Annotated in this window: 105 protein-coding genes and 1 tRNA gene (1 of these 106 running past the window's edge); 66 read left to right on the plus strand and 40 right to left on the minus strand. The window is 64.6% G+C overall.

Annotation, left to right across the window (positions count from 1 at the left end; all coding sequences use genetic code 11):
* The 6 genes from ABUE31_RS21115 to ABUE31_RS21140 form a co-directional block, all read right to left on the minus strand.
* On the minus strand, positions 1-554 hold a 554-nt coding region (locus ABUE31_RS21115), incomplete at its 3' end, for a biotin/lipoyl-containing protein (RefSeq protein WP_367725733.1).
* Positions 554-1,552 carry an alpha-ketoacid dehydrogenase subunit beta gene (locus tag ABUE31_RS21120; protein ID WP_367725734.1) on the minus strand — a complete coding sequence of 333 codons (999 nt, stop codon included), beginning with the start codon at positions 1,550-1,552 and terminating at the stop codon, positions 554-556. The genes ABUE31_RS21120 and ABUE31_RS21115, both read right to left, overlap by 1 nt.
* A 2-nt stretch (positions 1,553-1,554) precedes the next feature.
* Entirely contained in the window at positions 1,555-2,583 is a 1,029-nt protein-coding gene (locus tag ABUE31_RS21125) for a thiamine pyrophosphate-dependent dehydrogenase E1 component subunit alpha (protein WP_367725735.1), read from the minus strand.
* Between the two features lie 2 nt (positions 2,584-2,585).
* Positions 2,586-3,905 carry an NAD(P)H-dependent oxidoreductase gene (locus ABUE31_RS21130; RefSeq protein ID WP_367725736.1) on the minus strand — a complete coding sequence of 440 codons (1,320 nt, stop codon included), beginning with the start codon at positions 3,903-3,905 and terminating at the stop codon, positions 2,586-2,588.
* Between the two features lie 260 nt (positions 3,906-4,165).
* The gene (locus ABUE31_RS21135; RefSeq protein ID WP_367725737.1) at positions 4,166-5,080 is read right to left on the minus strand and encodes a formylglycine-generating enzyme family protein; all 915 of its coding nucleotides are present in this window, start codon (positions 5,078-5,080) and stop codon (positions 4,166-4,168) included.
* A 224-nt stretch (positions 5,081-5,304) separates the two neighbouring features.
* Positions 5,305-6,228: an HAD family hydrolase gene (locus ABUE31_RS21140; protein ID WP_367725738.1), complete on the minus strand. Its 924-nt coding sequence runs from the start codon at positions 6,226-6,228 to the stop codon at positions 5,305-5,307.
* Between the two features lie 325 nt (positions 6,229-6,553).
* On the opposite strand from ABUE31_RS21140, the gene ABUE31_RS21145 reads away from it, so the two are divergent.
* From ABUE31_RS21145 to ABUE31_RS21180, 8 genes are all read left to right on the plus strand, one after another.
* A complete protein-coding gene (locus tag ABUE31_RS21145) occupies positions 6,554-8,137 on the plus strand; it encodes an MltF family protein (protein WP_367725739.1) in 1,584 nt (527 codons plus the stop codon).
* On the plus strand, positions 8,134-9,519 hold the full coding sequence (locus tag ABUE31_RS21150; protein WP_367725740.1) for a DUF3300 domain-containing protein: 1,386 nt from the start codon (positions 8,134-8,136) through the stop codon (positions 9,517-9,519). Before ABUE31_RS21145 ends, ABUE31_RS21150 begins: the two co-directional genes overlap by 4 nt.
* A 20-nt stretch (positions 9,520-9,539) precedes the next feature.
* The gene (locus tag ABUE31_RS21155; protein WP_367725741.1) at positions 9,540-10,511 is read left to right on the plus strand and encodes a DUF2950 domain-containing protein; all 972 of its coding nucleotides are present in this window, start codon (positions 9,540-9,542) and stop codon (positions 10,509-10,511) included.
* 86 nt (positions 10,512-10,597) lie between these two features.
* Positions 10,598-11,776: a hypothetical protein gene (locus ABUE31_RS21160; RefSeq protein WP_367725742.1), complete on the plus strand. Its 1,179-nt coding sequence runs from the start codon at positions 10,598-10,600 to the stop codon at positions 11,774-11,776.
* 39 nt (positions 11,777-11,815) lie between these two features.
* Positions 11,816-12,559, plus strand: a complete 744-nt coding sequence (locus ABUE31_RS21165) for an SDR family oxidoreductase (RefSeq protein ID WP_367725743.1) — start codon at positions 11,816-11,818, stop codon at positions 12,557-12,559.
* 146 nt (positions 12,560-12,705) lie between these two features.
* Entirely contained in the window at positions 12,706-13,260 is a 555-nt protein-coding gene (locus ABUE31_RS21170) for an ArsR/SmtB family transcription factor (RefSeq protein WP_367725744.1), read from the plus strand.
* Positions 13,250-13,993: an SRPBCC family protein gene (locus ABUE31_RS21175; RefSeq protein WP_367725745.1), complete on the plus strand. Its 744-nt coding sequence runs from the start codon at positions 13,250-13,252 to the stop codon at positions 13,991-13,993. The genes ABUE31_RS21170 and ABUE31_RS21175 overlap by 11 nt, the downstream gene beginning before the upstream one ends.
* Before the next feature lie 53 nt (positions 13,994-14,046).
* Entirely contained in the window at positions 14,047-14,439 is a 393-nt protein-coding gene (locus ABUE31_RS21180; RefSeq protein ID WP_367725746.1) for a GFA family protein, read from the plus strand.
* 244 nt (positions 14,440-14,683) lie between these two features.
* On the opposite strand, the gene ABUE31_RS21185 is transcribed toward ABUE31_RS21180, so the two are convergent.
* On the minus strand, positions 14,684-15,883 hold the full coding sequence (locus ABUE31_RS21185) for an ABC transporter substrate-binding protein (RefSeq protein WP_367725747.1): 1,200 nt from the start codon (positions 15,881-15,883) through the stop codon (positions 14,684-14,686).
* Between the two features lie 386 nt (positions 15,884-16,269).
* Between ABUE31_RS21185 and ABUE31_RS21190 the strand changes: the two genes are divergently transcribed.
* Positions 16,270-17,079 (plus strand): transglutaminase-like cysteine peptidase, encoded by an 810-nt coding sequence (locus tag ABUE31_RS21190; RefSeq protein WP_367725748.1) that lies wholly within the window; start codon positions 16,270-16,272, stop codon positions 17,077-17,079.
* Between the two features lie 48 nt (positions 17,080-17,127).
* Here the strand turns inward: ABUE31_RS21190 and ABUE31_RS21195 are convergent, their stop codons facing one another.
* Genes ABUE31_RS21195 through ABUE31_RS21210 form a run of 4 tightly spaced genes read right to left on the minus strand, consistent with a single transcriptional unit; the run spans position 17,128 to position 22,701 of the window.
* Positions 17,128-17,745 (minus strand): ribbon-helix-helix domain-containing protein, encoded by a 618-nt coding sequence (locus tag ABUE31_RS21195; RefSeq protein WP_367725749.1) that lies wholly within the window; start codon positions 17,743-17,745, stop codon positions 17,128-17,130.
* Positions 17,746-17,749: 4 nt separating this feature from the next.
* Positions 17,750-19,039, minus strand: coding sequence for an HlyD family type I secretion periplasmic adaptor subunit (locus ABUE31_RS21200; RefSeq protein WP_367725750.1), 1,290 nt, complete (start codon positions 19,037-19,039; stop codon positions 17,750-17,752).
* Between the two features lie 44 nt (positions 19,040-19,083).
* A complete protein-coding gene (locus ABUE31_RS21205; protein ID WP_367725751.1) occupies positions 19,084-21,219 on the minus strand; it encodes a type I secretion system permease/ATPase in 2,136 nt (711 codons plus the stop codon).
* Between the two features lie 36 nt (positions 21,220-21,255).
* Positions 21,256-22,701, minus strand: coding sequence for a TolC family outer membrane protein (locus ABUE31_RS21210; protein ID WP_437344169.1), 1,446 nt, complete (start codon positions 22,699-22,701; stop codon positions 21,256-21,258).
* A 460-nt stretch (positions 22,702-23,161) separates the two neighbouring features.
* Here ABUE31_RS21210 and ABUE31_RS21215 point away from each other — a divergent pair, with 460 nt between their 5' ends.
* From ABUE31_RS21215 to ABUE31_RS21230, 4 genes are all read left to right on the plus strand, one after another.
* Positions 23,162-27,052, plus strand: a complete 3,891-nt coding sequence (locus tag ABUE31_RS21215) for a calcium-binding protein (RefSeq protein ID WP_367725752.1) — start codon at positions 23,162-23,164, stop codon at positions 27,050-27,052.
* Between the two features lie 113 nt (positions 27,053-27,165).
* Positions 27,166-27,519, plus strand: a complete 354-nt coding sequence (locus tag ABUE31_RS21220) for a hypothetical protein (RefSeq protein WP_367725753.1) — start codon at positions 27,166-27,168, stop codon at positions 27,517-27,519.
* An 82-nt stretch (positions 27,520-27,601) separates the two neighbouring features.
* A complete protein-coding gene (locus tag ABUE31_RS21225; protein ID WP_367725754.1) occupies positions 27,602-27,976 on the plus strand; it encodes a hypothetical protein in 375 nt (124 codons plus the stop codon).
* A 254-nt stretch (positions 27,977-28,230) separates the two neighbouring features.
* Complete coding sequence (locus ABUE31_RS21230) at positions 28,231-29,046, plus strand: GGDEF domain-containing protein (RefSeq protein ID WP_367725755.1); 816 nt, start codon at positions 28,231-28,233, stop codon at positions 29,044-29,046.
* Positions 29,047-29,160: 114 nt separating this feature from the next.
* Here ABUE31_RS21230 and ABUE31_RS21235 read toward each other — a convergent pair.
* From ABUE31_RS21235 to ABUE31_RS21245, 3 genes are all read right to left on the minus strand, one after another.
* Positions 29,161-29,237, minus strand: a tRNA-Arg gene (locus ABUE31_RS21235).
* A gap of 210 nt (positions 29,238-29,447) precedes the next feature.
* Entirely contained in the window at positions 29,448-30,938 is a 1,491-nt protein-coding gene (locus tag ABUE31_RS21240) for an ATP-binding protein (RefSeq protein WP_367725756.1), read from the minus strand.
* A gap of 35 nt (positions 30,939-30,973) precedes the next feature.
* The gene (locus ABUE31_RS21245) at positions 30,974-32,389 is read right to left on the minus strand and encodes a dihydrolipoyl dehydrogenase family protein (protein ID WP_367725757.1); all 1,416 of its coding nucleotides are present in this window, start codon (positions 32,387-32,389) and stop codon (positions 30,974-30,976) included.
* A gap of 381 nt (positions 32,390-32,770) precedes the next feature.
* On the opposite strand from ABUE31_RS21245, the gene rpmH reads away from it, so the two are divergent.
* The 3 genes from rpmH to yidC are packed head-to-tail and all read left to right on the plus strand — an operon-like array spanning position 32,771 to position 35,109.
* On the plus strand, positions 32,771-32,905 hold the full coding sequence (rpmH, locus tag ABUE31_RS21250) for a 50S ribosomal protein L34 (protein WP_011579721.1): 135 nt from the start codon (positions 32,771-32,773) through the stop codon (positions 32,903-32,905).
* A gap of 14 nt (positions 32,906-32,919) precedes the next feature.
* On the plus strand, positions 32,920-33,273 hold the full coding sequence (gene rnpA, locus ABUE31_RS21255; RefSeq protein ID WP_367725758.1) for a ribonuclease P protein component: 354 nt from the start codon (positions 32,920-32,922) through the stop codon (positions 33,271-33,273).
* 12 nt (positions 33,274-33,285) lie between these two features.
* A complete protein-coding gene (gene yidC / locus ABUE31_RS21260) occupies positions 33,286-35,109 on the plus strand; it encodes a membrane protein insertase YidC (RefSeq protein WP_367725759.1) in 1,824 nt (607 codons plus the stop codon).
* 291 nt (positions 35,110-35,400) lie between these two features.
* Here yidC and denD read toward each other — a convergent pair whose 3' ends face one another.
* The 4 genes from denD to ABUE31_RS21285 are packed head-to-tail and all read right to left on the minus strand — an operon-like array spanning position 35,401 to position 39,982.
* On the minus strand, positions 35,401-36,774 hold the full coding sequence (gene denD / locus ABUE31_RS21265) for a D-erythronate dehydrogenase (RefSeq protein WP_437344172.1): 1,374 nt from the start codon (positions 36,772-36,774) through the stop codon (positions 35,401-35,403).
* 20 nt (positions 36,775-36,794) lie between these two features.
* Positions 36,795-37,049, minus strand: a complete 255-nt coding sequence (locus tag ABUE31_RS21275; protein ID WP_367725760.1) for a DUF2188 domain-containing protein — start codon at positions 37,047-37,049, stop codon at positions 36,795-36,797.
* A gap of 54 nt (positions 37,050-37,103) precedes the next feature.
* Positions 37,104-38,189, minus strand: a complete 1,086-nt coding sequence (locus tag ABUE31_RS21280) for a dipeptidase (protein ID WP_367725851.1) — start codon at positions 38,187-38,189, stop codon at positions 37,104-37,106.
* Positions 38,190-38,224: 35 nt separating this feature from the next.
* On the minus strand, positions 38,225-39,982 hold the full coding sequence (locus ABUE31_RS21285) for an ABC transporter ATP-binding protein (RefSeq protein WP_367725761.1): 1,758 nt from the start codon (positions 39,980-39,982) through the stop codon (positions 38,225-38,227).
* Between the two features lie 286 nt (positions 39,983-40,268).
* Between ABUE31_RS21285 and ABUE31_RS21290 the strand changes: the two genes are divergently transcribed.
* The 5 genes from ABUE31_RS21290 to ABUE31_RS21310 all read left to right on the plus strand — a co-directional run bounded on the left by ABUE31_RS21290 (position 40,269) and on the right by ABUE31_RS21310 (position 46,224).
* Positions 40,269-41,273, plus strand: coding sequence for a BMP family protein (locus ABUE31_RS21290; RefSeq protein ID WP_367725762.1), 1,005 nt, complete (start codon positions 40,269-40,271; stop codon positions 41,271-41,273).
* Positions 41,274-41,438: 165 nt separating this feature from the next.
* Entirely contained in the window at positions 41,439-42,953 is a 1,515-nt protein-coding gene (locus tag ABUE31_RS21295) for an ABC transporter ATP-binding protein (RefSeq protein WP_367725763.1), read from the plus strand.
* On the plus strand, positions 42,954-44,003 hold the full coding sequence (locus ABUE31_RS21300; protein ID WP_367725764.1) for an ABC transporter permease: 1,050 nt from the start codon (positions 42,954-42,956) through the stop codon (positions 44,001-44,003).
* On the plus strand, positions 44,003-44,944 hold the full coding sequence (locus ABUE31_RS21305) for an ABC transporter permease (RefSeq protein ID WP_367725765.1): 942 nt from the start codon (positions 44,003-44,005) through the stop codon (positions 44,942-44,944). The genes ABUE31_RS21300 and ABUE31_RS21305 overlap by 1 nt, the downstream gene beginning before the upstream one ends.
* On the plus strand, positions 44,941-46,224 hold the full coding sequence (locus tag ABUE31_RS21310) for an amidohydrolase family protein (RefSeq protein WP_367725766.1): 1,284 nt from the start codon (positions 44,941-44,943) through the stop codon (positions 46,222-46,224). Before ABUE31_RS21305 ends, ABUE31_RS21310 begins: the two co-directional genes overlap by 4 nt.
* Positions 46,225-46,270: 46 nt before the next feature.
* On the opposite strand, the gene ABUE31_RS21315 is transcribed toward ABUE31_RS21310, so the two are convergent.
* Positions 46,271-46,882 (minus strand): hypothetical protein, encoded by a 612-nt coding sequence (locus ABUE31_RS21315; RefSeq protein WP_367725767.1) that lies wholly within the window; start codon positions 46,880-46,882, stop codon positions 46,271-46,273.
* Positions 46,883-47,086: 204 nt separating this feature from the next.
* Between ABUE31_RS21315 and ABUE31_RS21320 the strand changes: the two genes are divergently transcribed.
* Positions 47,087-47,992: a DMT family transporter gene (locus ABUE31_RS21320; RefSeq protein ID WP_367725768.1), complete on the plus strand. Its 906-nt coding sequence runs from the start codon at positions 47,087-47,089 to the stop codon at positions 47,990-47,992.
* A gap of 18 nt (positions 47,993-48,010) precedes the next feature.
* On the opposite strand, the gene ABUE31_RS21325 is transcribed toward ABUE31_RS21320, so the two are convergent.
* Positions 48,011-48,640, minus strand: a complete 630-nt coding sequence (locus tag ABUE31_RS21325; RefSeq protein ID WP_367725769.1) for a CDGSH iron-sulfur domain-containing protein — start codon at positions 48,638-48,640, stop codon at positions 48,011-48,013.
* 30 nt (positions 48,641-48,670) lie between these two features.
* A complete protein-coding gene (locus tag ABUE31_RS21330) occupies positions 48,671-49,606 on the minus strand; it encodes a phosphotransferase (RefSeq protein WP_367725770.1) in 936 nt (311 codons plus the stop codon).
* A 92-nt stretch (positions 49,607-49,698) separates the two neighbouring features.
* On the opposite strand from ABUE31_RS21330, the gene ABUE31_RS21335 reads away from it, so the two are divergent.
* Positions 49,699-50,331, plus strand: coding sequence for a class I SAM-dependent DNA methyltransferase (locus ABUE31_RS21335; RefSeq protein WP_367725771.1), 633 nt, complete (start codon positions 49,699-49,701; stop codon positions 50,329-50,331).
* A 29-nt stretch (positions 50,332-50,360) separates the two neighbouring features.
* On the opposite strand, the gene ABUE31_RS21340 is transcribed toward ABUE31_RS21335, so the two are convergent.
* Both ABUE31_RS21340 and ABUE31_RS21345 read right to left on the minus strand, forming a co-directional pair.
* Complete coding sequence (locus ABUE31_RS21340; RefSeq protein WP_367725772.1) at positions 50,361-52,814, minus strand: GcvT family protein; 2,454 nt, start codon at positions 52,812-52,814, stop codon at positions 50,361-50,363.
* On the minus strand, positions 52,811-53,701 hold the full coding sequence (locus tag ABUE31_RS21345) for a phosphotransferase (RefSeq protein ID WP_367725773.1): 891 nt from the start codon (positions 53,699-53,701) through the stop codon (positions 52,811-52,813). The genes ABUE31_RS21340 and ABUE31_RS21345 overlap by 4 nt, the downstream gene beginning before the upstream one ends.
* A gap of 317 nt (positions 53,702-54,018) precedes the next feature.
* Between ABUE31_RS21345 and ABUE31_RS21350 the strand changes: the two genes are divergently transcribed.
* A complete protein-coding gene (locus ABUE31_RS21350; protein ID WP_367725774.1) occupies positions 54,019-54,786 on the plus strand; it encodes a DeoR/GlpR family DNA-binding transcription regulator in 768 nt (255 codons plus the stop codon).
* Here the strand turns inward: ABUE31_RS21350 and ABUE31_RS21355 are convergent.
* On the minus strand, positions 54,783-55,688 hold the full coding sequence (locus tag ABUE31_RS21355; RefSeq protein ID WP_367725775.1) for an NAD(P)/FAD-dependent oxidoreductase: 906 nt from the start codon (positions 55,686-55,688) through the stop codon (positions 54,783-54,785). The genes ABUE31_RS21350 and ABUE31_RS21355 overlap by 4 nt on opposite strands.
* Positions 55,669-56,127 carry an Rrf2 family transcriptional regulator gene (locus ABUE31_RS21360; RefSeq protein WP_367725776.1) on the minus strand — a complete coding sequence of 153 codons (459 nt, stop codon included), beginning with the start codon at positions 56,125-56,127 and terminating at the stop codon, positions 55,669-55,671. The genes ABUE31_RS21355 and ABUE31_RS21360 overlap by 20 nt, the downstream gene beginning before the upstream one ends.
* An 84-nt stretch (positions 56,128-56,211) precedes the next feature.
* On the opposite strand from ABUE31_RS21360, the gene ABUE31_RS21365 reads away from it, so the two are divergent.
* From ABUE31_RS21365 to ABUE31_RS21390, 6 genes are all read left to right on the plus strand, one after another.
* Positions 56,212-57,117 (plus strand): LysR family transcriptional regulator, encoded by a 906-nt coding sequence (locus ABUE31_RS21365; protein ID WP_367725777.1) that lies wholly within the window; start codon positions 56,212-56,214, stop codon positions 57,115-57,117.
* A 135-nt stretch (positions 57,118-57,252) separates the two neighbouring features.
* Positions 57,253-58,410 (plus strand): ABC transporter substrate-binding protein, encoded by a 1,158-nt coding sequence (locus tag ABUE31_RS21370; protein ID WP_367725778.1) that lies wholly within the window; start codon positions 57,253-57,255, stop codon positions 58,408-58,410.
* A gap of 149 nt (positions 58,411-58,559) precedes the next feature.
* On the plus strand, positions 58,560-59,555 hold the full coding sequence (locus ABUE31_RS21375; protein ID WP_367725779.1) for an ABC transporter ATP-binding protein: 996 nt from the start codon (positions 58,560-58,562) through the stop codon (positions 59,553-59,555).
* A gap of 2 nt (positions 59,556-59,557) precedes the next feature.
* The gene (locus ABUE31_RS21380; protein WP_437344175.1) at positions 59,558-60,523 is read left to right on the plus strand and encodes an ABC transporter permease; all 966 of its coding nucleotides are present in this window, start codon (positions 59,558-59,560) and stop codon (positions 60,521-60,523) included.
* On the plus strand, positions 60,513-61,325 hold the full coding sequence (locus ABUE31_RS21385) for an ABC transporter permease (RefSeq protein ID WP_367725782.1): 813 nt from the start codon (positions 60,513-60,515) through the stop codon (positions 61,323-61,325). The genes ABUE31_RS21380 and ABUE31_RS21385 overlap by 11 nt, the downstream gene beginning before the upstream one ends.
* 18 nt (positions 61,326-61,343) lie before the next feature.
* A complete protein-coding gene (locus ABUE31_RS21390; RefSeq protein ID WP_367725783.1) occupies positions 61,344-62,768 on the plus strand; it encodes a gamma-aminobutyraldehyde dehydrogenase in 1,425 nt (474 codons plus the stop codon).
* Positions 62,769-62,907: 139 nt separating this feature from the next.
* Here ABUE31_RS21390 and ABUE31_RS21395 read toward each other — a convergent pair whose 3' ends face one another.
* The gene (locus tag ABUE31_RS21395) at positions 62,908-63,222 is read right to left on the minus strand and encodes a hypothetical protein (protein WP_367725784.1); all 315 of its coding nucleotides are present in this window, start codon (positions 63,220-63,222) and stop codon (positions 62,908-62,910) included.
* A gap of 183 nt (positions 63,223-63,405) precedes the next feature.
* On the opposite strand from ABUE31_RS21395, the gene ABUE31_RS21400 reads away from it, so the two are divergent.
* A complete protein-coding gene (locus ABUE31_RS21400) occupies positions 63,406-64,266 on the plus strand; it encodes a sugar phosphate isomerase/epimerase family protein (protein WP_367725785.1) in 861 nt (286 codons plus the stop codon).
* A 55-nt stretch (positions 64,267-64,321) separates the two neighbouring features.
* Here the strand turns inward: ABUE31_RS21400 and ABUE31_RS21405 are convergent, their stop codons facing one another.
* The 6 genes from ABUE31_RS21405 to ABUE31_RS21430 all read right to left on the minus strand — a co-directional run bounded on the left by ABUE31_RS21405 (position 64,322) and on the right by ABUE31_RS21430 (position 71,477).
* Positions 64,322-64,627: a formate dehydrogenase subunit delta gene (locus ABUE31_RS21405; protein ID WP_367725786.1), complete on the minus strand. Its 306-nt coding sequence runs from the start codon at positions 64,625-64,627 to the stop codon at positions 64,322-64,324.
* The gene (gene fdhD / locus ABUE31_RS21410; RefSeq protein WP_367725787.1) at positions 64,617-65,444 is read right to left on the minus strand and encodes a formate dehydrogenase accessory sulfurtransferase FdhD; all 828 of its coding nucleotides are present in this window, start codon (positions 65,442-65,444) and stop codon (positions 64,617-64,619) included. Before fdhD ends, ABUE31_RS21405 begins: the two co-directional genes overlap by 11 nt.
* A 33-nt stretch (positions 65,445-65,477) precedes the next feature.
* On the minus strand, positions 65,478-68,405 hold the full coding sequence (gene fdhF / locus ABUE31_RS21415) for a formate dehydrogenase subunit alpha (RefSeq protein WP_367725788.1): 2,928 nt from the start codon (positions 68,403-68,405) through the stop codon (positions 65,478-65,480).
* A gap of 9 nt (positions 68,406-68,414) precedes the next feature.
* A complete protein-coding gene (locus tag ABUE31_RS21420; RefSeq protein WP_367725789.1) occupies positions 68,415-69,971 on the minus strand; it encodes a formate dehydrogenase beta subunit in 1,557 nt (518 codons plus the stop codon).
* Positions 69,968-70,447: a formate dehydrogenase subunit gamma gene (locus ABUE31_RS21425; protein ID WP_367725852.1), complete on the minus strand. Its 480-nt coding sequence runs from the start codon at positions 70,445-70,447 to the stop codon at positions 69,968-69,970. The genes ABUE31_RS21420 and ABUE31_RS21425 overlap by 4 nt, the downstream gene beginning before the upstream one ends.
* A 130-nt stretch (positions 70,448-70,577) precedes the next feature.
* Positions 70,578-71,477 (minus strand): LysR family transcriptional regulator, encoded by a 900-nt coding sequence (locus ABUE31_RS21430; RefSeq protein ID WP_367725790.1) that lies wholly within the window; start codon positions 71,475-71,477, stop codon positions 70,578-70,580.
* Positions 71,478-71,662: 185 nt separating this feature from the next.
* Here ABUE31_RS21430 and ABUE31_RS21435 point away from each other — a divergent pair, with 185 nt between their 5' ends.
* Positions 71,663-72,841: an Mrp/NBP35 family ATP-binding protein gene (locus tag ABUE31_RS21435; RefSeq protein WP_367725791.1), complete on the plus strand. Its 1,179-nt coding sequence runs from the start codon at positions 71,663-71,665 to the stop codon at positions 72,839-72,841.
* Positions 72,842-72,847: 6 nt separating this feature from the next.
* On the opposite strand, the gene ABUE31_RS21440 is transcribed toward ABUE31_RS21435, so the two are convergent.
* Complete coding sequence (locus tag ABUE31_RS21440; protein WP_367725792.1) at positions 72,848-73,300, minus strand: SRPBCC family protein; 453 nt, start codon at positions 73,298-73,300, stop codon at positions 72,848-72,850.
* 187 nt (positions 73,301-73,487) lie between these two features.
* Here ABUE31_RS21440 and ABUE31_RS21445 point away from each other — a divergent pair, with 187 nt between their 5' ends.
* Positions 73,488-75,290 carry an IlvD/Edd family dehydratase gene (locus tag ABUE31_RS21445; RefSeq protein WP_367725793.1) on the plus strand — a complete coding sequence of 601 codons (1,803 nt, stop codon included), beginning with the start codon at positions 73,488-73,490 and terminating at the stop codon, positions 75,288-75,290.
* A gap of 96 nt (positions 75,291-75,386) precedes the next feature.
* Positions 75,387-76,592 (plus strand): Aq_097 family APC-type transporter, encoded by a 1,206-nt coding sequence (locus ABUE31_RS21450; protein WP_367725794.1) that lies wholly within the window; start codon positions 75,387-75,389, stop codon positions 76,590-76,592.
* Positions 76,593-76,622: 30 nt separating this feature from the next.
* Here the strand turns inward: ABUE31_RS21450 and ABUE31_RS21455 are convergent, their stop codons facing one another.
* Both ABUE31_RS21455 and pdxR read right to left on the minus strand, forming a co-directional pair.
* The gene (locus tag ABUE31_RS21455) at positions 76,623-78,224 is read right to left on the minus strand and encodes a trimethylamine methyltransferase family protein (protein WP_367725795.1); all 1,602 of its coding nucleotides are present in this window, start codon (positions 78,222-78,224) and stop codon (positions 76,623-76,625) included.
* 250 nt (positions 78,225-78,474) lie between these two features.
* Positions 78,475-79,968: a MocR-like pyridoxine biosynthesis transcription factor PdxR gene (pdxR, locus tag ABUE31_RS21460; protein WP_367725796.1), complete on the minus strand. Its 1,494-nt coding sequence runs from the start codon at positions 79,966-79,968 to the stop codon at positions 78,475-78,477.
* Between the two features lie 214 nt (positions 79,969-80,182).
* Here pdxR and pgi point away from each other — a divergent pair, with 214 nt between their 5' ends.
* Together pgi and ABUE31_RS21470 are read left to right on the plus strand one after the other, a co-directional pair.
* Complete coding sequence (gene pgi, locus ABUE31_RS21465; protein WP_437344173.1) at positions 80,183-81,853, plus strand: glucose-6-phosphate isomerase; 1,671 nt, start codon at positions 80,183-80,185, stop codon at positions 81,851-81,853.
* Between the two features lie 42 nt (positions 81,854-81,895).
* A complete protein-coding gene (locus ABUE31_RS21470; RefSeq protein WP_367725798.1) occupies positions 81,896-82,606 on the plus strand; it encodes an HAD family hydrolase in 711 nt (236 codons plus the stop codon).
* Between the two features lie 24 nt (positions 82,607-82,630).
* Here ABUE31_RS21470 and ABUE31_RS21475 read toward each other — a convergent pair whose 3' ends face one another.
* The gene (locus tag ABUE31_RS21475) at positions 82,631-84,415 is read right to left on the minus strand and encodes a long-chain-fatty-acid--CoA ligase (RefSeq protein WP_437344174.1); all 1,785 of its coding nucleotides are present in this window, start codon (positions 84,413-84,415) and stop codon (positions 82,631-82,633) included.
* A gap of 284 nt (positions 84,416-84,699) precedes the next feature.
* On the opposite strand from ABUE31_RS21475, the gene ABUE31_RS21480 reads away from it, so the two are divergent.
* From ABUE31_RS21480 to ABUE31_RS21505, 6 genes are all read left to right on the plus strand, one after another.
* Positions 84,700-86,295 (plus strand): ABC transporter substrate-binding protein, encoded by a 1,596-nt coding sequence (locus ABUE31_RS21480; RefSeq protein ID WP_367725799.1) that lies wholly within the window; start codon positions 84,700-84,702, stop codon positions 86,293-86,295.
* 90 nt (positions 86,296-86,385) lie between these two features.
* On the plus strand, positions 86,386-87,390 hold the full coding sequence (locus ABUE31_RS21485; RefSeq protein WP_367725800.1) for an ABC transporter permease subunit: 1,005 nt from the start codon (positions 86,386-86,388) through the stop codon (positions 87,388-87,390).
* Between the two features lie 9 nt (positions 87,391-87,399).
* A complete protein-coding gene (locus ABUE31_RS21490) occupies positions 87,400-88,323 on the plus strand; it encodes an ABC transporter permease subunit (protein ID WP_367725802.1) in 924 nt (307 codons plus the stop codon).
* A 2-nt stretch (positions 88,324-88,325) separates the two neighbouring features.
* Positions 88,326-89,198 (plus strand): ABC transporter ATP-binding protein, encoded by an 873-nt coding sequence (locus ABUE31_RS21495; RefSeq protein WP_367725803.1) that lies wholly within the window; start codon positions 88,326-88,328, stop codon positions 89,196-89,198.
* Positions 89,195-90,022, plus strand: a complete 828-nt coding sequence (locus tag ABUE31_RS21500) for a dipeptide ABC transporter ATP-binding protein (RefSeq protein ID WP_367725804.1) — start codon at positions 89,195-89,197, stop codon at positions 90,020-90,022. The genes ABUE31_RS21495 and ABUE31_RS21500 overlap by 4 nt, the downstream gene beginning before the upstream one ends.
* A 534-nt stretch (positions 90,023-90,556) precedes the next feature.
* The gene (locus ABUE31_RS21505) at positions 90,557-91,798 is read left to right on the plus strand and encodes a tyrosine-type recombinase/integrase (RefSeq protein WP_367725805.1); all 1,242 of its coding nucleotides are present in this window, start codon (positions 90,557-90,559) and stop codon (positions 91,796-91,798) included.
* Between the two features lie 7 nt (positions 91,799-91,805).
* On the opposite strand, the gene ABUE31_RS21510 is transcribed toward ABUE31_RS21505, so the two are convergent.
* Positions 91,806-92,411: a hypothetical protein gene (locus tag ABUE31_RS21510; RefSeq protein ID WP_367725806.1), complete on the minus strand. Its 606-nt coding sequence runs from the start codon at positions 92,409-92,411 to the stop codon at positions 91,806-91,808.
* 379 nt (positions 92,412-92,790) lie between these two features.
* Here ABUE31_RS21510 and ABUE31_RS21515 point away from each other — a divergent pair, with 379 nt between their 5' ends.
* The 9 genes from ABUE31_RS21515 to ABUE31_RS21555 all read left to right on the plus strand — a co-directional run bounded on the left by ABUE31_RS21515 (position 92,791) and on the right by ABUE31_RS21555 (position 99,635).
* The gene (locus ABUE31_RS21515) at positions 92,791-93,012 is read left to right on the plus strand and encodes a hypothetical protein (protein ID WP_367725807.1); all 222 of its coding nucleotides are present in this window, start codon (positions 92,791-92,793) and stop codon (positions 93,010-93,012) included.
* On the plus strand, positions 93,009-94,184 hold the full coding sequence (locus ABUE31_RS21520) for a ParB/RepB/Spo0J family partition protein (protein WP_367725808.1): 1,176 nt from the start codon (positions 93,009-93,011) through the stop codon (positions 94,182-94,184). Before ABUE31_RS21515 ends, ABUE31_RS21520 begins: the two co-directional genes overlap by 4 nt.
* A complete protein-coding gene (locus ABUE31_RS21525; protein ID WP_367725809.1) occupies positions 94,181-94,531 on the plus strand; it encodes a hypothetical protein in 351 nt (116 codons plus the stop codon). The genes ABUE31_RS21520 and ABUE31_RS21525 overlap by 4 nt, the downstream gene beginning before the upstream one ends.
* The gene (locus tag ABUE31_RS21530) at positions 94,528-96,120 is read left to right on the plus strand and encodes a DEAD/DEAH box helicase (RefSeq protein ID WP_367725810.1); all 1,593 of its coding nucleotides are present in this window, start codon (positions 94,528-94,530) and stop codon (positions 96,118-96,120) included. The genes ABUE31_RS21525 and ABUE31_RS21530 overlap by 4 nt, the downstream gene beginning before the upstream one ends.
* Positions 96,117-97,034, plus strand: coding sequence for a primase/helicase family protein (locus tag ABUE31_RS21535; RefSeq protein WP_367725811.1), 918 nt, complete (start codon positions 96,117-96,119; stop codon positions 97,032-97,034). The genes ABUE31_RS21530 and ABUE31_RS21535 overlap by 4 nt, the downstream gene beginning before the upstream one ends.
* Before the next feature lie 501 nt (positions 97,035-97,535).
* The gene (locus ABUE31_RS21540) at positions 97,536-97,934 is read left to right on the plus strand and encodes a hypothetical protein (protein ID WP_367725812.1); all 399 of its coding nucleotides are present in this window, start codon (positions 97,536-97,538) and stop codon (positions 97,932-97,934) included.
* Positions 97,935-97,993: 59 nt separating this feature from the next.
* Positions 97,994-98,641: a transcription termination/antitermination protein NusG gene (gene nusG / locus ABUE31_RS21545; protein ID WP_367725813.1), complete on the plus strand. Its 648-nt coding sequence runs from the start codon at positions 97,994-97,996 to the stop codon at positions 98,639-98,641.
* A gap of 108 nt (positions 98,642-98,749) precedes the next feature.
* Positions 98,750-99,253, plus strand: coding sequence for a DUF4258 domain-containing protein (locus ABUE31_RS21550; protein WP_367725814.1), 504 nt, complete (start codon positions 98,750-98,752; stop codon positions 99,251-99,253).
* On the plus strand, positions 99,183-99,635 hold the full coding sequence (locus ABUE31_RS21555; protein ID WP_367725815.1) for a helix-turn-helix domain-containing protein: 453 nt from the start codon (positions 99,183-99,185) through the stop codon (positions 99,633-99,635). Before ABUE31_RS21550 ends, ABUE31_RS21555 begins: the two co-directional genes overlap by 71 nt.
* A gap of 368 nt (positions 99,636-100,003) precedes the next feature.
* Here the strand turns inward: ABUE31_RS21555 and ABUE31_RS21560 are convergent, their stop codons facing one another.
* From ABUE31_RS21560 to ABUE31_RS21570, 3 genes are all read right to left on the minus strand, one after another.
* Positions 100,004-100,237 carry a hypothetical protein gene (locus tag ABUE31_RS21560; RefSeq protein ID WP_367725816.1) on the minus strand — a complete coding sequence of 78 codons (234 nt, stop codon included), beginning with the start codon at positions 100,235-100,237 and terminating at the stop codon, positions 100,004-100,006.
* A 346-nt stretch (positions 100,238-100,583) separates the two neighbouring features.
* Positions 100,584-100,790 (minus strand): hypothetical protein, encoded by a 207-nt coding sequence (locus ABUE31_RS21565; RefSeq protein ID WP_367725817.1) that lies wholly within the window; start codon positions 100,788-100,790, stop codon positions 100,584-100,586.
* 76 nt (positions 100,791-100,866) lie between these two features.
* Positions 100,867-101,733, minus strand: a complete 867-nt coding sequence (locus ABUE31_RS21570; RefSeq protein WP_367725818.1) for a papain-like cysteine protease family protein — start codon at positions 101,731-101,733, stop codon at positions 100,867-100,869.
* Between the two features lie 323 nt (positions 101,734-102,056).
* Between ABUE31_RS21570 and ABUE31_RS21575 the strand changes: the two genes are divergently transcribed.
* The 15 genes from ABUE31_RS21575 to ABUE31_RS21645 all read left to right on the plus strand — a co-directional run.
* Complete coding sequence (locus ABUE31_RS21575; RefSeq protein WP_367725819.1) at positions 102,057-102,491, plus strand: P27 family phage terminase small subunit; 435 nt, start codon at positions 102,057-102,059, stop codon at positions 102,489-102,491.
* Between the two features lie 115 nt (positions 102,492-102,606).
* Entirely contained in the window at positions 102,607-104,295 is a 1,689-nt protein-coding gene (locus tag ABUE31_RS21580) for a terminase large subunit (RefSeq protein WP_367725820.1), read from the plus strand.
* Complete coding sequence (locus ABUE31_RS21585) at positions 104,292-105,560, plus strand: phage portal protein (RefSeq protein WP_367725821.1); 1,269 nt, start codon at positions 104,292-104,294, stop codon at positions 105,558-105,560. Before ABUE31_RS21580 ends, ABUE31_RS21585 begins: the two co-directional genes overlap by 4 nt.
* Complete coding sequence (locus tag ABUE31_RS21590; RefSeq protein ID WP_367725822.1) at positions 105,538-106,131, plus strand: HK97 family phage prohead protease; 594 nt, start codon at positions 105,538-105,540, stop codon at positions 106,129-106,131. The genes ABUE31_RS21585 and ABUE31_RS21590 overlap by 23 nt, the downstream gene beginning before the upstream one ends.
* 105 nt (positions 106,132-106,236) lie before the next feature.
* The gene (locus ABUE31_RS21595; protein ID WP_367725823.1) at positions 106,237-107,511 is read left to right on the plus strand and encodes a phage major capsid protein; all 1,275 of its coding nucleotides are present in this window, start codon (positions 106,237-106,239) and stop codon (positions 107,509-107,511) included.
* A gap of 59 nt (positions 107,512-107,570) precedes the next feature.
* Positions 107,571-107,780: a hypothetical protein gene (locus ABUE31_RS21600; RefSeq protein ID WP_367725824.1), complete on the plus strand. Its 210-nt coding sequence runs from the start codon at positions 107,571-107,573 to the stop codon at positions 107,778-107,780.
* Between the two features lie 198 nt (positions 107,781-107,978).
* Positions 107,979-108,527, plus strand: coding sequence for a head-tail connector protein (locus tag ABUE31_RS21605; RefSeq protein ID WP_367725825.1), 549 nt, complete (start codon positions 107,979-107,981; stop codon positions 108,525-108,527).
* Positions 108,527-108,871, plus strand: coding sequence for a phage head completion protein (locus ABUE31_RS21610; protein ID WP_367725827.1), 345 nt, complete (start codon positions 108,527-108,529; stop codon positions 108,869-108,871). The genes ABUE31_RS21605 and ABUE31_RS21610 overlap by 1 nt, the downstream gene beginning before the upstream one ends.
* Positions 108,868-109,329 carry an HK97-gp10 family putative phage morphogenesis protein gene (locus ABUE31_RS21615; RefSeq protein ID WP_367725828.1) on the plus strand — a complete coding sequence of 154 codons (462 nt, stop codon included), beginning with the start codon at positions 108,868-108,870 and terminating at the stop codon, positions 109,327-109,329. The genes ABUE31_RS21610 and ABUE31_RS21615 overlap by 4 nt, the downstream gene beginning before the upstream one ends.
* A gap of 6 nt (positions 109,330-109,335) precedes the next feature.
* A complete protein-coding gene (gp17, locus tag ABUE31_RS21620; RefSeq protein ID WP_367725829.1) occupies positions 109,336-109,707 on the plus strand; it encodes a tail completion protein gp17 in 372 nt (123 codons plus the stop codon).
* Complete coding sequence (locus tag ABUE31_RS21625) at positions 109,704-110,393, plus strand: phage tail tube protein (RefSeq protein ID WP_367725830.1); 690 nt, start codon at positions 109,704-109,706, stop codon at positions 110,391-110,393. Before gp17 ends, ABUE31_RS21625 begins: the two co-directional genes overlap by 4 nt.
* Positions 110,394-110,400: 7 nt before the next feature.
* On the plus strand, positions 110,401-110,772 hold the full coding sequence (locus ABUE31_RS21630; protein ID WP_367725831.1) for a GTA-gp10 family protein: 372 nt from the start codon (positions 110,401-110,403) through the stop codon (positions 110,770-110,772).
* Between the two features lie 341 nt (positions 110,773-111,113).
* Positions 111,114-113,015, plus strand: a complete 1,902-nt coding sequence (locus ABUE31_RS21635) for a phage tail tape measure protein (protein WP_367725832.1) — start codon at positions 111,114-111,116, stop codon at positions 113,013-113,015.
* A gap of 3 nt (positions 113,016-113,018) precedes the next feature.
* Complete coding sequence (locus ABUE31_RS21640) at positions 113,019-113,846, plus strand: hypothetical protein (RefSeq protein WP_367725833.1); 828 nt, start codon at positions 113,019-113,021, stop codon at positions 113,844-113,846.
* Positions 113,843-114,356: the beginning of a hypothetical protein gene (locus ABUE31_RS21645; RefSeq protein WP_367725834.1), read on the plus strand. Its footprint extends 1,781 nt past the window's final position; 514 of the gene's 2,295 nt are visible here — the first part of the coding sequence; it begins with the start codon at positions 113,843-113,845; its stop codon lies beyond the right edge, outside the window. The genes ABUE31_RS21640 and ABUE31_RS21645 overlap by 4 nt, the downstream gene beginning before the upstream one ends.

Below are 114,356 nucleotides of genomic sequence, written 5' to 3' on the forward strand. Positions count from 1 at the left end.
TCGGCCCTTGCCGCGGGCGCGGCCTTGCCGCCGGCGACCATCGCCTCGACATCGGCCCGGACGATGCGACCGTGCGGGCCGGACCCGGCGACCGACGCGATGTCGACGCCGGCGTCCTTGGCGATGCGGCGTGCGAGCGGGGTCGCGCGGACCGCGCCGGCCTTGTCCACGGCGTGGATGGCGGGCGCGGCCTGCGCGGCAGCGTCTTGGGAGGACGCGCTGGTGAGGGGGGTGGTTGCTGCCGCGGCATCGGCGCCGGCGCCGCGATCCGTCGCGAGGACGGACGACGAGGCGCCAGCTTCCTTGTAGGTCTCGCCCGAGGCATAGATCCAGGCGACGGGCGAACCGACGGCGATATCCACGCCTTCCTTGCCGACGATGTCGCGGATCGTGCCCGCGGCGGGCGAATCGATCTCCATGGCGGCCTTGTCGGTCTCGATCTCGAACAGCAGGTCGCCCTGCTTGACCGTCGCGCCCTCGGCGACGAACCAGCGCGAGATCTGGCCGGTCGCCATGTCCATGTCGACCTTCGGCAGGATGACTTCGACCGGCATCAGCGTTGTCCGCGAACGAGGCCGCGTGCGGCGGCGATGATGTCCGGCGTCTGCGGGACGGCCGACTTTTCGAGTTCGGGATTGTAGGGGATCGGCGTCTCGGCGCCGCCCAGCCTGACGATCGGCGCGTCGAGATAGTCGAACGCCTCGCTTTCGGCGATCATGGCGCTGACTTCCGCGCCGATTCCCAGCGTCTTCACCGCCTCGTAGACGCAGAGCAGGCGCGAGGTCTTCTTCACGCTGGCGATGACCGTGTCCTTGTCCATCGGCCGGATCGTCCTGAGGTCCACGACCTCGACGTCGATGCCTTCTGCGGCCAGCGTCTCAGCTGCTTCCATGGCCTTGTGAACCATGATCGACGTGGCGACGATCGTCAGGTCCGCGCCCTCGCGCCTGATTTCGGCCTTGCCGATCGGAACGGTGTAGTGACCTTCAGGCACCGGGCCCTTCATCTTGTAGAGCAGCTTGTGCTCGAAGATCATGATCGGGTCGGGATCCGCGACCGCCGCGAGCAGCATGCCCTTGGCGTCGTGCGGCGTCGCCGGCTGGATGACCTTCAGGCCCGGCACGTGGCCGAGCCAGGCCTCGAGGCTCTGGCTATGCTGCGCGGCGGCGCCTGTTCCGGAGCCGGCCGGAAAACGCATCACCACCGGCACGGACACCTCGCCGCCCAGCATGAAGCGCATCTTGGCGGCCTGGTTGACGATCTGCTCCATGGCGAGCGTCGCGAAGTCCGAGAACTGGAACTCGAAGATCGGGCGCATGCCGGTCATCGCCGCGCCGACCGCGACGCCGGCGCCGCCGAGCTCGGAGATCGGCGTGTCCATCACGCGATCCGGCCCGAAGCGCTCGACGAGATCCCCCGTCACCTGGAAGGCCCCGCCGTAGACGCCGATGTCCTCGCCCATCAGGAAGACGCGGCTGTCCGCTTCCATGGCGATCGCCATGGCCTCCTGGATGGCCTGCGAATAGCTGAGCTCGCGCGGCATCGCGTCCATGGTTACGCCATCTCCGTGTAGACGAATTGTTCGAGGTCGGCGGCCTCAGGGGAGGGGCTCGCCTTGGCGAATTCGATCCCTGCCTCGATCTCAACGCGCACCGCCTCGCGGATGTCCTCGATGCCCTTGTCGTCGATCAGGCCGAATTCCTTCAGCTCGTTCTCGAACAGCGCGATCGGGTCGCGGTTGGAGATCCAGTCGTCGATCTCCTCCTTGGTGCGGTAGCGGTTGCGGTCGCTCTTGGAGTGGCCGCGGTAGCGGTATGTCTTGGACTCGATGAGGGTTGGGCCTTCGCCGGCGCGGGCGCGCTCCACCGCGGCGTGCGCGGCTTCCGCCACCTCGGAGAAGATGTTGCCGTTGACGATGACGCCCGGCATCGAATAGGCGGCGGCGCGGTCGGCGATGTTCTTTACCGCCGTCGAGCGGGCCGTCGACGTCGACATGCCGTAGCCGTTGTTCTCGCACACGAAGATGACCGGCAGCTTCCAGATGGCGGCCATGTTGAGCGCTTCGTGGAAGGCGCCCTCGTTGTTGGCGCCGTCGCCGAAGAAGGAGATGACGACCTTTCCGGTCTTCATGCGCTTGGCCGAAAGCGCTGCACCCACCGCGATCGGGATGCCGCCGGCGACGATGCCGTTTGCGCCGAGATTGCCCATCGATACGTCGGCGATGTGCATCGAGCCGCCGCGGCCCTTGCAGTAGCCTGTCGTCTTGCCGAAGAACTCGGCGAACATGCGCTTAACGTCCGCGCCCTTGGCGATGCAGTGGCCGTGGCCGCGATGCGTGGAGGTGATCTGGTCCTGTTCCGTCAACGGCATGCAGATGCCCATGGCGCTGGCCTCCTGGCCGATCGACAAGTGCATCGTGCCGTGGATCAGGCCGCGCATGTAGCTGTCCTCGGCCCCTTCCTCGAAGCGGCGGATGAGGTACATCTTGCGCAGAACGTCCTTCAGCTGCTCCTGGCTGTAATGCCGGTAGGCGAAAGGCAGGTTCGTCTGCTGTTCGTCGGCGAGCTTCCTCGCAGTGGCCATGCTCATGCTCCGTAGACCAGCTTGTCCTGGCGTGCCCTTAGCTCCGCGATCTTGGAACCCGCAGCCGGGGCGGCGTTGTCGTAAGTGATCAGGTCGCCTTTCTTGATCGGCGCGGTGACCGAACCGCCCTGCAGCAGGCCGCAGGGGATTGCCTTCGAGGCGCGGGCTTCAGGCGCCGTCATGATCCAGGCGCGGTAGCAGTACTCGCCGATCGCATCGAGCTTTTCGCCCGGCTGCATGTCTTTCTTGGCGACCGCGCAGACCTCGGCCACCGGCTTCGCCAGCGGCACCATGTCGGCCTTGCCATAGAGCGCGACGCGCGCACAGGTGAGCGGCACTTCGAGCGAAGTCAGGTGATAGGGGCGGTGGAAGGTGAAATACGGGCCCTTGCCCATCTTCAGGTCTTCCATGCGCTCCGAGATGCGCGGGTGCGACATGTCGGCGATCACGAAGACGCCCGGCGCAACGCCCTTGCCGATCGAATAGTCGACCACGCCGACCTTCGACAGAACGCCGCCGTCCTTCTCGGGGACCAACGTCCTGGACAGTTCGCCGAGCGTTGCCGCCGGGCCGTGCATGCCCGGCTTGTCGGGCACCAGGCCGGTCGCGTTGGCGATTGCCGCCATCTCGACCATGGTCTTGGAGCCGTCGACGAACTCGACAAGCATGCGCACGTTCATGTGGCGGCGCGCGGCCTCTTCCTCATAGGCGGGCGGCGTCGCGTCGATGTTGAGCGGATTGTTCTTGCCCTTTCCGGCAGCGACGATCGGGTGGCCCATGGCGGACACGAACTCGATCAGTTCCATGCAGGAGGACGGCTCGTCGCCGGCGCCGAGCGAATAGGTGACGCCAAGGCGATCGGCCTCGCTCTTCAGATAGGCGCCGATGGTGACGTCGGCCTCGACGTTCATCATGACGAGATGCTTGCCGTGCTCCATTGCGCGCAGGCCGATCTCGGCGCCGACAGCGGGCACGCCGGTCGCGTCGATCACGACGTCTATCAGGTCGTTGCCGATGACCAGGCTTGCGTCGCCGGTGACGGCGATCTTGCCGGCTTCCATCGCCGCGGTCACTGCGGCGGCGGACCCGGCTTCCGCCGAATGTCCCTTCTCCTGGTAGGCGATGTCGACGGCCTTGACGGCGTTGGGGATGTTCAGTTCGGCAATGGCGCCGATCTCGATGCCGTCCATGTGCGCGACGCGGGTGACGATGTCGGTGCCCATCTCGCCGGAGCCGATCAGCCCGATGCGGATTGGCTTGCCGGACTTGCCGCGTTCCCTCAGGTCATGCGCCAGGCCGGTTGGTGAAATGTTGATGGTCATCGCGCGAACTCCTCCTCGTTCCGGCCGCCAATCCCTAGTGAACATATGTCTTTCAAGCAAGCGAAATGTTCACGTCGGGCAAAATAGCTCTGGAAACCGTGTCGGGCGATCCGCGGGTAGGCGAGGGGCCGAGCAAATGTGTCAAAAAGGAGGCCATTGCCTGCCGGCGCCAGGTGGTGGGGCAGGGCGCAAGCACAACAAGCCTGTCAGGGGGATGGTGATCCCGATGCTGCCGGCAACCGCCGGACGCAGGGTTTCCGTCAGTTCGCGCCGTTCGGTCGGATGACGAGCCGGAAACCGAGATGCGAAGTCGAGGTATCGACCGGCTGTGCCATACGCGCGGCGGGCCGGTAGCGCCGGCAGTAGTTCGGGGCGCAAAGGTGGGAGCCGCCCTTCGTCACCTTGCGGGGCACCTTCGCCGGGTCGCGCGGATCGAGGCTCGCTTCGCGTTCGCCGCCGCGCGGATTGGAAGCGGTGCAGCATGGGCTGTCGATCTTGCCGTGTTCCTGGTACCAGTCGGACGTCCACTCCCAGACGTTGCCCACCATGTCGAACAGGCCGTAGCCGTTGGGCGGATAGGAGCCGACGGGGGCGGTGTATTCGAAGCGGTCCTCGAGCGTGTTGCGGTAGGGGAATTCGCCTTGCCAGGTGTTGGCCATGTGAACGCCGCCGGGCGCGAGTTCATCTCCCCAGGGAAAATCGGTGCCGTCGAGCCCGCCGCGCGCCGCGAACTCCCACTCCGCCTCGGTCGGCAACTGCACGCCGGCCCAGCGGGCATATGCTTTCACGTCCTCGAGCGCCACGTGCACGACGGGGTGGTCCTTCAGCTTGGCAATGGAGCTTGCCGGCCCGCGCGGACGCCGCCAGTTGGCGCCCGGCACGTAGGTCCACCAGTTGTAGTGGTTGCTCATGTCCACCGGACCGGCCGGCTTGCGGAACACGGTCGACGAGGGAACCAGCATTTCCGGCAGTGCGTCGGGGTAGTCGTCGGGATTGGCCGGCCGCTCCGCTACCGTCACATATCCGGTTTCCTTCACGAACCGCTCGAATTCGCTGTTGGTCACCGCGTATCGGTCGATCCAGAAGCCATCGACGGCGACGCGATGAGCCGGCGCCTCCTCGGGGTAATGCTTGTCGGACCCCATCAGGAAATGTCCGCCTGCTATCCAGACCATGTCCCGCCCGGGAGGAGCGGCGCCGGAAGCGTTGGCTTGGGGTGCTGCGGTCATCTGCCACCTGTCAGGCTTGCTGGTCGTTTGCGTTCGCGCGGGCGTGTCGGACCCTGCGCCTGCCGCACAGGGTATCGGTACCGAGGCCGGGCGAAAAGGCCTGCACGACGCGGATGTTCTTGATGCAGGGCGCTGTCGTTAGTTTCGGGGTCGTCGCGTGCTGTTTCGCTTCAGGCGTCGTCGAAAACCGTGTTCCAGTCGTCCATCATGCTGACCAGCGTGATGCCGTATTCGTCTGCCTGGTCCAGCGCCCTGGCAAGGGGGTCGAGCCTGAAGTCACGGTCATAGGCGAACTCGCGGCCGGCGTCGTCGTGATGCAGGATCAGGCCGAGGCGCGCGCCCGGACCGCTCGTGCATTGGCGCAGCATGTCGAGGTCGCCGTCCGAATTGCCGAACGCCAGGGTCGGGCGTCGGCCGATATGCTGGTGGATGGTTGCCGGCTTCGCCCCGCCGCCATCGAAGCTGTCGCGTTCTTGCTGCCTGACGACTTCGCCGCGGCATTCCCTGAACTCGAGTCGCGTCCTCGCCGAAGAGCCGATGACCTGTTCGGGCGGGATGCCGTACAGTTCCCCGGCGATTGCGCGGACCAGGTCGACGTCGCCGTCCGATACGATGAAGATCTTGAAACCTTTGGCGCGCAGGTATCCGACGAGTTCGACCTGCGGGACGTAGGTCAGCGTCTTGAGCGGCCTGCCAAGGTTCAGGTGTCGTCCGTTCGCGACCCAGTCACGGGCACAGGCCGCGACCTCGTCCTCGGCCATGCCGGCACGCGCGAACCCGGCGAGTTCCCGCAGTCCCTTCTTGCCGAACATGGCGATCACATCGCGATCCTGCTCGAGGCAGCCCCGGAACAGCGCATTCCGTTTCAGTTCGGGGTCGGAGCGGGCCAGAGCGTCCAGCCGGTCGCGCGCGAAATGGAACTGCACCTGGAACGGCTGTTCGCACCACAGCGTGCCTTCGTCGTCGAACGCTGCGATGCGTTCGGCGGGCGCTACAAAATCGGGACTGCCTTGGGTGGCTATGCGCGCGACGAAATCGAGGATCGCGGATTTCGCCGCGCCGTCGTTCCACGACGGAAGTGGATCTGCGCTCATGCTCGCCTCACCACGTTGCCGGTCGCCGGCACTCCCGGCCGGATCACACCATCGGGCCCGGGCGGTCATCCCGTCAATGCCTGCGGGGCGCCGGGGCTTCCACCGGCTGCCCCCAAGGTGCCGGAAGCCTTGCTTCCGATGGTTGCGGCTTGTTTGGTCGTCATCGCGGGGTAGGGCAGTCGGACATGCGCGATCCCTGCCGCGGTCGCTGGTCGGCAGAAGTCGCTTGACCGCGACTTGGTTCTGCGCACTATCCGAAGGGTAGCGGCGAAGTAGCAATGGCGACGAATACTTCACGGAGCGTTTCATTTCGGGCGCGGCGGTCATGACGACCGGATGCGGCAAGTCGATAGTGCTTGCGGCATCCGCCGTCCTTGTCATTGCGATACAGGCGCCTCTCCATGCTCTGGCCGGGGCGACAGCGCCGGCGAAGCGGGCAGGGTGCCTCGCTCTGGCATTTCTCTGTCTCTTCAGCGCCGCGCTGACGGCGCCGGCGAGCGCCGAGGAGCCGGAGGCGCCCGCGTTCCGCGCATGGACCGGTGATCTCGACAGCATGGAAGAACGCCGGCTCGTCCGCATCCTGGTTCCCTATTCCAAGACGATCTATTTCATTGACGGCGGCGACCAGTTGGGAACGGCGGTGGAACTGGGGCGCGCCCTGGAGACGTGGCTGAACAAGAAATTCCGGAAAACCGCGAGCGTGGACCGCTTCAACGTCGCGTTCGTGCCGGTCGCGCGCGGCGAACTGATCGATGCGCTGGTCGATGGCCGCGGCGACATCGTGGCGGCCGACCTGACGGTGACGCCGTCGCGGCGGGAGCGGATCGATTTCTCCGACCCGCTGGCGAGCGGGGTCAGCGAAGTGCTGGTCACCGGGCCGGCCTCGCCTCCGGTTTCGTCGCTCGACGATCTCGGCGGCAGGACCATCTACGTGCGCAGCAGCAGCAGCTTCCACGAGCATCTTGGCGAACTCAACGCCGAACGCCTTCGCGCCGGGAAGCCGGAGATCGTCGTTGCGCCGATCGACGAGAACCTGGAAGACGAGGACATCCTCGAAATGGTCAATGCCGGCCTTCTTCCTTGGGCTGTCGCGGACCGCTTCACCGCGGCCATCTGGGCCGAGGTGTTCGACCAGATCAAAGTCCGCGACGACATCGCGATATCGGAAGGCGGCGACATCGCGCTCGGCATCCGCAAGGACAGCCCGCTGTTGCGAGACGCGCTTTCGGGTTTCGTGAAGGAACACAAGATCGGCACGACGTTCGGGAATATCCTCAGGAAGCGATATTACAGAAGCGACAGGATGGTGCGGCGGGCCTATGAGCCGGCCGAGTCTGCGAAGTTTCAGGCCATGCTGCTGCTGTTCGAAAGATATGCCGACCAGTATGATTTCGACCCCCTGCTGCTTGCCGCGCAGGGCTACCAGGAATCGCAGCTCGACCAGAGCCGCAGGAGCCCACGCGGCGCAGTTGGCATCATGCAGCTGCTCCCCTCGACCGCGGCAGACAAGGCGGTCGGTATAAAGGGCATAGCGCAGAGCGCGGAGCGCAACATCGAGGCCGGCGCGAAGTACATGCGCCATCTCTCGCAGACCTATGTCGATGGAGACGACCTCGCCCCGCTCGACCGGATGCTTCTGACGCTCGCGGCCTACAATGCGGGTCCGGGCAATCTCAGGAAGTTTCGCCGAGCCGCGGCGGATCTGGGGCTGAATGCGGACGTCTGGTTCGGCAACGTCGAGAACGGCGCAGCGAAGATTGTGGGCCGCGAGACCGTCCAGTACGTCAGCAACATATACAAATATTACATCGCCTATTCGATGTACCTGGAACAGAGTAGAGTACGTCAGGAAGTCGTTGAAAACCAATCCGCGGATGGATCGCCCGAAACAGGGAAGGACATAAGATGAGTGTGTTGGATCTGACGGCCATTGCGAGGCTGATCGTCGCTGCGACGCTGGCCACGGGCACGGCCCTGTCGGCGTCGTCGGTGCTTGCCCAGGAGCAGCAGGTGGCGGCCGCGGACGCCGCGGCCGACGAGGAGAGTTCGCCGGCGCCCCTGAGCGACGACGAGATGGAAATCCTCGTGGCGCGCATCGCGCTCTACCCCGACGAACTCATCGCGCTGATTTCCGGGGCATCGCTCTACCCGCTGCAGATCGTCGAGGCGTCGCGGTTCCTCGATCAGTACGACAAGGACAAGAGCCTCAAGCCAAAGGACAACTGGGACGGCAGCGTGATTTCGCTGCTCAACTATCCGGAGATCGTCCGGATGATGAGCGACGATCTGCAATGGACGCAGGAGTTCGGCGACGCAATCGCCTACCAGCAGAAGGATGTGCTGGTCGCCATCCAGCAGTTGCGCGATGAAGCGGTTGCCAACGGCGTCATCAAAAGCGACGACAAGGTCGAGGTGACGACGGAGAACGACAACGTCGTCATCCGGCCGACCAATCCCGAGGTTATCTACGTTCCGCAGTATGAGCCGCAGATGCTCTACGAGCCGAACTACGTTCCCGCCCCGATCACCTACTATCCCGATCCTTATCCGCCCTATTGGTATCCCGGCGCGACCTTCTTCGCGGGCGTCGTCACCGGCGCTGTCTGGGGCGCCGTCGTCGACTGGGACGACTGGGGCGTCTGGGGTGGCCACTGGAACGGGGGCGACATCGACATCGACTGCAACCACTGCTTCAACCACAACGACTTCAACGGCAAGCTCAATTTCAACGACGTCGACTGGAAGAACATCGATCGCGACAAGATCAAGATCGACCGCGACAAATTCAACAATTTCGACCGCAACAAGTTCAAGGACCGGGTCAAGAACAATGGCGACAACGCCATCCGTGACCGCGCGCGCGACATCAAGAAGGGCGACAAGGTCGCAAATCGCGTGCCGGGCAAGGCGGGCGGCACGAAAGACGTGCGCAAGAGCATGCAGGACGGCCTGAAAGGACAGGCAACCAATCGCCCCAACCTCGACAAGCGACCCGGCGGCGACAGGCCGAGCATCGACAAGCGCCCCGGCGGCGACCGGCCGAGTGTGAACCGCGACCGGCCGAAGCCGGCAAAGGTCGACAGGCCCGTCGGCAAGCCGAAGGCCGGCGCGAAGATCGACAACCGTCCCAAGAAGCCTTCGAGCCTCGGCAGCCCCAACCGCGGCAAGACCGCCAAGGTCAACTCCAAGCGCGGCGGCAAGTCGATGGGCGGAGGTCACAAGGGCGGCCCCAAGAAGATTCACAAGGGCGGCGGGCGCGGCGGCGGCCATGGCGGCGGACGCAGGCGTTGAGCGGAGGACAGGAGATGACCATGAAAACCATGCTTCGTACCAAGCTTTCCCGCTCGGCCTGCGCAGTCGCACTGGCAGTGGGATTTGCCGCAGCGCTCCCGGTGGGAGCGTTCACCCAGGATGCGACGGCCCCCGAGGTCGCCGCTCCCGATATCGACTCGCTGGCGGCGGCGACCGAACCGCCGGCCTTCGCAACGCCGGAGGCTGCCGTCGATGCGTTCAAGAAGGCGCTGGAGGCGCCCGACGCCGGCCCGCTCGCGGAACTGCTCGGCCTCGACGCTGAGAAGCTCAAGGCGGACGAGAACACCGCGGAAACCTATGCGGCGATCAAGGAGGGGGCAGCCAAGCGGGTTGTTCTCGACAGCGCAGGCGACAGGCGGACGCTGCAGATCGGCGACAAGCTCTGGCCGCTGCCCTTCCCGCTGGTGAAGTTCGACGACGGCTGGGCGTTCGACACCTTTGCCGGGCTCGAAGAGGTGGTGAACCGCCGCGTCGGCGAGAACGAACTGCAGACCATCGCGACGATGCATGCTTATGTCGAGGCGCAGGACGACTATGCCTCGGTCGACCGCGACGCCGATGGCGTCGAGGAATATGCGCAGAAGCTAATAAGCTCAGAAGGGACAACCGATGGTTTGTACTGGCCGACCGACGATGTGAACGGCGAAAGCCCGGCCGGCGATCTCGACCAGGATCAACTCGACGCTGCCGCGGCAGGCGACGGCTATTTCGGCTACAAGTACAAGATCCTGACGGGGCAGGGCGACAACATCGCGGGCGGCGCCTATGACTACGTCATCAACGGCAACATGATCGCCGGTTTCGCGCTGATCGCTTGGCCTGCCAAATATGGCGAAACCGGCGCGCATACCTTTGCCGTCAACCAGCAGGGCATCGTCTACGAAATCGACCTCGGCCCGGCCACCGGGGACATCGTCAAGTACATCGATCGCTTCAACCCGGACGAAGCCTGGGAGATCGTGACCGACTAGCCCGTGTTTGCGCCGACCCCGGGCCCGTCGCCCGGGGCCGGGAACCGTGCAGGAGCGTCGTCGCCGCTTGCGGCGGGGGGGACACCATGACCGCCAAGCAGGAGCAGATCACCGATTTCCTGGCCTCGCACGGCGGACCCTTCTATGAACTGCAGGCCCGGCTTGGACTGCTGCGCGCGGATACGCTCAAGGTGCGGTCCCGTGCCGCGATCTTCGTGGCGATTGCTTGGGGCGTACCGCTGTTGCTCGGCCTTCCCGGCAGTCTCTCTTTGCACGAGGAAGGCATCCGGCCCTATCTTCTCGACCCCAGCGCCTGGGTCAGGTTCTTCATCGCCATCACCGCCTTCATGCTAGCGGAGGAGCAGGTGGAACGCGGGTTGCACAGCAAGCTGACACAGTTCCTCAGGGCGCCACTCCTGGACCCCGCGTCGATCCCGGAGGCGGTTGCATCGGTGTCGCAAGCGCTGAAGAAGCGCGATTCCCGTCTGGCTGAACTTGTCATGCTGATCCTTGCCGCATGTGCCGGGATTTCGTCCTATTCTCTGCTCGCCGCGGCCGACACGTCCTCCTGGGCAGCCCTCCATGGCCCCGACGGGGCCCGGCTGACAATCGCAGGCTGGTGGTCGGTCGGTGTAAGCCTGCCTCTCTGCTTCTTCCTCCTGTTCCGGGGGCTGTGGAGGCACTTCGTCTGGTCCCGTCTGCTGCGCAAGATCGCGCGGCTCGACCTTCGCCTTGTGGCCACCCATCCCGACGGCAAGGGCGGCCTTGGTTTTCTTGCGGAATATCCGAACGCCTACATGCTGTTCGTGTTCGGCATGAGTTCGGTGATCGCCGCGGCGATCGCGAAAAACCTGGTGCACGGGGACGTCCAGATATCCGTACTCAGCATGGTCATGGCCGGCTGGCTTGCCATCGTGCTCCTGCTCTTCGCCTATCCGCTTTCGGCCTTTTCTGCGCCGCTTTCGACCTTGAAGAAGCGCGCCATGCTGTTGCTCGGCGCGCAGGCCACGCGCTACCACAGGGCGGCAGAGCGCAAGCTGCTCGGTCAAAATGTCGTGGCCGACAGCGGCAGCGAAGCTGAGGAGGATGTCCCGGATCCCACCAAGGTGTTCGAGACGACGCGCAAGCTCTCCTCCCTCCTTGTAACCCGCTCGGCGATCGTTCCGGTTACTGCGGCCGCCCTGATCCCCTTCGCCATCGCCGGCGCCGCGTGGCTGCCCTACAAGGAAGTCTTCTCGGTTCTCAAGAAGCTGGTGCTGATCTAGCCTCCGTCGCCGGACAGAATCTCGAGGGCGGAGGAAAGAATGGACGCACTTCAGGGCTGCGTTGCGGTGATTACCGGCGCGGGGCGCGGATTGGGCGCCGCCTTTGCGCGGACACTTGCCGAAGCCGGTTGCGACCTCGTGCTGTGCGGCCGCAACAGGGCCGATCTCGACGGTGTCGCAGACGCCATAACCCGGAATGGCGGCCGACCTGCGCAATCGGTGGTGCTGGATCTGGCCGACGCGGCAGGCGTGGCGCGGGCTGTCCGCGAAATCGAGGCGGCGCAAAGCCGCGTCGACCTGCTCGTCAACAACGGCGCGATGTGGCTGGAAGCCGGCCCCGAGCCCTATGACGCGGCCGCCGTGGTTGGGGTGGTCAATGCGGCGATCACGGGGACTTTCCTGTTCACCCAGGGCCTGATGCCGCTTCTGAAGGCGTCGGCCCGGCCGGACGTCGTCACGATTGGATCCGTCAGCGGCCTGCCTAACGCCGCCCTGCAAACAGTCTCGGTGCCGTTCTATGCCGCAAAGCGGGGACAGTCGGCACTGGCGGACGGCTTCAGGCAGACATTTGCTGATACGAAGATCAGGTCGATTGCGGTGCACCCTCCCTATCTCGACGACGTTCATCCAGGCATGCCCGACTGGCATGAGGCGGCCCGGCGTCACAAGGGCCAGCGGGCAACCACCCGGGACGTCGTGGAGGCCGTGCTCTTTGCAGTGACGAGGCCGCGCCATGTTTCGCTCGATATCGTGATCGATACGGACGACGGCGGGCTGTTCTAGTCTCTGCCCCGCTGTCGCGGTTTCGGCGGGCCTGTTTCCGCTCCAGCGAGCGCAGATTTTTCAATTGACAGATTTTTCTGTCTATTCCAGTCTGGGCCATGGCCCCGGACAATACAAGGCTACTGGAGAGTATCGAGCAGGCTCGCATGGCCCTGACGCCACTGCGGCGGACGCTGCTCGAACTGCTGAGGGAGCCAAACTCGGCAAGTCGTCTGGCGCGCAGCCTCGACGTGCCCCGCCAGCGGATCGGGTATCATCTCAAATGCCTGCAGGAGGCGGGTCTGATCCAGGCGGTTGGCGAAGTGCAGCGTCGGGGCTTCGCGGAAAAGCTTTATTCGACGGCGTCGTCCGCGCTGGTGATCGATCCCCAGATTCTGGGTTCGGCCGGGCGGAGCGAGATCGAGAAGCAGGACCGCTATGCGTCCGGGCATCTGATCGAGGCGGCTGCAAGGATGGTGCGTGACGTGTCGAGGATGGAGAGCGCAGCCGCCGAAGAGGGATCGCGGCTGCTGACCTTCACCATCGAAACGGAGATCGCCTTCGCGCGGCCGGCGGACATCGAGCGCTACGCAGCCGACCTCGCAGACGCCTTGCATGCGCTCGCGTCGAAATACGGGCGGGGCAAGGCCGGGAAACGCTACAGCGTGGTTGTCGGCGGGCACCCGGCGCCCGCCGCTGCGGAGGAGAAGAATGTCAACTGATTCGGATGCTGCGGAGGGCGGCTCGGACGTCCGGGAGCGCGTGCTGGTCGAAGTCACGATCTCGGCTCCGGTCGATACCGTGTGGCGCGCCCTGCGCGACCCGGCTGAGGTCGCCCAATGGTTCGGCTGGGGCGGCCCCGACGCCGGTGCGGAGATCGAAGCCATTTTCGGGCAGGGCGCCGCAGCCGACGAAGCGATGCGCACGATCGCGTTCATCGGCACCGACGATCGTTTCGAGCTCTCGTCGGCAGGCGACGCGACCATCGTCCGGGTGGTGCGTGCCCTTGCTGACGGCGACGACTGGTCGGACGTCTACGAGGACATGACCGAGGGATGGATCGGTTTTGCCCATCAGCTCGCGTACATGGTCGAGCACGCGCGCGGCAGGGATAGGCGGGTGTTTCACCTGTCGGGCGATGTCACGACAGCGGGAGGCGAGGGATTTCTCGAACTGCTTGGCCGGCGTCTCGCCCGGCACGCGACCGGCGCAGGCGCGCTTGGCGGTCCGCGCGTGCTGCGGCTGTCGAGGCACCAGGTCGGCGCACATGTCGGCGAGCCTCTGGACATGCTGGTCATCGGCGTCGAGCGGCCGCCCGCCGACGGGGCGCCTGCTGGAGGATCGCTGACGGTCTCCGCCTACGGGGCGGACAAGGCCGGTTTCGACGCGGAGCAGGAAGCCTGGCGTCGTTGGTGGTCGAAACACCTGTCGTTCGGGCCGGCGACCTGCGGATAGCCGTGACAGCAGCGCGGCCCAAGGTTCCGGCGGTCTGAGCAAGGAGGAACGGAATGGACCGGATCACTGGCGGTTGCCTCTGCGGCGACGTGCGCTTCGAGACGTCGGGCCGCCCGTACCGGGTAGGCATCTGCCATTGCATGGACTGCCGCAAGCATCACGGCGCCCTGTTCCATGCGTCGGCGATCTTCCCAGAGGAGGCGGTGACGGTCGAGGGCGAAACGCGCGACTATGCCGGGCGGCATTTCTGCCCGCGCTGCGGCTCGTCGGTATTTGCGCGCAGCGGCGACGAGATCGAGGTGAACCTCGGCTCGTTTGACGCTCCTGACCGCTTTCTGCCGACCTACGAACTCTGGACCGTCCGCCGCGAGGCCTGGCTGCCTCCGTTTCCCTTGGCGAGACGCTATGAGCGCGACTGCGATCCGACGGACCGTTTCGAGGGATAGCCGTCGCATTCTACACTTATGCGATGGGTGCGACGAGCGCCGACAGCCAGTCGGCGGACGAGATAGCCGCCGTCGTCGGCTACGACACCCAACCGTCTTCCGGCGTTTGTTCGAGCGTGCGACCGGGCTGACGCCGGGCGCCTAAAGGAGGATGGGCGCCTATCGGAGGATGTTCCGTCCACGCGCCGGCGCGACCGGCGGGCAAGTGCTTGAACGGGCTGGTTGAATCCCAAGCCTAGCCCTATCAGAAGCCTGAGATTGATTTCTCGACCTGTTTCAGGCGACCACCCCTGATCTGGTAGAGCGGCATCGAGCGCTCGCTCGCTCCGTCGGCGCGAAACCGGAACAGTCCCGTCGATCCTCGAAATCCAGTTTTGTTTTCGATCACCTGGCGGGTGAGCCCTTTGGGTCCGAGCGCCCGCGCAACACCCGAGGTCAGCGCAACCATGTCATAGGCATAGGCGACGTTGACGTCCGGCGCATAGTTGAAAGTCGATTTGAAGCGGGCTTCGAACGGTTCGATTTCAGCAACGTCGAGCGCTGCGATATAAGCGCCTTCAAGCAGCGGGTCGCTGATCGGATGGGCGAGCCAACGGTTTGTGCCGACAAGCGCGACGTTCCTTCCAAGCAGCCCCTTCGAGCGCAGCATCGATGCGAGTATCGAAGGATTGGTTGCGCCGCTCGCAACGATCACCGCCTCCGGCTTCTCGACCAGCGCCTGCACGTCGGAGACGGCCTTCTCCGCGCCGGCGCCCGTCGTCCTGTATGGCATCGTAACCGCGAGTGTGGCGCCGTAGATGCTTAGGCTGTTGGCAACGCGCTTGGAGATCGCGTCGGAGTCGGCGCCATCGGCCACAAAAAGCACGAACTTGCGCATGCCCTTGGCGGCTTGCGCAGCGGCGGCGGCGGCGGCGCTGTCGGCCTCGGAAAGACGGACCGAGTAGACGCCTTTGCTGCCGGCGAAGTTCTCTGCCAGCGCGAGTACGGGCGGACGCTTGTCACCGGTTATCCGCGCAAGGTGATTGGCCGCGGGCAGTTCCGTCGGGCCTATGACGGCCTTGGCGCCTGAACTCATCGCCGCGACCGCCATCTTGCGCGCAAGTGCTGCGTCTCCGCGTGTATCCTCGATCGTCAGCGTGACGAACTCATCTCCCATGTCCGCCATGGCCAGTTTCGCGCCATCAAGCATTTTGCGGCCTTCCTCGCCGGCGTGCCCGGCTGCCGACAGAGGCAGAAGCATCGACACATGCATGTTGCCCTTGCCAAGCGCGATCGGCTTCCTTGGCGAGCCATGCGCCGGCGTCGCCTGCGCTCCGCTTGATCCCGATCCCGGGTCGAGCGCATCGGCGATGTCGCCGCCCGACTGGCAGGCAGCGAGAGCGAACAGCAATGCCGGAACGAACACTCCCAGCAATGGCAGTCCGGTCATGCGACCGCGTGACATTCGTCTCCCCCCGACCACTGCCGGTCCGTTCAACCGACCCCACCTCGACTATTGCCGCGTCTGCGGCGCTTTTGCGCCCGGCAAGTCCGCTATGACGCAGGTTGCACAGCAAAGCATGCCATGGGCAAGGTTACCACCTCAATACGAGTGCGGACGGCCCCGGCCGGGCACCCTGTCTTGAATAAAGTTTTATTCAAAGGCTATTCTGCAAATTTTTGAAATATTATCCAGTATATTTTGCAGTAATTTGACGAAAGAGACCTAGTGTCCGCTCGGAAAGGGCGGGTCTCATGAAGAATAGACAAGGCATCATATCTTGCATCGTCCGGCGGACAAGGCTTGTCGCCGCAAGCTGCTTCCTTGTTGTTGGCGCCGGTGAAGCTGCGATGTCGGAGGTTCCGGAGGCGCCCACGTTCCTTGATGGCATTCGACTTGCCGCAAGCGGGGGCGCCGAGCCCGCTGGCGTCACGCGGGTCTATGCGGCTTATGACAAGGAGGCGATCGGCAGATATCTGCGACCGCCAGAACACCCGGGCGTCGATCCGATTCAGACGGCGGCCATTGTCCCGGGCGCGTTCCGGTCCATGGCCATTCCGATGAAAAACTTCCCGGTTTCGAAACGCTGGGCGCCGATCTACCGCGCCATCAGCGGATGTGCCGGCAACGCCTGCGACCGCAAGAGCCCGGGTTTTGCAGAACTGGTCGATCTCGCGCGGCACGACGCATTCCTTGCCAAGCTCGACCGCGTCAACCGCGGCGTCAACCGGCTGATCGCCTACAAGCGCGACGTCGCCAACTACGGCAGCCTGGATCACTGGGCGAAGCCGGAGCAGATTCTGAAGCGCGGGGCGGGCGATTGCGAGGATTTCGCAATCTTGAAAATGGCCGCGCTCCTCGATGCCGGGGTGCCTGCGCGCAGCATGTCGCTGGTGGTTCTTCACGACACCGAGAAGCGGGTGTTCCATGCTGTTCTGACGGTAGCGACCGGCAGCGGCACCTTCGTCCTGGACAATGTGCGTGATCGCGTGGTGAAGGACGTCGATCTGCCCAGCTACCTGCCTCTCTATTCCTTCAGCACAGATCGTGCCTGGATCCACGGTGCGAAAGGCGGCGGAACGCGGGTTGCCGGGTCCAACGCGGGCTATTCCGCCGTCGTGCCCGGTGAGGGGCCGGCCGCAGGACTTACCTCCCCCTGAACCCGGCGAGTTCCGCGCAGCAATGAGCCTGCGGGGCGAGGGCGCGACTTAGCCAAACACAAAGGCCAGCAGCACGTCGGAATCGACGAGCGGCGCGCGGACGATGCTGAGTTGCGCGCGATAGCGCCGGTCGGCCATTCCGATCACGAAACCGGTCACCACTGGGCGCTCGCGGTCGGACTCCAGCCTGGCGAAGATCTCCGAGACGTTCAGGTCGAGAGCGAGCCTCAACCCCTGGCGGTCGTCCTCCGCCTGCGCCATCGGCAGTTGCCGCCTCACGAGAGACTGGAACGACGGATTGAATGCCAGGATTTTCTTCGACGAGGAAAGCGCGAAGGCAGGCGATGGACAAGCCGTCAGCAGCGTACTGACGGTCTTGAGGGAGGCGACCTCCGTGTATTTCGCGTTCTCGTCAGCCAGGGCGCGCGAGCAGGCAACCCTTATCGCCGAGGTCAGATTTCCCGCGTCGGGCACGGCGTTCGAAATGTCCTCGACGAGTTGACCGACGGTCGTCCTGCGGCTCTCCGCAAGCCGCTTCAGCAACGACCAGAAGAACCGCTCCATGCGGACCCCGCGACGATTGCCATCGCGCACCACGACGCGGAACTCTGCTTCCACGTCGTCAGGCGTGAGCGGGGGCGGATCTCCCGCGGGGCCGGATGTCATCCGGTCATCTCTCGCGCATCGCTTCGTCGCGAGCCTTGTTGATCGGCTTCAGAAGGTAGCTCAGGATGGTTTTTCGACCCGTCATGATTTCGACGGTGCAGATCATTCCCGGGATGATCGCATAGGACTTGCCGTCCTTGACGAGGGCCGAATTGTCGGTGGACACGCGCACTTGATAGTACGGCTCGCCTGAGTTCTGGTCGACGAGGCTGTCGGCGGTGATGTTGGCGACTTCGCCTTCCAAACCGCCGAAAATCGAAAAGTCATAGGCCGTGATCTTGATCAGCGCCTTCTGCCCCGGACGGATGAAGGCGACGTCTCGCGGTGAAACGCGTGCTTCCACCAGCAGCGTCTCCGAAGTCGGCACGATGCCAGCCACGACCGCCCCGGGCTGCACGAAGGCCCCCAGCGTATTGAGTTCAAGCGTGTTGACGATGCCGTCGACAGGCGAGCGGATATCGGTTCGCGCGACGCGATCGCTGGCGCCGCGGATCGTTTCGTCGACGACCGACAGCTCGGCAAGCGCCTGGGTGAGTTCGTCGAGCGCTTCCTGCTGCAGTTGAAGTCCGAGTTCTTCGACCTGCAGCTTCGCTTCCTCGATCGCGGCCTCGGTGCGCTTGATGGTTTCCGCCGCAAGCGCAACCTGGCCCTTCAATTCCGTTTGCTCGCGATCGACGCGCAACTGCTCGGTCTGCGCCATCAGGCCGCGCTTGACCATTGACCGGACAAGCTCCGCCTCCTTGTCGCTGACGGCAACGTTCTCGGTCAGGCGCTTCTGGTTGGCGAGCGCCTCGTCGAGTTCGGTCTGCCGCTGCTCGAGCCGCGCCTTCAGCACCGAGAGCTTGTTGGCGGAGTTCTCGGCGCGGGCCACAAGCAGCTTCTGTTCATTGTCGCAGACATCAGGCGATGCCTTCTCGATCTCTTCGGGGCAGGTGAACGGCTGGCCGATGTTTCCGGCCTGCTCATGCTTCAGTCTCGCAATCCGTGTCCGGAGCGTGCGCGCCTTCGCCTGCTGTTCACCCAGGCTCGACACGGTCATTGTGTCGTCAAGGCGGATCAGCAGGTCGTTCTGCTTGACGACCTGGCCGATCTTGACGGCGATTTCCTGGACCACGCCGGGTTCGCTGGCCTGGATGATCTGCGTCTTGGAGGCCGGAATGACTTTGCCGTCGCCGCGCGCGATCTCGTCGACCTCCGCATAGGAGGACCAGACGAAAAAGGCGACGAACAAGGCCGCGATGATAAAGATGGTCGCCGACGCGAAGAACGGCGGGCGGTCTTCCCTGGAGAACATTCCCAAGCCTGTCACATGCCGACTGAAATCAATAGTCCCCTGTCTCAGCCATTGGCCTTCTGCAGGGCCCTGATGACCTCTTCCTTCTTACCGTCTGCGACGATCCTGCCCTGGTCGACGACGACGAGCCGATCGACGATTTCCAGCATGCTGTAGCGGTGCGTCGATATGATGAGCGTCGTATCGTCGTCGAAGGCCTGCTTGAGCTGCTTGATCAGTTGGCGCTCCGACGCAAGGTCCATCGATCCGGAAGGCTCGTCCATGAAGACGATCTTCGGCCGGGTGAGCAAGAGGCGCGCGATCGCGACGGCCTGTCGCTGGCCGCCGGAAAGATTGGTGCCGCGCTCGCCGACATTCATGTCGTAGCCGCGGGGATGGCGCGAGACGAACTCGTCCACGCCCGCAGCCCTTGCCGCTTCTATGATCTCCTCGTCGGTGGCGTCCGGCCTCGCCATCAGGAGGTTGTCCTTCACGGTGCCCGAGAAGAGATCGCCCGCCTGTGCGACGACGCCGACCGCGGCGCGCACCTCCGAAGGGTGGTATTGCCTGACATCGATGCCGTCGATGAGCAAGTCTCCCGAAGTGGGCAGGAAGAGCCTGCCGATCAGTCGACCAAGCGTCGTCTTGCCCGAACCGATGCGCCCGATGATGCCGATACGTTCGCCAGGCCTGATGGAGAGGTTCAGTCCCGACAGGACTTCGGCGTCGGTGCCGGGATAGGCGAACCCGACATTCTTGAACGTCAGCGCGCCGGAACGGATCGGCCGGTTGACGAACCCGACCGTATCCGGCCGGTCTTCTGGCTGGCTCATGATCGAGTTCAGCACGCGCAACGACAGCATCGCCTGGCGCAAGCGCGACAAGGTGATCGCAATCTGGCCGAGCGGCGCGACCGCGCGCCCCGCCAGCATCACGCTGGCGATGATCGCGCCGGTCGATACCTCGCCCTTGGCGAAGGCGTAGGCGCCGCAGACGACAATTCCGACCGTCACCATCTGTTGGACGAACTGCATGATGTTGGCGGTCGCGGCCGACAGGCCTTTGATCCGCTCGGACGTGTTGGCGGCGTTCTTGGAATGCTCGCGCCACTTCCGGAGCAGGTAGGACTCGGCGCGAAGCGACTTGATCGTCTCGACGGTGGACATCGACTCGACAAGCAGCGCCTGCCGTTGCGCAGCTTCGTTCATCGCCGCCGCAACACATTTGCCGATGCGCCGCTGTGCCTCGAGGCCAACAATGATGGAGATGACGAAGGCCAGCGCCGGGACGATCACCAGCCATCCGGCTACTGCATATATGACCAGCAGGAAGACCAGCACGAATGCGGTGTCGATGAAGGTGCTGATCGTGTTTGACGTGAAGAATTCCCTCACGAACTCATACTGGGTGACACGGCTTGCATATTCGCCGGTCGAGGCGGGACGAGCGGCAAGAGACGTGTTCAGGACCTTTTCGAAAAGCAGGTAGGAGATCCTGAGATCCGCCTTGCGGCCGGCATGGTCGATCAGTGCGGCGCGCGCCGTTTTCAGCAGCAGGTCGAATAGGATCGCCACGCTGACGCCGATCGCCAGCACCCAGAGGGTCGAGGTCGCCTTGTTGGGAAGGATACGGTCGTACACGTTCATCGTGAAGATCGGCACGGCGATCGCGATCAGATTGATGAAGGTCGCGGCCAAGGCAACGCGATAGTAGGAACGCCAGAAGTCGCCGAGCGTGCCGAACAGCCAGTGGCGGCGCTCGATCGTCTGCGCCAGTCCGACAGTCATGTCCTCGGCGGAATTGAGGTAGGAAATGGAGAAGGAGACGCCGGCCACGATTTGGCCGACCAGCAGGTCTGCCTTGCTTATGGAGGTGCGGCCATCCTCCTGCGGCGCGGTCGAATAGCCGTTGCGGTCGGGACTTTCCGCCAGGAGCGCGACGGGCGCCCGGTTGTTGCGAAAGACGATTGCCGGCAGGTCGAAGCGGCCGTTCCGGAAGCCTCGGCCGTCAAATTCGGTGACGTCCAGGCCGATCCTCTCGGCGATGTTTCGGATCTCGTCGATTTCAATGCGGTCGCCGGAGAGCGGGACGCCGGCAAACAGAACCGTCTCGGCGCTCGGTCGTCCGAGATAGGCCGCGACCGCCGCGAAGCATGACTTGAAGTCGTTGCCGGCCGGCCGGATGTTCTGGTGCTGGTTCACGGGGCGACCGCTTTCGCTGGGCGGATCGGGGCCCGCCTACGGATTCCTGACCGGTGCTAGAATGTCGAAAGGCAGATCGTTCACCTGACGCGACGGTGTGCGCGGATAGGTCTCGGTATCGGCCGTCGGAGGTACGTTGAATTCGCTGCGCGCGTATGCGTCCGACTGCTTTGCCGGCGGAACGCCCATGGTCGACAGCAACTGTCCCGTTGCCGCCAGCAGACGGTATTCGGCGAACAGCGACGCAAATTGCGCGGTATCCGACAGGGTCGCTGTGTTGAAGCGCGTGTTCTGGGCGTCGAGCACGTCGAGCAGCGAGCGCTGGCCGACCTTGAACTGCTCGCGGTAGGAGGTCACGATCTGCGAACTCGCCCTTGCCTGCTTGGCCAGGGACGCGGCCAGTTCCGCCTGGCGGAAGCGCCGTTCCCAGGAAATGCGAACGGCTTCCTCGATCTCGCGATAGACCTGATGCAGGACCAGGCGCTGCTCGCTGGCCCTGCGGATCTGTTCCTGCTCGTTCGCCTTGTCGATGCCGCCGCGATACAGGTTCCAGCGCAAAACAAGACGCGCCTGCAGGTCATTGGTCTCGCCGTCATCGCCATCGATATCGTCGCCGATGCGCGCCCGGCCTTCGGCTACGATCTCGGGCCCGAACTTCGAGCGCGCGGCATCGACCTCGGCCGCCGCCGCATCGACGTCGGCCGACGCCATGTGAACCCTGGGGTTGTTGGTGCGGGCGAGGCCGATCGCTTCGTCGAGCGAGCGCGGCAACGCCCTGGCGACAGACGATGGCTGCTTCGGGTGGGTCAGAGGCTTTCCGACCGTCTTGAAGAAGCGGATCTTGGCGGCCTCGAGTTCCTCGGTGGCCTCAATCATGCGCGACTGTGCAGAATAGAGGCGCTCTTCGGCCTGCTGGCGATCGGCGTCCGTGAGGGCGCCGCCATCCACGCCCTCGCGAATGTCGGACAGGATGGACTGGTGGACGCCGAGGTTCTTCTTGGCTTCCCCGACGATGGAAGCCTGCAGGAGATACTCGAGGTAGTCCTGAACGACCGCCAGCCCGATGAATTCGGAGCGTTCCAGCACGCGGAAGGAAGCGCCGTCGACGCGGGATGCCTGGCGGTCTTTCTCGGCGCGACGTGCGCCGTGATCATAGAGCTTCTGTGTGATGACGACGCCGGCTTCGTTGGGGTAAAGCGCGTCGTCTTCGATGTCGAGCGCCCTTCTGGACGTGTTGTCCAGCCGGCGCACGCCGGTCGACGCTTCGACATCGATGCTGGGAAGGTAGAGGCCCTTGGCCTGGCGCAGCTCGAATTCGATCGCTTCGCGGTTCTGGATAGCCTGTCCGATTTCCGGATTGGATTCCACCGCGACTGCGATCGCTTCCTTGAGCGTCAGCGCGTAGGCGCTACCGCAGGACAGCATCATCGCAGTCATTGACAGGTATAGTGACCTGCCCACCCACAGTCGCAGACTGTACATGTCAACCACCCAAGCCCGTTTGCACGCAACCACCGCGCGCAATGCCCTGTTACTTGAATAGCATCTTGCCCCGACCATTCGCTACCCCTCCTCTTGCCTTCCTCCCTCCGAATCTGCGTGGAGAATGAGAAAATTGGCTCGAATACCTTCAGGATGTATCCAAAATGACACGAAATCGGTCTCAAATCTGCAGATTAACCGAATTTTAAGAAATCTCACGATGGCTGGCTGCGACAATCGCCGGTTTTGCCGACGAAGTATCTCAAGGCCTGCCTGATGGTGCCAAGCGTGCAAATCCGTGAAACGGGTAGCAACGCTACCATCAAGATTAACCACCGCGACCTTTTATCAGTGCGGAGCATACATGTTTATGCATTCTGCCTTTAGGAGATATTGATTTTCCCGGTTGAAGGCGGTTGGTAGGTCCAAATAGACCAGTCTTGGGCTTGGGGGCGCGAATATGGTCGAGTTGGAAGGCGTTTCGACGTCCTGGGATCAGGATGCTCATGGTTCGGTCGATGACAACTCTGAAACCCGATCGAACTTCGTAGTCGCCGAGGCGGTTGCGGCGGAGCCGCAGCAACAACCTGTCGAGATTTCGGCTCAACCGGGAGTTTCGGAAGAACCGGTCCCGCTCGATGTCGGCAGCGGCGCGCCTGCGGAAGGCACCGCTGCAGTTCCTGCCCATGTCGGCGCCTCGCTCGAATTTACTCCCGACGCCGGCAACGTCGTCCGGCTTCCGGTCGGAATCGCCGTCGACAACATCCGTGTCGAGGGTGCGGATCTCGTACTCGAGCAAGCCGACGGCGTTCTGGTCGTCATCAAGAATGCGGCTGCCAACGTACCGACCTTCATGATCGGCGATGTAGAGGTTCCCCGCATCGCGTTGCTGGCCGCGCTCGAAGCGAGCGGCGTCGACGTCGCCTTCGGCGCCGACGGTTCGATCAGCGCCGGACAAAGCGCCGCGCAGCCCAGCAGTTCGGGCGGCAACTTCGAGCAGCCTCCCGGCGGTATCGGCAACGGCTTTGACCTGTCGGCGCTTCTTCCGCCAACCGCGCTGACGTTCCCCCAATACCAAGGCGAGGAACTCTATCCGAGCCTCCGAGAGGAGATCGACATCCCCGGCGAGGTTCTCGACGGCACGGCGTCGCTTTCGGTTGCCGAAGAAGGCCTGAACGACGACGGCAGCGACGATCCCGACAGCGCGGACGAGACCGATGCGACGGGCACGCTGTCGTTCAAGGCGGGGTCCGACGCGCTGACGGTGCAGTTCGCGGCGATTGCCGGGCAGCCGCAGCCCGGGGCGGGCTTCGACCCGACCGAGTTCGGCCTGCCGCCCGGTACCCAGCTGACCTGGGCCTATGGCTCGGGCGGCGCCGACAAGACGGTGCTGATCGGCTCGCTGGATGGCGTGCAGAAGATCCAGCTGACGCTCGGCGGCGACCTGACGATCGCGGCCGGGGCGACCGGCAACGTGACGGTGACGGCGACGCTGCTCGACGAGACGCCGCACGACTTCACCGGCACCACGGCGAAGAACAGCTTCACCATCAGCGGCGTCGACGTCGAGGCGGTCGACGCCGACAGCGCGGCGCTGACCGCCAGCGTCGATGTCACCGTCGTCGACGACATCCCGACGCTGGTGATCAACGATCCCGACGTCGGAACCCCCGACGATCAGACGACGGTGTCGGAGGGCGGCGGCGTTGCCGGCACGGTCGACGGCACCTGGAGCCACCAGTCCGGCGCCGACGATCCGGCGACGCTGGAGATCAAGATCGACGCCGGCGCCTATGCGACGGTCACCTACGGCGTCGGCCAGACGGTTGTCGGCGAAGGCGGCGAGACGCTCGGCACGCTGACCATCGACAATGACGGCACATGGCATTTCGTGTCGGCCGCCGACATCGACCAGGACCTCGACACCGACTTCAGCTTCACCCTCAAGGTGACCGATTCGGAAGGCGACTTCGTCGAGGACAGCTTCACCGTCACCATCGCGGATGCCCCGATCTGGGAACTCACAGCTGCCGGTTCCGGAGATCCTACCCGCAACACAGTTCTGGAAGGAGCGCTGGCATCCTATATGCTCGAACTGACAAGTGCGACGCCACTGCCCGGCGTCACCTACACTGTCCAACTATCGGTAAATTTCACTTGGATAGATCCGGCTGGCGACAAGACAAACGCGAGCGCCGCAGACATCACATTAGCGGGCACGCAAGACTCAGTTCTTCAGGCGCTCGCGGCTTCGATAAACACAGCAGGTATTTCAGGCGTAACGGCCTCCTTCACGCCAGGCGACAGCTATGTGACCGTTAGTGCCCTGGATCCAGCGGCTACGAGCGTGACGTTCAACCTACCGACACTGGACGACACGATCTTTGAAAATACCGAGGATTTTGGCGTCGTCATATCCTCTCCGTCGGCCAACTCGACGATCAATGCGGCGGCGGACGAGGTTACGACAAACATCGTCAACACCGACGCTCCCCCGGACGTCAGCCTGCTGGGAGTGCTGGTCATCAACGAGATCGGACTGAACACGTCCCAGGGTAAGACTTTCAGCGTCGGCGGCAAAAGCCACACGATCCTGGCCGGGTTGAGCTACATCGAGATAAAGAACCTGTCGACGAACGCGTCCGACACCAGCGGAAGCAAGGTTCCGACGCTGAGGCTCGAGATCACCGACGGTGAGAGCACCCTCTACATCAGCCTGAGCACGCTGGGCGCCATCGATGCGAAGAACTATCTGGTCATCTACGAGAACGGAGTGTGGGTGGAATACGAGCCGGACGGAGATCCCAAGCAGGCAGGCACCTACACGTATTTCGATCCGCTGACGCAGATCGAATCTTCCGCCCTCGGCGGCGACTGGGACTTGGTGATACCCGCTGGGACCACGACTTCCGATCCGCTCGGCGTCAGCCTCTATCAAAAGACCGCCCAAGGCACATTTACAGTTGACGGCTTCCTCGCCAATGGGGTCGATGTCGGAACCAACAACGACGTGTTGGGAGATCCGAACAACAATCTTACCCTTGGTAACGTCATCTGGAATGGTACCAGCGGCAGCCTCGCGCCGGCAGGTGCCGTCACATTGCTGGGCTCCGCGCTCACACAGAACAGCCAATATAACGGAACGCTGGGCGACCAATATCAGGTAGCGGCGACCCTTGGATTGGTTCCACTGCTGCCGATACAGTTCGTAGACGACAGCGTAGCGGCGGGCATACAAAATGCCGACACGACATCGCTGATCTATGCTCGTGAGTTCAATCCCACTGGATTCGGCGGAACGGGCGCTCAGCCGGGAGATGACAACCGCGCCGATCAACCGATTCCGTCGGACACCAACAAGGAATCGGACTGGACGGTCACCTACGGCACTACGCAGGGCAAGACCAACCAGGTCGGAGCAGGCGTCAACGACGGCGGCATTGACTCCCCGAACGCGCAAGACTCGGCCGACGAGACTGATCCGGATCAGGCCTTCAAAAATGGAAACCTCGACAATTCCAATGTCGATGCGCAGTTTGGCGGCCAGACTATCTTGGCGGCCGGCGGAAACGATACGGCATATCCCGGGCAGTTCCGCGGCGGCGATGGCCAGGACTATCTCTACGGCACCACCGGCAACGACAGCATGTTCGGAGGGACCAACAACGATCTGCTTTTCGGCAATTCCGGCAACGATACGCTTCGCGGCGAGACGGGCGCCGACCTTCTGGTGGACGTCATCGGCCAGGATACCCTTCTGGGCGGTAGCGGCGACGATATCCTGATTTCGGGCTCGGAACTGAAACTCTGGGGCGACGGAGGCTTCGTCGACACCAAGACGCTCCCGGGATGGGATGTCGCGGCAAACCAGACTGCTCTGGTTCTCGACGGAATTGCGGCTACCGGTTTCGAGGATGTTCTTGACGGTGGTGCAGGCAATGACATCCTCATCGGTGGTCTGGGTGATGACAATCTCATTGGCGGCGAGGGGGCGGATTTCTTGTCAGGGGGCGGAGGAGCCAATCGACTCGACGTGTCGGAGTTGGTCCAGTCGAGAGATATCATTCAGTTCACAGGGGAGGCGCTTGATGAACTTGACGCTGACGACCTCATAGTCGGGTTCAGTACCGCTGACGACGTGATCGACCTTTCCGAACTTTTCGAGGTAGCCGCAGGCAAGACGATTGCGGATTATGCCGAGATCGACGGTTCGGAACTGCGCATCGACGTGACCGGATCCGGCGGGGCCGGCGGCTGGAACACAATCGCCACGTTCCAGTCCGCTCCGGTCGGCGCCGTTGCGATCCTTTACAACGATGACGGCACGGATGACACATCAGGCACCGTATAGCCGGGAGGACGCAAGAATGGTTCCAAAGGATCCTGCGGCTGTGGGAAGCGAAGAACCCGGCGCCCGGACGCAAGCCACGCCTGAAGTGAATGTAACGACCTGAGGGCGCTCCGATGATGTTTCCGGGCGATGATGAAATCACCGGCGATCCGAGGCCGGAACTGGTGCCTGTTGTAGAACCGGGGGCCCAGGGACCGCTTCCCCTGCCGATCGGCCAGGGGGAGGAACATGGGCTTGGCGATCTCCTGTCCGACGCGCTTCTGGGCGAGGTGATCGACATATCCGACCTCATTCCGCGCGTCTTTTCGCCTTCACAGTCAACGCATTATTTCCCCAGTGTGGAACCGGTCGTGGCTGGGCCCGGCGCGCTTGATGCCTCCGACTTCGCCGTCGCGTCCGGCGGGGCGCCGGCGCTGAACATTCTCTACGACGACGACATGCTGGCTTCGGATACCGCGATCCGGTAGTTTGTGCCTCGGCAGCAGTCGAGGCGGGCTTGGGTGGGACATCCGGAAGCGTCCGGTTGGCCGGTCAACAAAGGGGGAAAAGATGGGGTGGGGTTGGATCGAGCGGCCAGCGCTGGCCGGCATTTTCGCGGCCTGTCTCGTCGGGCAGGTTGTCGCCGCGGACCTGTCCACGGTGCCTGACGCCGACTATTGCGCGGTGGCCGGCACTTCGAACCTTGTACTCATCGACGATCTGGCCGAACTCAGGGGCGAGGTCGTCCGGTTGATGGACGAGTCGGTGGCGGTCGCCAGGTCGAGCGAATGGATCAATTCGTCCCGGCCTGTGTTCGTCTGGGCGTCGGAAGCCAAGGCCTATTGCGGCATGGCCTACGGCTACCTGCGCACGAACTACAAGGACGAGGATACCATCAACAAATGCGAGTGCTTTCACAGCCGCATGATCGAATACATGAACTGATCGGCCGGTTGCGTTCCCGCCCGTCCACTGTCGTGCCTTCTGCGAGGAAGTGATCGCCGTCGCCCGCGGCGAAACGACCGATTGCGATCCCAAGCTGGTCGAGAAATCGTTTCCCAGATTCCAAAGTCCGGTAACCATAAGAGCCGACATTGGGGACGGGAACGGCCAATAGATCAAATGCCTGGAATCGAATCAAGGTTCGGTTCATGTTGCGGCGATAGTGGGTTGCGGGGCTCAACGACCGGAGAAGACGCGTGTCGGGCAACGCGGGCAATCCCACTGTGCAAGAGTGGCAGCGAACAGCCGCGAATGCGGGTCTGGCGCTAATAGGCTGCTCCGGCGGCGCGCTGATCTTCAACTATGTGCTGTTTCGCGCGTCAGGCCTGCCGTTCCTCTGGACCGGTGTGGTCAGCGCCGCCGTGATCTCCTTGTCGATCGCCGCGCCGCTTCTGATCGTCGCAGCGCGTCGCGAACGTGTGCTGTCCGGTCTTCGCCAAAAGCTCAACCGGGCGTCGTCCGCGGACCACCTGACCGACTGTCTCGACAGCGCGGCATTCACCGCGCTGACCGATGCGTTCCGGGGCGGGATGGGGCGGTCTGCCGGGCGTCGCGGTGCGCTTCTGGTCATTGATGTCGATCACTTCAAGCAGGTGAAGGCGCGTTTCGGCCGGTCCTGGGGCGACGAGGCGCTGCGCGTGGTCTCGAACGGCATACGGGCGTCGGTTCGCAGCGGAGATCTCGTCGGCCGCCTTGGCGGGGAGGAGTTCGGCGTCTTTCTGCCTGGCGCGGGGCGCGAGAATGCCGAAGACATCGCGGAACGGGTCCGCCAGGTGGTGGCGGATACCTTGTTCGAACCGGGCGGAAAGCGCTGTTTGCTGACCGTGAGCGTCGGCGGCGCCGTGTTCGAGGATCAACTGATCTTCGATGAGTTGATCGAGGCTGCGGAAGTGCAGCTTCACGCTGCGAGAAAACAGGGACGCAACCGAACCTCGATCGGCATGCTGCTTCCCGATCCTGAAACCGCGCATCCTGAAATGGCTGTCCACGAGCCTGGCGGAGCAAGGCACTAGCCAGGGATTTGTTCGGAAGAGACGCGGCCTGTGTGTTGCTCAGGAAGCGCGCTGGTCTTGCGTCCGCGGCCTCTCGGCTTCTATCTAACGTCAGCGTTTAAAGTCGTTCAACAATGGCGCGCCCGAAAGGATTCGAACCTCTGACCCCCAGATTCGTAGTCTGGTGCTCTATCCAGCTGAGCTACGGGCGCGCATCAGGCCAAAGGCCAAGGGCCAGTGGATGTCCGGCCGCGACGTGTGGTGCTACCTAGCGATGACACGGACGAAAAGCAAGCGGCTTGCTGGAAAACTTTCGTTCCCGGATGTCGCAGGCGTCAGCGCGTAGGTCGGAACGGTGGCGGTTGGGGCCTTTGGACAGCCTGATGCCGCCCTGGTGCCATTCCGCTGCGCTGCGCGGCCGCTCAGGCCGGCCGTCGCAGGCCCCGCGCCTCGTCGAGGCGCACGGGCTGGTCCGGGATCGTCACCGCGAACACGGTCCGCCCGCCGATGCTCTCGACCAGTTCGAGCGTGCCGCCATGGGCGCGCACCAGTTCGTGGGCGATCGCCAGCCCGAGCCCGGTGCCGCCGCTGCGGGCCGAGCCGCGGAAAGCGGCAAACAGGTTCTCGCGCGCCTTCTGCGGCAGGCCGGGGCCGGTGTCGGTCACCTGGATGCGGCTGACGCTTCCGGTCCGCTCGGCCGAGATGGTCAGCCGCCGCACGACGGCGGCGTCCTCGTCGCCGGCCATCGCCTCGATCGCGTTGCGCGCCAGGTTGGTCAGCACGCGGAACAGCTGGTCGGAATCGGCATCGACCTCCATGTCGGCTTCGACCGCGTTGACGAACTCGATCCCGATTGCGGCTTCGACGCCGAGCAGATCGCCCACTTCGTCGACGAGTTGCCGCAGCCGCAGCCGCCTGCGCGAGGGCGGCGGGTCCTGCGTTCGGCCGTAGGCCAGGACGCCCTCGGAATAGGACACCGCGCGGTCGAGCGCGCGCAGCAGCTTGGGCGCTACCGCCTGGACGGAGGGGTCGCGCACGCCGCTCAGGCGGTCGCTGAGCAGCTGCGCGGAGGCCAGGATGTTGCGCATGTCGTGGTTGATCTTGGAGACGGCCAGGCCGAGGTCGGCGAGGTGCTTCTGCTCGGCGAGGGTCCTTTGCAGCTGTCCCTGCATGCCTGCCAGTTCGCGCTCGGCGACGCCGATCTCGTCGTCCCGGTTCTCGGGCGCGATGACGCGCCTGGGATCGTCGGGCGACCGCGCGAAGGCGAGCATGGAACTGGTCATGGCGCGGATCGGCCGGATCATGATGCGGTCGATGGCGGCGTAGACGAGCGTCGCCGTGAACAGCGAGATCACGAGAGACAAAAGCGCGACGTTGCGCGAATAGACGAGCATCGCGGCGCGCAACCGCTTGTCGGGGATCACCAGCTCGAACTCGGTGTCGCTCTCGCCGACAGTGCCGAAAACCCGGATGATCCGGTCGCCGCCGAAGAACAGCGTGTCAAGCGCGCCCGACATCGCGTCGATCGGGCCGCTGCCTGCGAGGTCGACATGCTCGTCGACCTGCGGCGGCATCTCGGCGATTACCAGGAGCCGCGACACGCCGCCGTTGCGCACTGCGACAGCCTTGGCGCCCAGCGCCGCCAGCACGTCGTCCTGAAGCGTGCGGGGCAGGCTCTCCGAATCGTCCTGCACCAGAACGACCGACACCGCCGCCGCCGTGCCCAGCCGCTCCTCGAGCCATCGCAGCTTGAAGTTGGCGACGGAGGGGAGGAAGATCAGCACCTCGGCCATCATGACGAAAAGGACGGTGAGCATCAGAAGCTTGGTCGACAGGCCGCGTGCAAGCGGCACCGACCGCGGCGGCGCCTGTCCGGCATCCCCCACCGCGTCCTGCGTCTCCCTGTCGCTCATGCCAGACTACCCAGCCCTGGAAACGGCGCGCCGCCTCAGCCGAACATCCGCAGCAGGCGCACCATGCTGCGCACCGGCGCTCGCCGCGCTCTCCCCGCAAAATAGGCGATTGCGGCGTCTTTGCCAATTTCGGCGGTTGTCGGGTAGGGCGGAATGGAGGCCGCCATTTCGTTGAGGCCAAGCCGTTTGGCGAGGGCCAGCGCCCAAATCCCGATCATTTCGGACGCGTTGGCGCCGGCAATGGAGACACCGAGCAGTTCGCCGTCTCGCGCCACAACCAGCTTCACATGCCCGTCCGTTTTTCGCTCGGCTCGCGCCCGGTCGTTCTCGGCATATGGCCAGCGCAAAATGGTCAGGCGGCGATGGCGCCTGGCCGCCTCGGCCTCGGTCAATCCCACGCTGGCCAGTTCGGGGTCGGCGCCGACGAGGCGCGGGACGATGGCGCGGTCCTTCGCCGGCAGCCGGAACAGGAGCGCCTTCAGCACGAGGCCGGCCTGATGCCTGGCGGCCTGGACCGTATCGGCCCCGGCCACGCCGCCGATCGCATAGATGCGCCTGTTTGTCGTGCGCAGCATGGCGCTGACGTCGACCACGCCGTCCCTGAGGGCGACGCGCGCCTTCTTCAGGTCGAGCGCGGCGACATCGGGCGTGCGGCCGGCGGCAGTCATCAGGTGGCTTCCGTCGATCTCGTCAGGCTCGGCGCCTTCGCCGGTCGCCACGAGCACCCTGACGCTCGTCTTGCCGCGGCGCTCGACCGCCGTCACATTGACGCCCTCGCGAATGGTCACGCCCTCGGCCGACAGCCGGCGGGTCAGGACCGCCACCATTTCGGGATCTTCCCGCGGAACCAGGGAGCCCTCGGCGAGCACAGTAACCTGCGAACCGAGCCGGCGGAACGTCTGCGCCAGTTCAAGGGCAGACGCATCCCCGCCGACGATGATCAGGTGGGCCGGCCGGCGATCAAGGTCGAGCACGGTGTCGGCGTTCAGGCCGCCAATCTCGTCGAGCCCAGGGATCTCCGGCACCACAGCCGAGGAGCCGGTCGCCAGCACGTAGCGGCGCGCGCGGATCTCGGTGTCGCCGGCAAGCAGCCTGCGCCGTCCCGTGAAGCGCGCCTCTTCGCGGATGACGGTGACGCCGAGCGTGGCCAGCCTTTCCGTCGAGAAGGCCGGCGTTGCGCCCGCGACCACGTCGCGCACCCCAGACATCACCGCCTTGAAGTCGATCTCCGGATCGGATTCGGCGAGCCCGAACCTCGCGGCGTCTCGAATCGCCTGCGCCTGCCTCGCGGCTGCGTTCAGCGCCGCGTGGGCAAGGCAGGCGCGGCCACCGGCGGCAGGCCGGTCGACCAGGACCACGTCCACGCCGTAGGCTGCGGCGCCCATCGCGACCGCCAGCCCGCCGGTGCCGCCGCCGATAACGCAGATGTCTGGTGTGAGTGCCTTCGCCATGTACCCGATCAATCCGAAGCCCGGCGCTTCGCGCGGCGAAGGCCGAGTCGCGTGTGTGGACCCCGGACCTTCCTTACAATCGTGGCGAGTGCCGCGACAAGCGCCGGAGCCGGCAAGGCCAGGCAATTCTCGGCCCAATGACCTCCGTCCGGTCCCGGCAGGAGCCGCGGCATCCGGTTTTCCCGCCAAGGACCCTGGGCCTGGCGCCCGGGTTTGCCGTCGCCGGGGTCACATTGACTCTCGCGCCCCTTCTTCTTATAAGCCCGCGCACGCTCGGGTCTCCGCCCGGCGCGATTTCTATTGCGCCAAGGCCACCCGGCCAAGCTCCTGTTGCACTGGTGACAGAATTAAGAAGGGCCGCACGCCGCGGTATTAAAACAAATGAAGCGTACCTATCAGCCGTCAAAACTCGTCCGCAAGCGTCGGCATGGATTCCGTGCCCGCATGGCCACCAAGGGAGGCCGTGGCGTGATCGCCGCTCGCCGCAACCGTGGCCGCAAGCGGCTCTCCGCCTGACCGAAGGCGTTCCGTTGCCGGTACCCGGCAAGCTCCGGAACCCCGCGCCCGCCCGACTGCGCAAGCGGGCGGAGTTTCTGGCCGTCCGCCGTGGCGAAAAGCGCCGCGGACGGCTTTTTCTGCTTGAAGTGCTGGACCGCGGCGATGACGCCCCGCCGCGCGTCGGCTTCACGGTTACAAAGAAAGTCGGCAACGCGGTGGTGCGCAACCGCGTCCGCCGGCGGCTCAAGGAAGCCGTCCGCGTTCAGGCCGCAGGTGACATGCGGCGCGGCAGCGACTATGTGATCGTCGGGCGCGAGGATGTGCTTGCCGCTCCCTTCGCGGAACTCGGGGCGGAGCTTTCGCGGCGGCTGCGCAAGGCGCGTTAGGATCCCAAAAGCATGGAAAACAACCGCAACTTCTTCATCACCATCGCGCTTTCTGTGCTGATCCTGACCGTATGGCAGGTCTTCTACATGAATCCGAAGATCGAGTCGCAGCGCGAAACCGCTCGCATCGAGCAGGAACGCACGGCTGCCGAACAGGGGCAGGCCGCGACGAACAATGCGGGCGCCGCCGGCGAAGCGCCGGGCCTTCCGGGAAGCGCGACGCCTGGTCTGCCGGCCGCGGCATCGCCGGCCGGCGAAGCCCCTGCCGCAGCCGCTGCAGCCGCGAGCCCGCGCCTGACGATCGACACGCCGAGCCTTTCGGGCTCCATCAGCCTTGTCGGCGGCCGCATCGACGACGTCCGGCTGAAGCGCTACCACGAGACGGTCGACGACAGGTCGCCTGAGATCCAGTTGCTCAACCCACCAGACAAGCCGCACGGCTATTTTGCCGAGGTCGGGTTCATCGGCCAGCCGGACGCCGGCGCGCTGCCAGGCGCGGATACGCTCTGGACGGCAGAGGGGAACCAGACGCTCACCCCCACGACACCTGTCGTGCTCACTTTCACCAACGACAAGGGCCTTGCCTTCCGGCGCACCATCGCGGTCGATCAGAGCTACATGTTCACGATCTCGGACACGGTCGCCAACGCTGGCGACAAGTCCGCCGCCCTGCACAATTACGGGCGTGTCATGCGCTTCGACAAGCCGACCACCGCCTCGATCTACGTGCTGCATGAAGGCCTGATCGGCGTGACCGGCGAGGAAGGGCTGCAGGAGATCGACTATTCGGACGTCGAGGAGGCCAAGCAGATCAAGCCCGGCAAGTCGACCGATGGCTGGCTCGGCATCACCGACAAATACTGGGCAGTGGCGCTCGTACCGTCCGGCCAGCAGGCGTTCCAGCCGGGCTACGCCTATTTCGACGACAACGGGCGGCCACGCTACCGCGCCGATTTCGTGACCGACGCGATCGATGTCGCGCCGGGCGCCTCGGCCACCGTCGAGACCCGCGTCTTTGCCGGCGCCAAGGAAGTCGGGACGATCCAGGCCTACGAGAACGACCAGAAGATCCGCCAGTTCGACCTGCTGATCGACTGGGGCTGGTTCTATTTCATCACCAAGCCGATGTTCTACCTCATCGACTGGCTCTACAAGGCGCTTGGCAACTTCGGCCTGGCCATCCTCGCCACCACCGTCGTCGTCAAGGCGATCTTCTTCCCGCTTGCCAACAAGTCGTACAAGTCGATGGCGAACATGAAGAAGGTTCAGCCCAAGATGCTCGAGATCCGCGAAAAATACGCGGACGACAAGATGAAGCAGCAGCAGGCGATGATGGAGCTGTACAAGACGGAGAAGATCAATCCGCTTGCCGGCTGCTGGCCGGTGCTGATCCAGATCCCCGTCTTCTTCGCGCTCTACAAGGTCCTCTATGTCACCATCGAGATGCGGCATGCGCCGTTCTTCGGCTGGATTCAGGATCTCGCTGCGCCCGATCCGACGTCGGTGTTCAACCTGTTCGGGCTGCTCCCCTACACCGTGCCTGCCTTCCTGCTGATCGGCGTCTGGCCGCTCATCATGGGCGTGACGATGTTCCTGCAGATGCGCATGAACCCGACGCCGCCCGACCCGACGCAGGCGATGATCTTCAACTGGATGCCTGTGATCTTCACCTTCATGCTGGCGTCCTTCCCGGCCGGCCTCGTCATCTACTGGGCCTGGAACAACTTCCTGTCGATCGTCCAGCAGGGTGTGATCATGAAGCGCCAGGGCGCCAAGATCGAACTGTGGGACAATCTGATCGGGCTGTTCAAGAAGAAGCCGACGCCGGCCGAATAGCGCTTCCGGCTGCGTCTCATCACTGTTCCAAAGTTTCAGCGGCCGGCTTTGCCTGCCGCTGAAACTTTTTTGTCATGTCGTTCGTGATTTCGGAGGCCCTGATCTCCAGGGCCTTGATGCCGAGGGCTTTCGGCGCAGGGACGGCCGACCACCCAGTGGCTTTCCGGGGGCCAAGACCGCCCCAGCCTCACCGAGAGGCATGCGTCAACTTCCTTGAAAGCCGACCGGCGCGGCCGGGGTCCCCGCGATGTCCCTTCTCGGGGATCCCGGCATGTTCGCCGGGTCGAGTCGTTATGCGGGCAGGACGCCGCCGAGTTCGTCCTCGACATGCGCCCGGACGATCTCGTCGAAAGACGTCTCAGCCTTGAAGCCGAGCGAGATAGCCCGGCTTGCGTCAAAGTTCTGCGGCCAGCCGCCGACCATCTTGATGATCGCTTCGTCGGGCTGGCGGCGGATCAGCTTGACTGCGTTCTCGCCGGCGAACCTGCGCAGCGCCTCGATCTCCTCCCCAACGGTTGCCGACAGACCCGGCATGGTGAGCGAGCGCTTGCTGCCCAGCGCGCTGGTGTCGAGTTCGGCGGCATGGAGGAGGAAGCCCACCGCGGCCCGCGGGCTGGCGAACCAGTGACGCACGCTATCGTCCACCGGAAGGATCGCCTCGATCCCCGACAGCGGCTCGCGCAGGATGTTTGAGAAGAAGCCGGAAGCTGCCTTGTTCGGCCTGCCCGGCCGGATCACGATTGTCGGCAGCCTGATGCCGATACCGTCGAGGAAGCCGCGCCGCGAATAGTCGGCCAGCAGCAGTTCCCCGATCGCCTTCTGCGTGCCGTAGCTGGTGAGCGGCGTGTGGTGATGGGTATCGCCGATGATCGCCGGCAGCGGTTCGCCGTAGACGGCGATCGAAGACGTGAAGACCAGCTTCGGCTTGTAGGGCGCGCGCTTGCCTTCCAGCCTGATCGCCTCGAGCAGTTCGCGCGTACCGTCGAGATTGATGCGGTAGCCCTTCTCGAAATCGGCTTCGGCTTCTCCGGAGACGATGGCTGCGAGATGGAAGATCAGGTCGGGCCGTTCGGCTACAAGCCCGGCGGCGACGCCATCGTCCGAGAGGTCGGTTGCGACCGTGCTGACCTTGCCGGCAAAGCCCGCCGGAGCGGCAGGCTCGACGATGTCGGCCAGCGTCAGCCTTTCGACCGGCTTGCCCGATACTTCGCCCCTGGCGACCAGCGCCTCGACCAGTTTGCGCCCGACCATTCCGGCCGNCAGCGGTTCGCCGTAGACGGCGATCGAAGACGTGAAGACCAGCTTCGGCTTGTAGGGCGCGCGCTTGCCTTCCAGCCTGATTGCCTCGAGTAGTTCGCGCGTACCGTCGAGATTGATGCGGTAGCCCTTCTCGAAATCGGCTTCGGCTTCTCCGGAGACGATGGCTGCGAGATGGAAGATCAGGTCGGGCCGTCCGGCTACAAGCCCGGCGGCGACGCCATCGTCCGAGAGGTCGGTCGCGACCGTGCTGACCTTGCCGGCAAAGCCCGCCGGAGCGGCAGGCTCGACGATGTCGGCCAGCGTCAGCCTTTCGACCGGCTTGCCTGATACTTCGCCCTTGGCGACCAGCGCCTCGACCAGTTTGCGCCCGACCATTCCGGCCGCGCCGATGACAAGTATGTGCATTTTCGCCCGCCTGCTCGCGATCAATCTGGCTTGGTTTCATCGGAAACGTCCGTCTGCGGACGGTCGTCGCCTTGCGAAACCTCGTCGTGCCACTGGCCCGACGCATCTTCGTACTCGATTCCCTCGGTTTTGCCAGCAACCTGCTGTTCGGCCGCCGCGATCCTGGCCGCGGCGAGCGCGTCGGCGTGCGTGGGAAAGGTCTCCGAATAGGTCTGGCCGAGCCTGTAGGCCCAGCCGCCGTCATGCTCGACGACTTCGTAGGTAACCTTGGTCATGGAGTTCTCCATTCTGCCCGGTCGGCCCGACAATGTGCGGCCGGTGCGCCGCGCTCAGGCGGCGGCTGCCTCGCGCCAGGCCGACGCCAGCACGCGCAGCCAGTTGTCCCGGCATATCTTGGCGAGGTCCTCGCGACCATAACCGGCGTTCCGCAACCCTTCAACGAGCTTCTGGAGGCCGGCAGCGTCGCCGATCCCGGCTGGAACCGTCGCGCCGTCGAAGTCGGAGCCGATCGCCACGCCGTCGATGCCGACCCGGTCCACGAGGTGGTCGATGTGGCGGATCATGTCCGAAATCGGCGTGTCGGCGTCTTCGCGGCCGTCGGGCCGGAGCATGGCGACGGCGAAGTTGAGGCCGACAAGTCCGTTGCTCTCACGTAACGCGTCGAGCTGGCGGTCGGTCAGGTTGCGCGCCGCCGGCGTCACCGCGTGGGCGTTGGAGTGGCTGACTACCAGCGGCTGGTCCGTGAGGCCGGCGACGTCCCAAAATCCCTTCTCGGTGATGTGCGCCAGGTCGATGAGGATGCCGAGCCTGTTGCATGCCGCCACCAGCCGCCTGCCGGCATCGGTGAGACCCGGACCGGTGTCGGGGCTCATCGGATAGGCGAAGGGCACGCCGTGCCCGAAGATGTTTGGGCGGCTCCACACCGGCCCGAGCGAGCGCAGGCCGGCGGCATGGAATGTTTCCAGCGCGGAGAGGTCGGCGTCGAGCGGCTCGCAGCCCTCCATGTGCAGGACGGCGGCGAAGGACCCGGCGCTCGCCGCCGCCGCGATGTCGGTCGAACCGCGGCAGATGCTCCATCCACCGGCCCGGTCGATGCGCAGCGCAATCGCCATCATCTCCAGCGCGACGTCGAGCGAGGGCCGGCGTTCCAGCGGGGCGGCGAGCGGCGTGGCGTAGCGGCCGCTCTCGTCAGGCGCAGCGAAGTCGAGATCGCCCGACGAGATGTAGATGGCGCAGAGGCCGCCGATCAGACCACCCGCCCTGGCGCGGGCCCGGTCGATATGGCCCCGTTCGGCGCCTTTGATGCCGAGCGCTGTCGGCCCGTCGATGAATTCCGCGACCGGATCGATGCCCTTCGCGGCATGGTTCCACAGCCTGAGCAGGACGTCGTTGTGGCCGTCGAAGACGGGCTGCAGGGGGGCTTGGTTCATGATGCGCGGCGCGTCCGCCCTCAGGGAAGGAACTGGTATTCGTGCAGCTTGCGGTAGGCGCCGTCGGGCTTGGCCAGCAGTTCGGCATGCGTTCCCTGCTCGATCGCCCGGCCGCCATCCATGACGATGATGTTGTGGGCGCGATGCACGGTCGACAGCCGATGGGCAATCGCGATCGTCGTGCGTCCTTCCTGCAGGTTGTCGAGCGCGTCGCGGAACAGCGATTCCGATTCGGCATCGAGTGCGCTGGTGGCCTCGTCGAGCAGCAGGACCTGCGAATTGCGCAGCATCGCGCGCGCGATCGAGATGCGCTGCCGCTGGCCGCCCGAAAGCAGCACGCCGTTTTCGCCGATGTTGGTGTCGTAGCCGTCGGGCAACGCCTTGATGAAGGCGTGCGCGTTGGCGGCCTTGGCAGCGGCGATCACCTCGTCGTCGGTGGCGTCCTGCCGACCCATGCGGATATTGTGCATCACCGTCGCGTCGAACAGGAACGTGTCCTGGCTGACATAGGCGAACCTTTCGCGCAGGGAATGCAGCGTCGCGTCCTTGATATCCACCCCGTCGAACAGCACCCGACCGCTGTCAGGGTCGTAGAGCCGCATGATCAGGTTGAGGACCGTCGACTTGCCGCCGCCGGAGGCGCCGACGAGCGCGGTCATCTTGCCCGCCGGGAAGACGATATTGAGGTCGGTCAGCACCGGTTCGTCGTCGCGATAGGAGAAGCAGACGTTGTCGAACCTGATTTCGCCGGCGCCTTCCGGCAGCGGCTTGGCGTCCGGCGCCTCCGTCAGCTTCAGCGGCCGGTCGGTCATCTCGTACATCAGCCGCACGCCGACCATGCCGCTTTCGAGCGCGATGCGCGCCCGCGCCAGGCGCTTGGCGGGCTCGTAGGCAAGCAGCAACGCCGTGATGAACGCCATGACCGAACCGGGCGTGTGGCCGCCTTCCACGATCAGGTAGCCGCTGATCAGGATCACGCCGGCGATCGCTAGGCCGGCAAGCGTCTCCATGATCGGGCCGGTGATCGCCTGCAGGGCGGCCATGCTGTTCGCCCGCCGCTGCACGTCGGCCACGGCGGAGTACATCCGGTCGCGCATCATGCCTTCGAGGTTGAAGGATTTGACGATGCGCGCGCCGAATACCGTCTCCTGCAGGACCCGCATGATGATCGACACGGACACCAGTTCCTGCTTCGCGATCTTGCGCGTCCTCTTGAGGAGCTTGTTGACCATCAGGATGGCGATCGGGCCGATGATGAAGGCGACGAGCGACAGCATCGGCTGCTGGACGGCCATGACCGCAACCAGTCCGACGACCGAAAATAGGTCGCGGATGAACGACGTGACCAGCGTGTCGACCACCGAACGCGCCTTCTGCGCGCTCTGCGTGATGCGCATGATCAGGTCGGCCGACGAATAGGAATGGTAGAATTCGATGCCGTGCTCCAGCACACGGTCATAGATCCTGAGCTGCCGGTCGGCGATGATCGAGTTGCCGGCGCGGCTGAGGAACAGCGTCTGGATGAAGGTCGCCAGGCCCTTGACGATGAAGATCGTCGCTACCGCACCGGCTATCAGATAGATGGTGTCGATGTCCTTGGGGCCGGAGAACTCGTTCGCGATGTCGCGCATGATCCAGGCGCTTGCCGCGGTCATCCCGGCGACCACGATCATTGCGGAAATCGCGATGCTGTAGTCGAAAACGTGCTTGCGGAAGGATTCGCGCAACAGCCGCGCGACGAGACGCTGGTTTGCGGAGGAGCGGAAGAACTTGAGCAAATTGGAACGTCCCGGAAAATCGGCGCAGGCGGCGTATATAGGAAGGAACCCGCCAAGTCACGGTTGAATGGCTTCCCACGGGCTGCCGCAGGTGCATGGTGGCCACGATTCCGCGCCCAGGCGATCGGTCTGTGGGTTATGCATGATCGCGACGGGCAGTCGATTGCCGGTGTCGCCGATTTCCCCTAGACCTTTACCAATTGATAAAAACAAGGACGGGACGTGCCTGAATCTGAAGCAACCAGAGGTGGTCGATATGCCCAAAAATCAACTTAGTGCTGAAATCATGACGCTATCACGCAGGCAGGTGCTGAAGGCATCGGGGGCTGCCGCCGCGCTCGCCGCGGTCGGAACGCCTTCGCGGCTCTTCGCGCAGGAGAAGCTGAAGGTCGCCGCCATCTACACCGTTCCGTTCGAGCAGCAGTGGGTGAGCCGCATCCACAAGGCCGCGAATGCCGCCAAGGACCGCGGCGACATCGAGTACGTCGCCACCGAAAATGTTTCCAACACCGACTACGAGCGCGTCATGCGCGAATATGCCGAGGCCGGAAACAAGCTGATCGTCGGCGAAGTGTTCGGCGTGGAGGAAGCCGCCCGCAGCGTTGCGGCCGACTATCCGGACACTGCCTTCCTTATGGGCTCGTCCTTCAAGCCGGACGACAAGAACCCGAATTTCGCGGTCTTCGACAACTACATCCAGGACGCCTCCTACCTCACCGGCATCGTCGCCGGCGCGATGACCAGGTCAAAGAACATCGGCATGGTCGGCGGTTTCCCGATCCCCGAGGTCAACCGGCTGATGCACGCCTTCATGGCGGGCGTGAAGGAGACGGCGCCCGATGCGAAGTTCCAGGTTGCCTTCATCGGCTCCTGGTTCGATCCGCCCAAGGCCAAGGAAACCGCTTTCGCGCAGATCGATGGCGGCGCCGACATCATGTACGCCGAGCGCTTCGGCGTCTCCGACGCGGCCAAGGAAAAGGGCGTGCTGGCGATCGGCAACGTCATCGATACCCAGGCCGACTATCCGGAGACGGTCGTCGCGTCGGCGCTCTGGCACTTCGAGCCGACGCTTGACAAGGCGATCGCCGAGGTGAAGGCCGGAACCTTCAAGGCGGCCGACTACGGCGTCTATTCCTTCATGAAGGAAGGCGGCTGCTCGCTTGCGCCGCTTGGAACGTTCGAGGGCAAGGTGCCCGCGGACGTCATGGCAATGGTCGCCGACAAGGAGAAGGCGATCAAGGACGGCTCCTTCACAGTGGCCATCAACGACGACGAGCCGAAGTCGAGCTGACGAACTCACCTCTCCCCTTGAGGGAGAGGTCGGATTGCCCCGATTTGCCCTTCGCAAATCGGTCGGCAATCCGGGTGAGGGGGGTGCCAGCTGGAACACCCCTCATCCGACCTCGCTTCGCTCGGCCACCTTCTCCCTCAAGGGGAGAAGGAAGGAATTTCGCCTATGTCACCCGTTCTCCGCCTGTCCGGCATCACCAAGCGTTTCGGCGCCCTCGTCGCGAACGACGCGATCTCCTTCGACCTCGCGCGTGGCGAGGTGGTCGCCCTGCTCGGCGAGAACGGGGCCGGCAAGACAACCCTGATGAACATCCTTTTCGGCCACTACGTCGCCGACGAGGGTCTGGTCGAAGCTTTCGGAAAACCGCTGCCGCCGGGCGATCCCCGCGCCGCGCTCGAGGCGGGCATCGGCATGGTCCACCAGCATTTCACGCTGGCCGACAACATGTCGGTCCTGGAGAACATCGCGCTCGGCACGCAGGGACTGTGGGGCTGGAAGCTCGACCGAAAGGGCGCGCGCCAGCGCATCGAGCAGATGTCCCGGGAGTTTGGCCTGGCGGTCGATCCCGGTGCGCTGGTCGGTTCGCTTTCGGTCGGCGAGCGTCAGCGGGTCGAAATACTCAAGGCGCTCTATCGCGATGCAAAGATTCTCATTCTAGACGAGCCGACGGCGGTTCTGACGCCGGCCGAGACGGATGCTCTCTTCGCCACCCTGAAGCTGCTCGTCGCGCAGGGCCTTTCCATCATCTTCATCTCCCACAAGCTCAACGAGGTCATGGCGGTAAGCGACCGGGTGCTTGTGCTGCGCGGGGGCAAGCTGGCCGGCGAGCGCGCAACAGCCGACAGCAGCCGCGGCGAACTTGCCGCGCTGATGGTTGGCAAGGAGGTCGAGCAGGCCTCGGTGCCGCCGGTCGAGCCTGGCCCTCTGCAACTGGTGCTCAATGCGGTCTCGACGGCGCGCCGCGGATCGGGACAGTCGCTCGAGCGCATCTCGCTTTCGCTGCGCGGCGGCGTGATCACCGGCCTGGCCGGCGTATCGGGCAATGGCCAGGCGTCCCTCGCGGCGCTTATCGCCGGCACGGAAGCGCCGTCGTCGGGAGAGATGATCGTTCGCGGTGCGGCCGTACAGGAATGGTCGCCGCGCGCGGCGCTGTCTGCGGGCATCGCCCGTATCCCGGAAGACCGCCATGCGGTCGGGACGATCGCCGACATGAGCGTTACCGAGAACGTCATCGCCGAGCAGTACCGGACGCCGCGCTTCGGCAATCGGGGAATCCTGGACTGGCGCGCCGCCCGCAGGTTCGCCGAGCAGATCATCGCCGACTACGACGTCAAGTGCCCGTCGCCGGACAGCCGGATCCGGCTGCTCTCCGGCGGCAACATGCAGAAGCTGATCCTCGGCCGTGCGCTGGACCCCGAGCCGGCGGTGATCCTCGCCAACCAGCCGACGCGCGGCCTCGACGTCGGCGCCGTCGGCTACGTCCACCGCAAGCTCATAGAAGCCCGCGAGCGCGGCGCGGCGATTCTGCTGATCTCCGAGGATCTCGAGGAAATCCTCGCATTGTCCGACCGCATCATCGTCATGTCCAAGGGCCGCCTCTCGTCGGCCTCCCAGCGCGGCGAGCGCTCGGTGCGCGAACTCGGCGAACTCATGGCCGGCCACGGAATGGAGGCGGCGTGAATGCGGCTTGAACCAAAACCCGCGCCGTCGCTCGGCGCGACGCTGCTCTATCCGGTGCTGGCGGTCGCCGTGACGCTCGGCATAACCGCGCTGCTGGTGCTCGCCGCCGGAGCATCGCCCTATTCCGTCATGCATCTGGTCTGGAAGGGCGCCGCAGGCTCGCAGTTCGCGCTGCTGGAGACGCTGACGCGCGCCACGCCGCTGATCTTTACCGGCCTCGCCGTCGCCGTGGCGTTCCGCGCCAAGCTCTGGAACATCGGCGCCGAGGCGCAGCTCTATGCCGGCGGCGTCGTCACCGTCGTCCTCGGCACCGGCGCACTGCCGCTGCCGGCGTTCCTGCTCATTCCGCTGATCATGGTGGTCGCCATGGCAGCCGGCGCGCTCCTGCTGCTCGGCCCGGCCCTTCTGAAGACCCGGTTCGGCGTCGACGAGGTGGTGACGACGCTGCTCCTCAATTTCATCGTGCTGCTGTTCGTCTCGATGCTGCTCGAAGGCCCGCTGAAGGATCCGATGGGTCTCGGCTGGCCGCAGTCGTCGAGGGTCATCGCGGAAGCGCAGTTGCCGCGCATCATCCAGGGCAAGCGCCTTCACTACGGTTTCGTCATCGCGCTCGTCGCTGCGCTGGCGCTCTGGTTCGTCATGAAGAAGACCGCGCTCGGCTACGAGATGAGGGCGGTCGGCCACAACGCGCAGGCTGCCGCGTTCGCCGGCATCCCCGTCAACGCGGTGCTGATGAAGACGGCGCTCTTGTCGGGCGGGCTCGCCGCGCTCGCCGGCTTCTGCGAAGTTTCCGGCCTGAAGGGCAATCTCACCCTCGATCTGTCGCCCGGCTACGGCTACACCGGCATAGTGGTCGCCATGCTGGCGATGCTCAATCCGATCGGCGTGGTGGCTTCCGCGATCTTCGTCGCCGGCATCTTTGTCGGCGCCGACGCGATGAGCCGGTCCGCCGGCGTGCCCAGCTACATCGCCGACGTCATGGTGGCGACGGCACTGCTCACCATGGTGGTGGCCATCCTCTTCACGCGCTTCAGGCTGAGGTGGAAGTGATGGACGCGTTCGAAATCCTGCTGTCCGCCTCGTTCTGGGTCGCCGCGATCCGCATCGCGTCGCCGCTCATCTTCGCGACGATGGGCGAACTGATCTGCGAGCGCGCGGGCGTGCTCAATCTCGGCATCGAGGGCATCATGACGGCGGGTGCCTTCGCCGGCTGGTTCACCGTCTATGCCGGCGGCGACCTGTGGATGGGCGTCGTGGTGGCGGCGCTGGCGGGCGCCCTGTTCGGTCTGCTGCACGGCACGCTGACAGTGCCGCTTGGCCTGTCGCAGCATGTCGTCGGAATCGGTATCACGCTGCTGGCGACCAGCCTTACCTATTTTACCTACCGCCTGTTGCTGCCGGAAGTTACCTCGCCGCCCAAGATCGAGCCCTTCCAGCCGCTCCCGATCCCCGGTCTCTCCGACATTCCTGTCGTCGGCCAGGCGCTGTTCAACCAGACGCCGCTGACCTACCTCGCCTTCGTCACCGTCGCCCTCACGGCGGGGGTCCTCTATCGGACGCCGCTTGGCCTTGCTGTTCGCGCCGCCGGCGAAAATCCGTCCGCGGTGGAGGCGCAGGGCATCAGCGTCACCGCCATCCGCATGGGAGCCGTGGTGGTCGGCAGCGCGCTGATGGCTGTCGGCGGCGCCTTCCTCACCATGTCCGCCTTCAACTCGTTCTTCTTCGAGATGATCAACGGTCGCGGTTGGATCTGCATAGCGCTGGTCGTCTTCGGCTCCTGGCGGCCGGGCAAGGCGCTCCTGGGCGCAATCCTATTCGCCGCCTTCGATGCATATCAGGTGCGGCTGCAGCAGATCACCGGCGGCGTCGTGCCCTACCAGCTCTTCCTGATGATGCCCTACGCGCTGTCGATCCTGGCGCTCATTCTCGTGGCCCGCCGCGCCACCTACCCGAAAGCGCTGATGATCCCCTACCAGAAAGGCGAGAGATGAGTTTCGACCTCGTAGTGAAGGGCGGCACGCTGCCCGACGGGATGATCGCCGACATCGGCATCAGGGGCGAGGCCATCGCCGCCATCGAACCGTCGATCCAGGCCGAAGCCGGCCGCGTCATCGATGCGACCGGCTGCCTGGTCGCGCCGCCCTTCGTCGATCCGCATTTCCACATGGACGCGACGCTCTCCTACGGCATCCCGCGCATCAACGCGTCCGGAACGCTGCTCGAAGGCATCGCGCTGTGGGGCGAGCTGAAGCCGCTGCTGACGCATGAGGCGGTGAAGGAGCGGGCGCTGCGCTATTGCGACTGGGCGGTGTCGATGGGTCTGCTCGCCATCCGCACTCATGTCGACACCTGCGACGACCGGCTGCTCGCCGTCGAGGCGCTGCTGGAGGTGAAACGAGAGGTATCGCCCTATATCGACCTTCAGCTCGTCGCCTTCCCGCAGGACGGTTTTTATCGTGACCCGACGGCGCGCGAGAACACAATCCGCGCGCTCGACATGGGCGTCGACATCGTCGGTGGCATCCCGCATTTCGAGCGCACCATGGCCGACGGCACGCGCTCGGTGACCGAGCTCTGCGAGATCGCAGCCGAACGCGGCCTGATGGTGGACATGCATTGTGACGAGACCGACGATCCGCTGTCGCGCCACATCGAGCAGCTCGCCTACGAGACTCAGCGCCTCGGCCTGCAGGGCAGGGTGGCCGGTTCGCACCTGACGTCCATGCATTCGATGGACAATTATTACGTTTCGAAACTCCTGCCGCTGATCGCCGAGGCCGGCGTGTCGGCGATCCCCAACCCGCTGATCAACATCATGCTGCAGGGCCGCCACGACACCTATCCCAAGCGGCGCGGGATGACGCGCGTGCGCGAGATGATCACGCACGGCATCCGCGTCGGCTTTGGCCAGGACTGCTGCATGGACCCGTGGTATTCGCTGGGCACCGCCGACATGCTCGACGTCGCCTTCATGGGGCTGCATGTCGGCCAGATGTCGTCGCCGGCCGACATGGCGCGCTGCTTCGACATGGTGACCAACGTCAACGCGAAGATCATGGGGCTCGACCTTCTCGGCCTGGCCGTCGGGAAACGCGCCAGCCTGGTCGTCCTCGACGCCGGCGATCCGGTCGAGGCGCTCAGGCTGCGCGCCGAAAGGCTATGCGTCGTGTCGCGCGGAAAGGTGGTCGCAGAGCGGCCGCGACGCGACACGCTCCTTTCGCTGCCCGGGCGTCCGGGCCAGGTCCACCGCCGCCACCGTCCGGCCGGTTGATCACCGGCCGGAACTCGACGTTGGCTAAAGCTCTTCCGGGACCGGGCTACTCGATCGACTGCTGGTCGAAGGCTGCCGCCGGCGCATAGCCTTGCGGCAGCGCATCGTCGAAGTTGATCGGCGCTTGCTGGAACGCCCGGCGATACTGCACGTTGCCGATGACGACACCCCCTTCCTCGGGGATCAGCATGGTGCGCTGCGTGCCGTCGTTGCAGTTCATCACGGCTTGCGCGTCGCCGCCCGGCCACTGGATCATGCGGCAGTTGAGTTCGCGGAACCAGTTCTTGCCGCTGTCCTCGAAGGACAGCAGGAACGAGCCCTTGCCGGTGCGCGCGACCAGGTCGCCGTTGGGTGCACTCCAGGCCCATTGCAGCGGCTCGGGCAACTGGTCGCTGTAGATCCAGGAGCGGGTCACCAGGGGAGCCTGGTATCCCTGCGCCAGAGCGACGCGATACCAGGTCATTGCCGAGGCGTATTCCGCCGGAATGCCGGCGTCGCGCGTATTCGCCCCGGAGGCCAGAGGCGACTTTTCGGCGAAGGTGAAGCGGAACTGCGAACTGTGCGGCGCCGAAGGATCGATACGGTAGTCGAATCCCCAAGCCTGCCCGGCGAGGGCCGACGCAAACACCAATCCGACTAGAACCGACGGCCGCTTCATCGCCGGCGACCTTAGCATCGGTTCGAACGGCGGTGAACCGCGCCCTGAGGGAAAGTTGATTTTTGATTAAAATTGCCGGTCCATCGACCGCGGCCACAGCCGACTGCCTATGCGGAAGGCTGGCACAAGCCGTTGCTCCAACCTTGCCCTCGCCATGCGCAATGATCGCGTCTAAACCCCTTGGCCAGACAGGCGGCGGGCTGGATGACATTTCTGCGCAATCCTCGGAACCAGGTCCTGCTCGGCATCCTGCTGATGCTGGGCGGCGACTTCATGTTTTCGCTGAACGACGCGATGGGCAAGTGGCTGGTGGTCACGCTGTCGGTCGGCCAGGTCGTCTTCGTGCGCTCGATCGGCGCCTTCCTGGTGCTTGGCCCGATGATCGCGCACCAGGGGCCGCGCGCGCTGCTGGTGATGGACAGGCCGTGGCTGCAGTTCACGCGGGCCATGCTCGCCGCAGTCGAGACGGTGCTGTTCTACGCGGCCGTCTACTACCTGCCGCTGGCCGACGTCATGAGCTTCTACATGGCCGGGCCGATCTACGTCGCCGCGCTGTCGCACCTCCTGCTCGGCGAGCCGGTCGGCTGGCGCCGCTGGGCGGCGATCCTCGTCGGCTTCTGCGGCGTGCTCGTCATGCTGCAGCCCACCGGATCGTTTTCCCTGGCATCGTTCTACGCGCTTGCCGGCAGCGTCGCCTTCGGGCTGATCATCATCCTCGGGCGCATGCTGCGCGGCACCAGCGACACCACGCTGGTGACCTGGCAGACCATCGGCACACTGATCGTCGGCGGCCTGCTCATGATCGGCAACTGGAAGACGCCAGACGCGGTCGAATGGTCGGGCATGCTGCTTCTCGGCGTCGTCGCCTGCCTTGCGCATCTGATGATCGTGCGCGCCCTCAAGCTGGCGCCGGCAGCCCTGCTTGCGCCGATGCACTACACGATGCTGCTGTGGGCGGTCGCCTTCGGATGGGCCTTCTTCGGCGACGTGCCCGGTCCGCGCATCCTCGCGGGTGCGGCCATCGTCGTCCTTGCCGGCCTTTTCATCTTCCATCGCCAGAAGGTGGTGGCCACCGTTGCGCCGGAAGACATACCGAAGGGCGTGAATTGAGCCCGGTCGGCCCGAGGGCTAGCCCACGAAGCCTGCCGCCTTGTGGCTGCCGTCGCAGAACGGCTTGTTCTTGGAATGGCCGCAACGACAGAGGAAGACGCGCGTCACCCGGTCGATGGTGCGGCCGGTGCCGCTGACGATTTCCAGGTTGCCTTCGACCTTCAGCGATCCGTTCGGCTGCGGCGTGACCTTGAGCGTCCCGTCGCGCGCCTCGAGCGGGCTCGACTCCTTCGCCGCGGGTTCGCCGCTGGCGGCGAACCCGCTCTTGGTGTGGCTGCCGTCGCAATAGGGCTTGTTCCCGGATGCCCCGCAGCGGCACAGCGTGGCGCGCAACGCGTCTTCGCCTGCGATCTCCATGTCGGCACTGAAGGCCAGCGGGCCATTTTCCCTGATCCGCACGGTGTTGACGACTGGCGGCTGCTCGTCGGGGCCGCCGTCCTTGCGCCTGTAGGTAATGGCGCCCGACGGGCAGCTGCGCGCGATGAAGGTAATGGCGTCCACCGATCCGGCGTCCGGATGGATCCACTCGCCGGGCGCGTTCGGTTCGAATACGTCCGGGTGGCCCAGCACGCAGTTGCGCGAATGGATGCAGCGCTTGCCGTCGAAACCGACATCGATTGCCTCGCCTTCGACGAAACGTCGGGTCATGGGTGCGCTCCTCAGCCTGTCGACCGAAGCCTAGCACGGGCCGGGGACGGTTGAAGCGGGAATCTTTCCCTTGCGCACCGCCGCGACGTGTCGCGAGAAGTCCGGCGTCTGCATCAACGCGCGGCAACGCGCGAAACGCCCATCGGCATAGGCGCGGAAGTTCTCGGCCGGGTTCGCATTGGCGAGCTGGATCAGGCCCCAGAGCGTCCACAGGAGATCGCACATCGCCTTGTAGATCACCACGCGCCCGCGTTCGGCCGGTCTCGGTTCGCCGGAAAAATAGGCGCGCAGCATCTCCTCGTCCTGCCGCTCGCCGAACTTGCCCTCGACTGACAGGTCGCCGAGGTCCCACATCGGGTCGTTCATGCCGGCATACTCCCAGTCGACGATCCACATGCGGTCGCCGGCGTCGAGAAAATTCTCGCACAGCGGATCGCAATGGCAGGCGACAAGAGGCGCGGGGTGCAGCGACAGAGCCTGGCGGATGTCCTCGGCCTCATGCAGCACGTCGTGGTATCCCGGCGGCAGCTCCACCTCCTTGGTCGACAGCACCTTCAGGTAGTCGTCGATCATCGCGAAAAGGTAGAAGCGGAAGGGGAAGACCGCGCCGGAAGTATGCAGCTTGCGGAAGGCCTCGGCCGCGCGCGCCGGCGCTGCCTCGTTGAGCTTGAAGGCTGCCGGCGACATTGTCTGCGCCTCGTCGATGAAGCGGGTCACCATCACGCCCTTCTCGTCGAAATAGAGGACTTCAGGGCTGACGCCGGCCTTTGCTGCCTCGCGCGCGGCGACGGCCTCGTGCGCACGGTTGATGTACTCTTCGGTTCCTTTTCCGGGCACGCGGATGCAGTGGTCGCCGACCTGGAAAACCAGGTTGGTCAGTCCGCCCAGCCTGACGACAGGCCCGTCATAGTCCTTGAGCAGCGGCACTCCGGCCATTGCTTGGCGCGCCAGGTCCAGGTCGCTCATGAATCCCCCTGTCGTTTTGTCCGGCGGGACCGTTCCACAGTTCGCCTCCCTTGGCTATGATCGAAGTGACACGCATGAACAGGCAATTTCCAATGTCAGGCAGCAGGCATGACGGGGCGCTCGGCGCCGTCTACGACGCGAAGGACGCGGGCGAGGTCGCCGCGCTCTACGACCGCTGGTCGGAAACCTACGACCAGGAGATGGCGCTTGCCGGCTACCGCCACCCCTCGATCTGCCTTGCGCTTCTGTCGCGCCATCTGCCGCGCGGCGCGTCGCCCCTGCTCGACGCCGGCGCCGGCACCGGCCTGATCGGCGAGTGGCTCGGCATCATGGGCTATCCGCATGTCGAGGCACTCGACATCTCCGAAGGCATGCTGGCCAAGGCAGCCGGGAAGGGCGCCTACAGGGCCTTCCACCGGCTGGCCCTCGGCGGGCCGCTGCCCTTCGCGGACGACCATTTCGCGGGCATTGTGTCGGCCGGCGTCTTCACGTCGGGCCACGTCGGCGTCGAGGGGCTCGACGAACTCATCCGCATCTGCCGCCCCGGCGGCGCCGTCGTGCTTACGGTCAAGAACACGCTTTGGGACGGTGGTTTCTCCGCCCGCATCGCCGATCTGGAGGGACAGGGTCTCGTCGCGCGCGCCGAGGAGACCGAACCCTACGTCTCGATGCCGGGTGAGGCCGGCACTGTGCCGAGCCGCGGGCTGGTGCTGCGGCGGATGTGAACTGCCCGGATTGGGGTGGCCGGCTCAGTCTACGCCTTCACGCGCTCCGCTTTCGCATCGTACATCGGCTCCAGCCAGATCCTGGTCGGCGTGCGGTCCATCGCCACGACCAGTTCGTAGTTGCCGGAAGCAAGGAACTCGTCGCTCACGCCGTCGGCGTTGCGCACATAGCCGTAGCCGATGTTCTTGCCGATCGTGTAGCCGTAACCGCCGGATGTCAGATAGCCGACCGGTTCGCCATTCCTGAGGATGGTCTCGCGGCCCAGCAGCACGACATCGGGAGCGTCGACCGTGAAGCCCGCGAACCGTTTCTTCAGGGGCTCGCCGGACGCCTTCTCCAGCGCGCGCCGTCCCAGGAAATCCGTGTTCTTGCGAAGTTTTACGGCCCATCCGAGGCCTGCCTCCTGGGGCGTGTCGTTCGGCGTGATGTCGGAGCCCCAGGCGCGGTATCCTTTTTCCAGCCGGAGCGCTTCCAGCGCGCGGTAGCCGATTGGCCGGATGTCGTGCTTGGCGCCGGCTTTCATCAGGGTATCGAATACATCGCCGGTCGCGGCCAGCGGTACGTGCAGTTCCCAGCCGAGTTCGCCGACATAGGTGATGCGGAGCGCGCGAACCGCATGTCCGGCGATGACGATCTCGCGTACATGCCCGAATGGAAAGCCGGCATCGGAGACGTCCGAATCGGTCGCTGCCGAAAGCACGTCGCGCGCCCGCGGCCCCATCAGCGACAGGGTCCCGAATTGCTCCGTGACGTCCACCAGCTTGGCGTCGAGCCCGTCGGGCAGGTGGTCCTCGATCCAGCCGAAATCGTGCGTCCGGAATCCGGTGCCGGTGACGATGTAGAAGCGGTCGTCGGCGAGCCGCGCCACGGTCAGGTCCGCCTCGATGCCGCCGCGCGTATTGAGCAACTGCGTGTAGGTCAGCCGGCCGGGCGGCCGCGAGACGTCGTTGGCGCAGATCCAGTCGAGGGCCTGCTGGGCCTGCTTTCCGGACAGCTCGTACTTGGCGAACGACGACTGGTCGAAGATGCCGACCTTTTCGCGGACGTGGCGGTGTTCCTCGCCAACCGCCGCGAACCAGTTCTGCCGGCCCATAGAATAGACGTCGCGGGCCTCGACGCCTTCGGGCGCGAACCAGTTCGGTCGTTCCCAGCCAAGCTTCGAGCCGAACACTGCGCGGTGCGCCTTCAGCCGCTCGTAGAGCGGCGAGACGATGCGCGGGCGCCCGCTTTCATATTCCTCGTGCGGGAAGCCGACCGTGTAGTGCTTGCCATAGGCTTCGAGGGTGCGGTCGGCGACCCATCGCCGGTCGCGGTGCAGGCCGGAGAAGCGCCTGATGTCGACCACCCAGAGGTCGAGCGGCGCCTCGCCGTCCACCACCCATTGCGCCAGCACCCAGCCTGCGCCGCCGCCCGACGCGATGCCGAAGGCGTTGAAGCCGGCGCCGACGAACATGTTGGTGCACTCCGGCGCCGATCCCAGGATGAAGTTTCCGTCCGGCGTGAAGCTCTCCGGGCCGTTGATCATCTGCTTGACGCCGGCCGTCTCCAGCGCCGGCACGCGCGCGATGGCCTGCTCCATATGCTGCTCGAAATGATCGAAGTCGTCGTCGAACAGGCGGAACTCCCAGTCGTCGGGCACGTCGCCGCCGGCAAGGCCGGTTTCCCAGGCCTGCGGGTTCGGCTCGTATCCGCCCATCACCAGCCCGCCGACCTCTTCCTTGAAATAGGTGCGCCGGTCGGGATCGCGGATCGTCGGTGCGGCGGCGGCCAGCCCCTCGAGCTTCTCGGTGATGATATACTGGTGCTTCACCGGTTGCAGCGGCACGGTGATGCCGGCCATCGCGCCGACCTGACGCGCCCATTGCCCGGCGCAGTTGACCACCTTGTCACAGGCGACGTCGCCGGCCGATGTCTTCACCTTGACGATACGCCCGTCCTTCATCTCGAAGCCGGTGACGCGCACGCCCTCGAACAGCTTCGCGCCATGCATGCGCGCGCCCTTGGCCAGCGACTGCGTGATGTCGGAAGGGCTCGCCTGTCCGTCGGTCGGCAGCCACGACGCGCCGACGAGATCGGACACGTCCATCAGCGGCCACATGCGCTTCACTTCCTCCGGCGACACCAGGTGCATGTCCATGCCGAAGCTCCTGGCGGTGGTCGCCAGCCGGCGAAATTCCGTCCAGCGGTCCGTGTTGGTGGCGAGCCTCAGGCACCCGGTCATCTTCCAGCCGGTTGCCAGTCCCGTCTCGGCCTCCAGCCCCTTGTAGAGGTCGACGGAATATTTGAGCACCCGCGTGATCGACGCCGACGAGCGCAACTGCCCGACCAGTCCTGCCGCATGCCAGGTCGACCCCGAGGTGAGCTTTCCCTGTTCCAGGAGGATCACGTCGGCCTTGTGGTCGCGCGCCAGGTGGTAGGCCGTGGAGCAGCCGATGATGCCGCCGCCGATCACGACGATCGCGGCTTGGCTTGGCAGGGTCATGGGAGCAGCTTTCCGTATGTCGTCTGGTACGTTTCGAGAGCGGCGTCGAGCCGCGCGAGGTTTTCGGCCGTATAGGCCGCGTAGTCGGCGCCCGGCGCTGCCAGGTGCAGTTCCGACACCATCGACCACATGGCTTCGCGCAGCAGCGAGGCGCACTGCGTGGCCGCGTGCGAGCGCCGGAGGTCGATGTCGGGCGCATGGCCGAAATACTCGGCCAGGAGTTCGTCGGATTCGTCGGCTGTCATGCCGGCGTTGGATGCCGCTCCGGCGAGGTCGAACATGGCCGTGTTGAAGCCGGCATATTCGAAGTCGATCAGCCAGAGCTTGTGCCCGTCGTCGAGGAAGTTGGCGGGCAGGAGGTCGTTGTGCCCGAAGATGACCGGCAACGGCATCTGCCGCGCCTCCAGCGCGTCGTTAAGTGCGAGGAACTCGGGCAGCCGATGCGTCATCCGGCTGTTGCCGGCCTGCAGGGTGCGGGCATAGTCGCGGTTGACGTGGAAAACCCAGAACATGAAGCCGGCGCCCGAGACATGCCTGGGCATTTCGTGATGGAAGTCCCGCATGAGCCTGGCGATGCGCGAGCGGTTGGCGCGCACATCGTCCGCGGAATAGGTCCGGGCGTCCAGGAAGTCGGCGACCATGACGCCCGTTTCGGCGAACGTGACTGCAGGCGCGAAGCCGGCCGCCGCGGCCGCACGGGCGACCATGACTTCGCGTTCGCGTTGAACATGGTGAAACGGAAAATCCTTGCCGATGCGAACGACATGCTTGCCGTTCGCGTCGGCGACCAGAAAGCTCTCGTTGCTGAGGCCGCCCTTCAGCGGTTCGATCGAGATGGCCCCGTTCCACATCTTCAGCGACCGGATACGGTATTCCGCCGCTCTCATGCGCGCACCACGATATCTGGACCTGTGCGTCCCAATGCCAATTGCGACATTCCCGTCGGCAGGTGCGGTGGCGAAGGGCTTCGCCGCCGGCGGTTCCTGGAAATCAGGCAGCCACTGTCGAATGGCCGCCCGCGCATTGTCAACGCGATTTTGTGGTTTTTTTTGACTTTATGACCGATTGACGATCGAAATCCCGGGAACCTGTCAGCCAGGCCGGATCGGCGGTTGCTTCGACGATTTCGAACCAAATCGGCGAGAAACGGTGTAGAAGCGCGGGTGTGGGGCAGGGGGCCTCCGTTCGAGGCGCAGCGAGGCGGATGAACTATTCCAAGCGGCACGGCGAGATTCTGAAGCTTATCCAGGAGGAGGGGACGATCACGATCGCCCGCCTTGCCGAAAAGCTGGGCGTTTCGCTCGAAACAGTACGGCGTGACGTGAAGCCGCTCGCCCGCGATGGCTCGGTGATGAAGATGCATGGCGCCATAGGCCTGCCGTCCGTGGTCGGCGAGGCGCCCTTCGAGCGGCGCATGCGCGAGCAGGCCGACGCCAAGCGCGCCATCGCCCGCCACGTCGCCGGCACCATCGGCGACGGCGAATCCGTCATGCTCGACACGGGTACGACGACCAGCTTCCTGGCGCGCGAACTGCTCAACCACCGCCGCCTGACCGTCGTCACCAACTCCTCCGACATCGCCCGCACGCTGGCAACCGTGAACGGCAACAAGGTGTACATGGCGGGTGGCGAGTTGCGCAGCGATTCAGGGGCCGCCTTCGGCGTTTCCGCGATCGAGTTCGTCAGCCGGTTCAGCGTCAACCACGCCGTCATCACGGCCGGCGCCATCGACGCGGAGGACGGCGTCATGGACTACGTGCTCGAGGAGGCGGAGTTCGCCCGCGTCGTGCTGACGCGCGGCACCCGGACGATCGTCGTCACCGACCATACGAAATTCGGACGCCAGGGCCTGGTCCAGGTTTGCGCTTTCTCGGCTTTCGGCGAACTGGTGACCGACCTGCCGCCGCCGCGTGACGTCGCTGCGGCCATCGAGGGCGCCGGCGCCAAGCTCGTCGTCGCGGGATCCCGCTAGGCGAACACTAGCGACCGGTGCGCGGCGACGCCGGCCAGCGCGCCGTCGGCCACCGCAAGCGGAACGCTCGGCGCCGGCCGCGCGATGTCGCCTGCGGCAAATACGCCCGGCACCGTCGTCTGCTTCATGTCGTCGACCTTGACGATCGGGCCGAACTGGCCGTCGACGTTCACGCAGCCGAGTTGTTCGCCGATGCTGCTGGTGAGGGTCGAGCGCGGCTGCGTGAACAGTCCGGCCAGGTTGACGCTGCCGCCGCCGTCCAACTGGACGGTCAGGGCGTCCGGACGTGAGGCGACGGCCTTGACCGATCGCCGCTCGACCGCGACGTCGCGCGCCTTGAACTGCTGGAGCATGTCGGCGTCCGGCTCGATCGCGCCGTTCAGGAACAGCGTGACCGGACCCCATTCGCGCACCAGCAGGGCGTGGTGCAACGCGACCGGACCGTTGGCCGCCAGTACCCCGAGCGGACGACCGCCGAATTCGTAGCCGTGGCAATAGGGGCAATGCGCGACGCGCCGGCCCCATTCGTCGGCGAGGCCGGGGATGTCGGGCAGCGCGTCGCTGACGCCATGCGCGAGCACGATGCGGCGCGCCGATAGCGTCCCGCCGTTCGCGCCGGAGAGGGTGAAGGCGTCAGCCGCACCGTCGGCGCTTTCCGCCCGGGCGTCGACGAAGCGCACGGTCGGATAGGCGGAAAGCTGCCTGCGGGCGCCGGCGATGATGTCGGCGGGCGGCACGCCGTCTTGCCCGAGGAAGCCGTGCGATGCCGCGGCGTACCGGTTGCGCGGTTCGCCGGTGTCGAAGATCGTCACCGTTCGGCGGGCGCGTGCGAGTTGCAGCGCGGCCGACAGTCCGGCGAAGCTGCCGCCGATGATGGCGACGTCAGTTGCGGTCGTGGACATGATTGTTCTCCAGGTGGGCCGACACGCCTGCGCCGCATTCGGCGACAAGGTCGGCGAGGGTCACTTGCGCGAGGCGCTGCGCCAGAATCCGTTCGACCTCGTCCCGAACGTCGTCGAGCGATCGGTTGACGGCGCGCTCGACGAGACAGCGTGGATTCTCCGGTTCGGTGCTGAACGCAATCAGCTTCTCGTCCAGCGCCGCCGTGACGTCGGCGAGCGTGATCCGGTCGGCCGGCCGCGCCAGCGTCCAGCCGCCGCCATGGCCGCGAGTCGACGAAAGGATGCCGGCCTCGCGCAGGCCGGCCACCATGCGCCGCACGACGACGGGATTGGTGTTCAGCCAGGATGCGATCTGCTCGGAGGTCATCGCGTGGTCCGGCCTGTGAGCCATATGCACCAGCGCGTGCAGGGATGCCGAAAGCTTGCTGTTTCGCTTCATGTAACTTTTATAGTTACGAAATGGCGGGCAATCAAGGACGGCGATACACTTTCCTAAATCTGCGCCGCGCTGTTATCTGCGTGCATGGCCTTCACGATCAGGCAGCTCCAGTATTTCGTCGCGGTTGCCGAGCGGGGCACGGTTTCCGGCGCCGCGCAGCATCTTTCCATCTCGCAGTCGGCGGTAACCGAGGCGATCAAGGACCTTGAGAGCGACCTCGGCGTGTCGCTGTTCGATCGCCATCCGCGCGGCCTGAACGTCACCCACAAGGGACATCAGTTCCTGCGCCATGCCACGAAGATCCTGGCCGACGTATCGGACGCGCGGCGCACCTTCTTCAGCGACCGCGAGGTTACGACCGGAAGACTTCAACTCGGCGTGACGTCGCTGGTCGCCGGCTACGTGCTGTCCGACCTGCTCGCCCGCTACCGCCGCGCGCACCCCGCGGTCGAGATTTCGGCCATCGAGGATGACGGCGACTACCTCGAGCACCTGCTTGTCGGCGGAAAGCTGGACATCGCCGTCATGGTCACCTCCAACCTGCGCGACCGGATGGCGCTGCAGTCGGAGATTCTCGAGGTTTCCGCCTACCGGCTCTGGCTTCCGATGGGCCACAGCCTGGCCAGCGCGGAGATCATCAACCTGGCCGACGTCGCCACCGAACCGCTCATCATGCTGACCGTGGACGAGATCGAGGAGAACACCGGCAAGCTTCTGGCGGCGCTCGGCACGCGCCCGCACGTGGCCTTCCGGACCCGCTCGGTGGAGGCCGTCCGCAGTCTTGTCGCCACCGGCGCCGGGGTCGCGCTTTTGCCCGACCTCGTCTACCGGCCCTGGTCGCTCGAAGGCGACCGCATCGAGTCGCGCGACATCTCGGGGGCGCTGCCGGTCGTCCAGGTGGGCATGGTCTGGCGGCGCGGTTCCGGGCTGCCGCAGGCGGCGCGCGATTTCATCGGCATCGCCCAGTCGCAGCGGACGGTGCGCCGCTGACCTGATCTGGTATCGGGAAAACCGATATCGCCCTTCTATTAAATGAATTTGCGAAAGCGAGGCTTTGGCGTCACGTTTTCTGCGGGTTCCAGCCGCCGATGAGAGAGCGGCCCTTTTTCAATGGGAGACGTCACGATGAAATCAATGCTGAAGTCCTGCACTGCCCTGGCGCTCATGGTCAGCTTTTCGGGCCAGGCATTCGCCCAGGTCACGGAAATCGGTCCGGGCGAAGGCCAGCTCAACATCGTCGCGTGGGCGGGCTACATCGAACGCGGCGAAACCGACAAGGCCTTCGACTGGGTGACCAAGTTCGAGGAAGCGACCGGCTGCAAGGTCAACGTCAAGACGGCTGCGACCTCCGACGAAATGGTCGCGCTGATGAACGAGGGCGGCTTCGACCTCGTCACCGCTTCGGGCGACGCGTCGCTGCGCCTGATCGCCGGCAAGCGCGTGCAGCCGGTGAACGTCGACCTGGTGAAGAGCTGGTCGACCGTGGACGACCGGCTGAAGGACGCACCCTGGCACACGGTCGACGGCGTCCACTACGGCGTTCCCTACATGTGGGGCCCGAACGTGCTGATGTACAACACCAACGCGATCAAGACGCCGCCGACCTCCTGGAAGGTGGTCTTCGAGGAGATGACGCTCGACGACGGCAAGTCCAACAAGGGCCGCGTCCAGGCCTATGACGGCCCGATCCACGTTGCCGACGCCGCGCTCTACCTGATGGCGCACAAGCCGGACCTCGGCATCAAGGATCCGTACCAGCTCAACGAAGACCAGTACAAGGCGGCACTCGACCTGCTGCGCCAGCAGCGCACGCTGGTCGGCCGCTACTGGCACGACGCCTTCATCCAGATCGACGACTTCAAGAACGAAGGCGTCGTCGCGTCGGGTTCCTGGCCGTTCCAGGTCAACCTGCTCAAGGGCGAAAACCAGCCGGTCGCCTCGGTGTTCCCGGACGAGGGCGTCACCGGATGGGCCGACACCACGATGATGCATGTCGATTCCGCGAACCCGAACTGCGCCTACATGTGGTTCGAGCACCAACTCTCGTCCAACCTGCAGAGCGACCTCTCGGTCTGGTTCGGCGCCAATCCGTCCGTGCCGGCCGCCTGCACCGACGGGCGCGGCATGCAGAACGCCGAAGGATGCACGGCCAACGGCATGGACAATTTCGAGAAGGTCAAGTTCTGGACCACGCCGACGAGCAAGTGCGCCACCCAGAACGACCAGTGCGTGCCGTACTATCGCTGGGTGTCTGACTACATCGGCGTCATCGGCGGCCGCTAATTTCGCGAGCGCGACCGTGCCCCTCTCCCCGCGGGCGGGGCGAGGGGAGGCGCCGGCGTCGCGGTCCTCTCGCCTCTCCCCGTTGCCGACAGGCATTCGAGGAGCGGCGCGCGCCTTTCCAGGAACCAGCCTGACCGTCAGGACAACACATGACCCCAGCCGTTTCCTTCAAGCAGGTGTCGCGCCATTTCGGTTCGGTCAGGGCCGTCGATGCGGTCGACCTCGAGATCGGCGAAGGCGAGTTCTTCGCCATGCTCGGCCCGTCGGGCTCCGGCAAGACGACGTGCCTCAGGCTGATCGCCGGCTTCGAGCAGCCGACATCGGGCCGCATCGAGATCTTCGGCGAGCGCGCCGAGGGCGTGCCGCCCTATCGGCGCAACGTCAACACGGTCTTCCAGGACTACGCGCTCTTCCCGCATCTCAACGTGCTCGACAACGTTTCCTATGGACTGATGGTCCGGGGCGTCGCCCGGGCCGAGCGCCACCGCGAGGCGGAAACCGCGCTCGAACTCGTCAAGCTGCCGGGCTACGGCACGCGCCGTCCCGGCCAGTTGTCCGGCGGCCAGCGCCAGCGCGTCGCGCTCGCCCGCGCGCTGGTCAACCGGCCGAAGGTGCTGCTGCTCGACGAGCCGCTCGGCGCGCTCGACCTGAAGCTGCGCGAGAACATGCAGGAGGAACTGAAGACCCTCCAGAAGTCGCTCGGCATCACCTTCGTCTTCGTGACGCATGACCAGGGCGAGGCGCTCTCCATGGCCAACCGGGTCGCCGTGTTCGACCATGGCAGGATCATGCAGGTCGGATCGCCGGAGGACATCTACGAGCGGCCGAACTCGCGTTTCGTCGCCGACTTCGTCGGTTCGTCGAACGTGTTGCCGCCGGACTTCGTCGCCCGGCACGGCGGCGCGCGCCGGTGGGCCAGCCTGCGGCCGGAGGCCGTCCGGCTCGTCGATGACGAGGCGGGCGCGCTGACGGCGACCGTGGTATCGCGCTCCTACCTGGGCGGCTCGACCAGGCTTGGGCTCGACGTCGACGGACAGCGCATCAACGCCCTTCTGCCGGCCGGTGCGTCGTTTCCCGCCGAAGGCGACAGTGTCCGCGTCGGATTTGCGCCGGGCGACCTGCACCTGATGGAGGATGCGGGGTGAGCCTGGCCGACGCAACCTATCGCGCCGATGGGGCAGGCGCGATCCTGCCCGATCGCGGCGGCGTCCTGGGACGCCTCTCGGACACGTTCTGGCGCAGGCCCGGCATGCTTCTCCTGCTGATGCTCCTGCCGCCCGTGCTCTGGCTCGGCATCGTCTATCTCGGCTCGCTGTTCGCGCTCCTGCTGCAGAGCTTCTTCTCGATCGACGAATTCTCGGGACTCATCAACCGCGAGTTCACGCTGAAGACCTACGGAGAACTGCTCCGGCCGTCGAACCTCGACATCATCCTGCGCACGGTGACGATGGCGGTGCTGGTGACGATCGCTTCGGCCGTCGTCGCCTTTCCGATCGCCTACTACGCGGCCCGCTACGCGCGCGGCAAATGGAAGGCGCTTTTCTATCTCGGCATCATGTTGCCGCTGTGGTCGAGCTACCTCGTCAAGATCTATGCATGGAAGCTGATCCTCGCGAAGGAAGGCATCCTCACCTGGTTCTTCGAGAAGGTGCACCTGCAGTGGCTGATCGACGCCTGGCTGTCGCTGCCCGTCGTCGGCGGCAATTCGCTGTCGGTCTCCTTCACCGGCACCTTCATCGTCTTCGTCTATGTCTGGCTGCCCTTCATGATCCTGCCGGTCCAGGCCGCGCTGGAGCGCGTGCCGTCGAACCTCGTCGAGGCCTCGTCCGACCTCGGCGCGACGCCGGCCCAAACCTTCCGGAACGTGCTGTTCCCGCTGGCGCTTCCCGGCATCGTCGCTGGATCGATCTTCACCTTCTCGCTGACGCTCGGCGACTACATCATCCCGCAGATCATCGGCACGTCCAGGCTCTTCATCGGCCAGGCCGTCTACGCCCACCAGGGCACGGCCGGCAACATTCCGCTGGCCGCCGCCTTCACCGTCGTGCCGATCGTGGTCATGGGCTTCTACCTCTGGGGCGCCAAGAAGATGGGGGCCTTCGATGCGCTCTGATCGTTCCTCCGCGCCTCTGTCGCTGAAGATCGCCGCCGCCGCCGGTCTCGCCTTCCTGCACCTGCCGATCCTGCTGATCTTCGTCTATGCCTTCACCACCGAGGAGAAGAGCTACCAGTGGCCGCCGCCGGGCTTCACGCTGCGGTGGTTCGAGGTCACATGGAACCGCCCCGACGTCTGGCAGGCGCTCGGCCTCTCGGTGCAGGTGGCCGCCATCTCTACGGTCATCGCCCTCGTCCTCGGAACGCTCTGCGCCGCGGCGATCAGCGGCTCGAAGTTCTTCGGTCGCGAGGCGGTCTCGCTGCTCGTGATCCTGCCGATCGCGCTGCCCGGCATCATCACCGGCATCGCGCTTCGCTCGGCATTTTCGCTCGCCGAGATTCCGTTCTCGATGTGGACGATCATCCTCGGGCACGTCACCTTCTGCGTGGTCGTCGTCTACAACAACGCGGTGGCCCGCTTCCGCCGCGTCTCCGGCTCGCTCGTCGAAGCCTCGATGGACCTCGGCGCCAACGGCTTCCAGACCTTCCGGTATGTGATCCTGCCCAACATCGGCACCGCGCTCGTCGCCGGCGGCATGCTCGCCTTCGCGCTGTCATTCGACGAGGTGATCGTCACAACCTTCACCGCGGGCCAGCAGCAGACGCTGCCGATCTGGATGCTCGAAGAACTCGTGCGGCCGCGCCAGCGCCCCGTCACCAACGTGGTGGCGATGGTCGTGGTGCTGGTGACGTTCCTGCCCATTCTCGCTGCCTACTATCTCACCCGCGACGGCGACCAGATCGCCGGTTCCGGCAAATAGACCACCAAGGAGGACTTCATGGATACCCAGATGCTCATCGGCTCGAAGTTCGAGGCTGGCGCGGATGCCGCCGAAGCCGTGCTCAACCCGCGCACCGGCAAGACGATCCTCGACCTGCCGGAGGCTTCGCAGGGCCAGATCGACAAGGCGGTCGCCGCCGCCGAGAAGGCGTTCGGCGCGTGGTCGCGAACCACGCCCGCGCAACGCTCGGTCTATCTCTTGAAGATCGCCGAGCGCATCGAGGCGGAAGCCGAGGAGTTCGCGAAGCTGGAGGCGCTGAACTGCGGCAAGCCGATCAATGCCGTCCTCAATGACGAGATTCCCGCGATCGTCGACTGCTACCGCTTCTTCGCCGGTGCGGTTCGCTCCATGCCGGGTGTCGTCGCAGGCGAATACCTTTCCGGGCATACTTCGATGATCCGCCGCGATCCGATCGGCATCGTCGCCTCGATCGCGCCCTGGAACTACCCGCTGATGATGATGGCCTGGAAACTGGCGCCGGCGATCGGCGGCGGCAACACGGTCGTCTTCAAGCCGTCCGAGCAGACGCCGCTTACCGCGCTGAAGCTGGCGAAGATCCTCGCCGACGTGCTGCCCGAGGGCGTGGTCAACGTCGTGCTCGGGCGCGGCAACAGCGTCGGCAATGCTCTGATCAACCACCCCAAGGTCAACATGATCTCGATCACCGGCGACGTGGCGACCGGAAAGAAGGTGCTTGAGGCGGCTGCCAAGTCAGTCAAGCGGACCCATCTCGAACTCGGTGGCAAGGCGCCGGTGATCGTCTTCGACGACGCCGACGTCGATGCGGTGGTGAGCGGCCTGCGCGCCTTCGGCTACTACAATGCCGGCCAGGACTGCACGGCGGCCTGCCGCGTCTACGCCGGCAAGAAGGTCTATGAAAAGCTCGTCGCCGACCTGTCCGCCGCCGTCTCCACCATCAGCTACAACAAGAAGGACGACACCAAGAACGAGATCGGACCGCTTATCTCGAAGCGCCAGCGCGACCGCGTCGCGTCCTTCGTGGAGCGCGCCTCGGAACTGAAGCACATCGAGATCACCACCGGCGGCAAGCCGGGCGACGGCACCGGCTTCTACTACCAGCCGACGGTGGTGGCGGGCGCCAGGCAGGAAGACGAGATCGTCCGCCGCGAGGTGTTCGGACCCGTCGTTTCCGTGACGCGCTTCAAGGACGTGGACGAGGCGGTGACCTGGGCCAACGACAGCGACTACGGCCTGGCGTCCTCGGTCTGGACCCGGGACGTCAGCCGGGCAATGTCGACCGCCGCGCGCCTGCAGTATGGCTGCACCTGGATCAACACGCATTTCATGCTGACCAACGAGATGCCGCATGGCGGCCTCAAGCAGTCCGGCTACGGCAAGGACATGTCGCTCTATGCGCTGGAGGACTACACCGCTGTCCGTCACGTCATGATCGCGCACTGACGTTGCGCTGGACGGCTTTCCAGCAAGGCCGGCCCCCCTTGTCGAGGGGCCGGCGCCATGAAGGCACATCATCGACGAGGTGATGGCGCTTTTTCACCGATCTTCAGGCCAATCGGTCGGTGACCGGCGGGTGGTTTCGCTACTCGACGACCCGGAAGATCTGCCACTGGCTGGTGCCGGAGACGACGAACGGCTCCATTTCCCTCCCCCATTTCGCGTGGGCGTCGATCTTGCCGATCTTCCCGAAGAATTCCTCCAGCCGGGCGAGGCTTTCGACGTGGTGATGCGCCTCGATGGTCGCCTCTCGGGCGCCGATCGATCCGGTCATGATCTGGAACTTCATCTCGGCGAGGTTCACCTGCGAGCCGATGTCGCGCTCCCACTGCTTCATCAGTTCCAGGACCCGCTGCTTGTTTCCGAATTTTGCATCGATCTGCCACCGTGCACTGAACATGTCCGTCTCCCAGCGTTGAAGTGAACGAACTTTCGGTGCTCGCCGATCTCGGCCCTGCCGTCGACCGGCGCGCGGATGGAAATCGTATCATTTCGGCAATCTCGGCGCATCAGAACTCGCCGATGCATCTGGTAGGACCAGATTTTTCCGGCTAGTTTACGAACCTCGAGCCGGGGAGGTTTCATGAAGATCGGTTTCTGCATGTTCCTGTGGACGACCAACGTCACGGGAAAGCACAGTCGGCTGCTGAAGGACATCAAGGCCACCGGCTACGACGGCGTCGAGATTCCGATCTTCGAGGGAACGCCCGAAGACTACACCCGCCTCGGCGAGATGCTGGACCGCATCGGGCTGGAGCGCACCGCGGTCACGGCAATGGGCGATCCGTCCATGAACCTGATTGCGCCGGACGCCGCGACCCGGCGCAGGGGTGTCGCCTACATGAAATGGGCGATCGACTGCGCCGCCGCCCTTGGCGCGAACCGCCTGTCGGGTCCGGTTCATTCGACGCTGGGCGCCTTCACGGGCGTCGGCCCGACGTCGGCGGAAAAGAAGCGCTCGGTCGCCTCGCAACGCGCCATCGGCGACCATGCCGGCAACAAGGGCGTCACCATCGGCCTCGAGGCGCTGAACCGCTTCGAATGCTACCTGCTCAACACCATGGCGGACCTCTCCGCGCATGTCGACGAGATTGGGCATCCCAACATCAAGGCGATGTACGATACGTTCCACGCCAATATCGAGGAACAGGATCCGATATCGGCCTACACCAGGCACGTGAAGAACATCTGCCACATCCACATTTCGGAGAACGACCGCGGCGTGCCGGGACGGGGCAACATCCCCTGGAAAAAGACCTTCGCCGCCATCCGGCAGAGCGGCTACGACGACTGGCTGACCATCGAGGCGTTCGGCCGCGGCCTCAAGGACCTCGCCGCCGCCACCAAGGTGTGGCGCGACTTTGCCGAGAGCCCGGAGGCGGTCTATCGCGAGGGCTACGTCCACATCAGGCAGCATTGGAAGAAGGCGGCCAGGAACCGCTGACGCCCGCCAGGTCCGGAACCTTTCCGCTTTGCCTGCCTCGACGGTTGGGCCTGCCTCAGCCGCTGACGTCGGCGTCCGCCTCGGCGGCCTGTTCGGCGGTCACCTTCTGGGTCGGCCGCCTGACCTGCGGGGCGGCTTCGATGACGATCGGCCGCAAGCCCTCGCCGCCGGAATCCACCACCTCGAAGAAGTGGCGGCGCATGCGCGGCTCCCAGAACTTGTTGATGTGCTCTGCGACGCCGTGCACGCCTTCGTCATGCGGCTTCGATTCGAAGAAGATGCCGATCTGGTTGGCCATCCGCACGATCTTGGCGATGCCCTGCCTGACATGGGCGTCGTGGCTTTCTTCGTCATGCGACATTGCGGGCTGCTCCATCGGTCACGCGTTCGGGGTGGGTGAACACGTCGAAATCCTCGCCGCGCACCAGCGCCACGAGCGTCATGCCGGCCTCTTCGGCGGTGCGGATGGCAAGCGCGGTCGGCGCCGACACGGCGATGATGAAGGACGCGCCGATGGCCGCCGTCTTCTGCACCATCTCGACCGATACGCGCGACGTCACGACGACAGCGCCGGTCGAACCGTCGACGCCCCGTCTCGCCAGCGCGCCGGCAAGCTTGTCGAGCGCGTTGTGCCGCCCGACATCCTCGCGCGCCAATACCACGCCCTTGCCCGGCACGTAGAACCCGGCGGCATGGACGGCGCCGGTCTCCGCATGCAGGGGCTGCACTTTCGAAAGCAGCTTCACAGACTGCACGATGTCGGAGGCCGAAAGCGTGATCGCATCCCGCTCGACGCTGTCGACCGAGCGCATCGCCTCCTCGATCGATTCGATGCCGCAGAGGCCGCAACCGACCGGGCCGGCGAGCCTGCGGCGCCGCGCCTGGAAGCGGTCGTTCGCCTGGTCCCTCAGCCTGATCTGGATGTCAATGCCCGCGCCGTGGTCCTCGACCTCGATGGCTTCAATCTCGTCCGGCGCGTCGATGATGCCTTCTGTAAGCGAGAAGCCGAGCGCGAAATCCTCGAAGTCGGCCGGCGAGGCCATCATCACCGCATGCGTCGTGCCGGCGAAGGAGAACGCCACCGGCGTTTCCTCCGGCACCATGCGGTTGGCCGAGGTCGAACCGGCGGCGCGGCGCGCCAACCGGGTTGCCTGGGTGAGGGGAGGGCGTAGCCTCATGCGACCGTCAGCGGAGAGGAAGCGCGAAGCCGCTCACTCCGCCGCCTCCATGTGACCTTCGATCCGCCGGCTCTTGCGCGACAACTCCTCGTATTCCTCCTGCCACCGGGTGGGACCGTTGGACGGCGAAACCTGCACGGCCGTCACCTTGTATTCGGGGCAGTTGGTCGCCCAGTCCGAATAGTCGGTGGTGATGACGTTGGCCTGCGTGTCCGGATGGTGGAAGGTGGTGTAGACGACGCCCGTCGCAACGCGGTCGGTGATCAGCGCGCGCAGCGTGGTCTCGCCGGCGCGGCTGGCCAGGCGCACCCAGTCGCCGTCGCGAATGCCGCGGTTCTCCGCGTCGTGCGGGTGGATCTCCAGCCGGTCCTCGTCGTGCCAGACGACGTTGGCCGTACGCCGCGTCTGGGCGCCGACATTGTACTGGCTGAGGATGCGGCCGGTCGTGAGCAGCAGCGGGAAGCGCGGCCCAGACTTTTCGTCAGTCGCCACATACTCGGTGCGGATGAACTTGCCCTTGCCGCGCACGAAGCCGCCGATATGCATGATCGGCGTGCCCTCGGGCGCCTTGTCGTTGCACGGCCATTGTACCGAGCCCATCTTGTCGAGTAATTCGTAGGAGACGTTGGCGAAGGTCGGCGTGGTCCGGGCGATTTCGTCCATGATCTCGGACGGGTGCTGGTAGTTCCAGTCGAGTCCGATCGCCTGGGCGAGCTTCTGCGTGGTCTCCCAGTCGGCATACTCGCATTTCGGCTCCATCACCTTGCGCACGCGGTTGATGCGGCGCTCGGCGTTGGTGAAGGTGCCGTCCTTCTCGAGGAAGGTCGAGCCCGGCAGGAAGACGTGGGCGTAGTTTGCGGTCTCGTTGAGGAAGAGGTCGTGAACGACGACGCATTCCATCGCGGCGAGGCCTGCAGAGACGTGCTTGGTGTCCGGGTCAGACTGCAGGATGTCCTCGCCCTGGATATAGAGGCCCATGAACGTGCCTTCGACGGCGGCGTCCAGCATGTTGGGGATGCGCAGGCCCGGCTCGTTGTCGAGCTTCACGCCCCAAAGGCTCTCGTAGATCTCGCGCGTCGCGTCGCCCGAGATGTGGCGGTAGCCCGGCAACTCGTGCGGGAACGAGCCCATGTCGCACGAGCCCTGCACGTTGTTCTGGCCGCGCAGCGGGTTCACGCCGACGCCCGGCCGGCCGATGTTGCCGGTCAGCATGGCGAGGTTGGCGATGGCGATGACGGTGGTCGAGCCCTGGCTGTGCTCGGTGACGCCGAGCCCGTAGTAGATCGCACCGTTGCCGCCGGTGGCGTAGAGCCTCGCCGCGCCGCGGATATCGTCCGCCGGCACGCCGCACAGCTTCTCGACTTCTTCAGGGCTGTGGCGCGGGTCGGACACGAACGAAACGTAGTCCTGGAATTCGTCCCAGTCGCAGCGCTCGCGGATGAAGGCCTCGTCGAACAGGCCCTCGGTCACGACGACATGCGCCAGCGCCGTCACCACCGCGACGTTGGTGCCGGGCTTCAGCGGCAGGTGGTAGTCCGCCTCCATGTGCGGCGCCTTGACCATCTCCGTGCGGCGCGGATCGAGGACGATGAGCCTGGCCCCCTTGCGCAGCCGCTTCTTCAGCCGCGACGCGAACACCGGATGCGCCGAAACCGGATTGGCGCCGATCACCATCGCGACGTCGGTGTGCTCGACCGAATCGAAGTCCTGCGTGCCGGCCGAGGTGCCGTAGGTCTGGCCGAGCCCGTAGCCCGTCGGCGAATGGCAGACGCGCGCGCAGGTGTCGACGTTGTTGTTGCCGAAGCCCTGCCGGACAAGCTTCTGGACGAGGTAGGTTTCCTCGTTGGTGCAGCGCGACGAGGTGATGCCGCCGACGGCGCCCTTGCCATACTGGTACTGGATGCGGCGGAACTCGCCGGCGATGTGCCGGAACGCCTCGTCCCCAGAGACCTCGCGCCACGGATCGGTGATCTTCTCGCGCACCATCGGGTTCAGGATGCGTTCCTTGTGGGTGGTGTAGCCCCAGGCGAAGCGGCCCTTGACGCAGGAGTGGCCGCGGTTCGCCTTGCCGTCCTTCCACGGCACCATGCGCACGACCTCGTCGCCTTTCATTTCGGCCTTGAACGAGCAGCCGACGCCGCAATAGGCGCAGGTCGTCACCACCGAGCGATCGGGCATGCCCTTTTCGAGAACGGTCTTCTCGCGCAGCGCGTCGGTAGGGCAGGCCTGCACGCAGGCGCCGCAGGACACGCATTCGCTTTCGAGGAACGGCTCGTGCATGCCGGCCGCCATGCGGCTCTCGAAGCCGCGGCCCTCGATGGTGAGCGCGAAGGTGCCCTGCACTTCTTCGCAGGCGCGCACGCAACGCGAGCAGACGATGCACTGCGCGGGGTCATAGGTGAAGTACGGGTTCGATTCGTCGCGAGCGATGTAGTCGACCATCAGCGAGCCGTGGCCCGGCGCGACGCCGGCATCCGCCTGAACGTGGTTGCGGCCATCGAGGCCGTAGCGGTTTTCCGCCAGGCCAACCGAGGCGACCACCTGGTCGAACTCGCTGGCGCCGGTGCCTGCACCTGCGCTGCCCGGTCCGCTCCAGGCCGAGGGATGGTCGGAAACGTAGAGTTCCATGACGCCGCGCCGGATCGCGTCGAGCCGGTCGGACTGGGTGTGCACGACCATGCCTTCGCCGACTGGCGTCGTGCAGGATGCCGGCGTGCCGCCGCGTCCCTCGATCTCGACCAGGCAGACGCGGCAGGACCCGAAGGCGTCGATCATGTCTGTGGCGCAAAGCTTCGGGATCTCGACGCCGGCTTCCATCGAAGCGCGCATGATCGAGGTGCCCTCGGGCACGGTGATCGAACGGCCGTCGACGGTCAGCGTCACCGTCTTTTCAGACCGCGATGCGGGCGTGCCGTAGTCGGTTTCCTGGACGAGCGATGCGAACTCTGGCTTGACGTTCATGGTCCGCTCCTATTCCGCGGCTTCGGCGACGGGCGAAGGCCGAAAGTCGTCAGGGAAGTGGTTGATTGCGCTCATCACGGGGTAGGGGGTGAAGCCGCCCAGCGCGCAGAGCGATCCGAACTTCATCGTGTTGCAGAGGTCGGTGACGAGTTCGATCTGCTTCGCAGGCTCGATGTTGCCGGCGATCTTGTCCAGCACCTCGACGCCACGCTGCGAGCCGATGCGGCAGGGCGTGCACTTGCCGCAGCTTTCGACGGCGCAGAACTCCATCGCGAAGCGCGCCTGCTTCAGCATGTCGGCGGTGTCGTCGAACACCACGATGCCGGCGTGGCCGATCAGCCCGTCCTTGGCGGCGAATTCCTCGTAGTCGAAAGGCGTGTCGAACAACGCGCGCGGGAAATAGGCGCCGAGCGGCCCGCCGACTTGCACCGCCTTCACCGGCCGGCCCGTCGCAGTGCCGCCGCCGATGTCGTCGATGATCTCGCCGAGCGTCAGGCCGAAGGCCGCCTCGAACAGGCCGCCATGCCTGACGTTGCCGGCGATCTGGATCGGGATCGTGCCGCGCGAGCGGCCCATGCCGAAGTTCTTGTAGTACTCGCCGCCCTTGTCCATGATGATCGGGACCGAAGCGAGCGAGATGACGTTGTTGATGACCGTCGGCTTGCCGAACAGGCCCTGGATGGCCGGCAGTGGCGGCTTGGCGCGCACCACGCCTCGCTTGCCTTCCAGCGAGTTCATCAGCGAGGTTTCCTCGCCGCAGACATAGGCGCCGGCGCCGGTCCTGATCTCGATATCGAAGACGTTCGGCGAGCCGAGCACGCTGACCCCGAGCACGCCCCGCTTGCGGGCGATCTCCACGGCGCGCGTCATCGTCGCCACCGCGTGAGGATACTCGGAGCGGATGTAGACGAAGCCTTTCGTCGCGCCGGTGGCGATGCCGGCGATCGTCATGCCCTCGATGAGCACGAAGGGATCTCCCTCCATGATCATCCGGTCGGCGAAGGTGCCGCTGTCGCCCTCGTCGGCGTTGCAGATGATGTATTTGCGGTCGGCCGACGTCTCCAGGACGGTCTTCCACTTGATGCCGGTCGGGAAGCCGGCGCCACCGCGCCCGCGAAGCCCGCTGTCGGTTACCGTCTTGACGATGTCGGCGGGGGTCACGGCCACGGCGTTTGCCAGGCCGTTCAGCCCGCCATGCGCCTTGTAGTCGTCGAGCGACAACGGCTCGGTGACGCCGCATCGCGCGAAGGTCAGCCGCGTCTGTCTGGCAAGGAACGGAATGTCGTCGGTTTTTCCGAGCGACAGTCTGTGCGTTCCCCCGGCGGTCAGGCCCGCATCGAAGAGCGACCGTACGTCCTTCGCCGTGACCGGCCCGTAGGCCATGCGGCCGGACTCGGTCTCCACCTCGACCATCGGCTCCAGCCAGTAGAGGCCGCGCGAGCCGTTGCGGACGATTTTCGCATCCAGTCCGCGCGCGGCAATTTCTTTTTCGACCGCGCTCGCGACCTTTTCCGCGCCAAGCGCCAGAGCGCCGGAATCGCAGGGGATATAGATGGTCGCGGTCACAGGCGCACCTCCGCTGCGATCTCTTCGACCTTGTCGGCGTCGAGTCGGCCGATCACCTCGCCGTCCAGCATTGCCGACGGCGCGCAGGCGCAAAGCCCCAGGCAGTAGACCGGCTCGAGCGTCACGGCCCCGTCCTTCGTCGTCTCGTGGAAACCGATGCCGAGCAATTGCTGCATCCTCGCCGCCAGCGCGTCGCCGCCCATCGACTGGCACGCTTCGGCGCGGCAGAGTTTCAGTACGTGGCGCCCGGCCGGATGCTTGCGGTAGTCGTGGTAGAACGTGACGACGCCGTGCACCTCCGCCCTCGACAGGTTCAGCAGGTCGGCGATGACGGGGAGGCTTTCGCCCGGCACGTAGCCGAACTCGTCCTGGATGCCGTGCAGTATGGGCAGCAAAGGACCTTCCAGGCCCTTGAGGTCATTGACGACCGCGGCCGTCCGCGATGCGATGTCGGTACTTGCGTGCTGCATGGCCAGGCAGCGCCCTCCCTATCGAGCGAATTGATCGCCAAGCCACTATGGAACCAGAGGAATATGGCCGAATCAATAAAGCCGTTTCGTTGATTGATAGATTTTCTCTATCAATCTGGTGAATTGCAGGATCGCATCACGCGCGTGGCCTGAACCCTTCCGCCAGCGCCATCGCCTCGTCCAGAAGCGCCGCGACCAGCGGCGTGTGCGGTTCGCGCGGTGCGGCGACGAGCCCGACCGTGTGGCTGGCGTCCGGATCGACGATCGGGATGGCGCGTATCGGCTCGGCGAATCCGAAAGTCTCCGTGAGGTTCAGCGGCATGATCGACGACCATTTTCCAGTGCGGATATGGGAAAACAGCACGATCATGGAGTTCGACTCGAGTGTCGGCCTCGCGACCACGCCGGCTTCGGCAAGGTGTTGGTCGATGATGCGGCGGTTCTGCATGTTGGGCGTGAGCAGGCAGAGCGGAAGGGTGCTGACCTCGGCCCAGGTGACCGCCTTGTTCTCCGAATAGGGGTTTCCGGCGGCCGTGATGAGCTGGTAGCGCTCGGAATAGAGCGGCACGCTCGTGACGCGTCCGAGCGGCTCGTTGTCGAGATAGGTGATGCCCGCGTCGATGTCGAAATTGCCGAGCAGGGTAAGGACCTCGATCGAAGTTCTCGATAATATCGAGAATGTGACCCCGGGGTGCTTCTCGCGGAAGGGCGTGGTCAGGCGCGGGATCATCGCCAGCGCCGTCGGGATCGCTGCGATGCGGATATGACCCGACAGGCCGTGCCTTGCGGCGCGCATTTCCTCGCGCATGGTGCGCGCGTCGCCGGTGATGCGCCGCGCCCAGACCAGCACCTGTTCCCCCTCCGGCGTCAACCCCTGGAAGCGCGAGCCGCGCTTGACCAGCATGACGCCGAGCTGTTCCTCGAGTTGCTTGATCGCGGCCGACAGCGTCGGCTGGGTAATGCCGAGCTGCTCGGCGGCGCGGCCGAAATGCTCTTCCTTGGCGAGCGCGATGAAGAATTCGAGCTTGTCGATCATGGCCGAATGTCGTGGCTTGTGCCGGTCAGGTCAATCGTCCTGGGGCGGTGGCGCCTGCATCCCCAACTTTATCCGGATTGCGTGCCCGCCTGACTTCGGTCTTCGCCCGAGCCGCATGGTTGCGGCTTGGTTCGCGGTCCGCGATGCACTATCTGGGAGGCAGTCCAGAAACCGGTCCAGAACACATGTCCGTTACCAAAGAAGCCGTCCTCGAGCGTCTGAAGACCGTCAACGGTCCGGACTTCACCGGCAACATCGTCGATCTCGGCCTGGTCTCGGAAATATTCATCGCGGACGGGAAGGTGTTCTTCTCGATCACCGTGCCCGCCCAGAGGGCGCAGGAGATGGAGCCGCTGCGTGCCGCAGCCGAGCGGGCCGTCAAGGCGGTTCCCGGCGTCGCTGGCGCAATGGTCGCGCTGACGGCCGAGAAGAAGGGCGGCGGCATGGAAGCGCCTGTGCAGCCGCGGCCGGCGCAGCGTCCGGCGCAGAACTCAGCGCCACCGTCCGCCCATCCGCATGCCGACCGCGCTCCAGCCTCGCAGTCGCAGGGCAAGCGCGGCGTTCCCGGCGTCGCCTCGATCATCGCGGTGGCCTCGGGCAAGGGCGGCGTCGGCAAGTCGACGACGGCAATCAACCTCGCGCTTGGCCTCGCCGCGCTCGGGAAGAGGATCGGCGTGCTCGACGCCGACATCTACGGACCCTCCATGCCGCGGCTGCTCGACATTCGCGGCAAGCCGCAGACGGTCGACGGCAAGGTCCTGAAGCCGATGGAGAAGTACGGCCTGAAGGTCATGTCGATGGGCTTCCTCGTCGACGAGGAAACGCCCATGATCTGGCGCGGGCCGATGGTCATGTCGGCGCTCGCGCAGATGCTGCGCGAAGTCGAATGGGGCGAACTCGACGTACTGGTGGTCGACATGCCGCCCGGCACAGGTGACGCGCAACTCACCATGGCGCAGCAGGTGCCGCTCGCCGGCGCGGTCATCGTCTCGACGCCGCAGGATCTCGCGCTGATCGACGCGCGCAAGGGACTGAACATGTTCAGGAAGGTCGATGTGCCCCTGCTCGGCATCGTCGAGAACATGAGCTACTTCATCGCGCCCGACACCGGCAAGCGCTACGACATCTTCGGCCACGGCGGAGCGAGGAAGGAGGCCGAGCGTCTCGGCGTGACCTTCCTCGGCGAAGTTCCGCTGCAGATGGGTATCCGCGAGACGTCGGATTCGGGCGAGCCGGTCGTGGTGTCGAAGCCCGATGGGCAGGAAGCCGCGATCTATCGCGCCATCGCCGCCAAGGTCTGGGCGCGGATCGGCGAGGAGAAGGTCAGGGCCGAAGGGTCGGCCCCGGCGATCATCTTCGAATAGGGAACGTCAGGCGGAGCCGACCTTCTCCCCGAAGGTGGAGAAGAACTGGCCGGCAAGCTTCTTCGAGGTCGACTCGATGAGGCGGCTGCCGAGTTGCGCGATCTTGCCGCCGACGTCGGCATTGGCAGTGTACTTCAGGATCGTCGCGTCCGGCCCGTCCTCGACGAGCGTCACGTCCGCGCCGCCCTTGGCGAAGCCGGCGATGCCGCCCTTGCCTTCGCCCGAAATCGTGTAGCCGTTCGGCGGGTTGAGGTTGGAGAGCGTCACCGCGCCGTTGAACGTCGCCTTGATGGGACCGACCTTGAGGACAACCACCGCGGCCAACTCGTTGTCGGCCGTCTTTTCCAGTGATTGGCAGCCCGGAATGCTGGCCTTCAGGACCTCCGGGTCGTTCAGCGCCTCCCACACCTTTGCGATGGGAGCCTCGATGCGCTCCTCGCCGTCCATGTTCAGGGCCATCGAACTCCTCCGATCCAAAAGCTCACCGGTCTGGCGTAGCCCAGCAGGGTTCGGCTGTCCATTCCCTTGCCGGGCAACGCGGATTCCGCGCTACGGCAACCCAATATGCATTTGTCTGACAAAAGACCCCTTGCCGCTTTCCGGGTGTTGGCATATCGATGCACGCAGGCAGTTCCGGAGACTTTCGATGTCAGGCCCGACCACCAAGAAGAAATTCCGTTCCCAGGAATGGTTCAACAACCCCGACAATCCTGGCATGACCGCGCTCTATCTCGAGCGCTACCTGAATTTCGGCCTCACGCGGGAAGAACTGCAGTCGGGCAAGCCGCTGATCGGCATCGCGCAGACCGGCTCGGACCTTTCTCCCTGCAACCGTCACCACCTGGAACTGGCGAAGCGCGTCCGCGCGGGCATCGAGGCGGCCGGCGGCGTACCCTTCGAATTCCCCTGCCATCCGATCCAGGAGACCGGCAAGCGCCCCACCGCGGCGCTCGACCGCAACCTTGCCTATCTCAGCCTCGTCGAGGTTCTCTACGGCTACCCGCTCGACGGCGTCGTGCTCACCATCGGCTGCGACAAGACGACGCCGGCGCTGCTGATGGCGGCGGCCACCGTCAATATCCCGGCGATCGCGCTGTCGGTCGGGCCGATGCTGAACGGCTGGCACCACGGCAAGCGCACCGGCTCGGGCACTGTCGTCTGGGATTCGCGCCAGCGCCTTTCGGCGGGCGAAATCGGCTATGACGAGTTCATGGACATCGTGGCGTCCTCGGCGCCGTCCGTCGGCTACTGCAACACGATGGGCACGGCGACGACGATGAACAGCCTCGCCGAGGCGCTCGGCATGCAGTTGCCGGGCTCGGCAGCGATTCCCGCCCCCTACCGCGAACGCGGTCAGATCTCATACGAGACCGGAAAACGCATCGTCGGCATGGTGCACGAGGACCTGAAGCCCTCCGACATCATGACGCGCGAGGCGTTCGAAAACGCCATCGTCGTCAACTCGGCCATTGGCGGCTCCACCAACGCGCCGATCCACCTCAACGCGGTCGCCCGGCACCTCGGCGTTGCGCTCGACAACGACGACTGGCAGGCGATCGGCCATCATGTTCCGCTGCTGGTCAACCTGCAGCCGGCCGGCGAGTATCTCGGCGAGGACTACCACCACGCGGGTGGTGTGCCTGCGGTTGTTGCCGAATTGATGAAGGCAAACCTGCTGCCGCACCCGAATGCGCTGACGGTCAACGGCAAGACCATGGGCGAGAATTGCGCCAACGCGCAGAACCTCGACGCCAAGGTGATCCGGACGGCAGCCGAGCCGCTGATGCGGGACGCCGGCTTCATCAACCTCAAGGGCAATCTGTTCGACAGCGCCATCATGAAGACCAGCGTGATCTCCAAGGAGTTCCGTGATCGCTACCTGTCGAACTCCGCCGACCCCGATGCGTTCGAGGGCAAGGCGGCCGTGTTCGAGGGGCCGGAAGACTACCACGCCCGTATCGACGACCCGGCTGAGGGAATCGACGAGCACACCATCCTGTTCATGCGCGGCGCCGGGCCCGTCGGCTACCCGGGCGGCGCCGAGGTCGTCAACATGCAGCCGCCGGCGTACCTGATCAAGAAGGGCGTCCACTCGCTTCCCTGCATCGGCGACGGCCGGCAGTCGGGCACATCCGGCACGCCCTCGATCCTGAACGCGTCGCCGGAAGCGGCGGTCGGCGGCGGCCTTGCGCTACTGAAGACCGGGGACCGCGTGCGCATCGATCTCAGGAAGGGCACGGCCAACATCCTGATTTCGGACGAGGAACTGGCGGCGCGGCGCGCCAAGCTCAACGGCAATGGCGGTTTCCACTATCCGAAGCACCAGACGCCGTGGCAGGAAATCCAGCGCGGCATGGTCGACCAGTTCGACCAGGGCATGGTGCTGAAGCCGGCCGTGAAGTACCAGCGGGTCGCGCAGGTCGGAGGCGTCCCGCGCGACAATCACTGATGCGCGAAGCGGCCGGGCGCTGGCAATGATTGCCGAGCGCTCCGGCCGGCCGCACTGCGGGAAGCGGGTCCTGCACAGACCCGTGCGCTGCGGGTGATGCCAGGCGCGCAGGACCTCCTCGTTCTGGTCGTCGCAGCGGCGGCTGGCGCCCTTCTCCTCTATCCGCCCCTGGCTCGGGCACGGACATGGCGGGCGACGATCACGCCGCTCGCGTCCATCATCGGCAGCGGCTTTCTGGTGCTCGGGCCGATCCTCGACGCGTCCTACGGGATGTATGCGCCAGTGGTCATGGCCGCACTGTGCGTTGTGGCCTGGGCGTTCGGCAGCGCCATCCGGTTCAACATCGCCGTCATCGAGCGCGACGGCGGCGACAGGCCCGCGGTGGAGGAAAGACTTGACGCGGCGGCCTCGTGGACGCTGGCCGTCGCCTATTTCATCTCGGTCGCCTACTACCTGAATCTCTTCGGCGCTTTCAGCGTCAGCCTCACGCCGTTCGATGATCGTCTGCACGCCAAGCTGGTGACCAGCTTAGTGCTGCTCGTGATCCTGGCGGTCGGCTGGGCGCGGGGCTTCAAGGCGCTGGAGCGGATGGAGCAGGTGTCCGTCGGCATCAAGCTTGCCGTCATAGCCGGGTTGCTGGCCGGGCTCGGCCGGTATTTCTTCGCAAAGGCCGGCTCGGGCGACCTGGTGTTGCATCCGCCTGCGCTGACGGCCTGGGCAAGCGTCACCCTGGCCTTCGGCCTGATCGTCACGGTGCAGGGTTTCGAAACGTCGCGCTATCTCGGCGCCAGCTATTCCGCCGCGACTCGAATACGCTCGATGCTCTGGGCGCAGGCCCTCTCGGCCCTGATCTACATGACCTATATAGGCTTCCTGGCGTTCGCCCTGCCGGCCGGGCCGCAGCCGCCGAACGAGACGGCGATCATCTCGATGATGGAGATCGTGGCGCCCGTGCTGCCCGTCCTGCTGGTCGCCGCGGCGCTGAGCGCGCAGTTCAGCGCCGCGGTCGCCGACACCAGCGGGTCGGGCGGGCTCATCGCCGAACTGACCAAAGGCATGGTGCCGGCACGGATGGCCTATGCGCTGCTCGTCGCCGTCGGACTGGTGCTCACCTGGACGCTGGACGTGTTCCAGATCATCGGTTTCGCTTCGCGCGCCTTCGCGCTCTACTACGCGCTGCAGTCGACGATTGCCGCGGCCGCTGCTTGGCGCAGTCGCAGCGAGCGGTGGCGCGCGCCCGGCTATCTGGCGCTGGCGGTGCTTGGGGTCGTCATCGCCGTCTTCGGGACAGCGTTCGAGTAGATCGCGAACCGCCGGCGCCAGTCGGTCGTGTCAGAGCCCCATCGCAGCGCGGGGCAGCTTGATCAGGTCGCCGAAACGTGTGCGCAGCCGGTCGTCGATCGCCCTCGACACGTGGCGCGGGAAGCGCTCGGCCAGGATTTTCTTCTTCTCGGCGATGGCGCGGGACAGGATGTCGGGCTTGCTCCTCTCGTTCCACTCCTTCGGGGAAAAGCGATCGCCGATGGCGGGATAGAAGTATTCCGTCTGCATCAGCTTCAACGTCTGGTCGTTGCCGAGGTAGTGGCCGGGGCCGTTCAGGCAGACTTCGGCGATCGTGTCGATCGACAGCGCGGCTTCGGAAACCTCGATGCCGCGCACGCAGCGCTGGCACATGCCGAGCATGTCGTTGTCGATGATCAGGCTTTCGAGGCAGAAGCCGAGCAGCGATGCGTGCATGCCGGCGGATTCATAGACGAGGTTGAGGCCCGAAAGGCCCGCCATCACGTTGGTGATGCCCTTTTCGTAGCCGGACTGGATGTCGGGAAGCTTGGAATCGGCCATGCCGGCAGCGGAACCGCCGGGCAGGTCGTAGAACTGCGCCATCTGCGCGCAGGCCGACGTCAGCAGCGCCTGCTCGGCGGACCCGCCCGACATCGCGCCGGTCCTGAGGTCCGAGACGAAAGGCCAGGTGCCGAAAATCGCGGGGTGCCCAGGCTTGATGGCGTTCACGTAGACGAGGCCGGCGAGCACCTCCGCCACCGCCTGCACCACGGCGCCGGCGATCGCTGCCGGAGCGGTGGCGCCGGCCTGGCCGGCCGACAGCAGCAGGATCGGGATGCCGCCTTCGACGCAGGCTTCGAGAACGCCGCAGGCGTCCTCGGCGAATTTCATCGGCGGAACCACGAAGCAGTTGGAGTTGGAGACGAACGGGCGCGCGCGGAAATTTTCCTCGCCGCCGGCGATCGCATAGAGCATCTCGAGCGCCGGCGCGACGTTCTCGCGCACCGTGAAGGACGTGCCGACATGCTTCGACGTCCCCGTCACGCAGGCGTAGAGCGTGTTGAAGTCCATATCGAGCGGGTCGGGAATGTCGCGCGGCACCATCGGCCGCTGGAAGAAGTGGATGTTGTCGAGGCCATCCACGATGCGCGCGGCGTCATAGATGTCCTGCAGCAGCGATTCCCGGTATTCGCGCTTTTCGACGTCGACGAGGTGCACCGCGGCGCCGGCCGTGCCGTAGTGAACGCGCCTGCCCTGGATCAACATGTCGTGGCGGGGATCCTGCCCGCACAGCGTGAAGTTTCTGGCCGCCCGCTTGATGGTGTCCTCGACAAGCGCGCGTGGGAAGCGCAGGCGTCCGTCCGTGCCGAGCGTCGCGCCGGCGCGCGTCAGCGCCTCGATGCAGGAGGGGATGGCGTTGGCGAAGCCGACGGTTTCCAGAAGCGTCAGCACCGCCTCGTGAATGCTGCCGAGGTCGGCGTCGGACAGCGCGCGGTAGGTGCCGCCTTCGAGGCCCGGCCTGATCGGGCGGACGTCATCGGCGAGCGGCGCGGCCCGCATGGCGCGCCGGGCCTCCCGGCCGCCGGATCGTCGGGAGCGCATCTCGTTTGCTGTGCCTGGAGGGGAAGCCGGGGATTCTGCCGTCACCGACATCGTTGGCTCCTCGATGTGGGGCCGAAAGCGCCGCCCCGATTGTTCCGATTGTACCAACTATGCAGCGCCACGGAATGGCGCGAATGGCGCAGTTGGCGCAGTCGAATGGGCCAGACGCAACGTCAGGCAGACAGCCGGTAGGCCAGCCTCGGCGGAGCATGATGCCCGACCAACGAAGGGTGAATTCGCGCGGAGTGGCGCCGGAGCGGTGGCTCCGGTGGGCGCCTGGGCTGGCGCCCGCCCGGCTCGCTTATGCCGCGGCCGGGCGTCGGCCGGCCGCTGTCGCGAGTTCGCGTATGCCTGGCTCGATGTGCTGCAGCGCGATCGAGGAGATGCCGAGCCGCATGAAGCGCTTCGGCTTGTCGGTACCGTCGAAGAAGCGGTCGCCGGGCTCGATGATGACGCTGCGGGTCGCCGCCTGGGCGGCAAGATCGCGCGCGTCGGTGCTGCGCGGTCCCTCCAGCCACAGCGACGTGCCGCCGGCCGAGTCGGTGGCGCGCCATTCGGGCAGGAAGGCCGAGATCGCCTGGACGAGCCGCTTGCGCCGCTCCTCGAAAGCGGTGGACAGCCGCCGCACCAAGGCTTCGTGATGGCCGAGCGAGAGGAACAGCGCGACGGCCCGCTGGTTGTTGGCGGGGGGGTGCCGCAGCATGAAGCGGCGCAACGCACGCAGTTCCGCGATCAGTCCGGCCGACGCGACGATGTAGCCGAGGCGCAGGCCCGGCGCGAGCGTCTTGGACATCGATCCGACATAGATGACGCGCCCGGAGCGGTCGAAGCTCTTCAGCGCCTGCTGCGGTGCTTCGTCCAGCAACTGGCTGTCGTAGCCGTCCTCGATGATGATCTGGTTGTCGCGGGCCGCGCGCGCGAGCAGGTCCTGCCGGCGTTCGACCGACAGCGGCACCATGGTCGGGCAATGATGGCTCGGCGTGACGAACACGTAGTCCGCCTCGCTGTCGATGGCCGATGTCACGATGCCCTGATCGTCCACCGGCGTCGGCAGCGTTTCGGCGCCGGCGAGCTTGAAGATGGAGCGGGCGTCGGGATAGCCCGGATCCTCCATCGCGACCTTGGTGCCCTTGTTCATCAGCAGCGACGCCAGCATGTAGAGCGCATTCTGGGCGCCGAGCGTGACGATGATCTCGTCGGGATTGGCGAAGATGCCGCGGCGCGGCAACAGCCGGGCCTGGATCTGTTCGATCAGCAGCGGGTCGTCGCGGTCGACCATGTCGGCCGCCCAGTTGCGGATCTCGAGCACGGCGAGCGCCATGCGGTTGCATTCGCGCCATTCCGCAGTCGGGAAGAGGGCGGGATCGAACTGGCCGTAGACGAAGGGATATGACGACTTGATCCAGTTGCCGTGCTTGGCGGGCGGCGGCATCTCGGAGGCGGCGACCTTGCGGCGCGCCTTCCAGTCGATCTCGTTGGCATTGTCGTTCGCCTTGGCGGCGGGCCGGGCCGGCATGGCCAGCACTTCGGGATTGACGAAATGGCCGCGGCGCTCGCGCGCGATGAGGAAGCCCTGGTCGACGAGCTGCTGGAAGGCGAGCACCACCGTGCCGCGCGCGACGCCGAGCTTTTCCGCCAGGATGCGGCAGGACGGCAACGGCATCGACGCCGCAATCTGGCGGTCCAGGATGGCGGCCACGATTGCCTGGCGGATCTGTGCCTGAAGGGTCTGGCCGGACTCTGCCGAAATCCGGAACAGTCCCGACCATATCGCCGTGTCGTTGCGTTGTGGCATGGCGTCCTCCTCGTCTGCGCCCTCCCAAGCGCCTGGCCCAGCAATTTGTATTCGTGGTCCAAACCGTTAAGCCAATGAATTTTTCTAATCGTTACGATTTATGCCAGTGATGCATCCCCCATGGCCCAGACCGGCGGCGAAGCGCGGCTGATCGGGTGGAGCAAATCCAGCCGGTGGCGAAAGCCGGCCTCTCGCAGATGCGAACAGCTCTGCTATGCTGGGAGCCATTCGAACCTCCAGGAGTCATCCCGTGGCAGACAGCTCGTTCCCGGCAGCGCTAGCGGCGCTCAAGAAGCACAGGGCGGAAGTGCCGAAGGACATGCGGGCGGCCTTTGCGAACGATCCCGGCCGATTCGAGAAATTCTCGCTCTCCGACGGAGACCTGTTGCTCGACTGGTCGAAATGCGCCGTCACCGAAACGACGATGGGGCTGCTCGCCCAGGCTGCCGAAGCGGCCGGTGTCGAGCAGAGGCGCGACGCCATGTTCGCGGGCGAGAAGATCAACGTCACCGAGAACCGGGCGGTGCTGCACACCGCGCTGCGCCAGCCGCGGGGCGCGACCGTGCTGGTGGACGGCCACAACGTCGTTCCTGATGTGCACGCCGTGCTCGACGCCATGGAGCGGTTCTCCGACGCCGTACGGTCGGGACAGGCAAGGGGCGCGACAGGCAAGGCGATCACCGACGTCGTCAACATCGGCATCGGCGGATCGGACCTCGGACCGGTGATGGCTACGCTGGCGCTGGCGCCCTGGCATGACGGGCCGCGCGCGCACTACGTCTCGAACATCGATGGCGCGCATATGCACGACACCCTGAAAGGGCTCGATCCGCAGACGACGCTGTTCATCGTCGCTTCAAAGACTTTCACCACCGTCGAGACCATGACGAACGCGCAGACGGCGAAGCGCTGGATCGTGGCGGAACTGGGCGAGGGAGCCGTGGCGAGCCATTTCGCCGCCGTCTCGACCGCGCTCGACCTGGTCGCGAAGTTTGGCATCGCCGAAGACCGCGTGTTCGGCTTCTGGGACTGGGTCGGCGGCCGCTATTCCCTCTGGGGCGCGATCGGCCTGCCGATCATGATTGCGGTGGGCGCTGGAAATTTCCGGGACTTCCTGGCCGGAGCGCATGAAATGGACGAGCATTTCCTGACCGCGCCACTGCTCCGGAACCTGCCCGCCGTGCTTGGCCTCGTCGGCTACTGGCACCGCGTCGCCTGCGGCTACCCGGCGCGCGCGGTCATCCCCTACGACCAACGCCTGTCCCGCTTCCCGGCCTACCTGCAGCAGCTCGACATGGAATCGAACGGCAAGCACGTGGCGCTCGACGGAAACGCCGTCGCGACGCCGACGGGGCCGCTTGTCTGGGGAGAACCCGGGACGAACGGCCAGCACGCCTTCTTCCAGTTGCTGCACCAGGGCACCGACGTCATCCCGATCGAGTTCCTGGCCGCGGCGGTCGGCCATGAGCCTGAACTGAAGCACCATCACGACCTGCTGTTGTCCAACGTGCTCGCCCAGTCGGCGGCGCTGATGAAGGGACGCACGCTCGACGAGGCGAAGGCGCAGATGCTCGCCAAGGGGATGAAGCCGGCGGATGTCGAGGCGATCGCGCCGCACCGCGTCTTCGCGGGCAACCGCCCTTCGGTGACGGTTCTCTATCGCTCGCTCGACCCGCGCACGCTCGGCCGGCTGATCGCGCTCTACGAGCACCGTGTGTTCGTGGAAGGTGCGATGTTCGACATCAACTCCTTCGACCAGTGGGGCGTCGAACTCGGCAAGGAACTTGCGACCGGACTCCTGCCCGTCGTCGAGGGCAAGGAGGACGCCGCGATGCATGACGCCTCGACGGCCGGGCTGGTGCAGCATATTAAGCGTCTGAGCTAGTCAGGCGCGGCGGTCGCCGCATCAATATCGGGGCATTCGATCTTGGCGGAAATAAGAGGAATCCTGTTCGACAAGGACGGGACGTTGGTCGACTTCCAGCAGACCTGGTACGCGCTGGCGGACCTCATGGCGATGCATGCGGCCGACGGCGACCGCGGCAGGGCTGACGCGTTGATGGTGCTGGCCGGCTACGACTACGAACGGCATCGTTTCCGTGCGGACTCGGTCTTCGCCGCCGGCACCAACGCCGACATCGTGGCGCTCTGGTATGCCGGGTCGGATGAGGCCCGCCGCAGGGAAATGACGGCCTATTTCGACAATTTCACCGCCGAGCAGGGCGCGCTCCAGTCGGTACCGCTGCCCGGCAGCCGGGATGCCATCGCCGCGTTGCACCGCCAGGGCTTCAGGCTCGGCGTTGCGACCAACGATTCCACCAGCGGCGCCGAGAAGACGCTGCTGGCGCTCGGTGTGGCCCAGATGTTCGACGCCGCCTACGGCTACGACGCCGTCGCGAACCCGAAGCCGGCGCCGGACACGATCCAGGCGTTCAGCGACCTGACCGGGCTGAAGGCCGCCGAGATCGCGATGGTCGGCGACAACCGGCACGACCTCGAGATGGCCAAGGCAGGCGGTGCGGGGCTGGCGGTGGGCGTGCTGTCAGGCACCGGCACGCGCGAATCGCTCGCGCCGCTGGCCGACGTGGTGCTGGACTCGATCGCCGACCTGCCGGGCTACCTCGCCGCCAGTCGATAGGGCGCTCGCCGGCTCAACCGCGTTCTATCCCCTCAGTTCCCTTCTGAGTATCTTCCCCACCGGCGACTTCGGCAGCTCTGTGCGGAACTCGATGTGCCTGGGACGCTTGTAGCCCGTCAGGTTCTCGCGGCAGTAGGCCATCAGGTTTTCGCTGGTCAGGGTGGGGTCCTTGCGCACGACGAAGACCTTCGGCACCTCGCCCGAGTGCTCATCGGGAACGCCGATGGCGGCGACCTCGAGCACGCCCGGGTGCAGCGCGATCACCTCCTCCAGTTCGTTCGGATAGACGTTGAAGCCGGAGACCAGGATCATGTCCTTCTTGCGATCGACGATCTTGGTGTAGCCCTTCTCGTCCATGAAGCCCATGTCGCCGGACTTGAAGAAGCCGTCGGACGTCATGACCTTGGCGGTCTCGTCGGGCCGGTTCCAGTAGCCCGCCATCACCTGCGGGCCGCGTATGCAGATCTCGCCGACCTCGCCGTAGGGAAGGTCCTTGCCGTCCTCGTCGCGGATGGCGATGTCGGTCGAGGGCAGGGGCAGTCCGATCGTGCCGGTGAACTCGCCACCGACTACCAGGTTGGCGGTCGCCACCGGCGAGGTCTCCGAAAGGCCATAGCCCTCGGTGATGGTGTTGCCGGTCACCTGCTTCCACCGCTCTGCGACGCCTCTCTGGATCGCCATGCCGCCGCCGAGCGACAGTACCAGTTCGCTGAAGTCGAGCTTGCGGAAGTCCTCGTTGTTGAGCAGCGCGTTGAACAGCGTATTGAGGCCCGGGAAGATGTGGAAGCGGTACTTGGCCAGTTCCTTGACGAAGCCCGGAATGTCGCGCGGGTTGGGGATGAGCACGTTGCGCGCACCCATATGCATGCCCATCAGCGCGTTCACCGTCAGCGCGAAGATGTGATAGAGCGGCAGCGCGCAGATGAAGACCTGGCTCGCCGGTCGGGGCCTGACCCGGTAGGCGTCCTCGACCCAGGTGCCGAGCTGCATCACATTGGCGAGAACGTTGGCATGGGTAAGGGTCGCTCCCTTCGAAACGCCTGTCGTGCCGCCGGTGTACTGCAGGAAGGCGACGTCCTCGCCGGCCACCTTGCGGGGCGTCAGTTGCTGGCCGGATCCTTCCTTGAGCGCCGCGCTGAACGTGACATGTCCGGGCAGGGACCAGGCCGGCACCAGCTTCTTGACGCGCCGGACGACGAAATTGACCAGCACGCCCTTGATGCCCAGCATCTCGCCCATGCTGGCGACGACGACGTGCCTGACGTCGGTCTTGCCGACGACCGCCTGCAGCGTCCTGGCGAAATTCTCCAGGATGACGATCGCCTCGGCGCCGGAATCCTTGAGCTGGTGTTCCAGTTCGCGCGGCGTGTAGAGCGGGTTGACGTTCACCACCGTGTAGCCGCCGCGCAAGATACCCATCATGGCGACCGGGTATTGCAGGACGTTGGGCAGCATGACCGCGACGCGCGCGCCCGGGGCGATGCCGCGTCCCTGCAGCCAGGCGCCGAAGGCCGCCGACTGCCGCTCGAGCTCGGCGTAGCTGATAGACTTGTCCATGCAGGTGAATGCCGGCCGCCCGGCGAACTCGCGACACGACCTGACCAGCATGTCGCCGATGGAACCGGCCGGCACCGTGATCTCGGCCGGTATTCCGGGTGGATAGCTGCCCAGCCAGGGTTTTCCGGCCGCGATCAGCGCCGCGCCTGCGCCTTCCGGGGTCTTAGCCTTGCGCGCCTTGCCCCGCGCGGCCTGGTCGCCGGTGCTCGTCGGTGTCGCCAATTCTTCCTCCCTCGGCGCGTCTGGCTGCATTGGCGCCCGCTCAAGGGTTGTGTTGTCGCTGCCTGCTTCGAGCGGGATTGCGGACGGCCTGACGTCATTATGTATGGCTTCGGGCGGCGCGCAAGCCGGCTTGCAACGGCGCCCGGCGCGGCGATGGCCAAGGTATGATCGCCCAACGGGGCGCGGCAGGCGGGAATGTTTTTCCCTGACGGTACGGCAAGCAGGCAGGGAGTTCCAAATGTGGCGAAAGGGTGATTATATGCGCGCTTTCCGGTCCCGATAGAGGGCCTGGAACACCAATCAGGGAGACTTTGATGTTCAAGAAGACCACTTTTGCGGCCGCGCTGCTGGCTGCAACCGTGTTGAGCGGCGTGGCGAATGCGAAGACTTTCGTCTACTGCTCGGAAGCTTCGCCGGAGGGCTTCGATCCTGGCCTCTACACGGCCGGCACCACCTTCGACGCGGCCGCCCACACGGTCTACAACCGCCTGCTCGAGTTCAAGAAGGGCACCACCGAGGTCGAACCCGGTCTTGCCGAGAGCTACGAGGTCTCCGACGACGGCCTGCAGTACACCTTCAAGTTGCGCCCCGGCGTCAAGTTCCAGACGACCGAGTTCTTCACCCCGACGCGCGACTTCAACGCCGATGACGTGGTCTTCTCCTACGAGCGCCAGTGGAAAGAGGACAACGCCTGGCACAAGTACGTCGAGGGCGGTTCCTGGGAGTACTTTGCCGGCATGGGCATGCCCGACCTTCTGGACAAGGTCGAGAAGGTCGACGACATGACCGTGAAATTCACGCTCAAGCGCAAGGAAGCGCCTTTCCTTGCCAACGTCGCGATGCCGTTCGCGTCCATCCTGTCGAAGGAATACGCCGACAAGCTGCAGGCTGACGGCAAGATGAACCAGATGAACCAGCAGCCGCTGGGCACCGGTCCGTTCCAGTTCGTCGCCTACCAGCAGGACGCGGTCATCCGCTACAAGGCGAACCCGGAATACTGGGGCGGCAAGCAGAAGATCGACGACCTGGTCTTCGCCATCACCACCGACGCTTCGGTGCGCTACCAGAAGCTGAAGGCCGGCGAATGCCACCTGATGCCGTATCCGAATGCCGCCGACGTCGCTGCCATGAAGGCCGATCCGGACCTGAAGGTGGCCGAGCAGGAAGGCCTGAATGTCGCCTACCTCGCCTACAACACGACGCAGGCGCCGTTTGACAAGGTCGAGGTGCGCAAGGCGCTGAACATGGCGATCAACAAGCAGGCGATCGTGGATGCGGTGTTCCAGGGCGCGGCGACGCCGGCCAAGAACCCGATCCCGCCGACGATGTGGTCCTACAACAACGCCATCGAGGACGACAAGTACGACCCCGATGCAGCCAAGAAGATGCTCGAGGATGCCGGCGTCAGCGGTCTCCAGATGAAGGTGTGGGCGATGCCCGTGGCGCGGCCCTACATGCTGAACGCCCGCCGCGCGGCTGAACTCATCCAGTCGGACTTCGCGAAGATCGGCGTCACCGTCGAGATCGTGTCCTACGAATGGGCCGAGTATCTCGACAAGTCGAAGGCCAAGGACCGTGACGGTGCCGTGATGCTCGGCTGGACCGGCGACAACGGCGACCCGGATAACTTCCTCGACACGCTGCTCGGCTGCGACGCGGTCGGCGGCAATAACCGCGCGCAGTGGTGCAACCAGGAGTTCGACGACCTGGTGACCAAGGCCAAGGAAGTGAGCGACCAGGCCGAGCGCACCAAGCTCTACGAAGAGGCGCAGGTCGTGTTCAAGCGCGAGGCTCCGTGGGCCACGCTCGACCATTCGCTGGCCATCGTCCCGATGCGCAAGAACGTCGAGGGCTTCGTTCAGAGCCCGCTCGGCGACTTCGCGTTCGACGGCGTCGACATCGTCGAATGACGTCGAAAAGATAGTCGAAAGGGGCGTTCGCGACGCGGACGCCCCTTTTTGTTATAGTATGCCGGCTGATGGCTGGCGCTGGGGTTCGACATGTTCCGGTTCCTTCTTGGGCGGCTTGCGGTGCTGATCCCGACCTTCATCGGGGTCTCGATCATCGCCTTCTCCTTCATCCGGCTGCTGCCGGGCGACCCGGTCGCGCTGCTTTCGGGCGAGCGCGTGATGTCGCCCGAACGGCATGCCCAGATCTCGCACGAACTCGGGTACGACCGCCCGATCGTGGTCCAGTACTTCGACTATCTCTGGGGCGTCCTCCAGGGCGATTTCGGCACCTCGATCTCGACCAAGGAGCCGGTGCTCGGCCAGTTCATGCAACTGTTCCCGGCGACGCTGGAACTCTCGCTGTGCGCCATCATCTTCGCCATCGTTCTCGGCATTCCGGCCGGCGTGTTCGCCGCGATCAAGCGCGGCTCCGTCCTCGACCAGATCATCATGGGCACCGCGCTGATCGGTTTTTCCATGCCGATCTTCTGGTGGGGCCTGCTGCTGATCATCCTGTTCTCCGGCATCCTGCAGTGGACGCCGGTGTCGGGCCGCATCTCGCTGATGTTCTTCTTCCCGTCGGTCACCGGCTTCATGCTCGTCGACAGCCTGCTGTCGGGCCAGGACGGAGCCTTCACCTCGGCGGCCAGCCACCTGATCCTGCCGACCATCGTGCTTGGCACGATCCCGCTCGCCGTCATCGCGCGCCAGACCCGATCCGCGATGCTCGAGGTGCTGTCAGAGGACTATGTGCGGACCGCCCGCGCCAAGGGGCTTTCGGCGTTCCGCGTCGTCGGCATCCATGCGCTGCGCAACGCCATGATCCCGGTGATCACCACCATCGGCCTGCAGGTCGGCGTGATGCTCGCCGGCGCCATCCTGACCGAGTCGATCTTCTCGTGGCCCGGCATCGGGAAATGGATGGTGGATTCGGTTTTCCGCCGCGACTACCCCGTCATCCAGGGCGGCCTGCTCATCATCGCCGGCCTGATCATGCTGGTGAACCTGATCGTCGACCTGCTCTACGGTCTCATCAATCCGCGTATCCGGCACTAGGGAGCGATCATGGCCACACCTGCCGCGCCTTCCGGCGAATTCACGGGCTCCGATCCGGTCGATCCGTCCCGCCGCGCCAGATTTGCCGAGTTCTGGTTCTATTTTTCCGAGAACAGGGGGGCCGTCGTCGGACTGGTCTTCTTCGTGTTCCTGGTGCTGCTGGCGGTCTTCGCGCCGCTGATCGCACCACACGGACCCAACGAGCAGTATCGGGACGCCGTTCTGGTGCCGCCCTTCTGGCAGGAGGGCGGGCGCTCGGCGTTCCTGCTCGGCACCGACCCCGTCGGGCGCGACATCCTCTCGCGGCTGATCTACGGCACCCGCTACTCGCTGTTCATCGGCGTCATCGTCACCACGATCTCGCTGATCGGCGGCATCGTCATCGGCGTCGTGGCCGGCTATTTCCGCGGCTGGGTGGACACCGCCATCATGCGCGTCATGGACATCATCCTGGCGTTCCCGTCGCTGCTGCTCGCCCTGGTCCTGGTGGCGGTGCTCGGGCCTGGCCTGACCAATGCCATGATCGCCATCGCCCTGGTGTTCCAGCCGCATTTCGTGCGTCTGACGCGCGCCGCGGTGATGGCCGAGAAGAACCGCGACTACGTCATCGCCGCCAGGGTGGCGGGGGCGAAGCCGCTGCGGCTGATGTTCGTGACCATCCTGCCGAACTGCATGGCGCCGCTGATCGTCCAGGCCACGCTGTCCTTCTCCAACGCCATCCTGGACGCCGCCGCGCTCGGCTTCCTCGGCATGGGAGCACAGCCGCCGACGCCTGAGTGGGGCACCATGCTGGCCGAGGCGCGCGAGTTCATCCTGCGCGCCTGGTGGGTAGTGACGCTGCCGGGGCTGGCGATCCTGATGACCGTGCTGGCGATCAACCTGATGGGCGACGGCCTGCGCGACGCGCTCGACCCGAAGCTGAAGAGGAGCTGACCATGGCGCTTCTCGAAATAGAGAACCTGGTCGTCGAGTTCGAGACCGCGAGCGGCATGTTCCGCGCCGTCGACGGCGTTTCGCTGTCCGTGGAACGCAAGGAGGTGCTGGCGGTCGTCGGCGAATCCGGCTCCGGCAAGTCGGTCTCGATGCTGGCCGTGATGGGGCTGCTGCCGTGGACCGCGAAGGTCACCGCTGACAGGATGATGTTCGACGGCGTCGACCTCGCGACCATCTCGCCCAAGGAACGCCGCAAGCTCGTCGGCAAGGACATGGCGATGATCTTCCAGGAGCCGATGGCGAGCCTCAACCCCTGCTTCACGGTCGGCTTCCAGATCGAGGAAGTTCTCAGGGTGCATATGGGGATGGACCGCGCCCGGCGTCGCGCCCGCGCGATCGAGCTTTTGACGCTGGTCGGCATCCCCGAGCCCGAACAGCGGCTTTCGAGCTTCCCGCACCAGATGTCCGGCGGCCAGTGCCAGCGCGTCATGATCGCCATCGCGCTTGCCTGCAACCCCAAGCTTCTCATCGCCGACGAGCCGACGACCGCGCTCGACGTGACGATCCAGAAGCAGATTCTCGACCTGCTGGTGCGGCTCCAGGCCGAATACGGCATGGGCCTGATCATGATCACCCACAACATGGGCGTGGTGGCCGAGACGGCCGACCGCGTGATCGTTCAGTACAAGGGGCGCAAGATGGAGGAGGCCGACGTGCTGTCGCTCTTCGAGAGCCCCAGGAGCAACTACACCCGCGCGCTGCTCGCGGCCCTGCCGGACAACGCGACGGGCGACCGGCTGCCGACCATCGACGGCTTCCTCGTCGAGGCCGAGGCGGCGGCCGTCAACACCCCGATGATGGAGCCGCCGCTGTGACCAGGGTCCTCGAAGCCAGAAACATCGTGCGCGACTACCATGTCGGCGGCGGCCTCTTTTCGCCGCCGCGCACCGTGCATGCGGTGAAAGGCGTCAGCTTCTCGGTCGATAAGGGGCGCACGCTTGCCATCGTCGGTGAATCCGGCTGCGGGAAGTCGACGCTTGCGCGCATCGTCACCATGATCGACGCGCCGACGGCGGGCGAACTGTTCATCGACGGCCAGAAGGTCGACGTCGCCAAGGACGGTTTGACGCCGGAAATGCGCCGCAAGGTGCAGATCGTCTTCCAGAACCCCTATGGCTCGCTCAATCCTCGCCAGAAGATCGGCGACGTGCTCGGCGAACCGCTGCTCATCAACACCGGCGTCGGCGCCGAGGAACGGCGCGAACGCGCCATGACGATGCTGACCAAGGTCGGCCTGCAGCCCGAGCACTACCACCGCTACCCGCACATGTTTTCGGGCGGCCAGCGCCAGCGCATCGCCATTGCCCGCGCGCTGATGCTCAATCCCAGCCTGCTGGTGCTCGACGAGCCGGTCTCGGCGCTCGACCTCTCGGTGCAGGCGCAGGTGCTCAACCTGCTCGCCGACCTTCAGGACGAGTTCCAGCTCACCTACGTCTTCATCAGCCACGACCTGTCCGTCGTGCGCTACATCGCCGACGAGGTGATGGTGATGTATTACGGCGAGGCGGTCGAATACGGCACGCGCGACGAGGTGTTCGCCAACCCGCGGCACGACTACACCAAGACCCTGTTCGCCGCCACGCCGCGCGCCGACGTCGCCAGCATCAAGGCGCGCCTGGCGAAGAAGAAGGCTGCCTGAGCAGGCTCGCAGACTGTCGGCAAGCCGGCCGGTTTGGCTGCCCGGTGGGTGCGTCTCTAGGGCAGGCTGGCGGTTGACGTCGCGATATCGACGGATACCGTGATCCGGCCTTCATTGACCGTCCATTTGTGCACCTCGGGCACACGGATGCCGGCTTCGACGAACGGATCCTTTCGGGCGATGCCCCAGGCGTTTGCGGGATCCCCCGCAGATCAGCGGCGCCTCTCTTCGCGCAGCTTTCCCCCTTGTGAGATCGCCTGCCAGAGGGGTCTCTGTGCGGACGCGGCGACTGGATCGGCAAAGTGCTTGAAGTGCTGGTGCCGCTTGCGTGACTCGAACACGCGACCCCATCATTACGAAAAGCCTCGGATATGTTTTGCGCAAATGTGCAGAACTTTTCCGGGGCTTTATTTTCGATTTAGAAGCAACAGCTTGTCCGCATATGCACCTTTCGCGAGTTTTCCGCCATCTTCCCACGTTTCCGATTTCGTGGTGAGTATGTGGTGAGTTTTTTCCGCGATGATGGGGTCAGGGGTGCCGAAACTCACAAAGAGCGTGGTCGACGATAGCAAACCGCGCGACAAGCAATTCACGGTCTGGTGTTCTGATCTGAAAGGTTTCGGGCTCTTCGTCAACCCGAAGGGGACGAAGACATATTTCGTTGATTATCGGGCCGGCACTACCCGCCGCCGTATGACGATCGGCAGGCATGGTCCGCTCACGACGGAAGAGGCGCGCAAGCTCGCGATCAAGACGTTGGGCAGCACCGTCCAGGGTGAAGATCCTCAGCTCGAACGTAAGACTCGACGCAGTTCCCTGACCGTCTCTGAACTCTGCGACAGCTATTTCGCCGCGGCTGACAAGGGCCTCGTCATCGGCAGGAAGGGGCAGCCGAAGAAGGCTCGTACACTCTCCGCTGACAACAGCATGGTCGAGGCGCATGTGAAGCCCTTGCTGGGTAGGAAACTCGTCATCGACCTGAGGCGCGCCGACGTTGTGAAATTCATCCGTGATGTCCAGTCGGGCAAGACAGCGAAGGCCAAGGAGCCGTCGGGGAAGCTGCGGGGGCGTGTGCGGGTTTCCGGCGGGCCGGGCTCTGCGGTTCGCGCTGTCGCTGCGCTGGGCACGATCCTGTCCTACGCGGTGGGAGAAGGCGTCATCGACATCAATCCCACCTTCGGCGTGAAGAAGCCCGCGGCCGGCAAGAAGGATCGGCGCCTCACGCCGGACGAATATAAGGCTTTTGGCAAAGTCGTCGAGACAGGGCTTACCTCTCCGTCATGGCAAGGGCCTGCGATGCTGAAGCTGGCGGCGTTGACTGGCTGCCGGATAGGCGAAGTCGAAAATCTGCAGTGGTCGGAAGTCGACCTCGAGAACTCGCTGCTGGTTCTGGCCGATTCGAAGACAGGCAAGTCTGTGCGGCCGCTCGGCACGCCCGCAAAGACCCTTCTCGCGCGGGTGCACGCGCATGCTCGTGAGGGAAATCCTTATGTCTTTCCGGCCGCTCGTCTCGACGATATGCCGTACGCAGGCGTCAAGCGATCATATCGCGGGCTGTTCAAGGCGGCCGGCCTAGATGGTGTCACACCGCATGTGCTGCGACACTCCTTCGCCAGCGTCGGCGCCGACCTCGGCTTTACCGACAGCACGATCGGCGCCTGTCTCGGTCATGGCGGGCAGGGTATCACTAGTCGATATACGCACAGGTTGGATTCGGTTCTGATAGCGGCGGCGGACAAAATTGCCGGCGAGGTCGAGCGCCAGATGGGGTGCTAGTCAAAGTCTATTTTTTTGAAAGATTGTTCGCTGGCTTGGGTGGCGGCAACCACGCATCCAATAACTCGCGGGCAAATGCTAGCGCTTCATCTGCATCTTCGATCCGACTAAATTTTCGCTTATCTTTGGAAAGAAAAAAGGTCTCCTCGGGCTCGTCACGCTCCCAATCCCGTAGGCGTTCTTCGATGTCTATCTGAACTTGCCTCAGTTTTTGCATGCCTTCCGGAACGTCACGCGCTTCAAGCATTGCGTTGACTTTCAATCCTAAGTCGGCAAGGCGGTTGTGACCGTCGTACGCTTCCCGTTGCATTGGAGGGAAGGTCTCGGCGAAGAGCATCGCAACCATCTTCGCGTATGTGTTGAGGTCTTTTTCCTCCGTAATGATCCGGTCCCACTTTTCTTCAACCAGACCCATAAGCCCCGTGGCTTTAGCCAACCGATGGACTATGGGATTTAGGTCTTTCTGCACGAGCAGGGCAATTTGACATAGCCGTCGAATAGCCTCCGCGCGCGACCGGATGCGGTTCTCAAACATCCAGTTGTCGAGCACCTCGGCCTCCTCGGGCGACATCATCATCTGAAACTTCAGCGTTTTTTTTGGCTTATCGGCCATGTTCGGCTCCCAAGAGTGCGGTTTCCTTGTGGAGTATGCCCCGTCTGTGCGTCAATAGACGGAAGTTCCGTCACTTTTGATATTGACCGAGCAAAGAGCGCCCGTCTAGTATCAATCCGTTACCAACGGAAGTGACGGAGGTTTTGGTGAATGAGATGCTTAAGCCTCGGCTGAGGCGGATCGAAGTGCCGGGCTATCTTATGACGCGACATGGCTACCCGACCACCGTTGCGACCTTGAACAAATGGGCCACGGTCGGGGGCGGCCCGCCAATGCAATACGCTGGCCGCATCCCGCTCTACCCGGTCGACGAACTCGATGCTTGGGCAGAGGCAAAACTCTCGAAACCCGTGAGTTCCACGGCGGAACGGGGGCAGCAATGACCAGGCAGGAGGAAGTTCAAGCTGCGCTGGATGCGTGGGAAGATTGGAAGGTCAAGAAGGTTAAGTCGGATCAGTCTGCCTCCTTTGCCGACTGTCATGACACTGCGCAGGCATGGGTGAGGTTCCAGAACCTCTACTTGGGCCAGGGGAAGCAGATCGCGACCTGTCCGGCGCCGACGGCAATTATCTTTCGTCCCAATTTTGGGGGCGCCGCATGAGCGAGTATGTCGATCTCGCGGGCCTCCTCGACGGCATCGTCAAAGCACTGCCGATCGATCAACTGCATCCAAGGCCCGACGCCCGCCCCGCTAACGACGACACGATCGCTGCCCTTGCCGAAAGCATAGGAGAGGTGGGTCTTATCAATCCGATCCGCGTGACGCCCCGCGAAGACGAGCAAGGTTTCGTCCACAGTGACCTTGGCTACGAGATCGTCGCAGGCCGTCATCGATGGTACGCCTGCGAACGGCTTGGCTGGCGTCACGTGCCCTGCGTCATAGTTGTGCATGACTCGGTTCACGCAGAACTGGCGATGATCGACGAGAACCTATGCCGGGCCGAGCTGTCGCCAGCCGAACGCGCGCAACAGACAGCGCGCCGCAAGGCGATCTATCTCGAAATCCATCCCGAGACTGCCCACGGCAGCAATGCTACAGGACCGAGTGGCCAATTTGGCCACTCGGATACCAACAGCTTCGCAACCGAAACAGCCAAGGCTACCGGCAAGCCGGAGCGCACCGTGCGCCGCGACGCCGAGCGCGGCGAGAAGGTCATTCCCGAAGTCATCGACATGATCCGGGGCACCGAACTCGATACAGGCGTGTTCCTCGACGAGATCAAGAAATATCCGCCAAACGATCAGTTTGCCGTAGCGAGCCGTGAACTGACCCGCATTCGCAACGGGGAACGGGACCGCGCCCGCCAAAACAAAGCCGCCAAAATCCAGGCTGGCGCGAAGGCCGAGCAAGTCAAGAACGAAGAGACCCGCGCCGCTCATGTCGCTGCTCTTCCCCAGGCGATCAAGGACCATCAACAGGTAACGGCGGAATGGCGGGCGCGGTCCAAGGCTTCGCAGGTGCCGGACGAACGGATCGCCGAACTTGAGCAGGAAGTCGCCGCACTCAACGGCGAGGTCTACGCACTAAAGGCCACAAACGCCAAATTCGAAGCGATGCGCGTCCAGTTCGAACAGGGCGGCTTTGACGCCGTCATCGCGGGCAAAGACGAAGAAATCCGGGTGTTGAAGGCCCGCCTCGTTCAGGAGAGCGAGGACAAGGCCGGCTGGGCGAAGAAGGCGAAGTCCTGGCAGAAGCGCGCGATCGATCTTGGCTGGTCAAATGATGTCGTTATCCCCCTCGAACAGTCCAACGACGAGGTGATCCCGCTGTGAGCGACATAGCCGATCTCGTCGACCGGGTGCGGTCCTTCGGCGCGAACATCGTGCTCGATGGGAACGCGCTGCGGATCGTCAACAGGCAGAAGCTGCCGCCGACGGCCGCCGCCTACATCGCGAAGCACGCCAAGGTCATCGCCGAATATCTGGTGTCTGACGAGAACATCGAATTCGAGGAACGCGCGGCCATCGTCGAGTTCGATGGCGGCATGCCGCGTGAGTGGGCCGAACAGTTCGCCCGCTACCTGACCAGGACGAAACCGGCCAACGTCGATGAAGTCGACTGGTCGTGGTTCCTGACGACGTGCGGCCGCATGATCGACGAAGCGCCGAGGGCAGCATGAACGCGCTCCTCCCGCTCCACCAACAGATCGAGTTGCGCCCGCACCAGGTCGCCGCCGAAGAACACTTGCGCCAGCGAATTCGGGAAGGGGCTCGTCGGATCATCCTGGTTGCGCCGACGGCGTTTGGAAAAACCGAGACCTCGATCGACCTGATCCTGAAAAGCCAGATCAAGCAATCCCGCGTCTGGTTCATCGTAGACCGCGTCACCCTGATCGACCAGACGAGTGAGCGGTTCGCGAAATACGGTATCGATCACGGCATCATTCAAGCCGACCACTGGCTGACCGACCCGACGAAGCCGGTTCAGGTCGCCTCGGCGCAAACGATCGGCCGGCGCCAATACGGTGACGACGAACTGCCGGACCTGATCATCGTCGATGAGGCGCACTGCGAATACAAATCGACGCTCAAGCTTGTCGAGCGGTGCGCCCGCGCCAAGGTAATAGGGCTCACTGCCACGCCCTTTACCGACGGTATGGCTGAACACTGGGATGCGCTGGTCAACGGCGCCACAACGAACCAGCTTCTTGCAGACGGTTGGCTGACGCCGCTCAAGATCAAGGCCTGCGTCACGCCCGACATGAAGGGCGCCAAGAAAAAGTTCACCGGCGAGTACGAGGACGAAGAGGCCGGGCAGCGCGGCATCACGATCATCGGCGACGTCATCCATACCTGGATACAGCAGACGCGCTCGCATTTTGGCGGGCCGGTCAAGACGATCGTGTTCTCCCCATCCGTGGCGCATGGCGATGAACTGTGCCGGCAGTTCGCGGCGGCGGGCTACAATTTCCAGCAGATCAGCTACCTCGACGCCTCGGACGCGGATCGTCGGGCGAAGATCGAAGAGTTCCGCAAGCCGGACAGCGCGATCGACGGGCTCGTCTCCTGCGCGGTGCTGACCAAAGGCTTCGACGTGCCGGACGTGAAGTGCGGTATCTCGTGTAGGCCGTACCGGAAATCTCTATCGTCGCACGTCCAGGAGCTCGGCCGGGTGATGCGGATCGCCGACGGCAAGGATTTTGGCCTGTGGCTCGATCACTCCGGCAACTGCATCACTTTCGCTGAAGAGACTGCGTGGCTCTTCGAGCATGGCGTCGACAACCTGTCCGACGCCCAGAAAAAGGACAGCGAGGCGCGCGAGCCGACGGAAAAGGTGAAGCAGAAATATTTCTGCGGCGATTGCGGCATGCAGATGGAGCCGCACCATGACACCTGTGGCGGATGCGGCTGGCAGCGGCCCAAGTATGGAGAAATCCAGGTCGTCGAAGGCGAGTTGATCGATGTCGACTTCAGCCTTCGGAAGGCATTCGAGCCGCGAAAGGGGCTAAGGGCGGAGTGCCTCAAGGATCCCCGTGGGGTTTGGAACGCGGCGCTGTCCTACTGCATTACGAACGGGCGGCAGGGCGAGGATGCCGCTCGCAAATGGGCCTACGGCGTCTGGCGCAGCATCTATCCGGGCAGCAAGCTTCCCTACGGACTGTACGATGCCGCCTGCGAGCACAACCGCGTCAATCTCGATGCGTGGCAACTGGTCGAGCGGGAGATTCGCCGCTTCCGGAAGAATGCCGGCAGAAAGGCGGCGGCATGAACGTCGAGCAGGCCATCACCTCAGCCTGCGACCAAGTCGGCATCACCGTGCCGAAACGCGTCACCACCTTTGGCCGTTGGATGAAGACCGACACCTTGTCCGGCAAGTCGGGCAGGGGCGACGGGCGGGTTATCGTCAACGAGCACCACGTCACGGCATGGAACTGGCAGACCGGGGAGCAACGCACTGTAGCTCTGAAAGACGAATTCTCTCCCGTCGAGCGGAAGGAAATCGCAAGGCAGATCGAGCGCGACGGGCAGGAGCAGAAAAGGCGGGCGAAGGCCGCGGCTGACATCGCCGCCTCGATGATCGCGAAGGCGAAGCCGGCGCAGCACCCGTACCTGATCGGCAAGGGCTTCCAGCATGAGCGGGCGCTTGTGATTGAAGCCGCTTCCGTTCTGGACATCGGTGGCAGATACCTGCTTCCCGAGCACGTCGGTGAGAAAGCGATCCTGGTCCCGGCGCGGATCGGCAATCGGGTTTCAAGCCTGCAGTTGATCTGGGAAGATGGGACGAAGAAGTTCCTCGCCGGTGGCGAAATGGACGGCGCCGCGCAGCGTCTGTCGTCCGGTTCCTTCACCTGGCTCTGCGAGGGCTTTGCGACCGGCCTGTCGCTCCGGACGGCGCTCAAGGCGTTACATCGCAGCGACTGCGTCCTGTGCTGTTTCTCCGCCTACAACGTTAAGGTTGTCGCCCGGTCACTGAAGGGCAGGCGAGCGATCGTCACCGACAACGACAAGCCGCTTCGTCAGTATGACGGACTCGGAACTGGCGAGTGGTATGCGAGGCAGACGAACCTGCCCTACCTGATGCCGCCGCAGCTCGGCGACGATCTCAACGACTTGCACCTGCGCGACGGAATTTTCGGGGTGCAACGGTTGCTGTCCAACTTCATACGGGAGGCGGTCTTGTAGAAGCGACGCGGCCCGATGGTGCCAAGGGTCTTGTGGGCAGTGGCGTCTACGCCTGAGCCCCTTCCGGGAGCGGTCTGGTAAAGCCGTTCGTCGCGCCGGCAACAGCGACAACATAGCCGCAACAGGTCCCGGCCGCGCCGGGCGGAGACAATCCGGAATACGAGACCGGCTCCGAACGCGGAAGCACCAGTACCCGCACAGGACGCACCCTGAAAAGGAGGTGCAGCTTCTCCCTGATCGCCTGGATGGTTTTGGAGAGGTGCCGCTGCCAAGCGATGCGCGTGTAGGGCCGACAGGGCAACCCCGGTCCGTGTCTCTCAGAGACAGTCACGTATCCAGGTGTGCGCGAGAACCGTCCCGACAGGCACGGAATCGCGTCACACTTCGTCCTGATGGGCGAAGTGTGTCCGGAGAGAAGTGGAACCGGGGATTGGGAAGCCTGAAAGGGGCGAGACAATCTCAGATCACAGGATACTCACACATGGAAGGTTGGTTCTGAAGATGGAGCCTACAAACGACAACCTGATTGCCGAAGCGACGGCGATCATTCTTTGGAACGACGTTCCGACCGGCGTTCCCAGCGACGACATCGCCGTGTTCGCGTCATTTGATCCGCGCGCCGGAGATCGAAGTTTCGCGATGCGATTCGACAACTCAGCCGGAGCCTTCATGGCTGACTGGCGGAAGCACCCGAAGGCCAACGCGAAGGCGGTCTTCGACGACTTCATGCAGAGCGAATACATCTGCGCGCTCACCGAGGAGTTTTGGCGAGATGTCTGCCAAATCTGGCTGGCGGAAATCGGGAAGATCACGGAATGCGGCTGGGCGCGGTCAATGTTGCGCGCGATCCAAGCCGGAGGCCAGTACGAGCCAATTCGTGCGGCTAGAGTTCCAATGTGACTCCCTCGCCGAACTGATCGTCCATCATCGGGAACGGGAAAGAACAGGACAGTGTCAGAATGAAAATATCAGTAGCCGCCTGCATGACGATCTCCGTAGACGACAAGCGCTGGTTTGTGCTCCGCGTCCGCGCCGGCATGGAAGACGAGATATTCGAGAAGCTGACTGCCAAAGGCTATGACGTGTATTTGCCGCGGCGCCGGTTCGACAAGCACAACCGGCAGCAGCGCGTCTGGGTCGAGAAGCATGCGCCCCTCATGCCGGGATACATGTTCATCGTGCACCCTCGGAAGGACCGGCCGGTCGACGACTGGCGTGAAGTGGTTGGTGATCCGCACGACCCTGAGATTGGCATTGCTGGCGTCCTTGGCCCGCTAAAGGGGCATGAGGGTCCACTGCGCATTCCAGCGCCGGTCGTCGAGATCATCATCGAGGAGGAGTTCGGCTCGGTCTATGACGAGACAGCGGCAGGAAAGCGCGCTCGCGGCGACACGGGCCGCGAGAAGCTTGAGTATCGGTTCGCCCGTGGCCGTCGGTTCCAGGTTGACGACGGGCCGTTCGCTTCATTCATCGCCGAAGTCGACAAGCTAACGCATGACGATCGGGTGATCGCGCTGATTGATATCTTCGGCCGGATGACGCCGGTCGAGTTTGATCCGGATCGGCTCAAGGACACGCCTCGAACGCCCGGATCGAAGGCGGCATAGTCTGCGCCGACGCTTTCGCCAACCTCGGCGGCGCGCTCAAATCATCCGGTTTCGCGAGTGTGGGCGGGATATTGGCAGCGTGCGGCGGCTTAACTCAACGTAAATCATGTGTTGCCTATTTACACTGGCGGCAGGTATCACCATGATATATGGAGCAACCATCATGGAGCCTATGCGTTGACGGCGAGCGACAGCAACTGGACGAAGGCTAAGGCGACAGATGGTATTCGTGAGATAGCACGATCTGCGCGTCTCACGATATCTTATAAGCGCCACGCCACCGATCAGATGGCTGCGCGAGACTTGATCATGTCGGACGTCTTGTACGTCTTGAAAAATGGCTTCGTGCATATCGATCCCGAGCCATCGACGCGAGCTGGTTACAACAAATACGGGGTGGAATGTACATGTCCGAACAGCGGAAGTAGAGCAGTAAGAGTTATCGTTATCCCAGATAGGAAAGCGTGTTTCCTGAAAATCATAACAGTCATGTGGGTTGATGAAACTGAAACCCGCGCAGGAAACATAATTGGAGAGTCAGATGAGCACCCATCACTACACCGAAAGCGGTCTTCAGAACGTTTTCATCGACGGGCTGGAATTCGTCATTGACGATGACGGTGATGAAATCATCACGATTCCTGCCGTAAACGAACTTCACCACGTGATTGCGCTAGGTATCGTTTCGCATAAGCACGGAATGAGCGGCGATGAGCTGCGCTTCCTGCGTACCGAAATGGGCTACACGCAGGCTGAATTGGCCGAGCTTGTCCACCATGACAAGCAGTCGATTGGCCGTTGGGAGCGCGGCGAATATGAGATCGATAGCACTGCCGAAGCGATCATTCGCCGTTTGGCTATTGAGAAGCTGCATTTGGACACCGACTCCGGGATTGATGAGCTTTCGAGGCGCAGCATTCCCACCGTCCAGCCGCAGCCGATCAATATTAAGATGGCCAACGACAATGGCGGCTATGAATTGTTGGCAGCCTGAGCTTTCAATGGCGGCGGGGTTAGCCTCGCCGCCATGCCTGCAATTCGTCAATCGACGCTGTCTCCAACCGGGTGCCTTCTTACACACCTTGCGCACCTGGTTGATCCATTCCTTCGACGGCCAACTGGATTCAAACGCCTTGCCCATGGTCGCAACATATGACTTGAGATTTTGCACGCTGAACGTAGCCGGTTGATTATTTTTTGCACATCGGATACACGGAGTTACGGACGATCTGCTTGACTGTTGGGGGCCTTCGGGCGCTGCCAGCGGAGCGGCCCCGGCTCAGGAAGGAAGGCGCGATGCGCTGAACCTGAGCGCAATGAGGGCTCGTGGCAAAAGATGAGGCCGAGGCAATCGGCTCGGGTCTAAGGGACTTTTACCTTTCGCCCTTTGGCCTCCAAAAGAGCGGCGAGTTCGGTCCAAGGTAGACGAAACTTATTGACGGAGTTGTTGGCAGGCAGCCACTCGATGTTGCCCTTGCTGACAAGGAGCTTGCCCAGTTTCTTGAACTTCCCAGCCGGTCCCACCCTGACCGTGATGCTGACGTCCTTGTTCACAACCTGGTTGATATTCGTTTCAAGAATGACTTCGTGTGCCATCCGTCCCTCCCTCTGTGGAGCGGACATCCAACCACCAACACCAGGGCTCGGCAATGGCGAAGCCTGAACCTCAGTTCTGCATGAACTCGCGCTTGAGGCACTGGTCGAGGCTCTGGACGTCAGCCTAACACTGCCAGACGGTCATTCCGATCCGCCAATAGGTCACCGTCTGCTCGATCAGGTAGGCGTGCTTTAGGCATAGGCTGCGGTCGCCGGGTAACCGCTACAACTCGCTGGCGTACATCAGTGCCTGGCCGATCGCCTCAGCCCATTTTGCTGATGCAATTCACCTATGTGCCGTTGGGGCAAATGGCGGCTCTTCACCTGCCCTTGCACACGGTTACCCCTATGCGCCTTCGCGGATCTGGATAAGCTGCATGATGCGCTGAAGTCGCTCGCTTGCGTGCATCGAGAAGACGCCGTCTCCGCTAGGCGCATTTGACCAAAGAAGCGTGTAGAGCCCGTCTGGGCCTTCAAACTCCTGCATTTTGACCACGTTGATCATGTTGACCGCAAATTCTCGCCCCTGCGTGTCGGTAAGCATCAAAAACATTGTCGCCTCCCCTCCAAGGACAGCACAGGCACAGGAAAACACACGATGCCGCACAACCGCAAGCTGGGCGGCTAAATCACATGATACGGATACTCGCCAAGAATCGAAGACTGCCGCCTAGTGTTGCGGGCACCAATTCGTCCGGGGCCAGGAAACGAGCATAGTAGGGAGCCGCAGCCGCTCCAGGCCACGGATCGATAACATGAGCTTGGAAGATCTGAGGCTGACCGCTTTGCGTAGGTTGGTAGTCTACGCGAGCTAGCACCGTTGCATGCGACCGCGCTCCTACAAGTAGAGGACGATCTCTGGTGAGGTCGTCCACCACCAATTGGTTACTCACATTGTTGGTGCCGAGCATCGGACTAAATGTCCTCGCGGAAATGGAAAAGGAGACACCTGCGTCGTCGGTCCACTGGCTGTTCAGAGTGGACGTCAGGACACGGTCGTCCCCCGGCATGTTCACCAATCCGCCGTACACCCTGTTCACGATGCTGTCTTGCGAGATTGGGTGGTTGTGCCAATTGCAGATCATGGAGACGCAAGCCGCCCAACACCACTGACTCTGACGCTGCCTTTGGCTGATGTTGTCCCGCAAAAAGCGTTGGGGATCGATCAAGGCAGAGCACCCACCTGGCGGCGTAGAATAGGGACATGCGTTCAGTGCAGATGCAGCCCGCAAGCCTGAAAGGCTAGAGACGGCGGCAGAACTTGCCCCGATAATCAGACTGCGCCTGGTGAAGCTGAATTGGTCCATTGTCGCTTGGCCTTCTGCCTCTAGATAGCAAAGCACCAAGTAAAATGCCCGACAAGGCAAAACGCAACCTTCGCTCGCCAGAAACAGAGGGTTATCATCGCTGGTACCACCTTGCGATTTGGCGCGGTGACAACGGACTGAGGCACCAGCAGCTATCCCGCCAGCCCCTATGCGAGAGATGCAAGGCATCAGGCAGGATCACGGCAGCCACGGTTGTGAACCACCGCATACCTCACAAGGGCGACTGGCAGCTATTCACCGACCCGGACAATCACGAGAGCGTCTGCAAGGATCACCACGACGGCCTCATCCAGCGCGAGGAAGCGCGAGGCCACGTCATAGGCACTGACCTGAGTGGCCTACCGTTGGACCCCAGTCACCCTTGGCGATCATAGGCAGGGGGGAGGGTCGAAAGCTTGGAACCCCGCATTCCCCGACCCGCGGCCCACCTCCGTTTGCACCGGGACCAATTTTGACCCGGGGGGATGTCGGCCTTCTCCGTAGGAGAAAACATGAACCTGCAGAGCATTGAAGGCGGCGACGGCGTTCCGGTCGAGCCCGACTGGCGGTCGATCTACGACGACGAACTGGACATCGCCGAGGCGAGCGAACAGTGGGGCGTCGTCACCCGCGAGATGAAGGACGCCGGCACGCTGACCGTGGCCAACGGTCATGCGATCCGCCGCCTGGTGGAGTTCCGCGTGCAGTACGAGCGGGCCGCCCGGCATGTCGCCGAGAAGGGCGCGGTCCTGAAGGGCAAGCGCGCCAAGGTCGGCCAGTGGAACCCGTTCTGGTCGGTGATGGCGCAGGCTCAGGACAAGATCACCGCTCTGGAAAAGGCGCTGGGCATCAGCCCGGACGCACGCGGCAAGGCGGGCAAGGTGCAACGTGCGAAAAAAGTCTCGCGGGCGTCCGACAGCTACCTCGGCTCGACCGGCGGCCGATGACCTTGCCACGCTGTATGCGTGCGATGTCGTTGACGGAAAGGTCGTAGCCGGCGATCTGGTCAAGGCAGCGTGCCGGCGCCATCTCGCAGACCTGGACGGCGGTTCGGCCCGAGGCTTGGCATTCAACGTCGACAAGGCCAAGCGGCATTGCGGGTTTTTCCCGGCGGTCCTGACCGTGACCGAGGGTGTTGCCGAGGGTCAGCCGTTCAACCTTCTGCCGTGGCACGGGTTCGTCGTGGCCTCGCTGTTCGGCTGGCAGAGGTCGGACGGGCTTCGCCGGTTCCGCATGGCCTGGATGGAGACGGGCAAGGGCCAGGCGAAGTCGCCACTGATGGCCGGCATCGGCCTGGACATGATGGGCTTTGCCGGCAAGGAGCGCTCCGAGGTCTACGCCATCGCCGGCGATAAGGATCAGGCGAACGTCCTGTTCAAGGATGCGGTTGCCATGTGCCGGGCGAACCTGCCCGACCGTGACGAGGATGAATTCGAGTCGCTGGAAAGCCGGGGCGACGTTGTGATCCGCGGCACTGGCGACCACGCCTGGAAGATCGAGCACCCGGACACCAGTTCGAAATTCATGTCGATGGCGTCGGTAGATTCGATCTCGGGTCCGCGTCCCTATGCGGTGCTGGCCGACGAGATCCACGAGTTCAAGACCGCCTACGCGCTGCAGATATGGAAGGCAGCGATCGACAAGATGAGCGGCGACCCGCTCATGCTCTTGGGCACCAACACGCCGGCCATCAACCAGATCGTCGGGACGGAATATTCCGAGCTGTTCCAGAAGGTGGTCACCGGGCAGGCCGAGGACGATACGCTGTTCGGCTTCATTGCCCGGGTCGACGAGAAGGACCGGGAGACGGTTTTCGACAACGAGGCGGTGTGGGCGAAGGCACTGCCGGCGCTCGACGTCACCTATCCGATCGACAACGTCCGCAAGCGGGTCAACACGGCCCGGCTGATGCTGTCGGAAGCGCTGTCGACCAAGCGGCTCTACTTCGGCATCCCGGTCGGAACGGAAGGCTTCTGGACGACGCAGGAGGCCTGGGAGAGTTGCCAGGGTGCGGTCGATGCCAACGAAATGCTGGGCTCGCCGTGCTGGCTCGGGCTCGACTTGTCGAAGAAGAACGACCTGACCGCGCTGTCGGCGTGCTGGCGCAAGGATCTGAAGCTGCACGTCAAGACTTGGTACTTCACGACGAAGGCAGGGATTCACGACCGCAGCCGCGACGACAACGTGCCCTATGACAAGTGGGCGGATGACCCGGCGGTCCCGCTCACGGCGGTTCCGGGCGCGACCATCGACTATGCATTCGTTGGCGCCAGGGTGAAGGAACTGGTCGACGCCGGCCATGACATCCGGTTCCTGACCTTCGACCCGGCCAAGATCGACGACTTCATCGACGCCTGCGCGGAGATCGACCTGCCGGTCTGGAAATTCGATGGGCCAGACGAGCCGAAGGGCGAAGGCCTGATGCTGGTCAGCCATGGCCAGGGCACGCGCATCGTCTTCAAGGAACGCGCGCTCTGCATGCCGAAGTCCATCGAGAAGCTGGAAGACGCCATTCTGGACGGCGACATCGTGATCGATGCGAGCCCGGTGACGACGATGTGCGCGTCGAACGCCTGCATCGTGTCCGACCCGATGAACAATCGCGCCTTCGACAAGAAGCGGAGCCGGGGGAGGATCGACGGCATGATCTCGGTCACCGAAGCGGTCGGCGCCGCGCACAACGAGTTTGAGGCGATCACGTCCACGTCGCCCTGGGATGACCCGAACTTCACTCTGGCAGGCGCGGCATGAAACTGTTCGGCTTCGACATCCGCCGGGAAGCGCGATCCGCGACGATCGAGAACCCGACGGTTCCGGTCAGCTCGGAGAACTTCCTGGCGTTCTTCGGCATCGACCAGGCCAATCTGCCGGCGGTGACGATCGACAAAGCTCTGACGGTGCCGGCTGTCAACGCAGCGGTCGCCTTCCTGTCCCGCACCATGGCGTCGGTGCCTCTGCACGCCTATCGGGACACGAAGGACGGTCTCCAGCGGCTGACCGGCAGGACGGCGATCACGATCCACGAGGCCCCGAACGACTTCATGGGGTCGTTCAAGTTCCGCCAGTATTTCTGGCAGCAGGTGTTCACCGGCGGCCGCGGCCTGGCCTGGATCGAGCGCAACGGGTCCGTCATCGAGGCACTATGGGCGATGGATCCGGCCAAGACGACGGTCAAGCGCACCGGGTTCGGGCTGGTCTATCGCCTCGATGGCAAGGAGTATCCGGCAGCGGACGTCATCGACGTTCCGTACATGCTGAAAGCGGACCAGACGGGACACTACGGGCCGATCAAGCTGGCTTCGAAGGCGATCCAGCTCGCCCTGGCGATGAACGACTACGGGTCGGCGTTCTTCGCCGGCGGCGGCGTTCCCCCGCTGGCGTTGGAAGGTCCGTTGCCTCAGGGCGCCGATGGCCTGCAGCGCGCCATGAACGACATGCGCCGCGCCATCGACGAGGCGAAAAGGAGCGGCAAGCAGGTCTTTCCGATCCCGCCCGGCCACAAGCTGAACCAGGTCGGGTTCGATCCGCAGAAGGGCCAGATGACGGAGGCCCGGCTCTACCAAGTGCAGGAGATCGCCCGTGCGTACCAGATGCCGCCGGTCTTCCTGCAGGATTTGAGCAGGGGCACGTTCACTAACACCGAGCAGCAGGATCTGCATCTGGTGAAGCATGTTATCGGCCAGTGGGCGAGGGCTTTCGAGGATGAGCTGAACCTGAAGCTGTTCGGGCGCTTCAAGAACGGCCGCTATGTCGAGCACAACCTCGACGGGCTGATGCGCGGCGACTTCAAGAGCCGGATCGAGGGTATCGCCCGGGCGATCCAGACGGCGCAGATGACGCCGAACGAAGGCAGGGCTCTGGAGAACCGACCGAAGCACTCCAATCCGGCGGCCGACGAACTGCTGGTGCAGGGCGCGACGGTCGTGCTGGGCGAGCAACACGAGCCCATGGCGCCCGACAATGGCGGTCAACCCATCAAGGGAGACGACGAGAATGACGACGAAGCCGGAGATTGAAAGCCGGGCGCTTGTCCTGCCGGTCGAGCATCGCGCCGGCGACGATGGCAAGGTCACGATTGTCGGCTATGCCGCCACGTTCGGCGACACGGCCGACATCGGTGGCTATTTCCGCGAGGTGATCGCGCGGGGAGCCTTCACGAACACGCTGCGCACGGCTGATGTCCGGGCCTATTTCGACCACGACCGCGGCCGCGTGCTGGGCAGGACGTCGTCCGGCACGCTTCGTCTCGGCGAGGACGAGAAGGGCCTGCATGTCGAGATCGACCTGCCCGACACATCTGATGGCCGCGACGTGAAGACGCTGATCGAGCGCGGCGACATTTCGGGCATGTCCTTCGGCTTCAGCGTGTTGCGGCAGGAGTGGGACGAAACCGTCGAGCCGCCGACCCGGACTATCCTCGAGGTCGTGCTGCGCGAGGTGTCGGTCGTTTCCGAGCCCGCCTATGAGGGCACGTCGATTGCCCTTCGCTCGCTCGACGAGATGCGCAAGGAAACCCGGCGCCAGCACAACGCTGCCGCATTCGCCCGCCGCAAGGCCGAGTCGGAGGCGAAGTTCCGCAAGATCTGAGTTTACCCGGCACCCGCCGGAGGGCGCGGCAAGCATCCCGCTTCCCGTCTCCACCGCCTGCTTTCGAGCGGGCCTTTCGACGTTCAGCGATCACAGGAGACAGAGATGCTGAAGGAACTGATCGAGAAGCGGGAAAAGCTCGTTGCCGACGCCCGCGCGGCTCTTGACGAGATCAAGAAGAACACCGACGAGGCGCGCGCCGCCGAACTCGAGAAGCGCCACGACGACATCATGGCCGAGTTCGACAAGATCGAGGAGAAGATCGCCCGCGAACAGCGCATGGCCGCCGCCGAAAAGCGGCTGGAGGAAGGCGCGGCCGAGGAGCGTGCCCGCAACCGTCCGAAGCCGGGCGACAGCGAAGCACGCGGCCAGGATGAAGGCGACGAGCTGGAATACCGCCAGGTGTTCTATCGCTTCCTCGCCGGCGGCGGCGATCCGTCCAACCTCACGCCGGAGGAACGCGCCGTCCTTCGTGCTGGCCACGACAAGGGCGCCGAGTTCCGCGCGCAGACCACGACCGGCGGTTCCGGTGCGGCCGGCGGCTACACCATCCCGACCGAACTCGCCAACATCATGATCGAGACGATGGCGATGTGGGGTCCGATGTATGATCAGGACATCTGCACCGTCATGACCACGGCGGGCGGCAATCCGATCGACCTGCCGACCGTGGACGATACGGCGGTGACCGCGGAAGCGCACACCGAGGCGACGCCGCTGACCGATGACGGCGGCAAGGATGTGACGTTCGGCAAGAAGACGCTGAACGCCTACGTCTACGACACCGAGTTCGTCCGGTTCTCGTTCGAACTGGCGCAGGACTCCATCTTCAACATGGAGAGCCTGCTCGGTGGCCTGCTCGGCAAGCGCCTTGGCCGCATCGCGAACTCGAAGCTCACCGTCGGCTCCGGCTCGGAGCCGAACGGCATCGTCACCGCCTCGACACTCGGCAAGACGGCCGCCGCGGCTGCGGCAGTCACCTACGACGAGGTGATCGACCTGGTGCATTCGGTCAATCCGGCCTATCGCCAGTCGCCGAAGGTGCGCTTCATGTTCAATGACCTGACGCTTGCGGTCCTGCGCAAGCTGAAGGACGGCGAGGGCCGCTACATCTGGACGGCCGGCGACGTGGTGAACGGTGTTCCGGGCAGCATCCTCGGCTACCGCTATTCGATCAACCAGGCGATGGCGAACGTGGCGACTGGCCAGAAGTCGATGATCTTCGGCGACTTCGGCGCCTACTTCGTCCGCAAGGTCGGTTCGCCGGTGATCGGCGTCCTGCGCGAGCGCTTCTGGCCGGACCTCGGCATTGCCGGCCTGATCCGCCTCGACGGCGAGCTGGGCGACACGGCCGCGGTCAAGCACCTGATCCAGGCCTGATCCATCATGGCGGGGCTCCGGCCCCGCCTTTTCATCCCCTCATTTGAACGGAGGTCGGAATGGCCGGCTTTAGCGCAAAGGTCCACATGGAGCCTGGCGGCGACCGCCAGACGGTCGAGCCGGGCGGTTCGGTCAAGCTCGGCGACGTTATCTTCACGGTCGACGCCGACGGCAATGTCATCGTTACTGGCTTGCCGACGAGTGAACCCGCCGCCGTTGGCGCACTCTGGAGCAACAACGGCGTGCTCACCGTGAGCGACGGGCCGTAAGGCGATGCTCGTCCGCCTGACCACGGGGCTCTCCGGCCCCGAATATTCGCTCAGCACAGGCGATGAGCGGGAGTTCCCGCAGGATGAGGCCTTGCGCCTCATCGCTGCCGGCTACGCCGTGCCTGTCGCCGAGCCGAAGGTCGAGCAGGCGACGACGCCCAAGGCTCCCGAGCGTCGCGGGAAAAGGAAGCGCGCCTGATGTGGTACCCGTCGACCGTCACCGCCGCGCCGTCCACCGAGCCCGTCACGCTCGTTGAGGCCAAGGAACAGTGCGGTGTCCTGGCCGCAGAGACGCATTTCGACACGCTGCTCACGCGGCTGATCAAGGCGGCGCGCGCCCACTGCGAGAAATACTGCAATGCCAGGTGGGCGGCTCAGACGATTTTGCTGAAATGCAGCAGCTTCTGCGACTTTGCCCGCCTTCCGGAGGGGCCGCTATCGTCCGTCACGTCGATCGCCTATGTCGACATAGACGGCGCCGACCAGACGCTACCCGACACGGTCTATGAGATCCACAAGGACGGCCTCGAGCCGTCGATCGGCCTAAAATACGGGCAGGCATGGCCGAACATCCGGCCGAGCTCGCGCATCACGGTGACGGCCGTCTTCGGTGGCGTCGTGCCGGGAGACGTGCAGCACGCGATGCTGCGTTTCATCGCCGACAGCTTCCACGGCCGCGAGAACGCCAAGGCCGACGACTGGACGGTAGTCGACGTGCTGCTCTGCAATCACCGGCGGGGAGCGTGATGGCTCGAGCGGGGGCAAGGAACCGCCTGATCACGCTCTCGCGCGATGGCGTGCAGACCGGGACCAACGATTTCAACGAGCCGGTCTACGGCCCGGCCGTGACCTTCGACCGGCTGGCCTCTCGTCATGACGTTTCGGACGGGGAAAAGGTCGCTGCCGGGCAGGTCGGAGCATTCCTGATGACGCGGTTCGCGGTGCTGTCCGACCCGGAAACGCGGGCCGTGACGCCGGCCTACCGCCTCAGCCACGACGGCGCGGCCTACAACATCCTGGGCGTGAAGGAGACGAGCGAAGGCCGTCAACGCTTCATCGAGATCACCACTGTTCGGGACGCCGACTCGTGAAGACGACCGTTCACGTCGAAGGCCTGCGCGAACTCGACGAGGCGCTGGGCGAACTGCCGAAGGCAACCGGAAAGGCGGTCCTGCGGCGCGTGCTGAAGAAGGCGGCCCAGCCGATCGCTGATGATGCCAAGGCAAAGGCTCCGGTCTTGTCGGGTGCGCTGCAGATCAGCATCGGGGTCGGAACTAAGCTCACCCGCCGCCAGTCGCGGCTGCACCGCAAGATGTTCACGGATGACCGCGCCTCGGTCGAGATGTTCGTCGGCGCCGGCGGGCTTCCCCAGGCGCATCTGCGCGAGTTCGGCGGCGATGACGCGCCGCCACATCCGTTCATGCGTCCGGCCTGGGATGCCGGCAAGGCGGGTGTGCTGGAAAGCATCAAGGCCGACCTCGGCGACGAGATCATGAAGGCGGCGAAGCGCTTGGCGCGCAAGGCGGCCAGGAACGCAGCGAAAGGCTGATCCATCATGGAAGAAGCGTTGACCGCGCTGCTGGCGTCGGTTGCCGGCGGCCGGAGGCATTGGGGCAGGGCGCCGCAGGCTGCAGCTCGTCCCTATGTCGTCCTGACGCGGATCACCGGCATTCGCGACTATCACACCCGGGACGCTTCCGGCCTGGTTGAAAGCCGTGTCCAAGCCGACTGCTACGCCGACACCTATTCGGCCGCAAAGGGCATCGCCCGAGACGTCAGGGACGCTGTGAGCGGCCACCGCGCCGGCATCTTCAAGGGCATCTTCATCGATTCCGAACGTGACCTTCCCGCCGCGGACGCGGGCGAAGTGAACCAACTGTTCCGCGTTTCCATCGACCTGATCATTCACCACGGAGAACTGTCATGACCGACGCTGCCATTGGCTACGGCTCAGTCTTTGAAGTCTCGACCAATGGCGGGTCGAGCTGGACCGAGATCGCCGAAGTTTTCAGCATCACGCCGCCGAGCGACACGGTGGACGTGATCGACGCCACCCACATGGCCTCGCCGAACCGGACGCGCGAATTCGTGCTCGGCCTGCAGGATCCCGGCGAGGCGTCTTTCGAAATGAACTTCGTCCCGGGCTCGGCGTCCGACGCCTATATCCAGGCGCGCAAGGCGGCCGGCGTGGCGGTGAAGTGCCGCATCACCTTCCCGAACGCGACTATCTGGACGTTCGACGGGTTGCTGACCGGCTACGTGCCGGCGGTTCCCAACGACGACAAGATGTCCGCGACGGTGACCTTCAAGGTGACGGGCTCCTATGTCGCCACACCGGCGGCTGCGCCGACCAACACGGTGCTCCCGGCGGTGTCCGGCGTCGCGCAGGTCGGCCAGACGCTCACGGCATGGGAAGGCGTCTGGACCGGCGCCCCGACGTTCTCCTACCAGTGGGAGGCCGATGGCGTGGAGATCGGCGGCGCGACGTCCAAGACCTACGCCCCGGTCGTCGGCCAGATCGGCGACGTGCTGACCGTCGTCGTGACGGGCACGAATGCCGCCGGCTCGGCCGCTGCCGAGAGTGTCGGCACCGCGGCCGTGATTGCGGAGTAGGCGCACCATGGCAAATCCACACAAAGGCCAGGTCGATCTGAAGGCCGGCGACAAGACCTACACGCTGTCATTCTCGATCAACGCCATGTGCGAGTTGGAGGCTCATTTCGACGAGCCGATTACCAAGATCGCGGCTCGCTTGCAGGAGCCGGACAGCGTGTCGATGACAAACATCCGGGCGCTGCTCTGGGCGGCGTTGATCGATGGCCTGCCGGAAATCAAAAGCGGTCCCAACGGCGGTCTCGACTTCGCCGGCCAACTGCTCAGCGAGGCTGGCGTGCCTGAAGCGATGGATGCCCTCGGCCGCGCGTTTGCCAGCGCCTTCCCTTCGGAGGCGAGCGCCAAGGGAAACCCTCGGAAGGCAGCGAGGGCTTCCTAGACCCGCTTTCGCTGCTGAAAACGTGGGTCGAGTGCGGGCAGGACGCAAAACTGTTCTGGTGCCTCACTTACCGAGAAACGCAGGCAATCATCGACGGCGCTGCCCAACGGTTTCGCCGCGAGCACGATGATCGGGCGTGGCTCGCCTGGCACATCGAGGCCCTGCACAGGACCAAACGCCTGCCGAAGCTGAAGACGCTGCTGCACGGCGCCAAGCCGAAGGCAAAGCGGCGGCAGTCGATGGAAGAACAGATCGCCATCGCCGGCAGNCGGCAGTCGATGGAAGAACAGATCGCCATCGCCGGCAGGTGGAATATTGCAATCAACCGGAAGGGGTGACGCATGGCGTCCAGTGCCGTGATCGGTAGTCTGAGGGTAAACCTCGGCATCGACAGTGCCCGATTCCAGACCGGGCTGAAGTCTTCGCAGAAAAGCATCGACCGCTTCGCCAAGCAGGTGGCGGTCGGTGCGGCTGCAGTGACAGCGGCAGCTACGGCAATGGCCGGTGCGCTCGCCATGTCGATCAAGAGGACGATCGATCAGGCAGACGAGCTTTCCAAGGCTGCTCAGAAGTTCGGCGTTGCGACGGACGAACTGTCGAAGCTGAAGTATGCCGCCGACCTGTCGGGCGTCTCGCTCGAAAGCCTCGGCAAGGGCATGCAGCGGCTTTCCCGCAAAGTTGTCGATGCGTCGGCGGGACTGAAGACGCCGAAGGCGGCATTTGAGGCTCTCGGGGTCTCGATCAAGGACGCCGATGGCTCGCTGCGCTCATCGACCGATATCATGGGGCAGGTCGCCGATCGGTTCGCGGCGATGGAAGACGGCACGGCGAAGACTGCTGCCGCGCTGATGTTGTTCGGACGGGCCGGCGGCGATCTCATTCCGCTGCTCAATGGCGGCTCGGCCGGTATCAAGGAACTCACCGACGAGGCCGAGCGGCTTGGCATCGTTATTGATACGCAGACCGGGAAGCGAGCAGAGGCATTCAACGACAATCTGACCCGTCTGCGGCGGACGTGGGATGGCCTTGTCACAAAGATCACCGCGCAGTTGCTGCCTGCTCTGGAGCTTTTCTCCGAGAAGTTCATCAAGCTCACCAGCAATTCGGAGTGGGTGGAGAAGGCTGCAAAGAAGGTCGCAGGCGCAATCCACTGGGTGTCCAATGAGGTAGGTCAGCTCATCATTCTTGGCTCTCGCCTGGCGGTCGAGTTTGCCGGGATTGCGGAGATGTTTTCCCGCTTCAACCAGTACGATTTTTCGGGAGGATGGAAGGCGTTTCAGGACGGGCAGGAAAAGTCTGCCCAGATGGCGGCCGACCTCAAAAACGAGATCGACCAGATTTTCAACTCCTTCGGCCAGGGTGCTGGCGAGGCCCTTGGTGATGCGGGTTCAGACGCCGGCAGAGAGTTTGTGACCAAGTTTGGCGAAGGGGTTGCCAGCGGAGGCTCCGACAATGCCTTCGAGCAGATGGCGACCCACATCAAGCAGTCCATCGACAACATCATCACGGACGCCGAGACGGTCGGCATGACGACGGGCGCTGCTGCGGCCTACACGGCGCAGATGGACCTGCTGATGGCCGCGCACGAGGCCGGCATTCCGATAACGGCGGCCCTGCAGGAGCAGATCACCGGGCTCGCCAACGGCATCGGCAACGCGACCGCACAGCTAGAGGGCGCGCGGCTCGGGCTCGAATTGATGAATGAGCCTTTCGCGATCCTGCATCAGGAACTGGCGAGCCTTCAGGAACGTCTCGACGCCGGGGCGATCAGTTGGGCGCAGTGGTCGGATGCTGCCTTGCGGGCGAGAATGATGGTTGCGAGCGAGGTTCTCGGGCTCGCTGGCCAGCTTACCGGCGCTCTCGGCACGATGTTCGGTGATAGCAAGACGTTCGCCATCGCCGAAGCGGTCATCAACACGGCTCAGGCCATCACCAAGACGCTTGCAACCTATGGTGCAACACCTTGGGGACTCGCTGCGGCCGGTGTCGCAGCAGCGACCGGCGCAGCGCAGATCGCCACCATCGCCCGGACCAACAAGGGCTCCAAATCGGCGCCATCTGTTCGAGGTGCCGCGGGGGCGGCCGAAGGCGCTGCAAAAAACAATACGCCTGCTGAACCATCTCAGGCGGTGTTCATCCAACTACAGGGTGACGTCTTCAGCCGGCAGAGCGTGGAAGATCTGATCAAGTCGTTGCATGACGCCCAGCGCGATGGCCATCAGCTCCTGATCAAGACGGGGTGACAGATGCCTGTCGTCATTTCTCCCGCCCTTGTCCTGTCCGAGCTGGCCGCGGGCAGCGCCGACGCGCCGCTGCTCGGATGGCACAACCTGGTGACGCGTTCCGGAATAGAAGCCGATCAGGAGAATGAATCCTTTCCGGCGACCAACCTCGCCAACCCGTCCACGGCGCTGCGCTGGCAGGGTGAGAGCACGGCGACGCAATATCTGACGTTCACGGTCAGCTCGGCTGATGACGTCGACTATGTCGGAATTGCGCGGCACAACCTCGGGTCTGGACAGGTGACGGTTTCGGTCGAGGTGTCCGACGGCGGCAGCCCGGAAGAGTGGACCGAAATCATCGACGAATTGATCCCGCCGTCCGACCAACCGCTTGTGCTCCGGTTCGAGGCGCAGCCGGTCAGCCGGATCAGGATCAAATTTCAGCCAACCGCAACCATCCCGCGCATGGCGGTGGTGCATGTAGGCAAGCTGCTGCGCCTGCCGCGCGGCGTGCAGCCGAGCGTGGTTCCGTTGACCTGGGCTGTGTCGGACGACGTCGTTTCCGCGCAGTCGGAGGCCGGCGACTACCTGGGTGCCATCGTTTTGCATCAGGCGCTTGCGACCTCGGTGCAGATCCAGTGGCTCGACTATGCCTGGTGGAACGCCAACATGCCGGGCTTCATCGCTCACGCGCGCCAGAGCTTACCTTTCTTCTTTGCCTGGCTGCCTCACAGCTTTCCGTTCGAGGTCGGCTATGCGTGGTCGACGAATGACATCAGGCCCGACGCGCAAAGGGTCGCCGCAGGCGTCACCATCAATTTCAAGATGGATCTGAAGGCGGTGGCGCTGTGAAGGCCCTCGTCTTCGTCGAGATCGATATCGACTATTGCTCTCTCGTCTACGGGACGGCGCCTTGCATGGCCACCACCGAGGGTGAAACTCCGACCGGCGCCGCCAAGTGCTTCAATTCGATTGGCACATGCCAGGACCGAGAGAACTTCGCATCATCGACCGTAACTCTGCGCTTCGCCCAGGGCACGGCCTATCTCGCCGAGAGCGGAATCGACGCCATCGCCGCGATCGAGGATGTCAGCGTCACGCCGGGCACCATTTCGCTCGGGGAAGACCTTGGCACGCGGTCGTCGCTGCGTGTCACCATGAGTGATTTCCCCTGGTCGGACACCGGACCTGGCTTCGACAAGTATCTTGCCGACCGCGCGTATGACCCGTTCAGGCAGGGCACGTTCTGGGGGAAGTTCCGGGCACGTTTCCCGTCGTTGCGCGGCCGGCCGATACGTGTCATTCGCGGCTTTCTCGGGCAGACGCTCGAGGAGATGGAAACGCGTCATTTCGTCATCGAAA

It is taken from the genome of Mesorhizobium marinum, assembly GCF_040813675.1.
GTDB classification, from domain to species: domain Bacteria; phylum Pseudomonadota; class Alphaproteobacteria; order Rhizobiales; family Rhizobiaceae; genus Mesorhizobium_K; species Mesorhizobium_K marinum.

Coding starts and splice junctions, on each gene's coding strand:
- ABUE31_RS21390 (WP_367725783.1), top strand. CDS start 61,344: ATGGATACCCAGATGCTCATCGGCTCGAAGTTCGAGGCTGGCGCGGAT.
- ABUE31_RS21210 (WP_437344169.1), bottom strand. CDS start 22,701: ATGTACAGTCTGCGACTGTGGGTGGGCAGGTCACTATACCTGTCAATG.
- ABUE31_RS21625 (WP_367725830.1), top strand. CDS start 109,704: ATGACCGACGCTGCCATTGGCTACGGCTCAGTCTTTGAAGTCTCGACC.
- ABUE31_RS21160 (WP_367725742.1), top strand. CDS start 10,598: ATGACCGCCAAGCAGGAGCAGATCACCGATTTCCTGGCCTCGCACGGC.
- ABUE31_RS21475 (WP_437344174.1), bottom strand. CDS start 84,415: ATGCAGCCAGACGCGCCGAGGGAGGAAGAATTGGCGACACCGACGAGC.
- yidC (WP_367725759.1), top strand. CDS start 33,286: ATGGAAAACAACCGCAACTTCTTCATCACCATCGCGCTTTCTGTGCTG.
- ABUE31_RS21605 (WP_367725825.1), top strand. CDS start 107,979: ATGTGGTACCCGTCGACCGTCACCGCCGCGCCGTCCACCGAGCCCGTC.
- ABUE31_RS21455 (WP_367725795.1), bottom strand. CDS start 78,224: ATGTCGGTGACGGCAGAATCCCCGGCTTCCCCTCCAGGCACAGCAAAC.
- pdxR (WP_367725796.1), bottom strand. CDS start 79,968: ATGCCACAACGCAACGACACGGCGATATGGTCGGGACTGTTCCGGATT.
- ABUE31_RS21520 (WP_367725808.1), top strand. CDS start 93,009: ATGAGCGAGTATGTCGATCTCGCGGGCCTCCTCGACGGCATCGTCAAA.
- ABUE31_RS21355 (WP_367725775.1), bottom strand. CDS start 55,688: ATGTCCACGACCGCAACTGACGTCGCCATCATCGGCGGCAGCTTCGCC.
- ABUE31_RS21430 (WP_367725790.1), bottom strand. CDS start 71,477: ATGATCGACAAGCTCGAATTCTTCATCGCGCTCGCCAAGGAAGAGCAT.
- ABUE31_RS21225 (WP_367725754.1), top strand. CDS start 27,602: ATGGGGTGGGGTTGGATCGAGCGGCCAGCGCTGGCCGGCATTTTCGCG.
- gp17 (WP_367725829.1), top strand. CDS start 109,336: ATGGAAGAAGCGTTGACCGCGCTGCTGGCGTCGGTTGCCGGCGGCCGG.
- ABUE31_RS21350 (WP_367725774.1), top strand. CDS start 54,019: ATGAACTATTCCAAGCGGCACGGCGAGATTCTGAAGCTTATCCAGGAG.
- ABUE31_RS21135 (WP_367725737.1), bottom strand. CDS start 5,080: ATGGTCTGGATAGCAGGCGGACATTTCCTGATGGGGTCCGACAAGCAT.
- ABUE31_RS21215 (WP_367725752.1), top strand. CDS start 23,162: ATGGTCGAGTTGGAAGGCGTTTCGACGTCCTGGGATCAGGATGCTCAT.
- ABUE31_RS21485 (WP_367725800.1), top strand. CDS start 86,386: ATGTTCCGGTTCCTTCTTGGGCGGCTTGCGGTGCTGATCCCGACCTTC.
- ABUE31_RS21155 (WP_367725741.1), top strand. CDS start 9,540: ATGAAAACCATGCTTCGTACCAAGCTTTCCCGCTCGGCCTGCGCAGTC.
- ABUE31_RS21305 (WP_367725765.1), top strand. CDS start 44,003: ATGGACGCGTTCGAAATCCTGCTGTCCGCCTCGTTCTGGGTCGCCGCG.
- ABUE31_RS21220 (WP_367725753.1), top strand. CDS start 27,166: ATGATGTTTCCGGGCGATGATGAAATCACCGGCGATCCGAGGCCGGAA.
- ABUE31_RS21325 (WP_367725769.1), bottom strand. CDS start 48,640: ATGACCCGACGTTTCGTCGAAGGCGAGGCAATCGATGTCGGTTTCGAC.
- ABUE31_RS21515 (WP_367725807.1), top strand. CDS start 92,791: ATGACCAGGCAGGAGGAAGTTCAAGCTGCGCTGGATGCGTGGGAAGAT.
- ABUE31_RS21245 (WP_367725757.1), bottom strand. CDS start 32,389: ATGGCGAAGGCACTCACACCAGACATCTGCGTTATCGGCGGCGGCACC.
- ABUE31_RS21400 (WP_367725785.1), top strand. CDS start 63,406: ATGAAGATCGGTTTCTGCATGTTCCTGTGGACGACCAACGTCACGGGA.
- ABUE31_RS21490 (WP_367725802.1), top strand. CDS start 87,400: ATGGCCACACCTGCCGCGCCTTCCGGCGAATTCACGGGCTCCGATCCG.
- ABUE31_RS21190 (WP_367725748.1), top strand. CDS start 16,270: ATGTCGGAGGTTCCGGAGGCGCCCACGTTCCTTGATGGCATTCGACTT.
- ABUE31_RS21145 (WP_367725739.1), top strand. CDS start 6,554: ATGACGACCGGATGCGGCAAGTCGATAGTGCTTGCGGCATCCGCCGTC.
- ABUE31_RS21530 (WP_367725810.1), top strand. CDS start 94,528: ATGAACGCGCTCCTCCCGCTCCACCAACAGATCGAGTTGCGCCCGCAC.
- ABUE31_RS21120 (WP_367725734.1), bottom strand. CDS start 1,552: ATGGACGCGATGCCGCGCGAGCTCAGCTATTCGCAGGCCATCCAGGAG.
- ABUE31_RS21335 (WP_367725771.1), top strand. CDS start 49,699: ATGTCAGGCAGCAGGCATGACGGGGCGCTCGGCGCCGTCTACGACGCG.
- ABUE31_RS21125 (WP_367725735.1), bottom strand. CDS start 2,583: ATGGCCACTGCGAGGAAGCTCGCCGACGAACAGCAGACGAACCTGCCT.
- ABUE31_RS21175 (WP_367725745.1), top strand. CDS start 13,250: ATGTCAACTGATTCGGATGCTGCGGAGGGCGGCTCGGACGTCCGGGAG.
- ABUE31_RS21170 (WP_367725744.1), top strand. CDS start 12,706: ATGGCCCTGACGCCACTGCGGCGGACGCTGCTCGAACTGCTGAGGGAG.
- ABUE31_RS21180 (WP_367725746.1), top strand. CDS start 14,047: ATGGACCGGATCACTGGCGGTTGCCTCTGCGGCGACGTGCGCTTCGAG.
- ABUE31_RS21315 (WP_367725767.1), bottom strand. CDS start 46,882: ATGAAGCGGCCGTCGGTTCTAGTCGGATTGGTGTTTGCGTCGGCCCTC.
- ABUE31_RS21360 (WP_367725776.1), bottom strand. CDS start 56,127: ATGAAGCGAAACAGCAAGCTTTCGGCATCCCTGCACGCGCTGGTGCAT.
- ABUE31_RS21290 (WP_367725762.1), top strand. CDS start 40,269: ATGACGCTATCACGCAGGCAGGTGCTGAAGGCATCGGGGGCTGCCGCC.
- ABUE31_RS21345 (WP_367725773.1), bottom strand. CDS start 53,701: ATGAGAGCGGCGGAATACCGTATCCGGTCGCTGAAGATGTGGAACGGG.
- ABUE31_RS21440 (WP_367725792.1), bottom strand. CDS start 73,300: ATGGCCCTGAACATGGACGGCGAGGAGCGCATCGAGGCTCCCATCGCA.
- fdhD (WP_367725787.1), bottom strand. CDS start 65,444: ATGAGGCTACGCCCTCCCCTCACCCAGGCAACCCGGTTGGCGCGCCGC.
- ABUE31_RS21600 (WP_367725824.1), top strand. CDS start 107,571: ATGGCCGGCTTTAGCGCAAAGGTCCACATGGAGCCTGGCGGCGACCGC.
- ABUE31_RS21640 (WP_367725833.1), top strand. CDS start 113,019: ATGCCTGTCGTCATTTCTCCCGCCCTTGTCCTGTCCGAGCTGGCCGCG.
- ABUE31_RS21610 (WP_367725827.1), top strand. CDS start 108,527: ATGGCTCGAGCGGGGGCAAGGAACCGCCTGATCACGCTCTCGCGCGAT.
- ABUE31_RS21375 (WP_367725779.1), top strand. CDS start 58,560: ATGACCCCAGCCGTTTCCTTCAAGCAGGTGTCGCGCCATTTCGGTTCG.
- ABUE31_RS21195 (WP_367725749.1), bottom strand. CDS start 17,745: ATGACATCCGGCCCCGCGGGAGATCCGCCCCCGCTCACGCCTGACGAC.
- ABUE31_RS21200 (WP_367725750.1), bottom strand. CDS start 19,039: ATGTTCTCCAGGGAAGACCGCCCGCCGTTCTTCGCGTCGGCGACCATC.
- ABUE31_RS21510 (WP_367725806.1), bottom strand. CDS start 92,411: ATGGCCGATAAGCCAAAAAAAACGCTGAAGTTTCAGATGATGATGTCG.
- ABUE31_RS21185 (WP_367725747.1), bottom strand. CDS start 15,883: ATGTCACGCGGTCGCATGACCGGACTGCCATTGCTGGGAGTGTTCGTT.
- ABUE31_RS21370 (WP_367725778.1), top strand. CDS start 57,253: ATGAAATCAATGCTGAAGTCCTGCACTGCCCTGGCGCTCATGGTCAGC.
- ABUE31_RS21635 (WP_367725832.1), top strand. CDS start 111,114: ATGGCGTCCAGTGCCGTGATCGGTAGTCTGAGGGTAAACCTCGGCATC.
- rpmH (WP_011579721.1), top strand. CDS start 32,771: ATGAAGCGTACCTATCAGCCGTCAAAACTCGTCCGCAAGCGTCGGCAT.
- ABUE31_RS21495 (WP_367725803.1), top strand. CDS start 88,326: ATGGCGCTTCTCGAAATAGAGAACCTGGTCGTCGAGTTCGAGACCGCG.
- ABUE31_RS21565 (WP_367725817.1), bottom strand. CDS start 100,790: ATGTTTTTGATGCTTACCGACACGCAGGGGCGAGAATTTGCGGTCAAC.
- ABUE31_RS21535 (WP_367725811.1), top strand. CDS start 96,117: ATGAACGTCGAGCAGGCCATCACCTCAGCCTGCGACCAAGTCGGCATC.
- ABUE31_RS21310 (WP_367725766.1), top strand. CDS start 44,941: ATGAGTTTCGACCTCGTAGTGAAGGGCGGCACGCTGCCCGACGGGATG.
- ABUE31_RS21630 (WP_367725831.1), top strand. CDS start 110,401: ATGGCAAATCCACACAAAGGCCAGGTCGATCTGAAGGCCGGCGACAAG.
- ABUE31_RS21435 (WP_367725791.1), top strand. CDS start 71,663: ATGTCCGTTACCAAAGAAGCCGTCCTCGAGCGTCTGAAGACCGTCAAC.
- ABUE31_RS21590 (WP_367725822.1), top strand. CDS start 105,538: ATGACGACGAAGCCGGAGATTGAAAGCCGGGCGCTTGTCCTGCCGGTC.
- pgi (WP_437344173.1), top strand. CDS start 80,183: ATGCTGGGAGCCATTCGAACCTCCAGGAGTCATCCCGTGGCAGACAGC.
- ABUE31_RS21295 (WP_367725763.1), top strand. CDS start 41,439: ATGTCACCCGTTCTCCGCCTGTCCGGCATCACCAAGCGTTTCGGCGCC.
- ABUE31_RS21300 (WP_367725764.1), top strand. CDS start 42,954: ATGCGGCTTGAACCAAAACCCGCGCCGTCGCTCGGCGCGACGCTGCTC.
- ABUE31_RS21555 (WP_367725815.1), top strand. CDS start 99,183: ATGAGCACCCATCACTACACCGAAAGCGGTCTTCAGAACGTTTTCATC.
- ABUE31_RS21395 (WP_367725784.1), bottom strand. CDS start 63,222: ATGTTCAGTGCACGGTGGCAGATCGATGCAAAATTCGGAAACAAGCAG.
- ABUE31_RS21130 (WP_367725736.1), bottom strand. CDS start 3,905: ATGACCATCAACATTTCACCAACCGGCCTGGCGCATGACCTGAGGGAA.
- nusG (WP_367725813.1), top strand. CDS start 97,994: ATGAAAATATCAGTAGCCGCCTGCATGACGATCTCCGTAGACGACAAG.
- ABUE31_RS21365 (WP_367725777.1), top strand. CDS start 56,212: ATGGCCTTCACGATCAGGCAGCTCCAGTATTTCGTCGCGGTTGCCGAG.
- ABUE31_RS21560 (WP_367725816.1), bottom strand. CDS start 100,237: ATGGCACACGAAGTCATTCTTGAAACGAATATCAACCAGGTTGTGAAC.
- fdhF (WP_367725788.1), bottom strand. CDS start 68,405: ATGAACGTCAAGCCAGAGTTCGCATCGCTCGTCCAGGAAACCGACTAC.
- ABUE31_RS21540 (WP_367725812.1), top strand. CDS start 97,536: ATGGAGCCTACAAACGACAACCTGATTGCCGAAGCGACGGCGATCATT.
- ABUE31_RS21240 (WP_367725756.1), bottom strand. CDS start 30,938: ATGAGCGACAGGGAGACGCAGGACGCGGTGGGGGATGCCGGACAGGCG.
- ABUE31_RS21570 (WP_367725818.1), bottom strand. CDS start 101,733: ATGCCTTGCATCTCTCGCATAGGGGCTGGCGGGATAGCTGCTGGTGCC.
- ABUE31_RS21450 (WP_367725794.1), top strand. CDS start 75,387: ATGCCAGGCGCGCAGGACCTCCTCGTTCTGGTCGTCGCAGCGGCGGCT.
- ABUE31_RS21330 (WP_367725770.1), bottom strand. CDS start 49,606: ATGAGCGACCTGGACCTGGCGCGCCAAGCAATGGCCGGAGTGCCGCTG.
- ABUE31_RS21445 (WP_367725793.1), top strand. CDS start 73,488: ATGTCAGGCCCGACCACCAAGAAGAAATTCCGTTCCCAGGAATGGTTC.
- ABUE31_RS21385 (WP_367725782.1), top strand. CDS start 60,513: ATGCGCTCTGATCGTTCCTCCGCGCCTCTGTCGCTGAAGATCGCCGCC.
- ABUE31_RS21140 (WP_367725738.1), bottom strand. CDS start 6,228: ATGAGCGCAGATCCACTTCCGTCGTGGAACGACGGCGCGGCGAAATCC.
- ABUE31_RS21480 (WP_367725799.1), top strand. CDS start 84,700: ATGTTCAAGAAGACCACTTTTGCGGCCGCGCTGCTGGCTGCAACCGTG.
- ABUE31_RS21150 (WP_367725740.1), top strand. CDS start 8,134: ATGAGTGTGTTGGATCTGACGGCCATTGCGAGGCTGATCGTCGCTGCG.
- ABUE31_RS21320 (WP_367725768.1), top strand. CDS start 47,087: ATGACATTTCTGCGCAATCCTCGGAACCAGGTCCTGCTCGGCATCCTG.
- ABUE31_RS21405 (WP_367725786.1), bottom strand. CDS start 64,627: ATGTCGCATGACGAAGAAAGCCACGACGCCCATGTCAGGCAGGGCATC.
- ABUE31_RS21595 (WP_367725823.1), top strand. CDS start 106,237: ATGCTGAAGGAACTGATCGAGAAGCGGGAAAAGCTCGTTGCCGACGCC.
- ABUE31_RS21585 (WP_367725821.1), top strand. CDS start 104,292: ATGAAACTGTTCGGCTTCGACATCCGCCGGGAAGCGCGATCCGCGACG.
- ABUE31_RS21165 (WP_367725743.1), top strand. CDS start 11,816: ATGGACGCACTTCAGGGCTGCGTTGCGGTGATTACCGGCGCGGGGCGC.
- ABUE31_RS21575 (WP_367725819.1), top strand. CDS start 102,057: ATGAACCTGCAGAGCATTGAAGGCGGCGACGGCGTTCCGGTCGAGCCC.
- ABUE31_RS21340 (WP_367725772.1), bottom strand. CDS start 52,814: ATGACCCTGCCAAGCCAAGCCGCGATCGTCGTGATCGGCGGCGGCATC.
- ABUE31_RS21275 (WP_367725760.1), bottom strand. CDS start 37,049: ATGACCAAGGTTACCTACGAAGTCGTCGAGCATGACGGCGGCTGGGCC.